The sequence below is a fragment of the Magnetospirillum sulfuroxidans genome (genome assembly GCF_018224925.1).
Classification (GTDB): domain Bacteria; phylum Pseudomonadota; class Alphaproteobacteria; order Rhodospirillales; family Magnetospirillaceae; genus Magnetospirillum; species Magnetospirillum sulfuroxidans.
Map to the genome: position 1 here is coordinate 1 of NZ_JAGTUF010000014.1, position 99,987 is coordinate 99,987.

Sequence of the window (99,987 nt, forward strand, 5' to 3'; positions counted from 1 at the left end):
GTGGGCCTGGATCTCGGCGATGGTGATGTCCGGCGTCTTGTCGATCAGCCCGAGGATCTCCTCGGCATGCTCCTCCAGCCGATGCGAGTGCCGATCGCCTCCCATGGACTTCGGTTCCGTATGGCCCTCTTGGCGCCAGCGGTTGACCAACTTGATCGCCGTCGATGCCGCCACCCCGAACCGCTTCGCCGCAGAGCGGCAGGACTGGCCGCCCTCGACAGCGGCGATCAGGCGTTTGCGAAGGTCGTTGGAAAGAGGTGCGGTCATGAAGGCTGGCCTCCCTCACCAGCCCTCATCTTGAATCAGATTTCCGCCTCCTGGGGAATCCCCAACGATTCCGTCAGAGCGGGTAATGCTCTAGTTGCCACGACTTCAGGGGCCGCAGGTCGGCCACTGCCGCGACTTCACGGGCCTTGGTGTCCGTGATTTCCAGCAAGACGGATGAGGCGGAGACCGCTTCCAAAATGGAGCAGGTCTTTCCGCGCCATGCCACGGTTGAACCGGGCTTGAAGCTAAACCGCACGGCCATGATCGACCTCCGGCAAGGAAAGTTGGGAACGCATGGTGAGGGGACGGTCCAAATCCGCATGCAACTCAAGCCGGGCCACCATCCCCCATAGGGTCGGCAAAGCCGACGCTCGGTCGGTGCCGAACATGTCCAGCAGGCCCTCGGCCGAGTGCCCCCCTGAGCGCAGCGCCATCAAGATGGTCGCCTTGAAGGCGGGGATTGCGGTGCGATCGCGGAACGGCAACAGGAAGGTGACATTGCCAAGCCGAGGGGTGCGGATATGGATTTCGGTGACCACCGAGAAGCGCCAGCCTCGATCCGCGGCAAAGGTAGAAGCTGCGGCGAAGCGTGACTTCAGTGTCCCTGCCAAGAGGGCCGGATCGGTTGAGAATTTCACCTCCACCAACTTCGGTGCCCCTTGGCGGTAGGTGACGAGGAAGTCCGGGACGTAACTGCGTTTGGCCCCGGCATCATCGCGATAGCTGATGCGGACCGGCTGTTCTTCCAGGCCGACAACGTTGCCATCGAACCGCTGGAGCAGTGCGAAATCCCGTTCCAAGGTGGATTCCACTGCTACGGTTCGGCGACCATCCCCCATGGGGACGCACCCGCTGACACTGCGATAACAAAGGCCGATCCGACGCACGGGCATGGCGCAGTTCCCCCTAACCTGCACAACCGGAAATAAATTCATCGGCGAATGTGTCGGCACTTTGGCACGCGTAAGGTGTTTTGCGGGCAGGCATGCCCAATTCCCGCCGCAATAGGCCGTCGAGCCACGGCCCGACGCCCTCGCCGGCACGGTGCGCCGCCCGGCGTGCGGCCTCCTTCACCTCGGGCGACACACCATCGAGCTTCCAGTAGCGGCCCTTGCCCCAGGGGGCGGCGTTTTCGGAAGCCGCGTCGGCCAGATCGCTCATGGCACTCAGCTTGATGCCGCACAGTGCCACCAGATTGCGGTGTGTCGTCGGCTTTCCTTGCCGCATCAGGATCGCCTTGGCGGCCGCCATCTCGTCCCGGTTGCTGTCTTTGTGCGGCGCTTTCAAGTGCCATTCCACCACGTCAGCGAAGGCAAAGGGGTATTGCTCCTTCGGTCGCTTCCACAGATCGGTGCTGGTCATGCCCATGGCGCGGGCGCCCTCGATCAGGCGCTTTGGCCATTCGCCCATCAGCCAGTGCGCCATGGCGATAACCACGCTTCGTGCTCTTGGGGTCTGCAAGGCGCCGTCGCGGGCACGGGGAACGGCTTCCGGCGGCACCGCCAGGTTTGGGGCCTGTTCCCCGACCCAGGTGCGCAGGGCATGGGCGTGTGGTCCACCCGCCAGAAGGCGAACCAGTACCGCCAGGATATCCAGGGCGGCGAAGGAATAGACCGGCCCGTGGAGGCCGAGAGTCCACCACCCTTGGCCAATGACACGCTGCAAGTCCTGCTGAACCGGCACCACATCCACTGGCGGGGTATCCGCAGTGCAGTGGCGCAGATCAGCGGCGCAGGACGGACACCGCATATCCTGGACACGATCCATGCGCAACACGCTGAAAGGCTCATTGCATACCGGACAGCGATCAAGCAACAGACGCTGATGGATGGGGCACACCGTGACGAAGGACAGCCGCCAATTAAGGCGCAGATAGGGGGCGGCATCTGCGTTCAGACACCACGGGCAGAACTGTTGGCCAAAGCAGCGGCGACCGCCTACGCGTCCTGCCGGCGGCAACCACGGCAGCTTGTTCAGGCCGTCATCATGGGCGAACACGGTTCCGGCCCAGTGCCGGAACGTGGCCTGTACCAATGCATCCCGATCCATTCCAGTGCGATCTGCGAGCAGATACAGCAAGGGATCGTCGGCATAACGGTCCAGGTCGCGGGGAATACGGTCGCCACCGGGCTGCACGATACGGAACAGTTCGACCGGGCGCAGGCCGTTGGCGACAGCGGTCCGGGCGAACCAGGACGACAGGGATTCACCCGGCAACAACCGAGGACATCTGGGCCAGCGATCATCATGAAGCATCGCCTTGCCTCCGAGCTGTGGAGGCCGGGCATCATAGCAGGAACGGGCCGCCTTGTGTTTTAGGCAGAAGGCTCAGTGGCATTAGACATTGGTTTTAGTGATGAAATACAAGAAAAACCCTCCGCCAATTTTCCGTTTATTGGTGGGAGAGGCAGTCGTATTAATCAGGTGCAGTCATTGTTTCGGAAACATCTCCGAGCAGCGTCTCAGGTTGATCTATGTGATCAAGCAGCAGCGCCTGCAACTCCGCTCCTGAGATGCCGCTATGTCCAACCATTGCGACAACCTGTGCCGACATATCCGGCCGGTCAGGAAAGAAGCGGGCGACCATGCGTTCCACGTCTTCCGCCCCCAGCAACCCAACCTCGACATTGCGATCAACGCGGCCAGGGCGGATCAAGGCCGGATCGAGGCGTTCGGGGTGATTGGGTCATGAACAGCAACCGTCCTTCCGAAGCGCCCAGACCATCCAGCGCGTTGAGCAGGCCGCTCAGGCTGAGTTTGCGGTCGGTGTCGTCCCGCCCAGGCGCCACGCCATCCACGTCTTCCAGAACTAACGCTGCGTTGGCAGGCAGCCGGGCCAACAACTCGCGCAGCAGCGAATCATCCAATGACGGCTGTGACAGATCGACCAACGCCAAATCCAGGTCCAACTCGCTGGCCAGCGCACGGATCAGGCTGGTCTTGCCGGTACCCGGCGGACCGCGAAACAGATAGCCCCGCCGCCACGGAATACCTCGTTCACCATACCAAGCCTCCCGGCTCAGGAATGTGCGGGCATCCGCCAGCAAGTTACCCGCAAGACCACCGGGAACGAACACGCTGTTCAGCGGACGCCGGTTAATTCGGCCCAACTCGCTCCATTCGCCATAACTGGTCGCCGTATGCAGGCCGATAGTGCCGGCTCGCTGGCCGTGACTGCGCAGAATGTCGGAGACCAGGGCGGTCAGGACGCCGCGACGGAAGGCCAAGGCGTGAATTTTGAGGGTTTCCCTGTCCCGTCCCTGCTGGTCCGATGCACCCGAGCGGGTATCCTGTGACCGGTCCAACCACAGCCATGTCCGTCCATGACGCAGCAAGTGGCTGCCTTCGCCCGGCACCAACCAGACAGCCTGATCGTCCGTCATCTCCGAGGGAGTCGAGGCGGTGAGCGTACGGCAGGTGCGGGTATAGGGATGATCGCGCAACCACGCCTGGACGGCGCGGAACAGCGGTGACCGGCGGTCGATGGTCAGTGACGGAAACAGGCGCGAACCGAGAACTCGGCAAGCGGCCCACGCCAAACGCCCCAACAAGGCGGCAACCGCCCCCAAGGCGCCAAGTGCCAAGCCGCCGGCGAACACCTGATTATCCCATTGTTGCCGGATCAATGCGGCCAAAGCCTCAAACATGGCTCGACCTCGTCGACAAACAAAAACCGCCGGCACGGGTTTTCCCGTCCGGGGCAGTCAGGGCCATCAGGGGCCAGTTATCGAAAAGGTCGTAGACGCGAGGCTTCTATAGCGCCGCGACCGGAGCCTTTTCAAGAGAATTTGAGGTGGCAGATGGGGGGCTCTGGCCGAGTTCTCGGCCTGACACTTATAAGCCGGACCAATTGGAAAATTGTCGTATGGAGAATGCAGTCTCCGGATTCCACGACTGATCGGCTATCAGTCCACCATACAGGTGGTAATAGTGTTTGTTTTCAGTGATGTGGCGAAGTCGTTTGGCGGCCAATCCGTCTGCGTTATGCCTGTCGCTATCCGGATTAAAGGCACAAAGTCCGGTTTACAGCTGAAACCGACAGACGCTGTAACTTATTGAAAATGCGGAGTTGGCTGGGGGACTAGGATTCGAACCTAGACTGGCGGAGTCAGAGTCCGCTGTCCTACCATTAGACGATCCCCCACCAGGGATTCTAGTCGACGGCCATGGCCATCGGCGAGAGGCGCACCTTCTAACAAAAGCCGTGAGGCTTGGGAAGGGATTTTTTTGGGAATGGACATTTCCCTTGGGTCGGCGGCGGACAAGCGGGTAACATCCCTGCCGCCCCGCTTCCTGGCGTTCCCTTGTGTCCTTGTGAGTTCCGTGTTGAGTGTTGCTTCCGCCCCCCAGACCGATGCCGTGTACGCGGCGCTGGATTTGGGCACCAATAATTGCCGCATGCTGGTGGCGCGTCCCGCCCAAGAGGGGTTTCGCGTCATTGACGCCTTTTCCCGCATCACCCGTCTGGGCGAAGGCTTGGCGGCCAGCGGGGTGTTGTCCGTCACCGCCATGGACCGCACCATTGCCGCGCTGCGGGCCTGCGCCGACAAGATGGTGCGCAATCGGGTGACCCGAGCTCGGCTGGTGGCGACAGAGGCGTGCCGGCGTGCCGCCAATTGCGGCGATTTCGCCCACCGGGTCTGGGCTGAAACCGGGTTGGATCTGGAAATTATTTGCGCCAAGGACGAAGCGCGGCTGGCGCTGGGCGGTTGTTCGTCGTTGATGCGGCCGCAATATCCCTGGGCTTTGGTCTTCGATATCGGCGGTGGTTCAACCGAGTTGATTTGGGTGAAGAACGCGGCCGATGGTCCCCAGGTGCAGGGGGTGGTGTCGCTGCCCCTGGGCGTGGTCACCTTGGCCGAACAGACGGGCGAGGCTTTGCACAGCCCCGCCGGCTATGCCGTCACCGTCGCCCAGATCGCCACCCGATTGGCGGTGTTCGAGGCCGAGCACGCCATCACCCGTCGCTTGCTGATGGGCGAGGTGCAGATGCTGGGGACCTCGGGGACGGTCACCACCTTGGCGGCGCTGCATTTGAATTTGGAACGCTACGACCGCTCGATGATCGATGGGCTGGATCTGCGTCTGGCCGATATCGCCGCCGTTACCACCATGTTGTTGGGGATGAGCGCGTCCGAGCGCGTCGCCCATCCCTGCATCGGCACCGAACGGGCCGATTTGGTGATTGCCGGCTGCGCCATTCTTGAAGCCATGTGCCGTTTGTGGCCATTGTCCAGCCTGCGTGTCGCGGATCGTGGTGTGCGCGAGGGTATTTTGCTGTCCATGATGCGCGAAGACGCCATCTGGACCCGGTCGGAGTAGAAGATGAGCACCAAGGGTAAGAGCGCGGGCGGCGGCGCCAGCAAGGGATCGGGCAGCCGCATGCTGGTCGAGCGGGTCAAGACCGCGCGCGGCCGCAAGCCATCGTCCACCCGCTGGCTGCAACGGCAGTTGAATGACCCCTACGTGCAAGAGGCTCGCAAGCTGGGCTACCGATCCCGCGCCGCCTTTAAGCTGATCGAGCTGGATGACCGCTTTCATATTCTCAAGCCGGGTTTGCGGGTGGTCGATCTGGGGGCCGCGCCCGGCGGCTGGACTCAGGTGGCGGTGCAGCGCGTCGGCGGGCGCGGCAAGATCGTCGGCATGGATATCTTGGAATACGATCCGGTGCCCGGCGCCACCTGCATGCTGGGCGACTTCCTGGCCGACGATTCGCCCGACCGCCTGAAACAGGCCTTGGACGGGCTGGCTGATGTGGTGGTGTCGGACATGGCGGCGCCGACCACCGGCCATCCGCCCACCGACCATTTGCGCATCATCGGCCTGGTCGAGGTGGCGCTGCATTTCGCCCTGGAAGTGCTGGCCCCTGGGGGAACCTTCTTGGCCAAGGTGTTCCAGGGCGGCACTGAAAAGACCTTGCTGGACTTGCTGAAAAAGAACTTCACCACCGTGCGCCATGCCAAGCCGCCGGCCAGCCGCAAGGAATCGGCCGAGACATACGTCATCGCCACCGGCTTCAAGGGCGGGGACGGGGGCAGAGACAGCGACAGCGACAGCGAACAAGGATAAGGGCTGGCCCTTCCCAGCCCCCCGCCGTGATCAGTGTGGCAGCAACTCGCACAGATGTGCGGTCAGTTCGCGCGGGCTGGCGCGACTGAGGTCGCGATCCAGCTCGCCGGTCACCATGGTGCGGGTATGGGCGGTCAGGGTGCTTTCCAATTCGGCCAGCACCGCCCGTGGTCCCACTAACACCAGATGATCGAAGCGTCGCTCGGTGGCGGCGCGGTCCAATTGGCCGGCGATCCGTCCGGTGCAGGCGGGACCCATGGCGGGAACCCCCATGCCGAGAACCGGTTCCAGATCGCGTTGCGGGCCATCGCACCGGTAAATACGGGCGCGGGCACCGTCGGCCACGCAAACCCATGTATGGGATGAACGCATGGCTCTCTCCTTTTCCTCCCACCGCAGTGGCCGGTAAGGTCATCGCGGCAAGGATCATCATAGCATGAATGAAACGTTAATGCCGCCATGGCATGCTTGAGCGCCGAGCTTTTCTGTGTATGATGGCGCGCCAAATCCCGTATCCGCCCACGGAGTTGGCATGCAAATCAAGGAAGCCCTGACGTTCGACGATGTTCTGCTGGTGCCGGCGGAATCCGATGTGTTGCCCAATACGGCCGACACGCGCACCCGCATCACCCGCTCCATCGAATTGGGGATCCCGCTGGTGTCCGCCGCCATGGACACCGTCACCGAATCGCGCTTGGCTATCGCCATGGCCCAGGCCGGCGGCATCGGCGTCATTCACAAGAATTTGGATATCCTGGCCCAGGCGGCGGAAGTCCGCATGGTCAAGAAATTCGAATCGGGCATGGTGGTCAATCCGGTCACGATCCATCCCGATCAACCGCTGGCGGAAGCGCTGCGGTTGATGGCCGATTTCAAGATTTCCGGGATCCCGGTGGTCGAGCGCGGTTCCGGCAAGCTGGTCGGCATCCTCACCAATCGCGATGTCCGCTTTGCCTCGGACGTTAATCAGCCGGTGTCGGAACTGATGACCAAGACCGATCTGGTCACCGTGCGCGAAGGGGTGGAAAAGGAAGAGGCCAAGCGCCTTTTGCACCAGTACCGCATTGAAAAGCTGCTGGTGGTCGATAGCGAATATCGCTGTACCGGTCTGGTCACCGTCAAGGACATCGAAAAGGCCAAGGCCCACCCCAATGCCTGCAAGGACGACCAGGGACGGCTGCGTGTCGCCGCCGCCACCGGCGTTGGTCTCGATGGCATCAAGCGGGCGGAAGCCCTGCTGGAAGCCGGCGTCGACATCGTTGTCGTCGATACCGCCCATGGCCATTCCCGTGGCGTCATCGAGACCGTGCGCCAGATCAAGTTGTTGTCGTCCAAGTCCCAGGTTATCGGCGGCAATATCGCCACCCCCGACGCCGCCCGCGCATTGGCCGATGTCGGCGCCGACGCCGTCAAGGTCGGGATCGGGCCGGGGACCATCTGCACCACCCGCATGGTTGCCGGTGTCGGCGTCCCCCAGCTTTCCGCCATCATGGAAGTGTCCGAGGTCACCCGCGCCGCCGGCATCGGTCTGATCGCCGATGGCGGCATCAAGTATTCCGGCGACATTGCCAAGGCGATTGCCGCCGGCGCCGATTGCGTGATGATCGGTTCGTTGTTCGCCGGCACCGAGGAAAGTCCGGGCGAGGTGTTTTTGTTCCAGGGACGCTCGTACAAATCCTATCGCGGCATGGGCTCGATTGGCGCCATGGCGCGCGGTTCTGCCGACCGTTATTTCCAGGCCGACGTCAATGACAGCCTGAAACTGGTCCCCGAAGGCGTCGAGGGCCGGGTCCCTTACAAGGGGCCGGTGGGCACCGTGGTTCATCAGTTGGTGGGCGGACTGCGCGCGGGCATGGGCTATACCGGCAACGGCACCATCGGCGACATGCAAACCCGTTGCACGTTCCGCCGCATCACCAATGCCGGCTTGCGCGAAAGTCATGTCCATGACATCGCCATCACCAAGGAAGCGCCCAACTACAAGTCCGAATAACCGGACGTCCCGTCGGGATTATTCGATGAAAAGGTCCCCCATCCGATGCGGATGGGGGCTTTTTCTTTGCCCCCGCCTTGGCGTAAGCTGAATCTCCACGCCAACGAGGTCGGCATGTTCGGTTTTTTCAAGAATAAGTTCGAAAAGGATGCCCAGGCGGCCATAGAACGGCGGGCGCAGCAGATGGCGCCCAAGGCTGCCGCCAAGGTGGTCAAGCCGGCGCCGGGGCCATCGACGCGGGACCAGGACATCGCCCGCATGCAATCCCAGGTCGGGGCGTTCGTCACCCCCGAGCGTCAGGCGTTGATTCAAAATGCGTTGAAGGTGCAGCGGGCCAAGCGTCAGATCCTCGACCAATTGGACGATGAAAGCCGGGCCAAGCTGGTGGCCATGGCCATCACCGCCTTGATGCAAGAAGTTGATTCGCCCACGAACAAAAAGAAATAGGAACGCCCCGTCTTGTCCGTTGATCCCATTGCCCTGGCCAAAGGCGTTTTGGCCGGTGACCGTCGCTCGGTGGCTCGTGCCATTACGCTGATCGAATCCACCCGCGTCGATCACCGCGAAGCGGCGGAAGCTCTGCTGCATGAAATCCTGCCCCATTCCGGTCGCTCAATCCGTGTCGGCATCACCGGCGTGCCCGGCGCCGGCAAATCCACCTTCATCGAGGCCTTTGGCCTGCACGTGGTCGAGCAGGGGCACAAATTGGCGGTGCTGGCGGTGGACCCGTCCTCGCCGCGCACCGGCGGTTCGATCCTGGGGGACAAGACCCGCATGGAGGAATTGTCGCGCGATATTCGCGCCTTCATCCGCCCCAGCCCGTCAAGCTGCACCCTGGGCGGGGTGGCGCGGCGCACGCGTGAGGCCATGTTGGTGTGCGAGGCCGCCGGCTTTGACGTGGTGGTGGTGGAAACCGTCGGTGTCGGGCAAAGCGAAACCGCGGTTGCCGACATGGTTGATATGTTCTTGCTGTTGTTGGTTCCCGGTGGCGGCGACGAATTGCAAGGCATCAAGAAAGGCATCGTCGAATTGGCCGACGCCATCGTCGTCAACAAGGCCGATGGCGATTTGGCGCAGGCGGCCAAGCGAGCGGCGCAAGATTACAGCAATGCCCTGCATTTGCTGACGCCGGCCAGCGCCGCCTGGGCGGTTCCGGTGCTGACCTGTTCGGCGCTGGAACGCGCCGGGGTGGCCGATGTCTGGTCGACCATCGGCCAATACCGTGACACCATGCAAGGCTGTGGCCGATTCAGTGGCCGTCGGGCCGAACAGGCCCAGGCCTGGATGTGGAATGAAATCGCCGAAACCTTGTTGCAGACGCTCAAGGATGACAACGCCGTGGCGGCTTTGCTGCCGACGTTGGAACGTCAAGTGACCAGCGGTCTGATGGCGCCGACCGTGGCGGCGCGGCGTTTGGTTCACGCGTTTCGTCACAATTAGACTCAGACTTTATACCTATGCGTCAGTCGCTTTGCGTTGTATGACCAGTCAAGATATGCTGCATTTGCAACATGCTGAACCCCAGGACTTATAATGCCCTCGTCGCCCCCCGTTTCCGCTCAAGACTTGTTGATCCTGAAAAGGGAAATGGTTGGACTGTTCGGCCATTTGCAACGTATCCGCAAGGAGCTGGCGGCGCTTAATCCGCCAGGGGCAGAGGACCATTTCGGCTCGATGTCGGAACAGCTCGACGCCATCGTTTCGGCGACCGAAGGCGCCACCAACACCATCATGGAAAGCGTCGAGGGGGTCGATACCCTGATGAGCGACGCCCGAGCCCTCACCGAGGATCCCAAGCTCAGGGCAATCTTCGACGAGGTCACCGACAAGGTGAATATGGTGTTCGAGGCCTGCTCGTTTCAAGACATCACCGGCCAGCGGGTGACCAAGGTGGTCAATTCCATGAAATTCGTGGAAGAACGCATCAATTCCATCATCTTCACCTGGGGTCGTGACGAGTTGACCAAGGTGGTGGTCGAGTTGAAGGAAGAGAAAGATCCCGACAAGAAGCTGTTGCACGGCCCGCAATTGCCCGGCCAAGGGGTGACGCAGACCGATGTGGATAAGTTGTTCAACCAAGATGATATCGACAAGCTGTTCGGCTGAACGAAAAGAGTCTGAATCCGCTTGACGAAAGGGTCCCCGCCCCTTAAAAACGCGGCTTCCCAGCATTGCCTGGACCCGGATTACCTGTGGCGCCGATATCGCGCGCCCCAAGCGAACAAAAGAGAGGATGTCACCATGGCCCGTCGTTGCTCCATCACCGGCAAGGGCGTTCTGACCGGTAACAACGTCAGCCACGCGAACAACAAGAGCCGTCGCCGCTTTCTGCCCAACCTGCAGGAGACCTCGGTCCTGTCCGACGCGCTGGGCCAGATGGTTCGCCTGAAGGTCACGACCCGTGGCCTGAAGACCATTGAACACAATGGCGGTCTGGATAGCTTCTTGCTGACCACCAATGATTCGCGCCTGCCGCTGGAAGCTCGCCGCTTGAAGAAGCGCGTCGCCAAGGCCATGGCCTCCAAGCAGGCCGCCGCCGCCGTCTAATCGACGCCGACGCACTGATACGAAAAAGCCCGGCGGATGCCGGGCTTTTTTGTGCGCCTTCTCTGATCCTTTCCCAGCCCTCTTTTTTTGCCATGTGCCCAAAGACGCGATAACGCTTTAAAGTTGTCTTTTATTTTCTCTCCCCCTACCATTTCCTGATTTCGAGGGGGAAGGGAGGAGGGCATGCTTTGGCGGAATGTCGTGATTTCGGCCGGCATTTGCACGCTTTCGGCATGTGTTCATGGCGGCGGCGCGATGCAGCCGATTGCATCGCGCCCAATGGATAGCGCCCAAGCTGTCCAAAGCCTGTCCTTCCCATGGAAGGGGGCGGTCGCGGCATTGTCGACGCAGGTTTTCGCTCATGAGGGCCGCGTGGCCTTGTGTGGTTATTACAAGCTGTTTGCCGCCGAAGATCGCACGGCGGAGATTCGCGCGGCTATGGCCACCCCTGGTTCGGTGGTGACGGTGACCACGATGCAAAGCCGGAAAGTGCTCAAATTCGACGCCAAATTCATTGATGTGGTTTTCCAGCCCATAGAAATAGACAAGGGAGCCAAGCTGATTGGCGGCAGTGACGGCAAACCGGCAAAGTGTGTGGTCAGCGAGCAGGCATGGAGTAGCGAATTTGCCGCCCCGCTCATTGGCCTCCAGTTGCTGATCCGCGACCCCAGGCAACGAGCACAGAGTGTCGTCAAATGAGGATGGGGTGGTTTTGTCTGGCGGCGCTGATGCTCGTCTTACCCGCATGCGTGAAGCGGGTGCCGATCGCCACTTATGATCGGCTCGACGAACAAAAGGTCGGAACGCAGGCGGGCGATACCGTCGAGACGCTGCCCTGGGTTGTCGGCACACGCCCGGTTACCGGGTTTAGCGCCATTCGGGCCTTTGACCGTGGCGGCAAACTGGCGGTTTGCGGCAGTGTCGTCATGGTCGGAAGGGCCGCCGACATCAAGGTGATCAATCAGCGTTTTGCCGATATCAAATCTATTTTTCTGCTGGGTGACGCCACCGCAGCCCCCCATCAAGTGGCGATCCGTCCGACCTTCATGCGCCGGCACGTTCTGGAGGCGGACGCGCTCGGCACCGCGGTCGGGTCGATCGATTTCGCCCGCTATCCGGGCCAGTGCGTCGTCACCGAATTTCCCTGGCAATCCGGTTATGCGACCGCGCACCGCCTGCTTCTGGTGCAACCTTAGAGCGCCGGGCGTTAACATCAGGATCACTTCGTGACGGGGCTGCCGCCCCGGCCCAGCCTGGGGTGAACCCCAGACCCCCTTCTTTTTAATCAATAAAATCAAAGGGGACCGGGGTTCGCCCCGGGTGGGTTTGGGCGATAGCCCATTTGCGAAGCAATCCTACGGGCGCTTCCGATTTAACGCTCGGCGCTCTAAGCCGGCGCAACGATGCGCCCGGCACCCGAGGGCGCCGGGGATCGGTTGCGATCACCGGGATATGGTATCAGTCGTCGCCCATCTTAAGCGCGGCCAGAAAGGCTGATTGCGGGATTTCGACGCGGCCGAACTGGCGCATGCGCTTTTTGCCTTCCTTTTGCTTTTCCAGCAGCTTGCGCTTGCGGCTGACGTCGCCGCCATAGCACTTGGCCAGCACGTCCTTGCGCAGGGCGCTGATGGATTCGCGGGCGACGATGCGGCCGCCGATGGCGGCTTGAATGGCGATCTGGAACATCTGACGCGGGATCAGTTCCTTCAGTCGGCTACAGATGCCGCGTCCGCGGCTTTCGGCATTGGCGCGGTGGACGATGAAGGCCAGGGCATCGACGGGTTCCTGGTTGACCAGGATGGAGACCTTGACCAGATCGCTTTCGGTGTAGCAATCAATCTCGTAATCGAAGCTGGCATAGCCGCGGGAAATGGATTTCAAGCGGTCGTAGAAATCGAACACCACTTCGTTCAAGGGCAGCTTATAGACGGCCATGGCGCGGTTGCCGGCATAGGTCAGGTCAAGCTGCTGGCCGCGCCGTTCGGTGCACAATTGCAAGATGGAGCCCAGATATTCATCGGGCACCATGATGGTCGCCTTGATCCACGGCTCTTCCACATGGTCGATCAGGCCCTGATCGGGCATGTCGGCCGGGTTGTGCAATTCCTGCATCGTGCCGTTGGTCATGTGGACGTGATAGACCACCGAAGGCGCCGTGGTGATCAGGTCCAGATTGAATTCGCGTTCCAGCCGTTCCTGGATGATTTCCAGGTGCAGCAGGCCCAAGAAGCCGCAGCGAAAGCCAAAGCCCAGGGCGGCCGAGGTTTCCGGCTCGTACTGGAAGCTGGCGTCGTTCAGGCGCAGCTTGGCCAAGCTGTCGCGCAAATCCTCGTAATCGGCGGCATCAATGGGGAACAGGCCGCACCACACCACCGGGATCGACGGCTTGAAGCCGGCCAGGGCGGTGGCGGCGGGTTTCTTGTCGTCGGTGATGGTGTCGCCGACATTGGTATCGGCCACCGCCTTGATGCCGGCGGTGATGAAGCCCATCTCGCCCGGACGCAAGGCGTCGGCCTTGATCATCTTGGGCGTGAAGTAACCGACCGAATCCACTTCATAGGCCGAGCCGTTGGCCATCATGCGGATCTTCATGCCGCGCTTCAAAACGCCGTTCTTGACCCGGACCAGGATGATGACGCCCAGATAGGCGTCGTACCAGGAATCGACCAGCAGCGCCTGCAAATCGGCTTTCTCGTCGCCTTCCGGGCAGGGCAGGCGGGTGACCAGGGCTTCCAGCACGTCGACGATGCCGATGCCCGACTTGGCCGAGATCATCACCGCGTCCGACGCGTCCAGGCCGATGACGTCTTCGACCTGCTGCTTGACCCGTTCCGGCTCGGCTGCCGGCAAGTCGATCTTGTTCAAGACCGGCACGATCTCGTGCCCGGCATCCAGGGCTTGATAGACGTTGGCCAGGGTCTGCGCCTCGACGCCTTGGCTGGCGTCGACCACCAGGATCGAGCCTTCACAGGCGGCGAGCGAGCGGCTGACCTCGTAGGCGAAATCGACGTGGCCGGGGGTGTCCATCAGGTTGAGCTGATAGGTCTTGCCGTCCTTGGCCGCATAGGCCAGGCGGACGGTCTGAGCCTTGATGGTGATGCCGCGCTCGCGCTCGATATCCATGGAATCGAGCATCTGCTCTTTCATGTCGCGCAGTTCGACGGCGCCACATTCCTGGATCAGGCGGTCGGCAAGGGTCGATTTGCCATGGTCGATATGGGCGATGATGGCGAAGTTGCGGATGTGCTCGAGCTTGGTCATGGACTTCTTATGTAAGGCCGGATGAATCGTGGGAACATAGGGCCTTGCGCGACTTTTGGAAAGGGCGGAGCGTGTTGCTCCGCCCTTTGCGCTATCAGAACCCGGCCAGCACCAGTTTGCCGACCGCGTGGCCGTCCTCGATCAGGCCATGGGCCATGCGCAGATTGGTGGAGTTGATGCGGCCCAAAACCAGCGTCTGGGTGCTGCGCAGCACCCCTTGATCGACCAGTTCGGCCACCTGTTTCAACAAATCGTGTTGCGCGATCATGTCATTGGTTTGGAACAGCGAGCGGGTGAACATGAATTCCCAATGGATGGACACCGCCTTGCGCTTGAACAGGCCGATGTCGAAGCCCTTGGGATCGTCGATCAGGCCCAGCGCGCCTTGGGGGGCGATGATCTCGGCCAGGGCGGCCTGGTGCTGGTCGGTATTGGTCAGGCCCAGGATCAACTCGGCGCCGCCCAGGTCCAAATCCCGCCATTGCGCAACCAGGTCTTGCGAATGGTCGATGACGTGGTGAGCGCCCAGATCCAGGCACCATTGCCGGCTTTCGGGGCGCGAGGCGGTGGCGATGACGGTCAGGCCGGTCAACTGACGGGCCAGTTGGATGGCGGCCGAGCCGACGCCGCCGGCGCCGCCGACGATCAGCACCGATTTGCGGTCCCCGGCGGTGACCCCCAGGCGGTCGAACAGCAATTCCCACGCGGTGATGAAGGTCAGGGGCATGGCGGCGGCGGCGGCGAAATCCAGGCTGTCCGGCATGGCTGCGGCGATGCGTTCATCGACCAGATGCAGCTCGGCATTGCTGCCGGGGCGGTCGATGGCGCCGGCATGGAACACGCGGTCGCCGAGCTTGAACAAGGTGACCTCGGGGCCGGTGGCGATGACGACGCCGGCGGCGTCATAGCCCAGAACCTTGGCGGCGCCGGCGGGATCGACATTGCGGCGCACCTTGGTGTCCACCGGATTGACGGCGATGGCTTCGATGCGGACCAGCAGGTCGCGGCCCTGGGCGACCGGATCGGGCAGCTCGATATCTTCAAGCGAGGAAGGATCGGTGATGGGCAGGCTGTGGCGATAGGCAATGGCACGCATGGATCGAACTCCGCTGACTGGTGTGGCGGATATATGGGGTGTTACCGATCAATCTCGCAAGAATGCACATTTTTGGTGTATAGTACCCAAAAGGATACCAATGAGGTTTCCCATGGCGCACAAGACCTATGATTGTTCGCCCGGCTGCCCGGTCGAGGCGACTTTGGAAAAGATCGGCGGCAAGTGGAAGGGCGTCGTGCTCTATCACCTGCTGGAAGGCGTGCATCGGTTTAGCGAATTGCGGCGCAAGCTGCCCAACATCACCCAGCGCATGCTGACCAAGCAATTGCGGGAATTGGAAAGTTCCGGGCTGGTGTCGCGCACCATTTATGCCGAAGTTCCGCCTCGGGTGGAATATAGCCTGACCGATCTGGGCGAAACCTTGCGGCCGGTGGTGGTGGCGTTGAAAGCCTGGGGCGATTCCCATGGCGATTCCACCGTTCGATTACACTCGTCGGCCGCGTGAGCAAGGGGGGAAAGACCATGCCGTTCCTGTCCAAGACCGATACGGCCCCTGAGGCCGAGCCCCATCTCAGGCGGCAGCGCAATCGCATCGCCGGATTATGGGCGGCGGAATTGTTGGGGTTGCTGGGCCAAGCCGCCCGCGATTACGCCCATGATGTCGCCCATGCCCACGACCATGATCATGATGGTGACGAAAAACTGGTGCAGCGTCTGGTCAAGGATCTGCGCGGCAAGGTGGGCGGGCATGAAATCCGTGAAAAACTGGGGCACCTTTGGCACGAGGCCCGCCGTCAATTGCAGGGTGGCGATCACCCCAAATCCTGAACCCTGATGGGATCGGAGTGATCCCGTCAGGGGGAGGATTGCCGTTCTTCGCTGACGCCCGATGGTCAAGGCGCCATCACCCGGCGCGGGCGTGGCGGCTTTGGCTGATCAGCTGCAACAAGGTCGCCAATCCCGCCGAGATGACGCCGACGCTGGTGACCCCCAGCCAACCACCATAGGTCCAGGCCACGGTCGCGGCGGCCGAGCCGGCGGCGCCGCCCAGGAACATGACGCCCATGAAGATGGTGTTGATGCGGGCGCGGGCTTGGGGCCGCAGGGCGTAAACGATGTGTTGGTTGGAGACCAGGGCGCTTTGCATGGCGAAATCCAGGATGGTCACGCCGACGATCATGCCGATCAGCGAATTCCAAAGACCGAAGATCAGCCAGGACACCAGAACCAGGATGGCGCCGGCGGCGATCACCCGGTGCGGGCCGCGCTTGTCGGCCATGTGTCCGGCCAGGGGCGCGGCCAGGATGCCGACGGCGCCGACCACCCCGAACAGGCCGGCGACGTCCGGGCCTAACCCAAAGCGCGGATCGTGCAGGCGCAGGGCCAGGATGGCCCAAAAGGCGCTGAAGGCGGCGAAGAGCAGACTTTGGGTGACGGCCGCCAATCGCAATTGGGCGAATTCGCGCCATAATCCCGTCAACGACCGCATCAGCGCGCCATAGCCCAGGGAATTTTCAGGCTGACTGTGGGGCAGGCGCAGCGCCATCCATCCGGCCGCGGCCAAGGCCAAGGGCACCCCCAACCAGAACATCGCCCGCCATCCCGCATGGGTGGCGACCAAGCCGGCCAAGGTGCGGCTGAGCAGGATGCCGCACAGCAGGCCGGCCATGATTGTGCCGACGGTGGCGCCCCGCCGCTCTGGCGCCGCCAGATGGGCGGCGAGGGGGACGATCTGCTGGGCGACGGTGGCCGCCGCCCCCACCACCAACGAGGCCAAGATGACCAAGGCGGCATTGGGCGCCAGTGCGGTGGCGGTCAAGGCCAGGGCCAACATCAGGAACAAGGTGACGATCAGGCGGCGGCGTTCGACCAGATCGCCCAACGGCACCAGCAGGAACAACCCGGCGGCATAACCCAATTGCGTCGTCGTGGCGATATAGGCGGTGGCGGCGCCGGGCAGATCATGCTGCATCACCGCCAGCATGGGCTGGTTGTAATAGATATTGGCCACCGCCAAACCGGTGGCGACGGCCATGGACAGGGTCAATCCGCGGCCGAGACCCGGCGAGCGAAGCCCTTCGGGACTGGGACCAGGGTCAAGGGGGGTTTGAGATGGCTGCATGATCGATTCCCGGCCGCGTGTGCGCTGCGTTGATTTCAAGGGCTGAGGCGTTGGGATTGCCCATTGCCGTCTGCCGAGAAGTTTACGAATAATATCCATATGATGGGTAGTGTGGCATTTCGATATGTCTGCATAACGGATTTTGATGCAATGAATCTGACCGATGTCGCCGTTTTCGTCGAAGCTGTTTCGGCCGGCAGTCTGGCCGCCGCCGCTCGGAAGCTGGAGATCGCCGCCATGGCGGCGACACGGCGTCTGGCGGCGCTGGAAAGCGAACTGGCCGTTCGGCTTGTTCACCGCACCACGCGGGCGCTGGCCCTGACGGCCGAGGGCGAGGCGTTCTTGCCCTATGCGCAGGCGCTGCTGGAGGAGGCGGCCAATGGCCGCGCCGCCATCCGGCCGCCGGAAACCGGGGCGTCGGGCCTGTTGCGGGTCACCTCGTCGGTCCCTTTTGGCCGCAAAGTGGTGATGGCCATGCTGCCGGCTTTCATGCATGCCAACCCGCTGGTTCGGGTTGATCTGCTGCAAGTCGATACCATGGTCGACATTGTGTCCCAGGGAATTGACCTGGCCATTCGCATCGCGCCCTTGCGCGACAGCACTTTGGTGGCGCGCAAACTGGCCGACAGCCCGCGTCGGCTTTATGTGGCGCCGGCTTATGTGGCCGCGCATGGCATGCCGCGCCAATTGAACGATCTGACGCGGCATGAATGTCTGGCTATTTCCGGCACCAGCCACTGGGCCTTTGATTGCGGTGGGCGAGGGGTGCGGCAGAAAATCGCCTGCCGATTTACCGCCAATTCCATCGAAGCCTTGCATCAAGCCTGCCTGGACGGGCTTGGCGTCACCATTTTGGCCGATTGGAATGCGGCCGAAGACGTGGCGGCGGGGCGTCTGCTTGCGGTGCCCTTGATTGACGCGCAACCCGAAGGTCTGGGGATCTGGGCGGTTTATCCTTCGGCCCGGCTGCTGCTGCCCAAGGTTCGGCTGTTTGTCGAGGCGTTGAAGACCCATCTGGATGCGGCCTAATGCCTTGGAATCCTTGATGTGGCGTGTTCCCCGGCCGGCGCTGTCGTCTTGAGGGGATAAAGAAATGAAAAATCACTTGCCAGATGCAAATGCGAATGACTATCATTTGCCCAGACACTCTGGTGGAGGAACCTATGACTGCGCACGGAATGGATACGGCGGTGGCTGCCTTGCGTCAGGCCGGCCTGATGCCGACGCGGGAACGTTTGTTGGTGGCCGGGCTGGTATTTTCCGGACCGCTGATCACTCTTAATCCCAATGAATTGCGGGAACGTGCCCTGGATCAGGGGCTGTATCTGAGCGAAGGCGAGGTCGGCAGCGCCTTGGCCGAATTAAGCCAAGCGGGGGTGTTGCCGAAAATGTTGTCGGGTTCGGGGGCGACGCCGGCGAATATGCGGCGGATTGCCAGTGCGCTACAGGCCATGGGCAATCACCATCGGCTGATGGTGCTGGTGGAACTGGCGCAGGGCGAGCGTTCGGTCGGCGAGTTGCGGCGGACGGTCGGGCTGCGGCCGTCGGCTTTGTCGCAACATCTGGCCAAGTTGCGGGTTGGCGGCCTGGTCCGCACCCGCCGCGACGCCACCAGAATTTATTATTCGTTGTCGTCGCCGGAAGTGCTGACCGTCTTAAGGGGATTTGGTTGTCTGACCAGCAAAGTTGACTGAAATCGCTCGTCACATAATGCGTCTGGCGTTTTGACGCCGGACGCGTTATCACGCCCCCGATTCACCTTGGTATTTGGGGTGTCGGGGGTTTCAATGATATTAGAACGTCGCGTTATTGTCTTTCCGCGGGCTGATTTCCTGGATGCCATCCGGCGCTATGGCGAACGAAACAACAAGACCATGCCCGATCTGCCGCCCATGGGCCTGAATTTCGACCCCGCCCAAGATGTCGCCTTGACCGTTACCTTCGCCGCCACTCGTGGCGGCGTCGAAACCCGCTTTGCTTTTTCGCGCGAAGATGTCGGTCAGGCGCTGACCAATCATTGCCGCGATCACAAGGTGCCGCTGCCCAAGGACGTCGCCAAGCAGGTGGAAAAGTTCAAGGACGGCGCCGCGCTTTCCATGCAGATCGGTTCGCCCGGTATGCATGTCATGGTCATCGATGACCAAGAAGTGATGCGCAACATCATCAAGAAGTTGCTGTCCAAGGCCAATCCGGCTCAGATCACCGAGGCGACCAACGGCGCCCATGCGCTGGAAATGCTGCGTTCGGGCGACGTCGATCCCGACGTCATCTTGTGTGATTTGCACATGGACAAGATGGATGGCAGCCAATTTCTGCGGGAATTGCGCGCCGACAAGGCCAATCTGAATAACCGCAAGCCGGTGCTGATCCTGACCGGCGACAAGAACGAGCAAGCGCACGAAGTCAGCCGGCAGATGGGGGCGTCGAAGGTTCTGACCAAACCCATTTCCGCCGACGACCTGATCAAGCAGATCATGTTGGTGCAGGGCTATTTCGAGATGAATAAGTAAAGCTGGCTTTGCCGTGACGCGGGCTCGGGCTATGGTGTCGCTCCCGTCGTCAAGGGTGACCCATGAGCCTCAATCGTTATTCCACCGAACTTGCCCAATCCTTCCGACTGCCGCTTGAACAGCCGGGGCCGTGGCTGCGCGCCATCGTTCCGTGGTTCGTGCTGGCGCTGGCGGCCCACTTCGCCGGCGGCTTGGGCCTGCCCGGCGGTGGCTTGATTCCTTTTGCCTTGAACGGCTTGGCCTTTGGCGCCTTCGCCGTCACCTGGCAGCGCTTCGTCGCCTTGGGCGAGGATCCGGGGCGTCCGCTTTCCATCAGGATCGGGCCGCGCCATGTGTTGTGGGCCTTTGCCTATCAGGTGTTGTTGGGCTTCGAAAGCTTTCCCACCATCTTGCTGTCGTCCTTCTTGGCCGATGTGGAAAACGGCAGGCTTATCGGCATCGCCGTGCAGGAAGCGTTTCAGTTGCTGGTCGGCACCATGTTCCTGATCCTGCCCCATATCGCGCTTTATAAGCGCGGCGGGGATGGGGCGTCGTTGCAGGAAATGACCTTGGCCGGCGGCATTTCGGTCGGCCTTGGATATGTGTTGGCCAATCTGCCGTTCCTGGTGATTTCCCTGGCCTGGGCTGATCTGGTCGGGCAATTGCCCGCCGGCCAGGGGACAGAAATCGCCGCCGCCTTGATTCAATTCGTGCTGTCGTTCGCGGCGGTGACGGTTTCGGCGGCGTTCTTCGCTAAGGTGTGGGTGCGTCTGCGGATGGAAGCGCCGCGCCTGGGGCGGCCCGCCCCCAACGATGACGCCGAGCCGACATCCAAGCCGCGTCGGACGGAACGTCTGCAAAAGCGCAAGCGTTAAGTCGCCCCATGAAGAAAAACGGGCCGGCAGCGATGCCGGCCTTTTTCTATCCGCCGAAGCCGGCGCGGACCAGCAGCATGTGGAAATCGCGCAAGGCTTTTTGCGCCTTGAGCGGGTCGCTGATGCCATCGACGAAATGGGCGTCGAAATGGGGTTGTCGCAGTAAACCCAAGATCCGTTCTCGCGCTCGGGTCATGGCTTTACCCTCGGGCAGAACGCCGGCGGCGCAAAATTGCACCAAGCGGATGGCGCGGTCATGCAAGGAGCTGTCTTGGTGGTCCAGCTTCTCGATGATCTGTTCCTCGATCAGATAACGTTCCAAAATCGCGTCGATATGGCTGCACACCTTGACCTTCATCGGTGGCGGGAACGGCGCTCGGGCCACCGCGCGATGGGCGGCGGTTGTCCGGATCATCTTTTCCTTGGGCGTCAGCCCGCGCTGGCACAGACGCAAAATCGAAATGCAGCTTAAGACGCGTTGAAAGTGTCCCATGATGTCGCTGGCATGTTCCGGCCCCAACGGGCTGGCGGCGAGATCGCTCAGATACATGATGCCATAGGCCATGTCGGGCATGACGTTGAAGCAATTGGCGATGGCGATGGTGCGGCCCTTGGCGCCGCCTTCATCGACCATGCGGGTATAGCGGGTGGTCAGGGCTTCGGCGGTGTCGGGGCCAAAAAGCGGGCCGTCGGGGCCAAGCATGCGGCCGACGACTTGAACAAAGGCTTCGCGTTCCTTGCCCGGATCGTTGCGGTATAGCGGGTTGGGGGAACGCAATTGCCGGTGCGCCCGGTCGATCAGGATGGTGCGGCTTTCCGGCAATTTCTGTTGCTTGAACAATTGGTTCAGCATTACCGCCGATTCGCCGGCATCGCTGTGTTCGGTGCTGAATTTTCCTTCGGCCAGATCCAGCATGGCGCAGATCGCCGCCGCCAAGCTGGGCTGAAACCCCAGGATTTCCTGAACGACAGCCGAGCCCAGAACGTCGGCGATCACCCCATCCAGCAAGGTCAGGGCATGGGCATCGCCTTCGGTTGCCGCCAACTGGCACAGCCGATCCAGCTTGCCAATCCACGAGCGGACATCGACCAGATCGCGCGACAGCACCACCATGGCCAGGTAATCGGCCTCGGTTGGTTCGGCGGCGAGGTTGGATACGTGGTCGTACATATCCTTGAAAGCGCCATCGAGTTTGGGCAGCTTCAGGCCATCGGCACGGCGGGCCTTGGCCGACATTTCGTCGAAGGATTTGAAGATTTCCTCACGCCGGGCCTTGGAATCGCCTTCCCCTTCCTTGGTTTGCAGGAAGGCGACACGATCCACCGCCGACGGCAGCAAGGCGTCCTTGTCCTGCAGGCGCTTCAATTCCTTGTAATTGTGCATCAATTCGGTGGGGGTGACGAAAGCCTTGTCCATGTAATTGCGGAACAGGCGATTGGTCACCGCGCGACTTTGGGAGCCGTAATAATCGGTTGGAGCCTCGCATTTGGGCGGGGCCTCCTCGATTTTTACGATATAGACCGGGCCGTCATCGCGCACCACTTGGGTCTGCGAGAAGATTTCCTTCTCGTCGAAGGTGCCATCGCCGCGCGCCCAGTTGCGGATGACCCGCGCGCCTTCGCATTTTTTGTCGGTTAACAGCTTTTTGGCGGCAGAAACCGCCGCATTCTGGTCGCCGACCAGGGATTGCTGTATCCAGCGGCCATCTTTCATGGCCTGGATCTCAAAATTGGCGCGGTCAGACGCCATGCCCATTCTCCTTTTCCCGATCCAATTCTGGCGACCGGTACCTTCCTGCCCGACGCATCTTTGATACGTTCGTGGGCAGCAAGTTGTCACGGATAGATTTGCAGGCTTATCCTTAATTTTCCCTCAATTCATACGATGGTCGGTTGCTCGGGGGAAAAGAAGGCCGCACAATTGGCGGCAAGGCTGCGGGAGAGAAAAGATGTCGGTGCGCTTTACGTGGCTTCGTCCCGGCGGCTGGGTTCGTTTGGGCGTCGTGGTTGCCGTGGCGATCTTGTTCGCCACCCCGATGTTGTGGGCCTTGGGGGCTTTTGGCGATGGCGACGAGGCCATCCGGCGGGCGTTGATCTTCTTGTTCGCCGGCCTGTGGTTTGGTATCGGCGTCGGCTATGCCGCCGGCTGGGCCTTGCGCGGCTTCGTCTTGCGCTCGAAAGAGCCTGATGATGAGGACGATGCCGGCCCCGCCCGCCCACCTGTGGGCCGGCCCGGTTCTCCGCCCCGCCCTGGGCACTGAAACCAAATCCCCTACTGATTTATATCTTCGCCCCCGCCCACGCTGTGATCAAGCATCACGGCGGCGAGAGGATTTCGCCGGTCAGCATCGGATCGCGAAGCTGAACCCAAGCTGAATGGGCCGCTCAGAACCTGTTCAGGTTGTGATTGATATTGTTCTTGGCATCGACAGCCCCAGGAGGGATCAGATGCTTGGAAAAATGCTCATTCACGGATTGGTCGCGGCAGTGTTGGTCGGCTCGGCCGCTGCGGTTTTCGCCCAAGCCAAAGACAATGGCTCTGTGAGCGCCAATACCGCCCAGACCAATGTCACCCGATCGGCCCCCCTGCCGGCTGAGGCCAAGGCGTCTCAAAGCGATAACGGATATATCCGGCCGAGCAAAAATGATCTTGGCAAGCGCGAGCATGAGCGTGAACGCGGCCATGACCGCAAATCCGGGCGTCACGGCGAAGACCGCGACGACGATTGATCGGAGGGTTGCTCCATGTCCCCCAAGCTTCAATACACGCTGATTAAAATCTGGCACGCCTGGGTCGGCGGCGCCTTCCTGGTCGCCTATCTGACGGCCGATGAAGACACCTATTCCATGCATTTGTTTGCCGGCTATGCCGTCCTGGCGGCCATCGTCGTGCGGTTGCTGGCGGCCATGGTCGCCCCGGCGGCGGGGCCGTTGCGGCTGCGACGCCCCAGCTTCGGGGCGGTGACGGCCTGGTTCGCGGTTCGCAAGGGGCGTCACCCCCTGTTTGCGTGGTTCGCGGCGGCGTTGATGATCATTGTTGGTTTGGCGGCCCTGTCGGGGGCGCTGGCCGATGTCTTCACATGGCTGGAACACCCGCACGAAGCCATCGCCACGGCGTCCTTGTGGGTCATCTTCGGCCATATCGGCTTTGTCGTTTTCATTTATGGCGGCAAGCGTTTGCTGGGGCGAATTGGCGACGCCGTTTCCCACATCCGCCTTTCCGCCTCTGCCAAGGAGCATTCCCGATGATCCGTCCGATCCTGGTTGCCGCCCTGTTCATACTGCCGGTGGCTGCGCTCGCCGCTGATTCCGCCCGTGACGCCATCTTGGCCGATTACGCCACCCAGGCGAAAAAGGCCGATGTCAGCTTTACCGCGTTCTCATCCCAACGAGGCGAAGCGTTGTTCCGGACCAAATGGGCCGGCGGCGATCCGCGGACGCCGTCTTGCACGGCGTGTCACACTGATAATCCTCGCAATTCGGGGCAGAACGCCAAGACCGGGCGCACCATCGATCCGGTGGCGGTGTCGGCCAATCCCAAACGCTTCACCAACCGCGACGATGTGGAAAAGCAGTTCGGGCGGGATTGCAAAAGCGTGCTGGGGCGGGAATGTTCGGCCCTGGAAAAGGGCGATTACATCACGTTTATGGCGGGGCAGTGATCATGCGCCGCAGCGTCATTGCCCTTGCCGTCCTGATGACCTGGATATCGCCAGCCTTGGCCGAGGATTGGGTGCCGCCGGTGACGGATCCCTTGGTGCAAAAGGAATGCGGGGCCTGTCATATGGCCTTTCAGCCCGCTTTTCTGCCGGCGCGGTCATGGAACCGGATGATGGACGAATTGTCCGACCATTTCGGCGAGGACGCCAGCCTGCCCGCCGATAAAACCCAGGCGATCCGTGCTTATCTGACCGCCAATGCCGGCGATGTGCAGATGAAGGGGCGGGCGTGGAAATACATGAAATGGGTGTCGCCGGGGGGAACTCCGCAGAAAATCACCGAAAACCCCGATTTCGAACGCAAGCACCGCTTCGCCGACAAGGTGTGGAAAGACCCCAAGGTGGTGACGAAATCCAATTGCCCCGCCTGCCATCGCGCGGCCGACAAGGGATATTATGAAGATGACTGATTCTGGCCGCCTTTTTGATCATCCCGGTTGGTTCGTAGCAGGAGAGAGCAAGGAAAGGGCGATAAATTCGCAGTGGCTGCGCATATATAAATGTAAATATGTGCGTATCAATTAAAAATGCACGCCCTTGTCGGAGCCGGCAATAAGCTAAAATAGGGGGTGGCCTCATTTATTTCCATAATCCCTCTAATTTTACTCTCCTGGAATATAGCTGTGTTTCGTCGATTTCACCGTTGCATTCATGTTGTTTTAATTGCGATAGTCTCTCTATCGTCAGATCAACAGTGATGGGCGTTATTGGCTTTGGGGGTGTCGTGAATCCCGAGCATTATTCCTGGGTCGCGGTGGCCGTCATGGCCGTTGCTATTCTTCACGCCGCATTCCAGATGCTGCGTTAACAGCAAAAGCCCGACCCGAAGATTTCCGGGTCGGGCTTTTTGTTTCAAGATGATGCTTAGTTGAGGAAGTTGAGCAGCGACATTTCGCGGACCTTGGCCAAGGTCTGATAGCCGGCCTCAAGGGCGCGCTGATCGTCCAGCAGCAAGGTGATGGCTTCTTCCTTGTTGACGTTTTCCATGGAGGTAATGCGCTCGTCAAGAAAGCCGACATAGGATTTGTGCGTTTCCGTCGTCGTCTTGATCAGGCCCTGGGTCACGCCCAATTGCGAGCGCACCGATTCAAGGTCGCTGCTGGCCTCGGGGCCAAAGGGCGGGCTGGCGCTGGCCGGGTGATTGAGCGCGTCCTGAATAAGAAAACGGGCGCCTTCGATCCGGTCGAGGTTGTTTTCCAAGCCGCCCGATGTGCCATAAGCCCCTTGGGCGATCATGCCCATGGCCCGGATCGCCTTTTCAAAGGCCGGGTCCGACGCGAAGACTCCGATGCTGACGGTGCGGTTTTGGTCGATACGCTGTTCGATGTTGATGTTATCGCCCTGGTACCACGAATCCGCCGACAGGGTGGCGGCCACGGTCTCGGTGGTGCCGATCTTGGCGCTGGCGATGGTGATGGTGTCGGGCGGACCGGCGGTGATGGACTGAACCTCGTAGACGCCGTCATTGCCGGTCGTGCCTGCCACGGTGAAGGTTTGGCCGGCGGTGAAGCCGGTGGCGTTGGACACGGTGATGGTATCGGTGCCGGGGACGAAGGTCAGGTTCGCGGCCACGTTGGTGGTGGATTTCGAATCATCGGTGTAATAGCTGATGGTGCCGGCGGTGGGGCCTTCGGTGGTCAGGCGCGACACCTTGAGCTGGGTGCCGGTATTGCCGACCACCGTATAGCTTTGGTTGTTGCCGGCGGCCGCGCCGGCGGCGGTGATGCGCGATCCCACCGGAATGTCGGACAGAGTGCCGGCATTGGCGGCGGTGATGGTGCCGTTGGCGGCGTTGAAGCTCAGATTGCCGGTGATGCTGGTGTCGGTGGTGATGTCCAGCATATGGGCGGCCCGCGTGGTCGGATAGGTGACGCTGTTGCCGTCATAGATATCTTGAAACCCCGCCAGGCTGCCGGCGGCCAATTTGACCGGCTCGGTGGAAACGCGGCCGCCCGAGAACAGGTATTGTCCATCGGCGCTGGACGACAGATAGGATTGCATGTCGATCATCGACTGGAAGGCCCAGTTCTGGATGTTCTCGACGTCTTGTTGTGACCGGTTTTCGTTGGCATAAAAGGTTTCCAGGCGGTCCTTGAAGGCCTTCATCGTCTTTTCGACGGCGGTCATCGACACGTCGGCGGCCTTGATGCGGGTCTGCGCCATGTCGTTGTTGGTGATGAAGGCATTGGCGCGGGCCTTTTCATTCTCGAAATTGATCAGCCGGTTGCTGTCTTTCGAGATGCCGGTGTAATTCTGCGACTTCTTTTCGGTGAGCACCTGAAGAGTCAGCTTGTTGATACGTTCGTTCAGCGCGGTCACGCGCGACAGATACATCTGGTTGGAGCCATAGGTTGCGATGCGAGTCATGGCGTCCTCCGTTACTTAATCATGTTGGTGAGCGTTTCCAGCATTTCCTGGAGAACGGTAATCACTTTGGCGGTGGCCGAATACGCTTGCTGAAAGTCGATCATGGAGGACACTTCTTCGTCCAGATTGACACCGCTGAACGAAGTGTATTGGAAGTCCAGCGATTGGTTCAAGGTCTGCTGATACTCCAAGCTGTCGGCCGAGTGCGAGGCATCGCCGGCGACCAGGGAAATGGTCGAGGCGGCATATTCGCTCAGGGAGTAATTGCCCGAATATAATCCGCCGGCGCTGTTCATGGTGCGCTTGGCGTTCATCGCTTCGGCCATGCTGAGGGCAGTGGTGTTGTCGCCTTCGGACAGGTAATACTTATTGAGGTCGCTATTCCATTGAACGGTGCCGCGACCCAGTTTTTCCGGGGCGGTCTGCAAATCGGCGCGGACGCTCAAGGTGCCGGCCTGGCGGGTGGCCGCCCGTTGCAGACCGATTTCACTGAGCAGGTTGTTGCCGTTCACGTCCAGGCTGGAGGCCATGTACACCTCCTTGTTTTCGGCATTGACCACGCGCAGGCGATACCCCGAGCCCTCGGGAATCACCGAGGCGGAAAGCCGTTGCTGCTTGTTCATGCCCAGAGCGCTTTCCAGGCTGCCGCCAGTCATGGCGCCGCCGGAAAAGCTGACCGACAATTCCGAGCCGGCGGTGCTTTCCAAGCGCAGGCGATAGCCATTGCCGTCTTGGACGACCGAGCCGACAACGGAGCCGGTGGTCAGCTTCCCGGCAATTTCTTCCAGCGACACCGCGCCCGGACCGACGGTGGCGGTCGAGACCGTGCCGCTGCCGTTGGAAACCGAGATGGTGGCGGCCGAGGTCAGGATGAAACTGCTATTGGCGCTTTGTGACGCCGATTCGGTGGTGCGGCTGAACTGATTGATGTACTTGGCGATGTCTTCCAGGCTCGAGCCCTGCGGGATGGAAATGGTTGGCCCCAATTGGCCGGTGCCATCCAGAATGGACAAGTCGCGGGTGGTGCTGGTCTTGAAGGTCGATGGCTGGATCGCCGAATCGAAGATCGAGTTCTGGGCCGAGTTGACATAAAAGTCGTTGAGGCCAAAGAAATTGGAAAAGCCCTTGACCGTCTGGTCGGTGGCGCCATCGCCATCAACGTCAAAGGAGATGGTAGCGTCGGTGGCGGCGGCGCCGCCGGCGCTGCTGACCTGATCGCGAAACGCCAGCGATTGCGTCGGCACGCCGGTATCGATGATCAGCTTCCCTTCGGAATTCAGATTGGCGGTGGCGTTGGCATATTCCGGCCCCAACGAGCGCAGCCAGCCCTCGACATGGGCGCTCACTTCATTGATCGCCCATTCGTCGTGGTCGCCCTTGGCGGCGAAATCAGACAAAGACCGCCCGGTTCCCGCCGTCGCCGACGTATAAGATCCAGAGTAGTTGGTCTGCATGATGGCGTTCAAGGTGGTCTGGTAGGCTTGCGCGCCGGTGCTGTCAAAAATGGCCAGGGACACGTCTTCGGTGCCCGACAATTGGATGGTCTGACGTGGATTGACCTTTTCCACGGTGATATTGGCGCCGGCGCCGCCGACCGAGATCACGCGGTAGGTGCCGTTATTGGTGGAATCCTCGGCGCTGTCGATGGAGAAGGTCGAACCGGCGGACAGGCCGGAAAACGGCGTGCCTGCGCTGGCGGTCATCACCGATTGCCACGGATTGGCGCCGCTGGCGGCGATGGTCAGATTGGTATAATTGGCCGTCGTCAGGGTGGTCGAACCAAACATGAAACGGGCGCTGGTGTCCGGATTGGCCGGCGCCGTCGGCGTCGGCGCGATGTTGCCCTGCTTGGCGAAGGTCCGGGTGCCTTCGTAACGAGACGAGACGTTGGGGTACGAGGTGCCGCGATTGTGCGCCAGATTAAGCGCTTCGCGCATGGTGACGGCCATTTCGTCCAGGTTGGACTGCAAGTCGGTGACCGTCTTGTCGCGCATGTCCAGCAGCGCCCGCAACTGGCCGCCCTGGATCAGGGGGCCCAGGTCGGAGCTGCCGCCGGCCACGGTGATCTTGTTGAACTGGCCGCCGGACGAGGTCATCCAGGTGTCGATCTTCGTATTGGCGCTGTAATTCAGCGGCTGGTCCTGATTATCGACCAGCATCTCGCCGGAATTGGTGTAGACGATCATCGAACCGTCTTGGCGCTTGTAGTACTGAATGTCGATCATCGAGGCCAATTCGGTGATCGCCAGGTCGCGCTTGTCTTCCAGATCGGTGGTGCCGGTGGCGACCGCGGAATTCTTGACGATCTTCTGGTTGAGGTCGTGGATCGAGGCCAGCTTGTCGTTGATCAGATTAACCGTGCTTTCGATGTCGCGGTCGGCTTCCAGACGTAGGCCCTGCAATTGCTCGGTCATCCGGTCCAGCAATTGGGCCGCATCTTCGCCCGACTGCACCGTCGACCACTGGATCGCCGGCTTGTTGACCTGGGTGCCCAGCAATTCAAAGGCTTTGTACAGGTCGTTCATCTTGTGGGCGATGGAGGTATTGTCGGCGACATTGCCGAACAGGTCGTCGATACGCGGATAGTATTCCTGCTCGGCCTGCAACTTGCCCAAGGTGGCGGTTTGCTTGCGGATATCCTTCAGCAGGCCTTCGTTGACCATGCGGGTGACCGAACCGACCTGGACACCGGCGCCGTTGCCGTTGAGAACCCGGGATTCCTGGTTCATCACCTTGCGGACATAGCCCTTGGTGTTCACGTTGGTGACGTTTTGGGCGATGGTGTCGAGCGCCCGCTGGCTGGTCAGCAGTCCCGATAGCGCCGTGTTCAGTCCAAGGGTCAGTGACATGGCTTTGCTCCCGCCGTGATCGGCATCACAGGGTCTGGTTGAAGGCCAAGGAATTCTGTTCGCCAGTGGCCGCGGCGCCGTATTGGCCGGCGGGGCCATAGCTGACGGCGCTGGTCGCGTTGGCCTTCACCGCGGTGACCATGGCGTCCATCAGCATCTGGGTTGCTTCTATCTCGGCTTTCAGGCGCCGGGCATTTTCTTCCACCAACCCTTTGAGACGGATGCCCAGGGCGGTCAGTTCTTCTTTTTGTTCCGGTTCCAGCGTCTCGGCCAGTTGCGGTTCGTCGGCCAACGGGGCGATGGCGTTTTCGTAGATACGGGCCAAGGCGGCCTTGTTCTCGGCCAATTCGCGCACGGTGCGCGAATCGTGATGGATCAGCGCGTCGTTTTCGAATTCCAGCAACTCGCACAGATTGGTGCAGGCCCAGACGATATCGTCGATGGAAAGCGCGGGGGTCGCGGCTTCAGTCTCGGTCATCGCTTAAACCTCCTGATTCTTCAACAGCGACCGGGTCACTTGATCGGCAAGGCCGATCCCCCCCGGGCGGTTCGAGACCATCTTGGCATATTCATCCAGCAGCATGGGGCGGAACATGGCTTCGGCATGGCCGCCGCCGAACGGGCCTTCCTCGGATTTGATGCCTTCGAACATGTGTTGCAACATCTGGCTCATGAACATGGACTCGAATTGCTTGCCGACGGCCTTGGCCTGCTCGGCATTGACGGCGTGGGTGTTGATCGCCTTGGGGGCGCTGGCGGCCAGTTGGGCGCTGTCGGTGTTGACGTTCATCACATCACCTCGATATCGGCTTGCAAGGCGCCAGAGGCCTTGATCGCATGCAGGATCGAGATCAGGTCGCGCGGGCCGATGCCCAGATTGTTGAGGCCGTTGACCAGTTCCTGCAAGGTGACGCCATGGGGGACGACGCTCAGCTTGTTTTGCTGGCCTTCGTCGATTTGGATGTCGGTGCGGTTGACCACGGTGGTGTCGCCGGTGGTCGAAAACGGCGAGGGCTGCGAGACCTGCGGGGTCTCGGTGATGCGGATGGTCAACTGGCCTTGGGCGATGGCCACGGTGCTGATGCGAACGTTTTCGCCCATGACGATGGTGCCGGTGGCTTCGTCGATGACGATCTTGGCCATCTGGTCGGGCTCGACCCGCAATTGCTCGATATCGGTCAACAGGCCGACGACGTTGCCGCGATATTCGGGCGGAACCATGATCTGGACGGTGGACGGATCGGTGGGGCGGGCGACGTTGCTGCCCAAGAAGGCGTTGACCGCTTGGGCGGTGCGATTGGCGGTGGTGAAATCGGGGTTGCGCAAGGACAGCTTGACCGCTTCCAGATGGGCCATTTCGAACGGCAATTCCCGCTCGACGATGGCGCCATTGGCGATCTTGCCGCCGGTCGGCACCCCTTTTTGCACGGTGGTCGAACCACCGGCGCCGCCGCCGCCGCCGCCGGTGGCGACGATGCCGACGCCGGCCAGGCCGCCTTGAGCCACGGCATAGATTTCACCATCGGCGCCGACCAGCGGGGTGACCAAAAGGGTGCCGCCCATCAGCGACTTGGAATCGCCCATGGCCGAAACCGAAACATCGACCCGAGTGCCCTGGCGGGCAAAAGCCGGCAGCGTGGCGGTGACCATGACGGCGGCGACGTTCTTGGGCTTGACGGTGGCGATGGCGCCGCCTTGTTCGCGGATGTTGACGCCCAGGCGTTCCAGCATGGCAACCAAGGATTCCTTGGTGAACGGCGCGTTGGTCAGGTCGTCGCCGGTTCCCGACAGGCCGACGACCAAGCCGTACCCGACCAGCAGGTTGTCCCGCACGCCTTCATAATCGGCGATATCCTTGATGCGCGACGCGCCAAAGGCGGTCGGCGGCATGGCCAGGATGGTCGCGGCCACCAGCCCGGCAGCCAGGGCGAAGGCCCGGATTGCGGTGGATGAAGCGGCTTTGGCTGTGGCGATACGGGTCATGGCGTCCTCGGCAAACGCAGCGAACAGAATTTTGCCGAAACATCCTTGCGAAGTCCGTGCCATGTTAAAAAATACATATAAATCAATGATCTGTATATTTGAGGTGCGGTTTTTTTCCATCCGATGCCCGGCAAAACTTGCCGCTTTGGCGTGGGGAGCCCGGCAGAAATAGCGGCTATCACCGACAGAGCAGGAAGGCTACACTGTGCGGGTATCCGTCAACCCACAGCCACAGGACTTTCATGAAGGTTTCCGGGGTCGGTTCGGGCTCTGCCGCGTCTGGAGGGGCCCGCCGTGTCGGCAAAGCCGACGGCAAGAAAAACGAATTCAAGCAAGCCCTGGTTGACGCCATGGAGACCATGGATGACGTCTACGCCGCCGAGGCTCCGGCGGCGATCGGTGTTGTTGATGCGCTGTTGATGGCCCAGTCGGTGGGGGATTCCACCGACCGCGAGGCGCGGCAGCGCCATATTCGCCACGCCGAGGATATTTTGGATCGGCTGGAAGAGTTGCGGCACGGACTTTTGTTGGGAACGGTGCCGGAATCCAAGCTGGTGCAATTGTCCGAGATGGTCCGCGCCCGCAAGGAATCATGCCCTGACCCGCGGTTATCGGCGCTTCTTGACGAGATCGAGTTGCGAGCCGAAGTGGAAATCGCCAAGCTCAGTCGCGGCCGTTAAGCGCCGCATTGCCGTTTTCTTTCCCGGCGATCGAACCCAACCTGAACATCGGCGCTTGCGGTGGGGTGGGTCACCCCATATATTGCGTCGCGACTTGACCGAACCGACACAAATCGGGGGATTGGATGACCGTCACTCTGCCGCAGGATTACCGTCCATCTGAGGACGAGCCCTTCATGAATGAAAACATGAAGGAATATTTTCGTCAAAAACTGCTGTCTTGGCGGTCGGAATTGCTGCGCGAATCCGATGAGACCTTGGCCCATCTGCAAGAAGGTGGGTTGCAGGAACCCGATATCGCTGACCGTGCCTCGGCCGAAACCGACCGGGCCTTGGAATTGCGGACCCGCGACCGTGAGCGTAAGTTGATCGCGAAGATCGACGCGGCGCTGGAGCGTCTGCTTGACGGCTCCTATGGATATTGCGAGGAAACCGGAGAGCCGATCACCATTCGCCGGCTTGAAGCTCGGGCCATCGCCACCTTGTCGATCGAGGCGCAAGAACGCCACGAGCGCATGGAGCGCACGCACCGCGAGGACTGATTGCCCAAGCCTTCGCGCAATAATTTAAAACAACCCCGCTTCGGCGGGGTTTTTTTATTTTAATCGGGCCTTTGTGATCCAAGCCACGGGTGGCTGTTGAAACACAAAGAAAATGCCTATAAATTAACCTGGGAAATGGGGTGTGCATAAAAAATAGTCTTTTGTGCTGGGGGGATTGCATGTCTGAGCCGGAACGAATTCTTGAACTGACCCGTGCTGTTCACGATGTCGCCAACGATAAGATCCGGGCCATCAAAAAGGTTACGGGTACGACGCGTATCTTGTCTTTGAACGCGTTGATCGAGGCGACGCGAGCGGGCGATGCCGGCAAGGGATTTGCCGTGGTCGCCAACGAGGTCAAGAACGTCTCGCAAAGCATCGATTCGATCACTCAGGCGCTGGAAGGCGAATTATCGTCGACGATCCGCGATCTGATGAATCTGGGGCAAGCCTTGATCGGTCAGTTGCGCGGCTCGCGTCTGGCCGATCTGGCCTTGAACATGATTGAAATCATCGACCGCAATCTCTATGAACGTTCGTGCGATGTGCGCTGGTGGGCCACCGATTCGGCCATGGTCGATTGCCTGACCCGCGATGACCTTGCCGCCACCGCCCATGCCGCGCGGCGGTTGGGCGTGATCTTGGATTCGTACACCGTCTATCTGGATTTGTGGGTCGCCGACGCCAATGGCCGGGTTGTCGCCAATGGCCGCCCCGCCCGCTATTCCAAGGCGGTGGGGACCGACGTCTCGCGTGAGAAATGGTTTCTTGACGCCATGGCGACGGCCAGCGGCAACGATTTCTCCATGGCCGATATCCAGGCCAATGCCAGCCTTGATGGTGCTTTGGTCGCCACCTATGCCACCGCCATCCGCGAGAGAGGCGAAACCGATGGCAAGCCCTTGGGCGTGCTCGGCATCTTCTTTGATTGGGAGCCGCAGGCCGACGCGGTGCTTAAGGGCGTGCGGCTGCGCAGCGAGGAAAAGGCCCGCACCCGCTGCCTTTTGGTTGATCGACAGCTTAAGATTCTGGCCGCTTCCGACGGTGTCGGCGTCTTGACGGACGCTGTCCGGCTGCGGGCGGATCAGGGGCAGATGGGGGCCTATGTGGATGAATTAGGCAATGTCATCGGCTTTGCCCTCACTCCGGGCTATGAAACCTATGCCGGCATGGGCTGGTACGGCGTCATCATCCAACAGCCCGCGGCCGAGACGATCGAGGCTGGGGCCAAGCACTAACGCCTTGATATGACGCATTTTTCGCTGGCGGTTCGCTGGAGGGGCGGGCGTCAGGCTTGCTCTGCCGCCAATCCGTCGAGGCCGATGGCATCGACCAGGGCGCGCAGTTCCTGACGGGCGGCAACGTTGCTGAGGTTGAGATCAAAGCCGGGAATGCCATGGCGCAGGTCCAGCAAGGTCAGGCCTTCCAGAAACAACGAGCGATAGATCACCCGTTCGCCCAAGCCGGGGGCGATGCGAAAGCCGATGCGGCGGGCCAAGTCAGCCAGCAGTTTTTCCATGGTCTGCTTGTTGCGAGCATCCAGATGGGCGAGGCGGTTGCGCAGCACGATCCAGTCGACCACCGCTTTTTCACCGCGCATGGCGCGGGTCTTCTTGGTGTCCCAAACCATTTCAGCGTAATGGCTGGGGCGGGTTATTTTCAGGGTTTCCGGTTCGACGCGGGCCAGCACGTCAAGATCGATCAAGGAATCGTTCAACGGCGTGATCAGGGTATGGGCAAAGGAATGTCCCAGCCGCGACAGATAATGGTCGGAGCCGGGGGTATCGATGACCAACACATCGTGCAGCGCGCTTAACTGAGAAAAGGTCTCTAATAATCGGCGCTCGTCGGCATCGCGGTCGGTGGTGGGCGGCAGCGCCACATGGTTGGGCGCCTTTAGGCCCAACCTGGCGAAATCCTTGCGGTTTTGCCGGTTTTGCACATAGCGGGTCAGGGTCGCCTGACGGGCGTCCAAGTCGATGGAGCCGACGCTGAGGCCGCGCCCGAGCAGACTGACGATCAGGTGCATGGACACGGTGGATTTACCGGTGCCGCCCTTTTCATTGCCGACGACGATGACGTGGGCTCGTTTGCTCATGCGCTTTCCCCCGAAGCGGTGTTTTTGATCCAGACGGCGCAATCATGGAAGGCGGCGCCGCCATTGGGCGGCACCGGATCGGCGCCGATCAGAGTGTTGATGCCGATGCCGCCGATAAAGGCTTCGTCGGGCCAGATGCCTTCCACCGCCACCACGCCGATGGCGATGCCGTCGGTGGGGTGGGCATGAACGCTGACGCCGCCGCGCCGGTTCCCCAACACGATGCAATCGCCATCGGCGATCCCCAGGCGGGCGGCATCGGCGGTATGGATCAGCGCGGTGGGCCTGCCGGCCAGTCGGCGCGAGGTCGCGGTCTCGGTGAAGCTGGTGTTGAGAAAATGGCGCGAAGGCGGGGTGATCAACCGGAACGGATGCACCGCATCGGCGTTTTCGACAATGTCCAGATGGTCGGGCAGGGCCGGCAGGCCAGCATGATCGGGGCCGATGGCCGACCAGTCGGGGGCAAAGCGGAATTTGCCGCCATGGCCGAAGCCGTCAATAAAGTGCGCCTGGGCAAAGGGAAGCGCGCAATCGAGCCAGCGGCGGGCATGCAGGGTCTCGGCATCGGGCAGGTTCGAGGCCCGCAGGCAGGCCTCGATCAGCGTCCATTCGTCCATGCTGAAGCTGGGGTGGCTGACGCCCAGCCGGTGCGCCAATTGGCTGACCAGCCAGTGATTGGACCGCGACTCGCCGATGGGGGCGATCACCGGCTTGGCGACCTGAAGGAAAGTATGGCCGTAAGCCGTGTACAGATCGGCATGTTCGACAAAGGTGGTTGCCGGCAGGACCAGATCGGCGAAACGGGCGGTCTGGGTCATCACCTGCTCGTGCACGGCGACGAACAGGTCGTCGCCGGCCAGCCCGCGCCGGACCTTGGCGGTTTCGGGGGCGACGGTGGCCGGGTTGCAGCCCTGGATCAGCATGGCGGTGACTGGCGGGCCATGGCGCAAGGCGTCGGCCTCGCCGGTCAGGATGGCGCCGATGCGGCTCATGTCCAACTGCCGGACCGGCGGTTCGGGAATATCAAGGGCGTCCATCAGGCTTCGATCAAGCGCAAAGCTGCCCGACAGGCTTTGGGTGGCGCCACCGCCGGCATGGGCCCAGGCCCCGGTCAGCACCGGCAAGCACGACGCGGCGTGCAGGTTGACGGCGCCGTTGCGGGATCGGCTCATGCCATAGCCCAGGCGGATCAGGCTGCGTTTGGTGGCGCCGTAGAGACGGGCGAAATCCTCGATGGCGGTTGTCGTCAGCCCGGTGATGGCGGCGGCCCAGGCGGGGGTGCGGCTGGCCACATGGGCGCGCAGGGCGTCGGTGCCGTCGCCATAGCGGGCCAGATAATCGGCATCGGTCAAGCCGTCGCGGAACAGCACGTGCATGACGGCGCACGCCAGGGCGGCATCGCTGCCGGGGCGGAGCATCAGGTGCAGGTCGGCTTTTTCCGCCGTCGGCGTGCGATAGGGATCGATCACCACCAGCTTGGCCCCGCGCGTCTTGCGCGCCTGCGCCATCAGCCCCATCAGATGCACCTGGGTGGCGGCGGGATTGGCGCCCCAGATCACGATCAGGTCGGACTGGACCATCTCGCGCGGGTCGATGCCCCATTTGGCCCCCACCCCGGCCATCCAGCCGGCCCCGGCGATGGAAGAACAGATGGTCTTTGACTGGCCGGAATAGCCCATGGCCCGGCGCAACCGATTGGTCGCGCCCATCTGCACCAGCCCCATGGTGCCGGCATAAAAATAAGGCCACACCGCTTGGGCGCCATCCTTGGACGCGGCACTTTGGAAACGGTGGGTGATCTCGTCCAGCGCCTCGTCCCAGGAAATGGGGGCGAAGCGGCCGGCGCCCTTGTCGCCGATCCGGCGCAGCGGGGTGGTGATGCGGTCGGGGTGATGGACACGTTCGCCATAACGGGCGACCTTGGCGCAGATCACCCCCTCGGTATAAGGCATCTTGCCGCCATGCAGGCGGCCGATGCGGCCGTCATCAAGGACGTCGACATCGACGGGACAGGCCGAGGGGCAATCGTGCGGGCAGACCGAGGATAAAGTGCGCATGGCCGCACTGTACCCAAGCCGCTGAGGGCGAGCAACGCCCAGAGCCTTTGCGGTCGAGTCCGGTGGTGTTATTGTTCCGCGACATGTTGATGTTTTCGTGACTGAAAGGAACAAGCGATTGACGGATGGGGGCCTTGAACGGATCGATTGCGCCGTCATCGGCGCCGGAATCGTCGGTCTTGCCGCTGCCCGTGCCCTGGCCATGGCCGGACGCGAGGTCATGGTCCTTGAGGCGGGGCCGGCCATCGGCGGCGGTATTTCGTCGCGCAATTCCGAAGTCATCCACGCCGGCATGTATTATCCCGCCGGCAGTCTGAAAGCGCGGTTGTGCGTGCAGGGCAATGCCTTGCTGCGTCGCTTCGCCGCCGATCATGGCGTGCCGTTTTCCCTGTGCGGCAAGCTGATCGTCGCCACCGACGCGGCCGAGGTCGCCAAGCTGGACGACATTTTGGAAAAGGGCCGGATCAACGGCGTCAGTGGCCTGAACGCCATTTCCGCCGCCGAGGCGATGGCGCTGGAGCCGGCGCTCACCTGCAAAGCCGCGTTGTTTTCCGCCCATACCGGCATCATCGACACCCACGCCCTGATGCTGGCCCTGCAAGGGGGCATCGAAAGCCGGGGCGGGGGAGTCGCCGTGCATGCGCCGGTGACCGGTGGCCAGGTCACCGATGACGGCGTGCTGTTGCAGGTGGGCGGGGGTGAGCCCCTGCGCCTGCTGGCCCGGACCGTGATCATCGCCGCCGGTCTGGCGTCGTGCCCGCTGGCCCGGTCGTTGGGATTGGCGGCGGTGCCGAAGGATTATCTGTGCAAGGGGAATTACTTCACCCTGACGGGGCGCATGCCGTTTTCGCGTCTGGTCTATCCGGTGCCGGTGGCCGCTGGGCTGGGGGTGCATTACACCATCGACATGGGCGGGCGTGGGCGCTTTGGTCCCGATGTCGAATGGGTGACGGCCGAGGATTACACCGTTGATCCGCGCCGCGCCGACCTTTTCTATGCCGCGATCCGCCGCTATTGGCCGGGGCTGGCCGATGGCGCGCTGGAACCGGCCTATGCCGGCATTCGCCCCAAGATCAATGCCGAGGGCGAGGCGGCGGCGGATTTCGCCATCCATGGTCCGGCCCAGCATGGCGGGCGCGGGGTGATCGCCTTGTACGGGATCGAATCGCCGGGCCTGACCTCGGCCTTGGCTTTGGCCGAATTGGTGAAGGAAATGGCCGCATGAGCAAGCTTGCCGCCGCCGTGGTTCCGCTGTTCTTGCTGCTGGCCGCTCCGGCCTTGGCCTTGGACAAGCCGCGTGACTGGCAGCCTCCGCCGCCCGAAGCGGTGCCCAATCACCGCGAGATCTGGCGTTCGGTGGTCATCGAATTGGGGCGCTACGCCAAGGCTCGCAAAAACGATTTCGTCGTGCTGGTCAGGAACGGCAGCGAATTGGTGGTCAAGGGCGGGCGCGAAGCCGAATGGGACGAGGTGCAAGACCCGGATGGGCGCTTTTTCGAAAAGCGTCATCCCTTGGGCCAGCCATTCCGTCCCTACGTCAATGCCGTTGACGGGCTGGTCATGGACAACCTGTATTGCGGCGCCGAAGCCTTTGGCAAGCCGCTGGATCAGGCGATCAAGGAACGCCAGGATCTGGATAAGGTGTTGGCCGATGAACGGGCCAGGGGCGTCTATCGCCCCGCCTTGCCGCAACCGATGGGGCCGTTCAGCATCGATCCGGCCGAGGAAATCCGGCGCGCCGCCGAGGTCAAGCGCGAGGCGGAAAAACTGGAGCGCCAGCGCCGCAGCCTTTATGCCATCGACGCCATGCGTCAGGCCGGACGCCGCATCTTGTCGCTGGAGCAATGCAAGACGGCGAAGGACGTGCAAGCCGCCTATCGCGATGGGATTCGCGATCGGGTTCTGACCTATGCCCATGATGGCGATGAGGTCCTCAATCGCATCCCCTCGGGTCATCCCTGGGGGGAAAACGCCGATCCGGTGCCAACCCTCAACCAGGCCCGCAACTGGCTGCCGGTGCTGCGCGCCAATCAGTTCGGCAGCAAGGCCGAGTGGGTTGGCGCGATGGAACGTACCAATCACGACATGTTGCTGGTCGATGTCGCGTATCGCGGTGTCGATGGCCTGTCTTATGCCGATGTCTTGCGGCTCAAATACAAAAAGCTGGGCTCGCGCCGGCTGGTGTTCGCGGTTCTGTCGCTGGGCCGGGCCTATGATTGGCGCTGGTATTGGCAAAAGGACTGGCGGGTCGGCGCCCCGCCATTCCTGTTTGCCCCCGATAGCGATGATCCCGGCGCCTACATCACCGTGATGGAAAATGCGCAATGGAAGGAATTGCTGGGCAAGACGCTGGTTGGTATCGTCGATGCCGGGTTTGACGGCGTGGTGCTGGATGATACCGACACCTATCTGTGGTTCGAAGAGTTGATGCCGCTGCGATGATCGAGACGCCGTCATGCTGAAAGCCGCCCGTTCATACGAAGAGGCGTGCCGCACCTTCCGGTGGCGCTTGCCGGAGCGTTACAACATGGCGTTCGACGTCTGCGACCGGCAGACCATGGCGGGGGCTGACGGTCATCGGACGGCGCTGATCGTCGAGGCCGCCGACGGTTCGGTCGAGCGTCATACCTTCCACATGCTGCGGCTGCTGTCCAACCGGCTGGCCAATGTCTTAAGCGCGCGCGGCATTGGCCAAGGCGATCGGGTCGCGGTGGCCTTGGCCCCCTCGGTGGAAGCGGCGGCAGCGGTGCTGGCCGTGTTGAAAATGGGGGCGGTGCTGGTGCCGTTGCCGTTGTCCTTGGGCGAGGAGCCGCTGGCTTGGCGGTTGGCCGATTCGGGGGCGCGGGCGGCGGTGGCAGCCGATTTCATGGCCGCCCGGATCAATAACGCCCGGCACGGCGCCCCCGCTTTGACCACGCTTTTGCTGGCGGGCGATTGCGGTGACTGCGGTGAAGATCTCTGGGCCGCCCTGCACGGGGCCAGCGACGCCTTTGCTCCGGTGGTCAGCGGCCTGGACACCCCGGCCTTGCTGGCCTATCCCGAATCGGCCATGGGTAAGCCCACCGGCTTTTTGCACGGGCATGGCGCGCTGCTGGGGAATTTGCCGGCGGTGGAATTCGGCTTGGGCTTCTTTCCGCAATTTGGCGACATCTTGTGGACCTCGGCCGATTGGATGAGCTTTCCCGCCCTGATGTGGGCGGTGTTGCCGGCTTGGCATCACGGTGTGCCGGTGGTGGCCGGGCCGCATGATCAAGACGCCCAGGCTCATCTGGGGCTGATGGCGCGTCAAGGCGTGCGGGTGGCGTGGATGCCGCCCGACCATTTGGCCCAACTGACCCAATTGGCGGCGACGACGCCGCATCCGTTGCCGCGTGTGCTGGGCAGCGGGCCGCAACCGCTGGAAACCGGGCTGCGCGATTTGGTGGCCAAAGTTTTCGGCATTGCTGCCCATGAAATCTGGGGAACATTGGAAATCGGCGCTGTCGTCGCCAATAACGCCAGTGTGATGGAAATTCGCCCCGGTTCGCCCGGCAAGGCGGCGCCCGGCATCACCGTCGAGGCGGTGGACGGCTTGGGCCGGGTGTTGCGGGCCGGCGATTCCGGTTTTCTGGCCTTGGCTCCCAAGGCTCCGGGGGCTTGCTTGGGGCGGTGGGCGCGGGATGCCTGGCATGGCGGTCGGCTGGTCAATGGCTGGTTGCCGTCGTCGCAGGCCGGTCACCGTGATCTGGACGGCTACATCTGGCCCGATGCCGCCGATCCCTTGCCCGGCGTGGTCACCATTGATGGCCAACCGGTGGCGCTGAGTGAAATTGAAACCGCCCTGACCTGGCATCCGCGTGTCGCCGCCGCCGGCGTGACCGGCTTGGCCGATGGCGGGCTGAAGGCCTTTATCGCCACCGCCGGCGGCAGTGGTGACGTCCATCTGGCCCGCGAGCTGCAGGTGTGGGTGGCGGCGCGGCGCGGCTTGCGCGAAGTGCCGGGCCGCATCGAATTCGTCGATGCCATCCCTTTGCGGGCCGATGGCAGCACCGATATCGAGGAATTGTTGGGCCGCCCGGTCCGCCTGGTCGCCCCCGATCCCGAGGAACGGATTTAACTCAATCCCAATCGCGGGCCGTGATAGTCGCGCCCCGCCCAATCCGGGTGATCCAGGCACCAGCCGATGGTGCTGGCGATACCGGCGCTGAACGTGGTCTCGGCCTGCCAGCCGAGGCTGTCCCTGGCATGGCTGGCATCAATGCCGTAACGGCGGTCATGGCCGGGGCGGTCGGCGACGAAACTGATCAGGCGCTGGCGTGGGCCGGCCGGATCTGGACGCAATTGATCCAATTGGTGGCAGATGGTGTTCACTACCTCAAGATTGCTGCGATCCTCGCCCGCGCCGAACAGATAGGTTTGCCCCGGCTGGCCTCGCTCCAGCGCGGCCAGCAGGCCGGCGGCGTGATCGTCCACATGCAACCAATCCCGCCGGTGGCCGCCATCGCCATAGACGGGCAAAGGCAGGCCGCTCAGGGCTTTTTGAATGACCAGGGGGATCAGTTTTTCCGGGAATTGCCAGGGGCCGAAATTGTTGCTGCAATTGGTGACGATCACCGGCAGACCGTAAGTGGTCATCCATGCCCGGGCCAGATGATCGGATGCTGCCTTACTGGCGGAATAGGGTGAGTTGGGGCGATAGGGCGAGGTGGTGGAAAACAGCGCATCATCGGCTTCCAGGCTACCGAAGACTTCGTCCGTGGACACATGGACAAAGCGGAAATCATCGGGGCAGGGCAGGGGGCGCCAATAGCGGCGCACCGCTTCCAGCAATTGAAACGTGCCGAGGATATTGTGCTCGATGAAATCGCCGGGATGGTCAATGGAGCGATCCACGTGGGTTTCCGCCGCCAGATGAAAGATCGCCTGGGGCCGGTATTGCTGGAGAACGGCATCCACGGCGGCGCCGTCGCGGATGTCGGCGCGAATAAAGGCATGGGGTGAAGGCAAGGGGGGCAGGGCATCCAGGCAGGCGGCATAGCCGAGGCGGTCCAGGGCGATCACCGGACCTCGACCTAGGGCGACTAAGCGGCGGGTCAGGGCCGAGCCAATGAATCCGGCGGCCCCGGTCACCAAAATAGTCATCAATTCATCCCCGCGATATCATTCAGAAAGTCTTACGTCATGCTGCCATGAACGCAGGCTTGGGGCCATACTTCTTGGGGGTGGCGGTTGCGCGCTCAATCAAAAGGTAGTAAGTTTTTTGTGGAGTCTGTCGGCGATCATTGAATAGGGATCGTTTCGGCTTTTCTCCCGGTTGCTTTTACCAATGCTCTTGACGAGCGGCCAAACGTCGCCGTTGTTTCCAGGCAGGAGGATCCATGTCCGAATCGACTACTCTGTCCGCGATCGAGGAACAGGCGTTCCAATTGTCCCGCGCCGCCATCTTCCTGGACCAAGCCAAGACCGACCGCAGCAAATTGGCCGAAGCGCTGGAACTTAACCTGATGGTGTGGGTGGCGCTACGCACTCTGATTACCGGCGATGGCTGCATGGCATCGGCGCAGGTGGTGGAAAACCTGATCCGTCTGGCCAATTTCGTTGCCGAAAAGACCCTGGCCGGGGCCGAAGCCGCCAGCGAGGCAACCATCGACGCCCTGATCAACGTCAATCTGCAAATTTCCGAAGGTCTGCTGGAAGGCAACAAGGGCTGATCGGCCCCGCCTGAACGCGAACTCCGCCGCCGCGCCGAGACCTTGGCGCGGCGCGCCGGAGGTTGGCAGGGGGCGGTTGCCAAGGCGGCGGTTGTCGGCAGACTTGTTCCTCAGGCGCGCGGTCGGGTGCGGCCAATGCCGCGTCGGCGGACATCGCTCAGTAATGTCTGTTCCACATGGCGCCCCTGAAACAGGGTGACGCCGACGGAATGGCCGTATTCGATCGCCGAGGGCGTGTCGCAACGGGCCAAGATGATGCGGGTGACGCCAATGCGGCGCAAGGCGTCGGTCTTTTGATCCTTTTCGTCGGTCAACGCCGGGTCCCAGATCAGCTTGATCAGGTCGGCGCCCAGACGCTCGCGGTCGACAAAGGGCAGCATGGAATAGGCCAGCCCATCGACACAGATGCGATAACCGCGATCATGGGCGAAGTCGCGGGCGAAGAGATAGGCGCCCAGATCGGCGAAAATATCCACTTTCTGCAATTCCAGCACGATGGTGCCGCGCATGCCGGCCTTGACGTTGTCGTCGAACACCATGAATTCCGGCGACAGGATGGTCGAGACGTTGAGGTTCAGGCTGATATCGCCTTCCAAGGTGCGGTCGTCGTGCTTGTTGAGCAATGACAGTACCCGGCGATCCAAGGTTTCCGTCAGTTGCTGGAACAGCCACGGGCTGGAATTCATGTTGACGTTGGGCATCAACGTCTGCCGCAAATCGGCAATGGAAATGAACAATTCGTGGAAGACCGGTTGCGGCGGCGATTGGCCGACGATGGCGCATACCGCCTGACGGCGCATCAGGTTGGACAGATCGGCTTGTCCCAACCCAGCCTCGACCCGGGCCAGCAATTCCGGCGTGAACGGGGCGCCCTTGGGCTTGAGCTGGATCCGGGCTTCGATGCCGGCTTTTTCCTGGTCGGCCCGCCGCCGCGCCTGTTCCGCCGCCAGCATCTTCTGCGCCAGGGCGACCAGGGTGTCGTATTCCTTTTCCAGATCGTACCACGTGCACAACGTGCCCTTTTGCACGTCATCGACGATCAGTTGGTCGTCGGAAAACAAGAAACGCAGCTTGACGATGGAGGATTCGATCTCGTCTTGGGCTTGGGCCTTGTAGACCACCATCAGATCGGCATTGCCCAGGGTGAAGGACTGGGCTTGCAACATCTTGACCAGATTGTCGAAGGTGGCGGCGGCGATGCGCAAATGCTGCTCGCGCCGATTCTGGGCCGACAGGCCCGACAGATGAATGTGCACGGCGCGCCGTTCGCTGCGGTGCCGTTCCAGCCGGTTGAGGTAATCCAGCAGCAGGTGTTCCTGGCTGGCGACGCGGGCTTTGGCGACGGGCGGGCTTCCAAGCATGGGGCGATCCTACCTGAAAACCTTGAGCGGCGGAAACAGGTCAAGCATGTCGTTGTTGCCGCAATCGACCCGAGGCCGGCCCGAGATGACGCCGTGACGCTGGTTGCATTGAGCGAGGGTGCAGGCGCTGGCCTTGTCGCATTGCGCCATGGTGACGGCGGCGACCATGGAATCAAGAAAGCGTCCCTGGAAGTGATGAATGCCTTGGCCCATGCCCCAGGTGATCGAGGTCTCTGTGTCGCAACGGGCCAGGATGACGCGCCGGAATCCCACCGGGCCAAGGGCTTGATGCAGTTCGGCCGTCACCACCTCGTCGGCCATGTCCGGGCTCCAGTTGACCTTGACGAAGTCGCAATCATAGCGCTCGGCATCCATGAATTGCAGGGTGATCGGGCTCATGCCGTCCAGAACCGTCTTGTGTCCGTGCGAGCGCAGGAAGTCGCGGGCACGGAAAAAACCGTCCAGATTGTTGAAGATGTCCACCAACTGGAATTCGACCACCAAACCGGCCTTGCCGCGGATGGCGGCCTCGAATTGTTTGAACACCTGGGTGTCCACGGTGGCCATGTTCAGGTTGACGGAAAAAGCGGTGGGGGTCTTGCGAAAGCCGGCATCTTGCAGCACCGACAGAACCCGCAGATCGAGAACTTGCGACAGATGTTGGAACAGCCAGCGATTGGCCAGGATGTTGACGTCGGGGGCCAGGACCTTTTGCAGGTCCATGATCGACATATAGAATTCCTGAAAGGCCACTTCCGCCGTCATCTTGTCGGAAAAGCGGATGCATGGCTGGCGGCGGACCACGCCGGCGATATCGGTGACGCCGATGCGTTCCAGCACCTTGGTCAGGTTGCGGGCATCCAGCGGCTGGATTGGGGTGGCGTTGCGCGCTTGGACGATCCGTTTCTTGGCGTCGGCCAGCAAGTCGCCGCAGACAGCGAAAAATGTGTCGTATTCGCTTTCCAGGTCATAAAAGGTGACGAAGCGGTCTTCGCCATCCACCGTCTCGGAATAGGTCAGGGGGTCTTTCGAGAACAGGGCGCGCAGCTTGTAGACGATGGCGTCCAGATCGGCCAGCCGCGCATCCTTGCAGATCAGCATGATGTCGTTGTTGGTCAACAAGAACATCTGGCCGCGGAACATGTCGACCATGCTCTCGAACATGCGGAAGGCGATCCGGATCTTGGCTTCTTCGCGGTTGGGAGGCAGCAGGCGCGACAGATGCAGGTGCAGGGCCTGGCGTCCTTCACGGATACGGCCCACGCGTTCCGCCGCGTCAAAGAGAAGATTCTCTGACGTGACGATTTCCTGCGGCTTGTCCCCGAACGCGGTCGCGTTCATCTTTTCCCCGTTCTGGCGAAAGCATGCCCAATTCGACCACGCGGATCGGGCGGCGTTGTCCTTGTCGGTGCAAACCGGCAAGGTTAAGTGAGTATCCAAAATACATCGCGACGTCGGGTGAGCCTAGAACGAAATGAACATTTCCCAAAGGCCGCTTCGACTTCGCTTCAATCCTTGCGTGTCAGTGATGACAGGCATTGCCGTTTTAGCGATGATCGACCGATTGCTTGAAGGCGGCCCGGTCACGATGGCGGGGCGGTCTTTATGACGTGGTGACGGCATTTTCCTTGCAACCGTGCGGCCCTTGGGTTAGCTGACCGGTTGGACACTTTTCGGGACTCATCCATGACCGAACTTTCTGTGCTGGCCGAACGGGTTGCCGGGTTGAAGGACAAGCCGGTGTTATGTGTCGGCGACGCCATGCTGGACCGCTTTGTTTATGGCGCGGTCGAGCGCATTTCGCCCGAGGCGCCGATCCCGGTGCTGCGCATCGAACGCGAGGCGGCCATGCTGGGCGGCGCCGGCAATGTGGTGCGCAATCTGGTCGCCCTGGGGGCGATACCGACTTTTGTCGCCGTCGTCGGCGATGACGATGCCGGGCGCGAGGTCGGGCGGCTGTTGGGCGATCATGCCGGCATCGATCCGTGTCTGGTGGTCGAGGGCAAGCGCCAGACCACCATCAAGACCCGCTTTTTCGCCTCTTCCCAGCAATTGCTGCGCGCCGATCGCGAAACCAGCATGCCGCTGGCCGCGCACAGCCTGAAACAGGTGCTTGATCGCGCCCGTGGCTTGATTGCCCAATCGGGCTGCGTCGTTTTGTCCGATTACGGCAAGGGGGTGTTGTGCGCCCCGGTTCCGGCGGAACTGATCGCCGCCGCCCATGCTGCCGGCAAGCCGGTTGTGGTTGATCCCAAGGGCAATGATTACAGCCGCTATCGCGGCGCCACCGTGCTTACGCCCAATCGCAAGGAATTGCAGGAAGCCACCGGCATGAACGTGGACGGTGACGAAGCCATCGTCGCCGCCTGTCGCCATCTCATTGACAGTTGTGGGATCGGCGCCGTGTTGGCGACCCGCTCGCAGGACGGCATGACGTTGGTGACCGATGACGGTCAGGTGCATCACCTGCCGGCGGAAGCGCGCGAGGTGTTCGACGTCTCCGGCGCCGGCGATACCGTGGTCGCCACCTTGGCCGCCGCTTTGGCCGCCGGCGGCTCGCTGCTGGACGGCGCCCGGTTGGCCAATGTCGCCGCCGGCATTGTTGTCGCCAAGGTTGGCACCGCTGTCGCCTATGCCGATGAAGTGGTGGCGGCCTTGCATCACGACGAGCTGATGCTGGGCGAAACCAAGGTTTTGGGCTGGGACGGCGCCGCCGATGTGGCCGAGATCTGGCGCCGCAAGGGCGAAAGCGTCGGTTTCACCAATGGCTGTTTCGATCTGTTGCATCCCGGTCATATCTCGCTGCTGACCCAGGCGCGGGCGGCCTGCGACCGGCTGGTGGTCGGCCTTAACTCCGATGCTTCGGTCGGGCGCCTCAAGGGGCCGACCCGACCGGTGCAATCCGAGGCGGCGCGGGCGACCGTTCTCGCCTCGTTGTCCATGGTTGATCTGGTGGTGATCTTCGGCGAAGACACGCCGTTGCAGCTGATCCGCCATCTGCGCCCCGATATCTTGGTCAAGGGCGCCGATTACACGGTGGAAACCGTGGTTGGCGCCGCCGATGTCATGAGCTGGGGCGGCAAGGTGGTGTTGGCCAATCTGGTTCAGGGCCAAAGCACCACCAACACCATCAAGAAGATGAACGGGGCATAGACATGGCCGATTACCCGCACCTGACCCAATTGGGCCAAGCCGCCAGCCTGCCCGCCGACCCAGAGCAGGCGGTGCTGGAAGTGGTGCCCAATCCCCACCCCGATACGGTTTATTGCGTGCGCTTCACCGCGCCGGAATTCACGTCGCTGTGTCCGATGACCGGTCAGCCCGATTTCGCCCATCTGGTCATCGATTACGTGCCGGGGGCGCATCTGGTCGAATCGAAATCGTTAAAGCTGTTTCTGGGCAGTTTTCGCAACCACGGCGCCTTCCATGAAGCCTGTACGGTGATGATCGGCAAAAGGGTGGCGGAAGCGACCGAAGCGCAATGGCTGCGCATCGGTGGTTATTGGTATCCGCGCGGCGGGATCCCCATTGACGTCTTTTGGCAAACCGGGACGCCCCCCAGCGGCCTGTGGCTGCCCGACCAGGGGGTGCCCGCCTATCGCGGCCGGGGCTAACAAATCAATGCATCCATGCGCGAAGGAGGCCGGGGCGTGGCGACGGCTCCCCAGGATCACATAAGCGGGCCGCCGGCAAAGTCGCTGATCCGGGCCAAGGCCATGGAGCTGGGTTTCGATACGGTCGGCTTTGCCCCGGCGACGGCCGATCCGGCTTGGCGTCGCCATCTGGATCAATACGTGGCCGAGGGCCGCCACGGCGAGATGACCTGGATGGCCGAGCGCATGGAACAGCGCGCCAGCCCACAAGGTTTGTGGCCGCACGTCCGCGCGGTGGTGGTGCTGGGCAGCAATTACACCCCCAAGGGCGATGCTCTGTCGCTGTTGGCCCATCCCGAACGCGGCAACATCAGCGTCTATGCCCGCGGCAAGGATTACCACGATGTGGTGAAGAAGCGGCTGAAGGCGTTGGCGCGCTGGATGGTGGACAGCCTGGGCGGCGATCTTAAGGTTTTCGTCGATACCGCCCCGGTGATGGAAAAGCCCATCGCCGCCGGGTCCGGCGTGGGCTGGCAGGGGCGGCACACCAATGTGGTGTCGCGCCGTTTCGGCTCGTGGCTGTTCTTGGGAGAAATCTATACCAGCTTGGCTTTGCCCGCTGATGCGGCCGAACCCGATCATTGCGGCTCGTGCCGGGCTTGCGTTACGGCCTGCCCGACCGGGGCGCTGGACGGACATGGCCGGATCGAGCCGCGCCGCTGCATTTCCTATCTGACCATCGAGCATAAAGGGGCGATCGCCGAGGAATTACGGCCCTTGCTGGGGAATCGCATTTACGGCTGTGACGATTGCATGGCGGTGTGCCCATGGAATAAATTCTCGCCGGCCACGGCCGAGCCTGAATTCTTCCCTCGCCTGGAAATGCAGGCGCCGCGTCTGGCTGATCTGGCCGGGCTGGACGATGCCAGCTTTCGCCAGGTATTTGCCGCTTCGCCGGTCAAACGCATCGGCCGCGATCGGATGATGCGCAATGTGCTGATCGCCATGGGCAATAGCGGAGATGCTTCGGTGTTGCCGGCGGCCATGCGATTGCTTGCCGATAACAATCCAGTCGTGGTGGATGCCGCCCAGTGGGCCATTCAAAGGTTGTCTGAGGGCTGACGGCAAAGGGCGGCCCAAGGCCGCCCTTTGCTGTTTTGATGCGATGGGGGCGGCTCAGCCTTCGGCGGCCAAAGCCCGGGCCATCTGCGACAATGCTTCCTGGTGCTTTTCGTTTTGGATGCTGGAAAAATTGCGGGCCAGCTCCAGGCACATGCGTTGGCGGGCGCTCAGGTCAGTTGCGCGTTGGTTGTCCAGCCCTTCAAAGAAATAGCTGACCGGAACTCCCAGAACCTGAGCGATCTCATACAGCCGGCCGGCGGAAATGCGGTTGATGCCGCGTTCGTATTTATGGGCCTGCTGATAGGTCACTCCGATCAAATCGGCCATCTGTTGCTGGGACAAGCCGAGCATGATGCGCCGCTCGCGAATTCGAATGCCGACGTGACGGTCGGTATCGTTGGCGCGGTTGGCCGGGCGGGCAACGGAGGGATCTTTCTCTGCGGTCATGGGGCGATGCTGACTTTGTTGGTGTGGTGGGTTGTAGGTGATGTCCGCTGTATCGGGCATAGTTAAGTCGTCCTTTTCCATAGTCGGAAATCTGATAACTGGCAACAGCCTACGCAATGTTCGAGACGGAAAACGTATGAGGTCTGGAATCTATACAGAATAAAATAATATTTATTTTGTTTATATTGTCACCCATGCAATGCAACCCCGGAGTGATGGTTTGCCGGCATCATTGGTCGTTGGCAACGTCGGCAGCGCTTCTTCCGCCCAAAGGCGCAAGCGTCAGGGTTGCTGCCTGTTAGGGTATATGCGCTCTCGCAAGCGGTCATACCAGTGTGGATATCCGAAATTCGATGAATTTAGGCCGTCGGCGGTGGTGCGATAGCCGGCTTGGCGCTGACTTATATGGTCAGATCGAGGATGCGTCCCGAGGCGAGGCGCGGCAAGCCGGGGGCCTGGACGTCACTGGCGAAGCCCGATAAGGGATTGGCATTGGTCTGCGATGTGGCGCGGCCATAAGCGCCGATGCCGTTCAGCCGGGTCGAGGCGGCGCTGTCGGCGGCGCCATCGCCTTGGGTAAAGATTTTCGCCAAAAAGTTGGTGAAGGCCCCCAGCAATCCGCGCCCGCCGCTGGCCGACCGGGATTGCAGGGGGGCAGAAGAAAAATCGCCGGATTCGTCGGCATCGACCGTGAAGTGTTGTGCCTGGTCTTCGACCGCCACATTGTCTTGATTGGCGACCTTCTTCTCGCCAACCTCGAATCGTTCCTTGCTGGGGTCGGCGGCGCGCACGGCCGCACTGGCCGCCGGCCGTATCTGCAACGGGGCGGTGCGGGGATCAAGCGAGGATGTGGTCAAATCGCCCAAGGGCGACCTCCTGCCAACGGACCGGAAACCAGTACACAGCATAAGCCCGCCGACAAGCGGCGGGCAATGGGATCAAATTCAGCGGTGAGCGTTTGTCGATATTATTTCTTCGACAAGGCGCTGATTTGCTGTTGCAGCGCCGCCAATTGATTCTGCAATTCCTCCATGGAGGGCGCCAGCGGCATCTTCGGCAGGCCGTCTTCGCCCAATTGGAAGAAATTGGGGGTGAACATTTTCATCGCCGATTCGAAAAAGGCCATGTTCTGTTTGCCGACTTCTTCCAACTGGCCGAAGGGGAACAGGCCGTCCAGGGCCTTTTCCATCACCTGACGCATCTGGTGTTCGTTGGTGGCGAAAGACTGCATGGAATGTTCCAGGTAGCGCGGGACCAGTCCGCCAAGCGAGTCGCCGTAAAAGCCGATCAACTGGCGCAGGAAGCCGATGGGCAGCAGGTTCTGCCCCCCCTTGGATTCTTCTTCGACGATAATCTGGGTCAGCACGGACCGGGTGATATCCTCGCCGCTTTTGGCGTCGTAGACGACGAAATCGGTGCCTTCCTTGACCATCTGCGCCAAGTGATCCAGCGTTACGTAGCTGGAAGTGGCCGTGTTATAAAGCCGGCGATTGGCGTATTTCTTAATGGTGATCGGCGCCTGGGGCGCGCTTTTGGTCTCGGACATCTTGGCTTCGCTTCCGCTGTTGGATTTTCATTCTATGCTACCAGAGTTTTCGCAATCGCGCCGAATGGCAAGATATTTTTCACGGCACTGCAATATGCCAAGGCGTTGCCGGGCTGGTCAAAAACCAACGTCGGGAGTATGCTTGACCCATGTCTGAAGCGCCGCCGGATTTCAGTTCGCTTGCGCGCCGTTACCTTGATCTGTGGCAAGAACAGGTGACGGCCATGGCCAATGAACCGGCGCTGGCCGAAGCGCTCGCCCATGGCATTGCCGCCATGACCGAAGGGGCGAACGCCTTTGTCCATGCGGCATCCGCCGGCGCCGATTCCGCCAGCGAGGTCCAGGTCCCGGATGCCCCATCGGCGTGCGTCAGAACCCCAACCGCCCAACCAGTCCCCGCTGCGTCAGGGGCCCCGCCCGTTGCCGCTGCATCTGATGGCTCATGCCTCGACCCTGATGGGCTCGAACGTCGCCTTGCCGCTTTGGAAGAACGGATCGCTGCCTTGGAATCCCAGATTGGCGGACAAGGCGGCGGAGCTGAAGGCAAGCCTCGACGCCGCCGGACCCGACGGGTGGAAATGTTTTGAGGCGGCCATCGAGGCGGAAACGTTAAGGCGTCATCAATCGGTGCTTGATGGCGTCGCCTTGTATCGCCAACACGGCTATCGCCGCCATGTGCCGGCGGCGCCGGTGGTGTGGAGCCAGGGCTCGACCCGGTTGCTGGATTACCGCGCGGGTGGCGGCGACGGACCGCCGGTCCTGGTGGTGCCGTCGCTGATCAATCGCTCTTATATCCTTGATCTGACCGAACGGCGCAGTCTGGTGCGGGCCTTGGCGGCGCGCGGGCTGTCGCCGTTTTTGGTGGATTGGGACGCGCCGGGCGATGCGGAGCGTGATTTCACCTTGACCGATTACATCGCCGGCCGGCTGGAGGCGGCGTTGGATCATGTTGTGGCCTTGACCGGCCGCAAGCCGGCGGTGGTCGGCTATTGCATGGGCGGTGATTTGGCCTTGGCCTTGGCCTTGCGGCGGAGTGGCGACCTTAAGGGCTTGGCCCTGTTGGCGACGCCGTGGAATTTCCACGCCGGACGCGAAGCCCACGGTAAATTGCTGCACGCCTTGGGGCCGGCGCTGGCCGGCTTGATCGCGGTGACGCGGACGTTGCCGGTGGATATCTTGCAGGCCTTGTTCGCCTCGCTCGATCCCGGCTTGACCGCGCGTAAATTCGCCGCTTTCGCCCGGCTCAAGCGCGGCAGCGCGCGGGCGCGGGATTTCGTCGCCCTGGAAGATTGGGCCAATGATGGCGTCGATCTGGCGGGGCCGGTGGCCCGTGAATGCCTGTCGGGCTGGTATGGCGACAACGATACCATGGAGGGGCGTTGGCGCGTCGGCGGCCAAGTGGTCGACCCCGCCGCCCTGGATCTGCCGGTTCTGGCCTTGATTCCCGAGCGCGACCGCATCGTTCCCCCCGATTCCGCCGCCCCGCTGGCCACAGCCATCAGGGGAGCAAAAACCGTGCTGGTGCGCGGAGGGCATGTGGGTATGCTGTTATCCGCACGGGCCGGCACCGAGGTCTATACCCCCCTGGCTCGATGGTTGAAACGTTCCCTGTTGCAATGAATCGGTTGCGCGATGGTGCGTCACCGTACTAGAAACTTGAAGATTGTTTTAAAATTAGTCCTGACAACGACCAATTATGTCTATCTCTAAGGAGCAGCCTGTCATGACCGACATCGTTATCGTTTCCGCCGCCCGGACCCCCGTTGGGTCGTTCAGCGGTTCCCTTTCCGGCTACCAGGCTGCGCAGCTGGGCGAGATCGTCATCCGCGAAGTCCTGGCCCGCGCCAGCGTCCCGGCCGAAGACGTGTCCGAAGTGCTGATGGGGCATATCCTGTCCGCCGGCAACGGCATGAACACCGCCCGTCAGGCGGCGCTCAAGGCCGGATTGCCGATCGGCTCCACCGCCATGACCATCAACCAGGTTTGTGGTTCGGGCCTGCGCGCCGTGGCTTTGGGGATGCAGGCCATCCTGGCCGGCGATTCCAAGGTGGTGGTGGCCGGTGGCCACGAAAGCATGAGCAATTCGCAGCATGCCGGCTATCTGCGCGGCGGCATCAAGATGGGGCCGATGGGCTTTGTCGACACCATGATCAATGACGGCCTGACCGACGTGTTCAACGCCTATCACATGGGCGTCACCGCCGAGAACGTGGCCAAGGAATACGGCATCACCCGCGAGGAACAGGACGAATTCGCCGTCGCTTCGCAAAACAAGGCCGAAGCCGCCGTCAAGTCCGGCCGTTTCAAGGACGAAATCGTTCCGGTCAAGATCATGGTCAAGAGGGAAGAAAAGCTGTTCGACACCGACGAATACGTCCGTGGCGGCGCTACCGTCGAAGCCATGGCCAAGCTGCGTCCCGCTTTTGACAAGGCCGGCACCGTCACCGCCGGCAATGCCTCGGGCATCAATGACGGCGCCGCCGCCGTGGTGTTGATGACCGCCGAGGAAGCGGCCAGGCGCGGCCTGAAGCCGCTGGCCAAGATCAAGAGCTGGGCCACCGCTGGCGTCGATCCCAAGGTCATGGGCGTCGGTCCGATTCCGGCGTCCAAGGCGGCCCTGGAAAAGGCCGGCTGGACCCATGAACAGCTTGACCTGATCGAAGCCAACGAAGCCTTCGCCTCGCAGGCCATCGCCGTCAACAAGGGCATGGGCTGGGATACCGCCAAGGTCAACGTCAATGGCGGCGCCATCGCCATCGGCCACCCCATCGGCGCTTCGGGCTGCCGCGTTCTGGTCTCGCTGATCCACGAAATGATCAAGCGCGACGCCAAGAAGGGCCTGGCGACCTTGTGCATCGGCGGCGGCATGGGCATCGCCATGTGCATCGAACGGTGATTTGTCGGTAAACGCCCAGGCCGGGCGCGCAAGGGGAAAATCCCGGCGTCGCACGGCTTGAGCTCAACAATCGGGGAGCCGCGACCCGCCCGGCGGCTCCCCTTAATAATCCGGGTGGAAACGAAAAAGCCGGACAAAGAACCGGCCAATGCAGAGAAATAGGAGATAACCATGGGGCGTGTTGCACTTGTTACCGGTGGTACTCGCGGTATCGGCCGTTGCATTTCTGAAACCTTGAAGGCCAATGGCTATCGCGTTGCCGCCAATTATTTCGGCAATGTCGAAGCGGCGCGTCAGTTCACCGAAGAAACCGGTATTCCGGCTTATCGTTGGGACGTGTCCAATTACGCTGAATGCGAAACATCGGTGCAAAAGATCACCCAGGATCTCGGCCCGATCGAAATTCTGGTCAACAATGCCGGCATCACCCGTGACGCCACTCTTCACCGCATGAGCTATCAGATGTGGGAAGAGGTCATTCACACCAATCTGACCAGCTGCTTCAACTTGGCCCGTCTGATGATCGAATCCATGCGCGAGCGTGGCTTTGGCCGCATCGTCAATATCGGCTCGATCAATGGTCAGGCCGGCCAGTACGGTCAGGTCAATTATGCCGCCGCCAAGTCGGGCATCCATGGCTTCACCAAGGCCTTGGCCCAGGAAGGCGCGGCCAAGAACATCACCGTCAACGCCATCGCTCCCGGCTATGTGGACACCGAAATGGTCCGCGCCGTGCCGCCGGCGGTGCTGGAAAAGATCATCGCCAAGATCCCGGTGGGCCGCTTGGGCCGTGCCGACGATATCGCCCGTGGCGTGATGTTCCTGATCGCTGACAATGCCGATTTCATTACCGGTTCGACCATGTCGATCAACGGTGGTCAGCACATGTACTAAGCTGTTGCCGATCCTGCCACCGGCAGGGGATCAACGCGAACAAGCAGCCCGCACCACCTTGGTGGTGCGGGCTTTTTGCTGCCCGTGGCGCAATGAATGCGCGCCTGGCGGCAACGGATTTAGAGCGCCGAGCGTTAAGTCAGGATCATTTCGTGACGGGGCTGCCGCCCCGGATGGGTTTGGGCGATAGCCCATTTGCGAAGCAATTCTACAGGCGCTTCCGATTTAACGCTCTGCACTCTAGCGTGCCCAGCGTTGGGCGGCCTCGGCGACCCGGCGGCCAAGATGGGCGGCGGTCTTGCGGTCGGATTGCGGCGGCGTCAGCTCGGCCGCTTCATCGGCATTGGCCTGGGCCATGGCGCCAAGGAAGCTGCCCAAGCGGTTCAGATCATCGACGCTGCCCTTGGAATTGTTGTTGCCGGGCAACAGGCCCAGGCCAACCCAGACCATGCCGTGCTGGGCGGCGAAAACCGCCAATTGCTGAAGCGTGGCCAGTTTGTCGCCGCTTTGGCTGGCGGAGACGGTGAAACCCGCCGCCAGCTTGTCTTGCCAGCCGCGGCCATACCAGATCTTGGCGGTGGCATCCATGAAGGTCTTAAAGCCGGCGGAGGCCGAGCCCATGTATGTGGGGCTGCCGAAGATGATGGCGTCGGCGCCATCAAGCAGCGCCTGCTTGGCTTCGAAATCTTCGACCGGAACCAGATGGGTGGTGGTGCCGGCCACTTCGTTGGCGCCGTCGGCGACCGCCTGGGCGACGGCGGCGGTGTGGCCGAAGCCGGAATGATAGACGATGGCGATGCTGGTCATGGGGCTTCCTTTGTAATGGTTGTTATTACGGTTACATTTGAAGGTAAATTTTACTGGCAGGCGCGGATGTTGCCGATGACTTCCGCGAGCAAGGTGGTGGCCAAGACGGCTTCCCGCGCCGCTTCGGCCCGATCGAGAACCCGGCGCAAGACCGGTTGGATGCCGCGCCCCACCGGGCATTTCTGGTTGGGCGGCTGGTTGTGCAAGGCTGGCGTATCGTCATCGTCCACCGCCCGTTGGATGTCCAACAAGGTGATGTGCTCCGGCGCTTTGGCCAGCAACGAGCCGCCGTTGCTTCCGCGGATCGAGGTCACTAACTCAGCCTTGGCCAAGGCTGACAAAATGCGGCGGATGACCACCGGGTTGGTATTGACGCTGCCGGCGATCCATTCCGAGGTGAGGGGCTGTCCATCCTCCATGCCCAGCAAGGCGCAGGTGTGAACGGCAACGGCGAAACGGCAATTCTTGCTCATGCGAGATATGTAACTGTATCTGTTTCTAATGTCAAGGGCGTTTGCGCCAGACGACGCTCAGATTGTTGGCGGGCATGGCGATGGTGTCTTGCAGTTCAAGTCCGGCCGCCTGGGCCAGGGCATCGACCGCCTCCAGATCGCGCACCCCCCAACGCGGATCACGGGAACGCAGATCGGCATCGAAGGCGGTGTTCGAGGGAGCGCTCTGGCCGCCGCGCTTGAACGGTCCATAGACGGCCAAGATGCCGCCAGCCGGCAAGATGCGGCCGGCGCCTTCCATCAGCCCGACGCAGGATTCCCACGGGCTGATGTGGATCATGTTGGCGCAAAAGACCATGTCGGCGCTTTCGACGGGCCAGGGCAACTGGGCGACATCCAGCAGCAGGGGCGGGGCGATCCGATCGGTCAGTCCCTCGTCATGGCGCCATGCGGCGATGGAGCCAAGGCAATCAGGGTCGCCATCGCTGGGTTGCCAGCGCAATCCCGGGACCTGCGACGTAAACCAGCAGGCATGTTCGCCACTACCCGATGCGATTTCCAAAACCACCCCTTCGGGTGGGAGCCATGGCCGCAAGGCATCCAAGATCGGCCCACGGTTTCGGCCGGTTGCCGGGTAATGTCGCTTCATTGGGAAAATATCCACTTCATCATAAGGCTATTCCAAAGGGTAGGCGATTGTGGTTATAGTGCCGCCAGCCGCCGTCCCGAGACGGCGGCGGGAGAACGATCGTAAAGCGTATCTCCTCCTCAAGACTTAGGGGCGGGCCTTGGCTCGCCCTTTTTTTGTCGGCGGAAAACAAAAGGCCCCATCCAGTGGACGGGGCCTTGAATACAGGTGATGACCAAACCAGGCCTTACAGGCTGGACTGGACCCATTCCACCAGTTTGCTTTTCGGCAGAGCGCCGATCTTGGTGGCGGCGACCTGGCCATCCTTGAAAATCATCAAGGTGGGGATGCCGCGCACGCCGTACTTGCCCGGAGTGCCCGGATTCTCGTCGATATTGATCTTGGCGACGGTCAGCTTCCCTTCCAGGTCCTTGGCCAATTCTTCCAGGGTCGGGGCGATCTGGCGGCACGGGCCGCACCATTCGGCCCAGAAATCCACCAGGACCGGGCCAGAGGCCTTAAGAACATCGGCCTCGAAGGTCTGGTCAGTCACATTCATCATAGCCGTCTTCCTTGCGCTCTGTTTGTCGTATCGGAGCCAGTGGAGGCGCCGACAGGTCTTGGGCATCACTCTAGGAATCTGTTTGCGGGGCGTCAAGCGGAGCCCTGAAAATCCCATCCGCCCCTCGTGGTCCGATCCAGAGAAAAGGTTCATTTGCATGAGCCGCCTGTCTGGAGAATCGGCCCCCGAAATCAACGAATTATGCACTGATCCGTGCAGATGGTTCGGGGGGGCCGTCTGCACGGATCAGTGCACAAGATGGGGGGGCGGGGAAAAAGCTCAATGGTGGCGGACAAAGAAAAACCCCCCGACCCATGGGGGCGGGGGGTGAAGATTGGGAAAGTCCCGATCTTACTTGCCGTTGACGGCTTCCTTCAGACCCTTGCCAGCCGAGAATTTCGGCTGCTTCGAGGCGGGGATTTGAATCTTTTCGCCAGTGCGGGGGTTGCGGCCTTCCGAAGCGGCGCGGCTCGCGACCGAGAAGCTGCCGAAACCAACCAGACGCACCTCATCGCCGCCCTTCAGGGCCGCGGTGATCGCTTCGAACACGCCATCGACGGCCTTTTCCGAATCAGCCTTGGTCAGGCCAGAAAGCTCGGCGACGCGCGAAACCAGATCAGCCTTATTCATGGGTAATCGTTCCCCTGTAAGATTTTAAAGTGCGGACCCATCCGTATCCCCACCCCAATGCCAGAGCCCCACTTTCCCGTCAATGGGAGAAATGCTTGAAACCCTCAGCGGAAGCCGGTTTGCAGCAAAAGTTTGTGGAATTCTCGCAGGTGTTGCTCAGCCTTACCCGTTTCAGGGACACTGGCCAGGAACTTTTCCTCGAATTGCGGTTGGCGCAAATGTTCGATTACGCGCGACCGCGCCAGGTCCAGCGACTTGCCTTCGATCAAAACGCCGGAACCGCAGAACTTGATCAGGCGGATGGCGCGCAGCGCCAATGGATCGTCGGGCTTGTCGATCTTTTCGATCACTTCCTCGTCCAGCAGATAACGGGCCAGGACCTCGTCGACATGGCGGCCCAGACCACCACGGGTTTCGGTTTCCAGAGCCTCGGCGGCCAGCAGGTTGCGATTGGCGGCGGCCAATGCGGTCATCCGTTCTGGCGGCGGCTTGCGGATCGGCACCCATTTGTTGATGTGGTCGGCCTCGCGCACTTTGGCGATCAGCAGATCGGTCAGGCCGGCCCCCATGCCGCGCCCCAGCGGCCCATCGGCCAGGGCCAGCAGGTATTGAACCCCCAGCGTATGATCGCTGAAGGCCGACAGGGCCAAATCGATGGCCTGCGAGGCCGTCACCGTGCCCAGATGGGCATGGATGCGGGTGATGCGGTGCAAGATGGCCTCGGCCATGGCGCCGCCGCCCAGCACGCCCTTGTGGCTGACCACCCGGTGCATGACCTTGCAGAAGGTTTCGAATTCCTGCTTGGGTTCGTTGCGCGATAGCGGATTGGCCCCCCCCAATTCGCGGATTACCCGCGACAGCAGGACCGTCTTGGCCTGTTCAAGTGTGCCGGTGGCGAACAGGGCATTGAGGCCGCCAAAGATTTCCGGTGAGAATTTGGCCGGTTCGGCCTTGCCCTCGGCCAGATTGCACAATTGGATCAGCGCCGCCCCCAGATTGGACTGGAAGCCCAGCAGATCTTGAATCAGTTGGGCCGAAACGACGATGTCGGCAATGATGCCGTCGATCATCGGCAGGATCGGGGTGGTGGCGGCTTCGCCGGCCCAGCCGATCAAGATCTCCAATTTCCCCAACCACGACCGCGATTCCAAAAGCCTGAGGCTGATCATCGACAGGCACAGATAGGGGTGTTCCTCGCCGCCCTTTTCCACCTCGGCCAGGATGTCGGCCAAGGTCTTGGGCACCTTGAGCTTGCGGGCGGCGAATTTGCGCCCCCGCGCCACCAATTCGTCCCAGCTTTTCGACAAGAAGTCGCGACGGGCCTTGGCGTCCCCGCCAGCGGCCGCCGCCTGCAATGTCGCTATCCGGTCAATGGCGGCGAACAGCAGACTGCCCTTGTCGGCGAAGCGCTTCATTTCAGCGGCCGAATGCAACATCTCGGTGGGGGTGACCGTCACGTCGTCGAGATATTTGCGCACCAGCCGTCCCATGGTCAGCCGGGCTTCGGGGGCGAAGAAATCGGCCAATTGGGTGCACAAAGGGGCGTCACTGACCGGTGACAGCGACACGTCGGCGACGGAAGCCCGTAATGTCGTCGTCTTTTCTTGTATAACCGTTTCGGTGTGCAGGCCGTCCAGACGGCGGAAGTCGCGCACCACCCGGACCGCGCTGTGGTTGCCCTTTTGCAGCAGGTTGTCGGCGAAGGCCTTGGCCTTATCCTCGTCATCGGCGAATTGGGCGACAACCCAATGCTTGTCGGCCATGACCTGGATTTCAAACGAGACGTTGGGGCTGGCCATGGATCAGCCCCCCAAGCCGCGGCGGGCGCGGCGCTGGCGCGATTGCGCCACGCCGTCGGCGCCGATGATGCGGGCCAAGGCGGCGGCGGCCTGTTGTGCGGCGGCGGCGATCTTGGCCTCGCGCGTTTGGCCGGCGACCACTTCCAGCCACAGATGGGCCTCGATCTCATCCTTATGGACGCCGTGCCCGCTCAGATGCATTCCAGCCAGATTGAGCATGGCGATATCGTTGCCGGCCAAGGCGGCGCGGCGCAGCCAATAGGCGGCCGAGGTGGGATCGCTGTCTTGCAGCATCAGCCCCAAATTGATTTGGGCCTGAATCAGTCCCTGTTCCGACGCTTGGGTATAAAAATCAAGCGCGGCCTCGCCATCGCTGCCGCGCAGCATGTTGCCCAGATTGAACTGCGCTTCGGCGACGCCCTTGGCGGCGGCCTGGCGGTAAAAATCCTGGGCCTTGGCGCTGTCGATCTCGATGCCGTGGCCGGATTCGTACAAGGTCCCCAGGCTGAACAAGGCGGCGGCATCGCCTTGGGCGGCGGCCTTCTTGTACCATTGCTCGGCCACCTTGGCATCGGCCGGGCAGCCGCGGCCGGCGCGGATCATGTTGGCCAGATTGTATTGGGCTTCGGCATCGCCGGCCTTGGCGGCGGCAAGATACCAGCGCAAGGCCTCGCTGTCGTTGGCGCGCACGCCCAATCCCTGATCATACATCAAGGCCAGCGAATACTGGCCGTGCGGGTCGTTGGCCTTGGCCGCCTTGCCGTACCAGGAAACGGCCTCGACCTCGTCGACCTCGGTTCCGTGACCCAAGCGGTAGGCATTGCCCAGGCTGACCCAGGCGGCGGGGGTGTTGGCTTGTTTCAAGGAATCGATATCGACGAAGCCGCCTTCCAGGTCCAAGGGGTCGGCATCGGGTTCGGGTGCCGGCAAGGGGGCATCCATGCCGCCATCGCCTTCGGGGGCGGTGGCCGGCTTCAGGCTGTCGAGCAATTCGTCCAGGCTTTGCTGGTGCCGCGACGGGGTGTCGGCGGGAGGAGTGATATCGAAGCCCTGGGCCTGCATCTGTTGCAGCGAGCGGCCGGCTTGTGGGTGCCCCTGGGCGGCGGCGCGGTGCAGCCAAAGAACGGCCTCGGCCGGATCGCGGGTCACCTTCAACCCCTGGCGATAGGCTTCGCCCAGGCTGAATTGCGCCGTCACTTCCCCGGCTTCCGCCGCCTTACGATAGGCGGCGATGATTTCTGGTTCGCGTGCCATCCGCCCTTCCTTCCCTGTGCTCATCAAGATGCCGCAACGGGGGCGACAAGTCGAGGGATCAGGGTGCGATCACCACCCGGTTGCGGCCGTTCAGTTTGCCGTCATAAAGGGCACGGTCGGCCTGTTCGATGGCGTCATCGACCGACAGATCGGCGTTGATTTCGGCAATGCCGAAGGTGGCGGTGACCGGGATCGGGGTTCCGCGTTCATCGCTCAGGGCCAGCGCCTCGATGGCGGCGCGAATGCGTTCCAGCACCAAGGCGCCGTTCTCGGCATTGGTGCCGGGCAGGCACAGCAGGAATTCCTCGCCGCCATAGCGATAGACCACGTCGTAAGGGCGCACGGTGGCCTTGAGCACCGTCGCCACCGCCCGCAACACCTTGTCGCCTTGGGCATGGCCGAAACCGTCATTGATCTTCTTGAAGTGATCGATGTCGGCCAAGGCCAAGGCCAAAGGCAGTTTTTGCCGCAAGGACCGGTCACGTTCCCCCATCAGGTGACTACGCATGGATTGACGGTTGGCCAGCCCGGTCAGCGGATCGACGGTGGCCAGGACCTTCCACACTTCGCGCTCGACGCTTTGCGCGGTGGCGCCGAATTCCAGCACCGACATCATCAGCGTTTCGTAATCCGAGGTGGTGACGGTCAATCCGGCCTGGGCGCGGCCGGACAATTGGGCCGCCTTGTCGTGTACTTCGTCATGTTCGACAGCCAATTGGGCAAAACCGGAAAACTGGGCGAACGGGGTATCGCCGGCATTGCGGTGCCAGTGGTCGAACGGGCAGGCGATGGACGCCGGATCGGGAATCCTTGCCCCTTCCTCGCGGTTCAACACGGCCTGATACCAGCGATGCAGCCAGTCGAAATGACCGGCCAAAGCCTGCTGAAAAGCGGTTAGCGAGGCAAAGACCTCTTCCGGCTTCATGGCGTATCCCTATCTGATCGTTCGGGGGGGATAGCATGCTCTTTGGGTGTGTGCGCAGCAAGTGTCTTTAGACGCCCCACTCCAACCGCCAGTCGCCATAGGGTTGAATTTCGGGTTCCTCGCCATTGGCGCCAACCCAGGAATCGACCACGAATTCGCTGTCGGCGTCGTCGATGACAGTCACCGCCACATGTTGCAAGAAGACGGTGTAGCGGGTCACCAATTGCCCCAGGCGATGCTGTGTCAGCAGACCGGCAAGCAGCATCCGACCGAGATACGAGCGGGTGTTGACGGCCTCCGAGACGCAATCCAATTGCGTCGGATCGTCCCAATCCAGATGCCGGTTGCCGGGGGAATCGGCCCAACTGCCGTTGCGGGCGCCGACAAAGCTTTCCATCAGGGCAATGGCGCGGCCAATTTCCTGGCGTTCCGTCGCCGCATCGGCATCGCCGTTAAATTGGCGGCGGATTTCGTCGGCTTCGTCGTTGAACAGGGCGATGACGCTGTGATGGGAACAGGCGGTGCCGGCGCAGGCGATCAGAGGGGCGGTCAACGGATCGCCAACGGGGGCGTCATTGGCGGCGATGATGGCGGCGACCTGAAGATGCCAGTCGGTGGGGTCGGTGGCCAGCGCCGCGCTTTCCTGGGCCAAGGCAGGCGTTTGCAGCAACAGCATCGTCATCAGCACGATCAAATGCTTCATGAGGGGCCTCAGCGGATGATTAGACGTCCCAACAAGACTTCCACCGCTTTTTCCGCCCCCGGCTGCTTGCGCACCAGATCAAGAGCGATGGCCTTGACGGTTGCGGCGGGGTTGCCGCGCGAAAATTCTTCCCAGGTCATGGCCGACAGGGCATGGCTGATGAGAATGCCGATGGTTTTGTCTATCTTGGTCCCTTGTTCGTGGAAGACGACGCTGGCATCGACCACGACCATATGGAAAATACCGGCTTCATCCCAATATTCGACGTTGACGGTGGGGAGTTTCACGAAAACCTCATTGCCCTTGGCGCCGCCCGAGGCTAAGGCGGGCAGGGCGGGCAAGGCCAGGACGGCCCCGAGGAAAAGCCGGCGTTTCATGACGGTTCGGTCTCGGACAAGACAATGCGGGCTTCGGCCAACTCGGCCCCCATCAGGCGGATATTGCCCAACAGGGCGCCGACGATGACCCGGACCCCCTTGGGGGCTTTTTCCAGTTGTTCGGTCAGCCGCTCCTTGCCGATGACGACGCAGGCGGTTTCCTCTTCGGCCAGGGCCGAGGCCATGCGCGGCTGGTCGTCGATCAACGCCATTTCGCCGAAGATGCCGCCTTGCAGGATGGTGCCGATGGAAATATGGCGTCCTTGCACCGTCTTATAGACGGCGACGCGGCCATATTCGACCACATAGGCTTCCGAACCCGCCGCCCCTTCCTCGAAGATGAGCGAGCCGGAGGCGAACACCTTGCGCCGGGAATTGGAGAGATCGCTCATCCCTTGACGCCTCTGATCAGCTTTGCCGTTGGGCAGTGAAGTTCTTGGGAATTAGGATGGTGTTTTGCACCGGAGCGATGGAATCGCGTTTGGGGTAGTCGATGGTGTAGTGCAGACCACGGCTTTCCCGGCGCGCCAGGGCCGAACGCACGATCAGATCGGCAACCATGGCCAGATTGCGCAGTTCCAGCAGATTGTTGGTGACGCGGAAGGTGCCGTAATATTCGGCGATTTCCGACAACAGCAATTTGATGCGGTGCTTGGCCCGTTCCAGTCGCTTGGTTGACCGCACGATGCCGACATAATCCCACATGAAGCGGCGCAATTCGTCCCAGTTATGGGCGACCACCACTTCTTCATCCGAATCGGTGACCCAGCTTTCGTCCCAGGCGGCCAAGACCGGCGGCGGCGCGATCGCGGCCAGCTTGCCGGCGATGTCGCCGGCGGCGGCGGCGCCGAACACCAGACATTCCAGCAGCGAGTTGGACGCCATGCGGTTGGCTCCGTGCAGACCCGTGCACGAGACTTCGCCGATGGCATAGAGATTGGGGACGTCGGTGCGGCCGGACAGATCGGTCAAGACGCCGCCACAGGTGTAATGGGCGGCGGGCACCACCGGGATCGGTTCCTTGGTCATGTCGATGCCGAATTTCAGGCATTCGGCGTGGACGGTGGGGAAATGGCTGGTGATGAAATCGGCCGGCTTGTGGCTGATGTCCAGATAGACGTTGGAGCAACCCAACCGCTTCATCACGTCATCGATGGCGCGGGCGACCACGTCACGCGGGGCCAGCTCGCCGCGCGGGTCGTAATCGTCCATGAATCGGCTGCCATCGGGACGCAACAGATGGCCGCCCTCGCCGCGCACCGCCTCGGTAACCAGGAAGGTCTTGGCTTTGGGGTGATAAAGGCAGGTGGGATGGAATTGCGAGAATTCCATGTTGGCGACACGGCAGCCGGCGCGCCAAGCCATGGCGATGCCGTCGCCGGTCGAGCCGTCGGGATTGGACGAATACAGATAGACGCGGCTGGCGCCGCCGGTGGCCAGAACCACCGACCGGGCCGGGAAGGTGCGGACGTGACCGCTGGAGCGGTCCAGCCCATAGGCGCCGACACAGCGGCCCAGGCGGCCGCCGCCCAGGCGCTCGCGGATCAGATCGACGGCGATGTGGTGTTCGAACACCTCGGCCCCCGATTCGATGATGCGTTCCATCAGGGCGGTCTGGACCGCTTTTCCGGTGGCGTCGGCGGAATGGATAACCCGGCGGTGCGAATGGCCCCCCTCGCGGGTCAGGTGGTAATCGCCGCCTTCACGGTCGAACAGCACGCCTTGGTCGATCAGCCATTGAATGGCCGGCTTGGCGTTATCGACGACGAAGCGCACGGTGTCGGCGTTGCACAGACCGCCGCCAGCGGTCAGCGTATCGGCCAGATGGGCGTCGGTGGTGTCGGTGGCGTCCAATACGGCGGCGATGCCGCCTTGGGCGTACATGGTGCTGCCTTCGGACAGCGGCCCCTTGGCCAAGATGGCGATGCGGGCTTGGGGCTTGGCCTCAAGCACGCGCAAGGCCAGCGACAGACCGGCGGCGCCGGAACCGATGATCAAAAGATCATAGGACATGGGAAAAGTCCTCTCAGCTCCAGTCCAGGCCGATATCAACGGCCGGGGCGGATTGGGTGATGCGGCCGACCGAGACGAAATCGACGCCGGTTTCGGCAATGGCGCGGATGGTTTCAAGCGTGACGCCGCCCGAAGCCTCGGTCTTGCAGCGGCCGGCCACCACCGCCACCGCCTGACGCAGGGTGTCGGGGGTCATGTTGTCCAGCAGCACGATATCGGCGCCGGCTTCCACCGCTTCGGTCACCTGGGCCAAGGTGTCGCATTCGGCTTCGATATTGGGGTGGCCGGCATTCTTGGCCGCCCGCACCGCCTGGCCGACACCGCCGCAGACGGCGATGTGGTTGTCCTTGATCAGCACGCCGTCATAAAGGCCGATGCGATGGTTTTTCGCCCCGCCGCACAAGGTGGCGTATTTGGACAATTTGCGCAGGCCGGGAATGGTCTTCCTGGTGTCCAGCAACGTACAGCCGGTGCCGGCGATCCGGTCGGCATATTCGGCGGTGACGGTGGCGATGCCGCTCATCAACTGCAACAGATTGAGCGCCGTGCGTTCAGCCGTCAACAAGCCGCGCGCCGGGCCTTCGATTTCGGCCAGGATGGTGCCGGGGGGGACCTTTTGCCCGTCGCTGACCTTGGCGGCGAAGCGGGTTTCGGGCGCCACCATGCGAAAGGCCTCGGCCGCCACCGGCAGGCCCGAAATGATCATGGCGTGTCGCGCCTGCATGACGCCCTTAAAGCGCAAATCGGCGGGAATGACCGAGGTCGAGGTGATGTCGCCGGCTTCCAGATCATTGCCGCCGACATCTTCGCTCAACGCCGCCAAGATGACCCGGCGGGCGTCGATCATGTCGATCTTATTGGGCATTGCTGCTGCCTCCCATGGGAACGGAGGCCGACAATTCCAGCATGCGCTCCAAGGGTTTCAGCGCCTTGATGCGCAGATCCTCGGGGACCTCGATGGCCGGGCCGGCATTGGCCATGGCCAGATAGATCTTTTCCAGGGTGTTCTTGGCCATGAACGGGCAATCGGCGCATGACGCGCATTCCCCTTCGGCGAATGGGGCGGGAATGAAGGTCTTGCCCGGCGCCGCCTTGGTCATCTGGTGGATGATGTGCGGCTCGGTGGCGATGATGAATTCCTGGTTATCGGTCTTGACCACGTATTCCAAGATGCCCTTGGTCGAGCCGATGTAATCGGCATGGCGCAGCACCGTTTCCGGGCATTCCGGGTGGGCGGCGACCAGGGCCTGGGGATGGCGGGTCTTGAGCTTGACCAGTTCCTTTTCCGAGAATTGCTCGTGGATGATGCAGCTGCCCGGCCACAATGTCATCTCGCGCCCGGTTTTCTTGGCGATAAAGGCGCCAAGGTGACGGTCGGGGGCAAACAGGATCGGCTTGTCCAGGGGCAGGGAATTGACGATCACCTCGGCATTGGACGAGGTGACGATGACGTCGGACAGCGCCTTGATGTCGGCGGAACAGTTGATATAGGTCACCGCGACATGATCGGGGTGCTTGGCGCGGAAGGCGGCGAAAGGCTCGGGGCGGCAGGATTCCTCCAACGAGCAACCGGCTTCGGCGTCGGGGATGACCACGATTTTGGACGGCGACAGGATTTTCGCCACTTCGCCCATGAAGCGGACGCCGCAAAAGACGATCATATCGGCAGTGGTCGCCGCCGCTTTGCGCGACAGGTCCAGCGAATCGCCAACAAAGTCGGCCAGATCCTGAATTTCACCCTCTTGATAATAATGGGCCAGGATGACGGCGTTCTTTTCGCGGCGCAGGCGGTTGATCGCTTCCACCAGATCCAGGGTGGGATCCAGGTCGGCCTCGGTCAGGGCGCCGGGGGAAAGCGGTAGCACGGTATCGGTCATGGGGGGTATCGGCCTCGGGTCGGGGGGAGTGGCGGACTCCCGAATTCCTGAATATTGAAGTAAGAGCTAATTTTGTCGCCAAAGGCAACCCGTCAGGCAACGTCTTACAAAATAGGTAGAACGTATGCCGACTAAAGATGGGCGGCAGCCATACCGATAGGAGGCTGTGAGAAACATTGAAATTTAGCCATTATAGGGCCGTGTTCATTGGGTTTTCATAGGATTGGAACATGGCTGCTGCCGTGGCGAGAGAAGGCTTTGACAATCCGCCCTTGATCGTTGTGATTGAAGACGAGCCCATGGTGTTGATGGCTTACGAACTGATGTTTGAAGCTTGGGGGTATCGCTTCGTCGGCGCCGATTGCGCCAGTTCCGCCTTGACCCAGTTGATGGTGCTGCGGCGGGCGCCGGATTTCATCGTTGCCGATTATCGGTTGGCCGAAGGCAACACCGGAACCCAGGCGATCAGCTTGCTGCGTCAGGCCTTTGGCCATGACATTCCCGGTTTGCTGGTGACCGGGGAAACCTCCATCGAAACGCTGCGCGACGCGGCTTCCACCGGTTTCCCGCTGTTGCGCAAGCCGGTCAATTCCCGGCAATTGCAAGATGCGGTGGTCCGCTGCATCGGCGGGGCCTGCTGACCGGCTGTGCCGACCGAAGCTGACGCGGCGAGCAAAAACCGAGCCCCTGAGCCACATTCAAGGCATCGCGCCCTAAAGAAGCTTGACCGCTAAAACGCCGACGACGATCAGCGCCACGGTAGCGGTCATCACCAAGGTCAGGCGCTTTTCGACGAAGTCGCGGATGGGGGGGCCGAATTTCCACAGCAAGGCGGCGACGATGAAAAAGCGCATGGCGCGGGCAACGATGCTGGCGATGGTGAATTGCGCCAGATCAAAGTGGAAGGCGCCGGCGGCGATGGTGATCAGCTTATAGGGGATGGGCGTCGCCCCTTTGACGATGATGACCCAGGCGCCGTACTGATCCACCAGGGGGCGGAACGCCTCGAATTTCTCGGCCAGATGGAACAGGTTCAAAATGGCCACGCCGACGGTGTCCATGAAGAAATAGCCGATGGCATAGCCCAGATAGCCGCCGGCCACCGATGACAGCGTGCACACCAGGGCGATGCGCCACCAACGGCTTGGGCTGGCCAGGACCAAGGGAATGAGCATCAGATCGGGCGGAATGGGAAAGAACGAGCTTTCGACGAACGAAATCAGCGCCAACCACCAGATGGCATGGCGGTGCGCAGCCTTTTCCATCATCCAATCATAGGTTTTTTGCAGCATTCCAAAGGCTCCGGTTCGATGCAAAGGGGTGTAGCATGCCTGTCTGCATTGCCCAAGCGCTTGTGTTGTCGGCATTTCGGCGGCACTCTCGGGGCGGATGGGTCAGTGCACAATTCGTTGATTCCATGGTCCGGTCCAGACAGACGGTTCATGCCCATGAACCGTCTGTCTGGACCGGACCATGAGGGGGTGACATGCGCAGGGTACGGGCTTGGATGACGTTTGCCGCCCTTTCGGCCGCGCCGGCCGCCTGGGCTCAGGACGGCACCGGGGTCGAAGCCATGACGGCCTGGGCCGATCCGGTGGTCATGGCGCTGGGGGCCGGTGTTCTGGCCTCGGTGTTGTTGCCGGTCATTGTCTGGGCCCGGCTGCGGCTGAACCGGGTCAGCCAGTTGGCGGCTTTGGCCGAGGCGCGGGTCGAGGCGCTGCGGGAATGTCTGGGCTCCAGCTCCGACGGCTATTTATGTTGGCTTGATGAATTCGGCTGTTCGCGCCGGCTGGCGATCCTGCTGGGACTGCCGCGCGGGCTGGATTCGTCGCTGGACGACGTGCTGGCGGTTTTCATCCCCGAGGATGCGGGGCGGCTGACCGCGATGATGAACCGCTTGCGCGACGAAGGCGAGGTTTTCGAGCTGGATCTGGCCATGGCCGATGGCGGCCGCCGTATCCGCGCCATGGGCGTGCGCGCCGCGTCGCCCGCCGGCGAGACCCTGGCCGATCTGGTCTGGTTTCGCGATGTCAGCGACAGCGCCGGCGCGGTTGACGATCTGGCGCGTTCGCTGCAAGCCTTGGCCGTCGACACCACCCATCTGAAAGCCCTGATCGATTCCTTGCCGATGCCGGTATGGCTGCGTGACGAGGATTTGTCGGTGCTGATGGTCAATCGCGCTTATGCGGCGGCGGTGGAAACGGCCAGCCCCGAAGCGGCGGTGCAGGCCCAGGTGGAACTGGCTTCCGATGATCATGTGCGCGAAGCCCGCGCCCTGGCCGCCCGCGCCCGCGCCGCCGGGGAACCGCGTTCGGCCAGCTTTCATCTGGTGCTGGCCGGCGAACGGCGGCTAGCCCATGTCACCGAGACGCCCATCGCCGTGGGCGACACCTTGCTGACCGCCGGTTTCATCGAGGATCATACCCGTATCGAGGAATTGCAAGAACAGCTCAGCCACCATGTCAGTGCCCAGGTGGAAGTGCTGGAACGGCTATCGACCGCCATCGCCATCTTTACCACCGACACCAGACTGGCCTTCTTCAACACCGCCTTCACCCGGTTGTGGCGACTGGACCGCGAATGGCTGGAAGCGCAGCCCACTTACGGCGCCGTGCTTGACGCCCTGCGCGACCGCCGTCTGCTGCCCGAAACCGCGGATTATCGGGCGTCGAAAGAACAGGAGCTGCGCCGGTTCATCTCGTTGATAGATCCCATCGAGACGCTGATGCATCTGCCCGACGGCCGCACCTTGCGCCGGGTGGTGTCGCCGCATCCCTATGGCGGGCTGATCTTCACCTACGAGGATTTCACCGACACCTTGGCGATGGAGCGTTCGTTCAACACCGCCATGGCGGTGCAGCGGGCGACGCTGGATCACCTGCACGAAGGCTTGGCGGTGTTCGGCGATGATCGTCGGCTGAAACTGTCCAATCCGGCCTTTGCCCGCATGTGGGGACTGACCGATGCCGAACTGGCGGGAGAGCCGCATCTGAATGAACTGGTCGAACGGTTGCGGCCTTATTTCGAAGGCCGGCCCGACCGCGCCTCGATTTGGGGGAGCGCCCGCGAACGCCTGCTGGCCCAAGTCGGCGCCCGCCACGGCGGCGAATGGCGGCTGGAGCGCCAAGACGGGGTGATCTTGGATTGCGCCTCGGTGCCGTTGCCCGACGGCGCCAGCCTGTTGGCCTTCTTGGATGTCACCGACACCGCCCGGGTCGAGCGCGCCTTGATCGAGCGCAACGAGGCCCTGGCCGCCGCCGACACCTTGAAAAGCGAATTCATCGCCAATGTCTCGGCCGAGGTGGCCAAGCCCTTGACCACGATTATCGGCTTCGCCGAAATGCTGGATTCCGATTATTTCGGCAAGTTGACCAAACGCCAGCACGATTACATGAAAGGCATCGTCGAGGCCGGCAATGCCCTGAAATCCCTGGTGGCCGATATCCTTGACCTTGCCGCCATCGAGGCTGGGCACTTGACCTTGGAACTGGATACGGTGGACATCCACCCCATGCTGTCCTCGGTGTTGGGGCTGGTGCGCGAGCGGGTGCGCGAAAAAAAGCTGCAACTTGATTTCGATTGTCCGCTGGATATCGGCTGGATCGTCGCCGACCAACGTCGTTTGCGTCAGGTGATGTTCAATCTGATCGGCAATGCGGTGAAATACACCCCCAATGGCGGCGCCATCGTCGTCAAGGCCGAACGGCGGAAAGGCGAAATGGCCCTGATCGTCGGCGATACCGGCCCCGGTATCCCCCCCGAAGACATGGAGCGGGTGTTCAACAGCTTTGTCCGCACCATTCACGACGGCCAGGACGGCGCCGGTCTGGGTCTTGCCCTGGTGCGGCGTTTCGTCGAATTGCACGGCGGCACGGTGATGCTGGATTCCGCCCCGCAATCCGGCACGACGGTGACGGTGCGACTCCCGGCGGGGGCGGGGGAATAGCCCCGCCGCGCCGAAAGGGCGTTAGCGTCCCAGCAGCTTGGGCACCCGATTGCCGCGCAGCCGGAAGGCGTCGGGCATGCCCTTGCCCAACAGCGGGCGCAGGTACAGGCGGAAGGCGTCGGTGACATCGGTACCGTTGGCGGCGATGAATTCGTCTTCCATCACCCTGGTCTTGCCGGCGACCATGTCCAGCGGCATCAGCTTGTAATCGACCGAATAAAAGCCGGTGCGGTGGATGGTCACCGAGCCGTCTTGCTGGCCCCACATGGCGAATTGCACCGCTTTTTCCCCGACTTCGCGCGCCTCGCGCTGATCGACGTCGGAGACACAGCCGACGAACGAGCGTTGCAGATAGCCGAAAGTGTCGCCGCGGACCCGCTTGATCCCCAGCTTGCCCTTGATTTCCTGACACAGCAGGTCGGCCAAGGCGCCGGTGCCCGATAATTGGATGTTGCCGTGGGCATCCTTTTCGATTTCCTGGGCCAGTTGGGTGATGATCGGGTTGCCCGATTCGTCGTGGATGCCCTCGGATACGGCGATGACGCAGCGGCCGTATTTTTCCTGGGTGGCTTTGACATCGGACAGGAAGCTGTCGACCTTGAAGGTGCGCTCCGGCAGATAGATCAGATGCGGGCCGTCATCGGGAAATTTCTTGCCCAAGGCCGAGGCGGCGGTGAGAAAGCCGGCATGGCGGCCCATGACCACCGCCAGATAGACGCCGGGCAGGGCAGCGTTGTCCAGGTTGGCGCCCATGAACGACTGAGCGACGAAGCGCGCCGCCGAGGGGAAGCCGGGGGTGTGGTCGTTGTGGACCAGATCGTTGTCGATGGTCTTGGGGATATGGATGCAGCGCAGCGGATAGCCGGCCTTGCGCGCTTCTTCCGAGACGATGCGCACGGTGTCGGATGAATCGTTGCCGCCGATATAGAAGAAATAGGCGATGCCGTGGGCTTGCAGGACTTTGAACACTTCCTGGCAATATTTCAGGTCGGGCTTGTCCCGGGTCGAGCCCAGGGCCGAGGACGGGGTGTCGGCGACCATTTCCAGATTGTGGCTGGTCTCTTGCGTCAGGTCGAGGAAGTCCTCGTTGATGATGCCGCGCACGCCGTGATAGCCGCCATAGACCAGATCGACGTTGCGGAACTTGCGGGCTTCCAGCACCACCCCGGTCATGGATTGATTGATGACGGCGGTCGGTCCGCCCCCTTGTGCCACCAGAACCTTGCCGTGCAACATTGGGACGTCCTCTCGGTTGTTTGACCCGAGGATACGCGCAAAAATCGGTGCGGTGCCAGGGAGAAAGGGGCTTGTCCGCCCAAAGGGCAGGCACCATGTTGGGGTTTGGCCGCCCGTTCGGGCGGGTTTGAACCGGAGGAAAGCGACGTTGAGCGTGGAATCGCCTTGTATTTCCGTTTGCCAGATCGACGATGACGGCTATTGCATCGGCTGCGGCCGCACCATCGAGGAAATCCGTGGCTGGAAACGGTCGTCCGATGACGAGAAGACCGAAGTCCTGAGCCGGGTCGCCGAGCGCCAGGGACCGGCTCAGTGACCGATCCGCGCGCGACCGCCATTGTCGAATTTTGGTTCGCTCCGGGCATGGAGCGGCGCTGGTTCGCTTCCGATGCGGATTTCGATCGCCAATTGGCCGAACGCTTCGGCGCCGATCTGGCTCTGGCCGCCCAGGGGCAGTTGGATCATTGGCTCGAGCGGGCTGACACGGCCCTGGCCTTGATTATTTTGCTCGATCAGGTGCCGCGCAATGTCTTTCGCGGCAAGTATCAGGCCTTCGCCTTCGATTCCAAGGCGCTGGCCTTGGCCGAAGGCGCCTTGTTGCGCGGCCATGATCGGGCGCTGGCCCCGATCCGCCGCCGCTTCCTTTATCTGCCCTTCGAACATTCCGAAGTTCTGGCCGATCAGAAATATTGCGTGTCGCTGTTCGAACAGGCCGGCGACGACTCGGAAGGCCTGGAATACGCTCGCCAGCATCTGGCGGTGATCGAACGTTTCGGCCGTTTTCCCCATCGAAACGCAGCGCTGGAACGTGAAACCACACCGGAAGAAGAAATCTATCTGGCCCAAGGCGGCGGGTTTTAACGTCACCGCCGCTTGCTCGTGGCCCAATCCCGTTGCACATTAAGGCCGGTGGGCAAGGGGGCAAGAGTGGCCGAGGAAATAAGGATCAAATACAGCGACTACCGGCGCGAAACCCGGGTCCGCAAGCGGTCACTCAGTTTCAGCAAGCTGACCCGGCTGGCGGCCAAGCGCCGGGCCGAGGCGGGGGCGCCGCGCTGGCGGCGGGTCCATTTGAATGCCCCCCAAGTGGTCAACATCCTCAGCCCCTATATTGGCGGCAAGGTCGGAGAGCAATTTCGCGCCATCGCCCCGCTGGCCGTCTATCTGGCGGTCTTTCAGTTGCTGGTGCTGCACCAGCATATCGAGCAGCCGTGGTCGGTGTTCGGCGGCCTGATCGCCACCTTGGTCGGCTTGATGCTGTTCATGGAAGGCCTGCGCCTGGGGCTGATGCCGTTCGGCGAGACCATCGGCCATTATCTGCCGCGCCATCACGGTTTGACGGCGGTGCTGGTGGTGGCGTTGATGCTGGGGATGGGGGTGACGTTCGCCGAGCCGGCCATCGGCGCCTTGCGTGCCGCCGGTGCCTTGGTCCAGCCCCAGCGCGCGCCTTATTTGTACGCCATGCTCAATGGCTGGGCCCATTGGCTGGTGCTGGCGGTGGCCATCGGCGTCGGCTTGGCCGCCATCATCGGCATGCTGATGTTTCTGCGGTCCTGGAGTCTGAAGATTCCCGTCACCTTGTGCACCCTGGGGGCATTGGGCTTGACGGTGTTGATGGTCGATGATCCGGCCCTGGCCCCCCTGGTCGGGTTGGCCTGGGATTGCGGCGGCGTCACCACCGGGCCGGTGACGGTGCCGCTGGTCCTGGCCTTGGGCATTGGCGTCGCTGGTTCGGCCGGCAAGGGCGAAAGTTCGTTGGTTGGTTTCGGCATCGTTACCTTGGCGTCGCTGTTGCCGGTGCTGGCCGTGCTGGCGCTGGGCTTGCTGCTGGCGGCTTTGGTGACGCCGGATCAGGCCATGGCCTTGGGCCGTGCCGCCGCCGAGACGTCATGGACGAGCAAGACGCCGGCGGCGGAAATCATCTCGGCCTTGCGCGCCATCTTGCCCTTGGTGGTTTTTCTGGCTTTGGTCGCCCGTTTCGCCCGTGCCGCCATCGCCGACCGGCCGGTTCTGATCTTCGGCATCGCCTTGGCCTTGGCCGGCATGGCCTTGTTCAATATCGGCCTCAGCTATGGGTTGGCGGCGCTGGGCGGGCAAACCGGCAATGTGGTGCCGGGGGCCTTTGCTTTCTTGCCCGGCCTGAACGGTTCGCCCATGTATGATTACGGCATCGGCGTTGCCGTCGCCGTCTTGTTCGCGGTGGTGTTGGGCTTTGGCGCCACCATCGCCGAGCCGGCGCTTAACGCCATGGGGGCGACGGTGGAAACCTTGTCCAATGGCGCTTTCGGCAAGCGCATGCTGATCTGGGCGGTGTCGGCCGGGGTCGCCACCGGCCTGGGGCTGGGGGTGCTCAAGCTGGTCTTGGCCTTGCCGTTGTGGTGGTTCTTGCTGCCCGGCTATGGCTTGGCCCTGGTGATGACCTGGTTATCGACCGAGACCTTTGTCAATGTCGGCTGGGACAGCGCCGGGGTCACCACCGGTCCGGTCACCGTGCCGCTGGTGTTGGCCATGGGGTTGGGCTTTGGCGGCGCCGTCGGCGCCGTCGATGGTTTCGGCTTGCTGGCCTTGGCCTCGCTTGGTCCGATATTGTCGGTGCTGGGTTTGGGCTTGTTCATCCGCTTGCGGCACCGTCTGTCCGCCATCCCCATTTTGTTGACCGACCCGCAGGAGGCGGGATCATGACCCTGACCATTCCGGTTCTGACCGACGTTCATCTGATCACCTGCATCGTCCAGCGCGGTCGCGCCGATGCCGTGGTCCAGGCCGCCATCGAGGCCGGGGCCGAAGGCGCCACCATCCACTTTGCCCGTGGGACCGGGTTGCGGGAAAAACTGGGGTTGCTGGCGGTGGCGGTGAATGCGGAAAAGGAAGTCATTTCCATCGCCGTGTCGCGCGACCAGCTGAATTACGTGTTCGAGCGCATGTTCCTGGCCGGCAAGCTGGACACGCCGGGCATGGGCTTCATGTATGTCACTCCGGTCGAGCGCGCCGCCACCCATATCCCTCCCGAAATTTTGGAGAAACTGATCGGTGAGCGCTGAGCCGAGCCATTGGTTGATCCGCTGCGTTGTCGTCGGCGGCGCCACCCGGCCGTTCTTGTCGCGATTGGCGCGGGAGAAGGGGGTGTGGAATTTCTTTTTCAACGGCTCGCGCAGTGCTGTCGCCGACCACAGCCGCACCCGTGCCCGCGTGGTGCAATTCGTCGAAAACGAGGAATTCTTCATTGTCGTCGAGAGCGAGCGCCTGAGCGAGATCATGGAGTTTTGCTACGTCAGTCTGCATCTGGATCAGCCCGGCCGCGGCACCTTGTACGTGACCCCGACCGAACGGGTCAGCGGCTTTGTCTTGACCGAGGACGCGGCGTTGGACTGACAAGTGTTTGCGTGTGTGCCCACCCATGCTATGGTCCCGGCGCTATTTCGCCGCATATGGGCAACCAATTGAGCAAACACAAGATTTCCCTGGATCACTCGTCCCGATCACTGATGCGCCGCCTGATCAAGGAGGGGATGCGTCCGTATCTGGGCAAAGTCATCCTGGCCGCCCTGTGCATGGGTATTTCCGCCGCCGCCACCGCCGGCTATGCCCTGCTGATGGATCCGGTGATCAACGACATTTTCGTCAATCGGCGCTCTGAGCTGCTGTGGCCGCTGGCTTTGGCGGTGCTGGGCACCTTTATCGCCAAGTCGTTCGCCGGCTATGGCGAGGCGGTGTTGCTGTCGAAAGTGGGCTTGCAGGTCATCGCCGACATGCAGAACCGGCTGTTCCGCCACTTGATGCGGCTTGACGTCCAGTTCTTTCATGACATGCAGACCGGGCGCATCTTGTCGCGGCTGACCAACGATGTCGCCGCCATGCGCTTCGCCGTTTCCAACGCCTTGACCGGCCTGTGCAAGGACGCCGCCGAGGCGGTGTTCCTGATCGCCGCCATGTTCTATCAAGACTGGCAATTGGCCACTTTCAGCTTCATCTTCTTTCCCATCGCGGTGCTGCCGATCGCCCGTCTGGGCAAGCGCATGCGCAAGGTCAGCGCCAATACCCAAGAACAGCAGGCGCAACTGACCATCTATCTGGAACAGGCGATCCAGGGGATCCGCGTGGTCAAGGCCTATGGCATGGAAGATTACGAGGATCGCAAGGTCGGCGGTCTGGTCGGCACCTTGCGCGATCTGACCTTCAAGGCTGCCCGGGTGCGTTCGGCGTCGTCGCCGATCATGGAATTCCTCGGCGGTTTCGCCATCACCGTGGTCATCGTTTATGGCGGTTCGCGCGTGATCGAAGGCCCGACCACGCCGGGCGCCTTCATGTCCTTCATCACCGCGTTGATGCTGGCCTATCGGCCGTTGAAGAATCTGGCCAATTTGAACACCAACCTGCAAGAAGGCCTGGCCGCCGCGTCCCGTTGTTTCTCGGTGCTCGATACCGAGGCGGTGATCCGCGACCGTGCCGGCGCCCAGGATCTGGTGTTGCGCGAAGGCAATGTCCGCTTCGACGGCGTGTTCTTCACCTATGACGGCATCAAGGCGGCGCTGGACGGGGTGTCCATGGACATTCCCGGCGGCAAGACGGTGGCCCTGGTCGGGCCGTCGGGGGCGGGCAAAAGCACCATTCTTAATCTGCTGCCGCGATTTTACGATGTCACCGACGGCAATATCGCCATCGACGGCACCGATATCCGCGACGTCGGCATGGATTCCCTGCGGGCTCGGATTTCCCTGGTCAGCCAGGAAATCGTCCTGTTCGACGACACCATCCGCGCCAACATCGCCTATGGCCGTTTTGGCGCTACCGACGAGGAAATCGAGGCCGCCGCCCGTGCCGCCGCCGCCCATGATTTCATTTTGTCGCTGCCCGATGGCTATGACACCATGGTGGGCGAGCGCGGACTCAATTTGTCGGGCGGTCAGCGTCAGCGCTTGGCCATCGCCCGCGCCATGTTGAAGAACGCCCCCATTTTGTTGCTGGATGAAGCGACCAGCGCGTTGGACACCGAATCCGAACGCCAGGTGCAGACGGCGCTGGAGCATCTGATGAAGGGGCGCACCACCATCGTTATCGCCCATCGCCTGTCCACCGTGGTCAATGCCGATCTGATCCATGTGCTTGATCGCGGGCGGGTGGTGGAATCGGGGGATCACAATGCCTTGTTGGCCCATGGCGGCGTCTATGCCCGCCTGTATGCCCTGCAATTCTCTGGCGATGTCAGCGACAAGCGCTAATGGGCTGGTCTGGATCAGGGCGTTAGAACGGAGAATCCTGCGTGGGATTGGCCAAGCGCATCGGTAAGAACGAAACCATCCGAGGCTTTCTGTGCTGGTTGGCGGCGCAGTACATCCGGCTGATTTGGCTGACCGGGCGTTGGCAGGTGGAAAACGGCCATATCCCGGTTGCCTTTTGGGATCAGGACAAGCCGTTCATTCTGGCCTTTTGGCATGGCCGCTTGCTGATGATGATGAAAAGCTGGCGACCGGGCGTGCCCATCCACATGCTGGCCAGTGAACATCGCGACGGCCAGTTGATCGTGCGGACGTCGGCTTATTTCGGCATCGGTTCGGTGACCGGATCGACGTCTCGCGGTGGCGTCGCGGCGCTGCGGGCGATGATGCGGCTGCTGAAAGCGGGGGAATGCGTCGGCATTACTCCCGATGGCCCCAAGGGGCCGCGCATGCGGGCCACCGACGGCATCATCACCTTGGCCAAGCTGTCGGGATGTCCGATCATTCCGCTGACCTATTCGGTGTCGCCGCGTCCGTTGCTGCGGTCGTGGGATCGCTTTTTGGTGCCGCGGCCGTTCGGGCGCGGCGTGTTCATCTGGGGTGAGCCGATCTGGGTCGGGCGCGATGCCGATGTCGATCAGGTCGAGGCCTTGCGCCAGCACATCGAGCAGACCCTGAACGCCATGGCCGACCGGGCCGACGGCTTGATGGGGCAAGAGCCGGTGGCGCCGGCATGATGTATGGACTTTACCGGATCGCCTCACGCGTGCTGGGGCCTGTCATCGCGATTTATCTGAACCGGCGGATGGCGCGGGGGAAGGAAGACCCGCGACGCTTTCCCGAACGCAAGGGAATTGCCAGCCAATCCCGCCCGCCGGGGCCGTTGGTCTGGCTGCACGCCGCCAGCGTCGGCGAGGCCTTGTCGTTGTTGCCGTTGGTTGATCGTCTGCTGGCGCGCAAGCTGGGGGTGCTGATGACCACCGGCACGGTGTCGTCGGCGACGCTGATGGCGGAGCGATTGCCGGCCGGGGCGATTCATCAATTCGTGCCGGTGGATCGCGTCGCCTGGATCCGGCGTTTCCTTGATCACTGGCGGCCCGATCTGGTGCTGTGGGCCGAATCCGATTTTTGGCCCAATATCCTTTGCGAAATAAAGGCCCGCCGGCTGCCGCTGATCCTGGTGCAAGGGCGGGTGTCGCCGCGTTCCTTGGATGGGTGGAAAAAAGCGCCGGGCTTTATCGCCAACATCTTGGGCCGGTTTGATTTATGCCTGGGACAGACGCCGGGCGACGCCGAGCGGCTGCGTGTCTTGGGCGGCGGCGATTGTCGGTGCGTGGGCAATTTGAAACAGGCGGTGCCGCCATTGCCTTGCGACGAGGTGGAATTGGCGCGTCTGCGCCACGGCGTGGGCGACCGGCCCTTATGGTTGGCCGCCAGCACCCATTCCGGCGAAGAGGCGTTGGTGGGGCGTGTCCACCGCCATCTGGCCGAACGGTTTCCCCGCTTGTTGACGGTGATCGTCCCCCGCCATCCCCACCGGGGCGGCGAAATCCAGAGCGAGTTGAAAGCCTTGGGGCTGTCGGCGCGACGGCGTTCAGCCGGCGACGGCGTTGATGATGGTGTCTATATCGCCGACACCATGGGGGAATTGGGCTTGTTTTATCGGCTGGCCCCCATCGTGTTCATGGGCAAAAGCCTGTGTGTCGAGGGGGGGCAGAATCCGTTCGAACCGGCGCGGCTGGGGGCGGCGGTTCTGTTCGGCCCGCGCATGAGCAATTTTCCCGACATGGTGCCGTCCATGCTGGCCGCCAAAGCGGCGGAAACGGTGGCGGACGAAGTCGCGCTGACCCAGGCGGTGGAAAAATTGCTGGCCGCTCCGGAAATATTGCGGGATCGACGCGCCGCCGCCCTGGGGTGGAGCGAGGCCGAGGCCGGTGCCCTGGATGCGGTGATCGGCGCATTGCGTCCCTGGTTGGAGGCGTTGGATGCGCGCGCCTGAATTCTGGCGCCATCAGGGGTGGCCGGCACGTCTGCTGGCGCCGTTGGCGCGTCTGTATGCCTGGGGCGGCCGCCGCAAACGCCAAGCGGGGGGCGGCTTTCGTGCCGCCATGCCGGTTATTTGCGTCGGCAATATCGTCGCTGGCGGCGCCGGCAAGACTCCGGTTTGCCTGGCTTTGGCCGCCGACCTGCGGGCGCGGGGGCATCAACCGCATTTTCTCACTCGTGGCTATGGCGGTACCGAGGTCGGGCCGCGTCTGGTCGATCCGCTGCGCCACAACGCCGAACGCGTCGGCGACGAAGCCTTGCTGCTGGCCGCCCATGCCCCCACCTGGGTGTCGCGATGCCGCCCCGATGGCGCCATCGCCGCCGCCGAATTGGCGGCCGAGGCGCTGATCATGGATGACGGCTTCCAAAACGGTTCGTTGCGCCATGATCTGGCGCTGGTGGTGGTCGATGGCGGCTATGGTTTTGGCAATGGCCGGGTTATTCCCGCCGGTCCCTGCCGCGAACCGGTGGCCGAAGGGCTGGCCCGTGCCGATGCGGTGGTGCTGATCGGTGACGATCACGCCGGCGTCGCGGCTTGGATCGGGGCTTTGCCCGTGCTGCGCGCCCGCCTTGTGCCCGGTCCCGAAGCCCAGGCTTTGCGCGGGGCCAAGGTTCTGGCTTTTGCCGGCATCGGTCGGCCCGAGAAGTTTTTCACCACATTGCGCCAATGCGGGGCCGAAGTGGTGGCCGCCTATCCTTTCACCGATCATCACGCCTATGGTCGGGGCGAGGTGCTTGAATTGCTGGATGAAGCGGCGGCCCAGGGGGCGATCGCGGTGACCACCGCCAAGGATGCGGTGCGTCTGCCCGAAGACCTGCGGGGGCGGGTTCAGGTTCTGACCGTCAGCTTGCAGTGGCAAGACCCGACGGCGGTGGATCATCTGTTGGAGCGTTTGTCATGGCGCTGATTTCCAAGCCGTTGCGGCAAAGACTGGAAGCCCTGGCGGCCGGGATGTTTTTGGCCGTGTTGCGTAATCTGCCGGTCGATTGGGCCTCGGGGCTGGCTGGGGGATTGACCCGGATCATCGGGCCGCATCTCAAGGTCTCGGCGGTGGCGCGGCGCAATCTGGCGCGGACGTTCCCCGATAAAAGCCGCGCGGAAATCGAGACCGTCATTGTTGAGATGTGGGAAAATCTGGGACGGGTGGTCGGCGAGTTTCCGCATTTGGACTGGCTGATGGACAATCGGGTCGAGGTGATCGGGGTCGAGCATATCCACGCCCTGCGCGATGACGGCATGCCGGGCCTGTTCGTTTCCGCCCATCTGGGCAATTGGGAACTGGCGGGCCTGTGCGCCATGCGCGAAGGCGTTCCCATCACCTTGGTCTATCGCGCCGCCAATAATCCCTGGACCGAGGCTTTGTACCGGCGGTATCGCGCCGCCGCCGCCAGCGGCGGGCAGATCGCCAAGGGGCCAGAGGGGGCGCGGGCGATCATGGAGGTGATGAAGACCGGCGGCCATGTGGGCATGCTGGTCGATCAAAAGATGAATGACGGCATCGCCGTCCCCTTCCTGGGACGTGAGGCGATGACCGCTCCGGCGGTCGGGCGTTTCGCCGTGCGTTTCAAATGCCCGGTGGTGCCGGCGCGGGTGGAACGGTTGGGCGGCGCCCGGTTCCGCATCACCTTGTTTCCGCCGGTGCTGCAAACCTTGTCCGGCGACGCCCACCAGGACACGCTGAACCTGATGAACACCATCAACGACCAGATCGGTGAATGGGTGCGCGAACGGCCCGGCCAATGGCTGTGGCTGCACAAACGCTGGCCCGAGAACTGATCCTGTCGCCATGTGACGGTCGCTATGTCTAAAACCAAATCCCCATGGGTTTCACGCGCGGGGATTTGGCCTTACCTTACCTTACCTGGAATACCGGCATGACGACGGGGTAGGGCAGGCGGGCTTCCAATTGTCCGGTGGCCAGTTCCGCCGCCACCTTGGCCAAGGCCCGGTCCCATGCCCCCAGCACGGTGGCGACGTCGTCGCTGTCATGGGCATAGCAGACGTTGTGGCTGGCCAGGAACAGCACGCCTGAATGCAGCATTTCACGAGCGAACAGGGTCTTGATCGCTTCCTTGCGGGCGGCCGGATGATCCTTGACCGCAATGATTTTCCACGGCGCCCGCCCGACCAGGGAAATCACCTCGGCCAGTCCATGCCTGACGGTAAGGGCGGCGACGCCATCGGCCAGGGTGGCCCCCAAGTTCCACAATTTTTCGATCACCGGCTCGCGTTCCATTTTGTCGATGGTGGCGATGGCGGCGGCCAAGGACAGGGCCTCGCCGCCAAAAGTGCCGGAAATGAACACATCTTCCATTTCTCGCATCACCTCGGCCCGGCCGACGATGGCGGAAATGGGCATGCCGTTGCCCATGGCCTTGCCGAACGAGGCGAGATCGGGGGTAACGCCGAACAGCGATTGCGCGCCGCCAAGGGCATAGCGGAAACCGGTGATGACTTCGTCGAACACCAGCAGCGCGCCATGGGCGTGGACCAGATCCTTCAATCCCTGCAAATAGCCGGGGGCGGGATCAACCGCGTTCATGGGTTCCATGATCAGGGCGGCGAACTGGCCGGGATGGGCGCTGAAAAGCTTATCCACCGCCGCCAGATCGTTGTAGGGCACGGTGTGGGTCAGGTCACGCACCGCCGTTGGGATGCCCTTGTGGCGCGAGGTGGCGCCGATATACCAATCCTGCCAGCCGTGATAGCCGCAGGTGGCGATCCGGTCGCGGCCCGTGAAGGCGCGGGCCAGACGGATGGCGGCGCTGGTGGCGTCGGTGCCGTTCTTGCCATAACGGACCTTTTCGGCGCAGGGAATAAGGCGGGTCAGGCGTTCGGCCAGTTCGGTTTCCAAAGTGGTGGGCAAGCTGAACGAGATGCCGTTGGCCAATTGATCGCGGATGGCCTGATCGACGTCGGGGTCCTGATAGCCCAAGACCACCGGCAACAGACCGCAGACCATATCCACATAGCGATTGCCGTCGACATCCCAAACCCGGCCGCCCTGGCCATGGGTGAGGAACAGGGGCGAGCCCTCGGGGTATTGAATGCGGCTTTTGGAAAAGGTTTGGCTGGCCAGCGGAATGACCTTTTCCGCCCGTTCCAGCCATGTGGCCGAGGCCTTCGTGCCAAAGAACGGCGGCGGCGGGGTTTCGCGCAAGCTTTTGGCCGCGCCCTCGTTGCGGACGATACGGGCGTTGAGGCTGCGCAAGGCCGGATGGGCGTCGAGTACCGCCAGAATTTCAAGATGCGATGGCGGCCGGCTGGTGTCAGGCAACAAGGCGGTGACGTGATGCAGGAATTCCAGGTCGCGGCTTTCGTCCAGGGTCCAGCGTTCGGTGTGCAGACCGGGCAGCGGACTGGGCAGACCGCCGACGCGGAAGCGGTCGCGGCGGTCGCGGATGAAGGGGGTGACATGCTCACGCTCGGCCGGGGCGATGGCCTCGGTCCGCGCGGTGTCCAGGGCGGCGCGGGTGAAAGCCTCGCAATCCAATCCGTCGGGCCAAGTCTGCGGCGCGGCGTTGCTGGCATAATCCAGGCCTTGCCGCTTCAACAAGGCCAGAACCTGGCCGCAGACTTGCGGGTCAAGCAACGGACAATCGCCGGTCAGGCGCAAGAGGATATCGGCATTTTCGGCCTGGGCGGCCAGAGCGAAGCGGGTCAGCACGTCATCAAGCGGACCGCGATGACAGGCAATGCCGTAACCATCGGCCCAGGCGGCCACCGCGTCGTCATCGGGCTGATCGCTGGTGGCGATGACCACGGCGTCAATGCCGGGAATGGCCTGGCCGGCGCGCGCCACCCATTCCAACACCGGTCGACCGGCCAACGGCAGCAACACCTTGCCGGGCAGACGGGTGGAGGACAGGCGGGCCTGAATGATGGCGACGGTCTTCATGTGGGTAATCCGGCTAGGGTGCGGGCGGAAATCAGGCATTCGAGCACCGCCAAGGCCTCGCGGCCGGTGCAGGGCGGTGACGGGGCGTGCGGGCCGATGGCGGCGATGAACGCGGCCATCTCGGCGAGGTAATCATCGGCATAAGAGCCGGGGTATTGGGTGTCTTCGATGATCCGGCCGCTGGTGTCGTGCCATTCCACGCGGCGGTTGTCCAGGTCCAGCCGCAACAGGCCGGCGGTGCCGGCGATTTCGCCGAAACGCCGGCGTGGACGGGTGACGTAATCGACGTGGATGTTGGAATGGATGATTCCGGCATGGCCGAGGATCACATCGGCGCTGTCTTCGGCGGTCAGACCAATCGTGCCGGAATGGCCGGCGACGCAGGCCAGCGCTTGTGCCGGTCCCAACAGATGGGTGGCTAAATCGACTTCGTGGATGTAATCGAACAAAGCGCCGCCGGTGCGCGGATCGTTGGCGTAGCCTTGGGTCCAGTCTTGGCCGGGGCGCCATTCGGGCAGGTACAGCGCGGCGAGAAAGCGCCCCCAGAGCGGCGTCCCCAAGGCGCCCGACGCCAAAATGGCGCGGGCGCGGATCACCGCCGGATGTAGCCGCAGCATCATCGCCACCGCCACCACCAAACCCTCTTTCTCGGCCCGATCAAGCAGAGCGGCCAAGCCGGCAGCGCGATGGGCCAACGGCTTTTCCACCAGGACATGACGGCCGGCGGCCAGGCAATCGGCCAGATCGTCCAAATGGCATTCCGATGGGGTGGCGATGACGACGGCGCGGGCGCGGGCGATGGCGTCAGCGCCATCGTCGGTGGCGTCGGCGCCCGCGGCTTCCAGCAGATGCCGGCGCTCAGCCGCAGGGTCGAAGCCGATCACGTCCTGACCCAGGGCCAGGGCGTTGCGGGCATGGCGCATGCCGATGCTGCCCAGGCCCAGCACGGCGATCATGGCAACCTCCTACAGCAAGGTGCGGCTGATCATGCTCAACAATTCGGCGTCGCTCAGCCACCAATCATTGGTGTCGCTGGCATAGCGGAAATCTTCCGGGACGTGCTTGGCGTCAGCCGGCATATCGGCTTGGGTCCAAAACGACAAAGCCGGATAGACCAGATAGCGGTCGGCCAATTCGCGGGTGGTGCGGGCTTCTTCTTCTGAAACCATCACTTCGTGCAGTTTTTCGCCCGGACGAATGCCGATGATCTTGTGCGGCAGCTTGGGGGCCAGGCAGGTGGCCAGATCGCTGATGCGCATGGACGGAATCTTCGGAATGAAGATTTCGCCGCCCTTCATGGTGGCATAACTGGAAAGGACGAAATCGACGCCTTGTTGCAAGGTGATCCAAAACCGGGTCATGCGGGCATCGGTGATCGGCAAATGATCGGCGCCGCCGGCCAGCAGGTCTTGATAAAACGGCACCACCGATCCCTTGGAGCCGACGACGTTGCCATAACGGACGACGGAAAAGCGGGTATGGGCACGGCCGGCGATATTGTTGGCGGCGACAAAGACCTTTTCCGCCGCCAGCTTGCTGGCGCCGTACAGGTTGACAGGGTTGACGGCCTTGTCGGTGGATAGCGCCACCACCGCTTCGACGTTGTTGTCGATGGCGGCACGGACCACGTTTTCCGCCCCCCACACATTGGTGTGCAGGCACTCGGTCGGGTTGTATTCAGCCAACGGCACGTGCTTTTGCGCAGCGGCGTGGATGACCACATCAACGCCGCGAAAGGCACGGTTCAGGCGATCAAAGTCGCGGACGTCGCCGAGGAAGTAGCGGATGGCTGGGTATTTGTCTTCGGGGAAATGCCGCTGCATTTCAAAATGCTTTTGTTCGTCGCGGGAAAAGACGATCAGGCGGCCGACCTTATAGCTCTCAAGCACGGTTTTGATAAACTGACGACCGAACGATCCGGTGCCGCCGGTGACCAAAACGGACTTTCCGTCCAACTTGGTGTCGATGTCATGACGAAAACTGTTGAGAATGGCCAAGGCAAACCTCGCGTACGAAAGGCGGACGTTCTATCCGTGCGCAAGCATGGCTGGATAAAGGTTAATATTTCGCTGGCGCGAAGCCGGATGCGTCAATAACCGCCCACGATCTCAAGGATGCTCTTTTTATCGGCGATGGGGCTGCTTATGAACATTTGATAGATGAAATCGGTCGAGCGGCTGGCGGTCAGGGCCAAGCCGTTGGTGGCCAAGTCAAACCGAGCCTTGGCGGCCTTTTTCTCGGCATTCTTGGCATCCAGTTGCTCGTACGAGATTTCCTCGAACTCTTTTTGCGCATCGTCTTGGGCCACGCCCAAGCGATTGAATGCGCTTTCCAGCTGTGCCCCGGCGATGTTCCACTGGGTTTCCGCCTTGCGGATGCGCTCAAGCGCGTCGTCAATGTCGGACATGGCCAAGCTTCTGGCCGCATCCGGATCGGAGCCGGCGAAGTTTTCATAGGACCAGGCGTTCATGACGCCGCCACCGCCCCGATGCAAGGTGCCGGTATAGGTGGTGCCACCGACGTCGAAACTGATCTGGTCGCCGTTGATGACCGGATTAGTGATGTCGGCGAAGTCGACGCCTTCCAGGGACCCGCCTTCCAGCTTGTTGGTGCTGAGGTTGGGGCGCGCGGCGCCGCTTCCGTCATCGAGCTCGATGGCGTAATCGCTGCCAAGGAAGTAATTGGTCACTTGCACCTGATAGCCGCCGCCAAAGGCGATGCTGGTCTTTTCCGGCCACGTCATCGACGAGGTCCGGTTGTTGGCTATCAGGTTGTCGCTGTCCAACCAGGAAGATCCCACCATGGTCGATAAGGTGGAATAGGCGTAGTCGAACGCTTCGGCCGATCCGATATTGGCGGCGGAACGCATCTCCAACAGCTTGTTGCGGATGTCGTCCATCTTGCCGAGCGCCGATTGCACCTGCTGCAACGACTTGGACATGCCGGCCTTGGCTTCGACCGCCGCCTCCAGCTTGGCTTCGTAACTGGCTTGAACCGAGCCGTCATACTTATCTTCAATGGCCGCATATTCCTTTTTCAGTCGCTCCGCCTGCGCCAATTTGACGCGCAGAAGACTGTTGTCGGACGTGCCCTGATAAAGGTTGAACTGCGTTTGCAGTAAGGATGAGACGGCCATGGATCACCTGCCTTAGGTCGACGTTCTATCGCCTGTGTCTGGGTGGCTGTGCAAACAAGGACCTGCACTTTCTGCTTGTCCAGCCCAAAATATAACACTGGCGGCGGTGAAAGTCGTCAGCTTTTTCGCCCGAGTTGAATGCGCGGGTCTGCTGGTGGTATAATCCCCAGGCAGAAATGCAACCGCCCCCGTATGTTCCTGTACGTTCCTGCGGACTGGGCGGTCGGCGTGACGGAAAGTGCACGGTCATGGAAGCGGTATCGCGTTCTGTCGGCAGGTTGGATGATCTGTATGCGGTGACGCAAGTCACCGGTGCGGCGTTCCGCCGCTTTGGCCAAGTGGCCAACAGTGCCGCCGGACAGACGGGTTCCAGCAGTCGTAATTTCACCTTGGCCGAGGGGCGGCTGGCGGCGCAGGCGGCGGTCAGCGGGGCCGGGACGATACTGGATTCGCTTTATGCCTTGCGCGGCAAGCTGGATGTTGCCGATGGTCTTTCCATTCCCAGCCAGCGCACCGATGCAACCCGTTTTTCCGTGCAATCGGATATCGGCAGGTTGATTGCCGGTATTGATCAGACCGTGGCTCAATCCGCTGTCGGCGGTTTGAACCTGATTTCGGACCCCAGTTCGACGGTGCGCATTCAGACGTCCACTTTGGGCGGGGTCGTCACCATCGCCACCCAACCCCTGGACAGCGAAAGTTTAGGCTTGTCGGGGCTGAGCGTGGCCGACCAAACCGCGACCGAGGCGGCCAAGGTGGCGGTTGACGCGGCGATTCAGCAAGTCTCGGCCCGTTATGACGTGTTGGCCACGGCGGCCCAGGGGTTGAGCTATAACAAAGGCATCAGCGAGGGGCTGGTGCAGGCTTTGTCGAGCTTGTCGCAATCCGGGGGCAAGTCCTCGGCCTTGGCGCGCGGCTCGCTCGTCAATCTGCGGACCTGATCTTGTGCCCCTGACCCTGCGCCATGCCATCTTCGATGATGCCGCCGCTTTGCTGGCATGGCGAAACGATGCGGTGACGCGGGCGCAATCGCGCCAAAGCGGCGAAATCGGCTGGGACGACCATTGCCGCTGGCTGGCGCGGGTGATCGGGGACCCTGATTGTTTGTTTCTGATCGGATGTTTCGGCCCCCAGCCATGCGGCTTCGTGCGCTTCAACCGTGATGCGGCCAAGGATTTATGGGAAGTCAGCATTGCCGTGACGCCGGCCCAGCGCGGTCATGGGCTTGGCCGGCGGTTGTTGCCTGCCGCGATCGACGTCTTGCGCGCCGGTCATCCTGGCGCGCGGGTGCTGGCGGCGGTGCGGTCGGGCAATCAGGCCAGCGAAGCGTTGTTCCGGCGCTGCGGCTTTCGACCGGCGCCCTCGACCGAGGAATTTCTGCATTTCATGCTTGAGGCGTGACAGCGGCCCGGTGGTTTGGCTATAAGGCCTCGGCGCATGTTGGGAGGCCCCATGGAAAACCGTGAAATGTTTGACGAGATCAATGCCTTGGTCGGCGCCGTCGCCAAAGCGTTCGATACCAGCGAAACCGAGGTCATCACCGCCATCGAGCAAGGCCGCCTGGGCATGGAGATGCGGGTGGACGAAGATGGCCGCAATTTCATCGACGCCAGCCTGGACGAGCGCAGCGTGCGCATCTATCAGGGCGCCATCTTCCGCGAAGACGATTCTGGGCCGGAAACGTCGGGCGACGGTGATGATGACGATTGCGGTGGCGGCGGTTGTTCCTGCGGGCATTGACAGCCCTTTAAGTCGGGATTGCCAATCCCCATGTGCTTGCCTTGAAGCGTATCGCCTTCAAGGGAGGACCGGAGATGCATACCGTCACCCGTACAGGGGCCGTGTTGCCCATACACGTGCGCCCCATCACCTTGAATCATCCTTGGCAATGGTTGTCGGCGGGATGGCGGGACATGTGTCTCAGCCCCGCCGTCAGTTATCTTTATGGCGGTCTGTTCACCGCCATCGGCTTCTTGCTGTTCTACGGCCTGGAGGCGGTCGGGTTCGGCTATCTTATCTTGCCGCTGATGTTCGGCTTTGCCTTGGTCGGGCCGGTGGCGGCGGTGGGGCTTTATGAAGCCAGCCGCCGGCTGGAAGACGGCGCCGGCATGGGCTTTGGCGATATCGTGGCCGCCTTTCGCCGCAACGGAACCCAGATCGCCCTGGTGGGCGCCTTCTTGCTGATCGCCTTTCTCGCCTGGGTTCGTCTGGCCATGCTGGAATTCATGCTGTTCTTCGGTTCGGCCCCGCCTTCGCTTGATCATGTGCTCGATACGATCTTGCTGTCGCCGCAAAGCTTGTCCTTTTTGCTGGTCGGACTGATCAGCGGCGGGGTGCTGGCGGCCGGGGTGTTCGCCATGACCGCCATCGCCGTGCCCATGTTGCTGCATCGTCCCGAATGCGACGCCATGACCGCCATGCTGACCAGCGTCGACGCGGTGCGCCGGAACTGGCGGCCGATGATGTTGTGGGCTGGATTGATCAGCTTTTTCACCTTGTTCGGCATGGCTTTGTTCTTCGTTGGGCTGATCGTTACCTTGCCGTTGATCGGCCATGCCTCTTGGCATGCTTATCGTGATCTGGTGGAGTGACATTTTTTCCGGGCAGGCGCATTGTGGCGGCGGGGTGGATGTGCCGTCGGGGGCTTGCTGATGGAAAATGGTCTGCATGTGAAAATTGAGGGCGCGGTCGCCACGGTGACGTTGACCCGCCCTCGGGTTCATAACGCTTTGGACGAAGCACAGGTGATCAACCTGACTCAGGCTTTCCAGAAGCTGGGGGTGGCCGAGGCGGTCCGGGTCATCGTCTTGGAAGCCGAGGGTAAAAGCTTTTGCGCCGGTCTGGATGTGGGCTGGGTTCGCCAATCGGCCGGGTCCTCCAAGGAAGACAATCAGCGTGACGCCATGATGCTGGCGGTGCTGATGGACGCCATCGACCGCTGTCCCAAGCCGGTGATCGCCGTGGTCAACGGTGCCGCCCTGGGCGGCGGCGTTGGCTTGGTCGCCGCCGCCGATGTGGCCCTGGCTTCGGAAGAGGCGAGCTTTGCCCTGACCGAGGTTCGCCTGGGGCTGGAGCCGACGATTATCGGCCCGCAGGTTGTCGCCGCCATGGGGGCCCGCGCCTGTCGGCGCTATTGGCTGACGGCGGAACGGTTCGATGCGCGGGAAGCGTTCCGGCTGGGGCTGGTGCATGCGGTGCTGGCCGCGGACAATCTGGCCGAGGCCCGCGACCGCATGGTCGAGGCCTGCCTGAAGGGGGCGCCCGGAGCTCAGGCCGGTTCCAAGGAAGCCATCCGCGTCATCGACGCGGCCGAGCACGGCCCCGATCTGATGCGCCTGATTGCCCATCGCTTCGCGGAGCAACGCGCCGGCGACGAAGGCCGCGAGGGGCTGGCCGCCTTTACCGAAAAGCGTAAACCGACCTGGAGCACTTGACCCCGGCGGACGGGCCTGCTTCCCTGATGGTCCGTCAGTGGAGGTTTTTCCATGCTTGCCGAATGTCTTGCCGGGACCCGCGTTCTGGACCTGACCCAATATATTCCCGGCCCCTATGCCACTCAGTGGCTGTCCGATCTGGGGGCCGAGGTGGTGAAGGTCGAGCCGCCCGCCGGCGATCCCATGCGCAGCATGGGCCCGGTGGACGCCGACGGCACCACCGCGTTCTATAAATTGGCCAACCGCAACAAGGTGGTGGTGCGGCTGGACCTTAAGACCGCCGAGGGCAAGGCCGCCCTGGCCAAGCTGCTGACCGTCGCCGATGTGCTGGTCGAAGCCTATCGTCCCGGCGTGCTGGACCGCCTGGGCTTTGATGCGGCCGAATTGGCGCGGCTCAATCCGCGTCTGATCCAGTGTTCGCTGTCCGGCTATGGCCAGACCGGGCCGCACGCTTTGGTCGCCGGCCATGATTTGACCTATGTGGCGCTGACCGGCGGTTTGGCCGCCAGCGGCATTGCCGCCCGGCCGGTGATGACTTTTCCGCCCTTGGCCGATCATGCCGGGGCCATGCTGGCGGTCCAAGGGATCTTGGCGGCGCTGCTGCGCCGGGGCCGCACCGGGAAGGGGGCGCGGCTGGATATCAGCTTGTCGGAAGCGGCGCTGTCATGGATGGGCGGGGTGCTGACCACCGCCCATCGTCGTGGCGAGGCCCGGCGCGAAGACGACATCATCAATGGCGGCGCCGCCTTTTATCGGATTTACCGGGCCAGGGATGGCCGCTTCGTCGTCCTGGGGGCCATCGAGGAAAAGTTCTGGCGCGCCTTTTGTGTTGCCGTCGGGCGCGAGGAATGGATTCACCGGCAATCGGAACCTATGCCGCAAAATGAACTGATTTCCGAACTGGAAGCCCTGTTCCTGACGCGCGACCGCGACGCGTGGGCGGCGCTGCTGTGTCCGGCCGATTGCTGTTTCGAGCCGGTGCTTGATCCAACGGAAGTGGCGGCGCACCCGCAGTGGCAAGACCGTGATCTGGTGCGGGTGGGCCAGGATGGCGATGATATCGCCGAAGTGCTGCTGCCGGTGTTCTTGGATGGGGCGCGGCCACGGCATCGCCGGCCGTTCAAGGAAGATCACATTCAGGCGGTATTGGCGACATGGCGATGAGTCTTCCCATTCATGGTGGCGATCTGGCGGCGGCGGAACGGCGCTGGGGCAAGCCGGAACACAATTGGCTGGATCTGTCCACCGGCCTTAATCCCTGGCCTTACGCGCTGCCGCATCTGCCGGCTGAATCCTGGCGGCGTCTGCCGGGTGAGGCGGAAGAGACCGCCTTGCGCGCTTCGGCCGCCGGGGCTTATGGCTGTGCGGTCGATCAGGTGCTGGCCGGGCCGGGCAGTTCCGCCCTGATCCAGGCCGTGGCCCGCAGCGTGTCGCCGCGCCGGGTGGCGGTGGTGTCGCCCACCTATGGCGAGCATGTCGCCGCCTGGAAGGCCGCCGGCCATGCGGTGAGCGAAGTGGCCATCCCCGCCGATGCCGCCGGCGCCGATGTCGTGGTGCTGGTCAATCCCAACAATCCCGATGGCCGTCAATTCACCGTGGCCGAAATCCAGGCGCTGAGCGAACGTTTCGCCCTGGTGGTGGTGGACGAAGCCTTTGCCGACGTTGCCCCCGATCTGTCGGTGGCCAGCCATGTGGGGGCCGGCCATGTGGGTTCTGGCCTAATGGTGCTGCGCTCGTTCGGCAAGTTCTATGGTCTGGCCGGCTTGCGTCTGGGCTTTTGTCTGGCGGCGCCCGAATTGTTGGCGGCGGTGGCGGCACAATTGGGGCCTTGGCCGGTTTCGGGGCCGGCGCTGGCCATTGGCGCGGCGGCGCTTTCTGATCGGGTCTGGGCTGATGCCAGCCGTGCCCATCTGGCCAACGCCGCCGGCCGTCTGGATGCGGTGCTGACCAAGGCGGGGCTGCACGGATTGGGCGGAACCAGTCTGTTCCGGCTGGTGGAACATCCCGATGCCGGCAATCTTTATGATCGTCTGGGCCGCGCCGGTATCTTGGTCCGCGCCTTCGCCTTGCGGCCCACATGGCTGCGCTTCGGCCTGCCCGGCGGCGAGGCTCCGTTGCGGCGACTGGAACAGGCGTTGACATGATGCTGGTGGCGTTCGACGGTGACGATACCCTTTGGCATAACGAGCCGCTGTTCTGGGCGACGCAGGACCGCTTCAAGCAATTGCTGGCGCCTTATTGTCCGGCCGATCATCTGGCGGAAAAGCTGTTGGCGACGGAAATCGCCAATCTTGCCCTGTTCGGCTATGGCATCAAAGGCTTTGCCCTGTCGATGATCGAAACCGCGATCAAGGTTTCCGACGGGCAGGTGCCGGTGGCGGTGATCGAGGAATTGATCGTTCGCGCCAAGGAAATGCTGGCCCATCCCGCCCATCTGCTGGACGGCGTTGCCCCGGCTGTCGCCACCGTGAAAAGGCAGGGCTTCAGGATCATGCTGATCACCAAGGGTGATCTGATGGACCAGGAGGCCAAGCTGGCCCGTTCCGGGCTGGCCGAGCTGTTCGAGGCGGTGGAGGTGGTCAGTGAAAAGGATGAGGCGTTGTATCGCCGCCTGTTCGCCAAGCACGGCGTCACGCCGCAAGAATGCGTGATGGTCGGAAATTCGGTGCGGTCCGACATCGTGCCGGCCTTGGCCGCCGGGGCGTGGGCGGTGCACATCCCGTATGCCGGTCCGGTCTGGGCGCATGAACAAGCCGAGCCGCCGCTGGGGCATCCGCATTATGCGCGGCTGGACAGCATGATGCAGCTGCCGGACTGGCTGTCCGGGCTGAAAAACAGGGCCTGACCCGAAAGGGGGGGATGGGGCGAGTGATCGGATTCGAACCGACGACATCCAGGACCACAACCTGGCGCTCTAACCGACTGAGCTACACCCGCCACCGCGAAGGCCGCATGTGTACCTAACGCCGGGGGGGCTCGTCAAGGGGCGATTTGTCTATTTTTCGTGTCATGCAATCTTCACCCCGGTGAGCGGAGGCTTGATTAGACTGCGATCATGTTTCCGTGAACCAAGGAAGATCGCGCATGGCCCCCGACATGGACCCGGAAGATATCGGCGTCAACGCTTCGGCTGAACCCGATTTCGCCAGCATCATCGACAGCGTCTTGTCGCGCCGCGCCGTGCTTGGCGGCATGGCCGCCACCGCCTTGGTGCGCCATGTGACGTTCTCGGCCGAAGCGCGGGCGGCGGGCATGGCCGGTCCCAGCCTGACCTTCGCCGAAGCGCCGCACACCATCGCCGAAAATCATCAGGTGGCGGCGGGCTATGACGCCCAGATAGTGATCCGCTGGGGGGACAAGGTCACCGCCGATGCGCCGGCTTTCGATCCGCTGCGCCAAAGCGCCGCCGCTCAGGCCCGGCAATTCGGCTATAACAACGATCATATCGGCTATTGTCCGCTGCCGCTTGGATCGGATCATTCCGAACACGGGCTGTTGGTGATCAACCACGAATATACCGATTCCTGGCTGATGTTCCCCGGCTTGACCGACAAGGACGCGGTCGCCAAGGTAACGCGGGAACAGGCGGAAATCGAATTGGCCGCCCATGGTCTGTCGGTGATCGAGGTGCGGAAACTGGCCGGAAACTGGCGGGTGGTGGAAAATTCCGTCTATGCCCGCCGGATCACCGTGGAGACGCCGATGGCGGTGTCTGGCCCCGCCGCCGGCCATGACCGGCTTAAGACCACGGCCGATCCCAGCGGTCTGGCTTTGCGCGGGACCTTGAACAATTGCGCCGGTGGCTTGACGCCGTGGGGCACGGTGCTGACGGCGGAAGAGAATTTCCATCAATATTTTTCGGGCGTCCCTCATGGGGCGGAAGCGGCGGCGCACAAGCGAGTCGGCATCGTCGGCAAGCCGGAATATTCCTGGGGCAAGCATTTCGATCGCTTCAACGTCGCCACCGAGCCGAACGAGCCCAACCGCTTCGGCTGGCTGGTGGAAGTCGATCCGCACGATCCCCGATCGGTGCCGGTCAAGCGCACGGCGCTGGGCCGTTTCAAGCATGAAGCCGCCAACGTGGTGGTCAACGGCAACGGTCGGGTCAGCGTTTATACCGGGGATGACGAGCGCTTCGAATATCTGTACCGCTTCGTCACCCATGGCAAGATCGACCACGGCAATCGCGCCGCCAATCTGCGCTTGCTGGATGACGGCGTCTTATATGTGGCCAAGTTCCACGACGATGGCCGGCTGACCTGGCTGCCGCTGATTTTCGGCAACGCTTTGCTGAACCGGGATCATGGTTTCAATTCCCAGGCCGATGTGGTGATCGACGCCCGCCGCGCCGCCGATCTGATGGGCGCCACCCCGATGGACCGGCCCGAGGATGTCGAGACCAATCCGGTCACCGGCAAGGTCTACATGATGTGCACGAACAACACCAAGCGCCAGGCAGAACAGACCAACGCCGCCAATCCGCGCGCCAACAATGCCCATGGTCACGTGATCGAGATGATCCCGCCACGCGTGGACGGCCATGTGGATCACACCGCGCTGGAATACACCTGGACGGTGTTCTTGTTGGCCGGTCCCAAGGACCAGGGCCGCTATCATCCGCAGACATCGCCATCCGGCTGGATGTCGGCGCCGGACAACATGGCGTTCGATCCCGCCGGTCGGTTGTGGATAGCCACCGATCAGGGATCGTCCCAGGCCGAGAACGGGATTCCCGACGGCATGTACGCCATGGAGACCGAAGGGCCGTTCCGGGCGTTGTCGCGGTTTTTCTATGCCTGTCCGCGCGGGGCGGAGATGTGCGGGCCGATGTTCACCCCCGATGGCAAGACGTTGTTCGTCGCCGTTCAGCATCCGGGTGAGGACAAGGGGTCGACCTTCGACGCGCCATCGACGCGCTTCCCCGATTTCCAGGCCGGCATGCCGCCGCGCCCGTCGGTGGTGGCCATCACCAAAAAGGATGGCGGGGTGATCGGCTCCTCGGCATGATGGCGGGAAATCAAACCGGAGCCTGCCCGTGACCCTGGAAGTTATTCATGTGCCGGCGGCGGCGGTGGGCGATTCCCATCCGCCGCTGCTCTTCGTCCATGGGTCGTACTGTGCCGCCTGGATCTGGGCCGACACTTTCCTGCCGTTCTTCGCCGGGCAAGGGTATGAATGTCGCGCCTTGTCGCTGCGGGGGCATGGCGGTTCCAGCGGCAGTGTCGAATGGGCGTCGTTGGCCGATTATGTCGCCGATGTGGCCTTGCTGGTCGATTCCCTTGACCGCCCGCCGATTTTGATCGGCCATTCCATGGGCGGGCTGATCGCCCAGCATGTGGTTGCCGCCGGCCATCCGGTGGCCGGGCTGGTCATGCTGGCTTCGACGCCGCCATCGGGCTTGGGCTCATCCAGCCTGCACATGATGGCCCATGCCCCGGATGTCTTGTTCCAGCTTGGTCTGTTGCAAAGCCTGGGGCCGGGGGTGGTGTCGGCGGCGATCATGCACCGGGCGTTGTTCTCGGATCAGACCGATCCGGCCCATGTGGCGTGGATGATGGACCATTTGCAAAAGGAATCGACGCGGGTCAGCGCCGAATTATTGATGCCGCCGCGGCCGTGGCCCCCGGCCGGAACGGCGGTGCCGGCCTTGGTGATTGGCGGCGATGCCGACAAATTCCTGCCGGTCAGCGCGTTCACCGAAACGGCGCACCATTGGCGGGCCGAATTGCACGTTTTGCCCGGCGCTCCCCACGGGCTGATGGCGGACCAGCATTACTGGCGGCCGTGCGCCGCGCTGATCTTGGATTGGCTTACCCGCCAAAGTGACGCCTGAGACGCCGTAACGCCTCGTCGATGGCTTGGTCGGTCTTGGCGAAGCAAAAGCGGGCGTAATCGCCAGGGGGGGCGCTTTCAAAGAATGCGCTGATGGGGATGGCGGTGATTCCGGCCTTTTCGGTGATATGGACGCAGAATTCCAGGTCGGTCCCGCTAAACCCCAGCGGGCGGAAATCCGCCGACAGGAAATACGATCCCTGGCAGGGCAGGGGGGTAAGGCCGATTGCGGCCAAGCCATGAGCCAAGCGGTCGCGCCGGGCGCTCAGGGTGGCGGGCAGGCTGGCGATATAGGCGCTGGCGTGGTTCAGGCCCCAGGCGACGGCGCTTTGCAGGGCCGGGGCGGTGGTGAAGGTCAAATATTGGTGCGCCTTGGCGATGGGATTAAGTAATTCCGGCGCCGCCACCACCCAGCCGACCTTCCAGCCGGTGAGCGAGAAGATCTTGCCGGCCGAACCGATCTTGGCGCAGCGCTGACGCATGCCGGGCAGGCTCATCAGCGGAATATGCGGCAGGTCGTCATAGGTCAGATGCTCGTAGACCTCGTCGCATATGGCGATGGCGTCGTGGCGTTCCAGCAATTGGGCGATAAAGGCCAGTTCGTCGGCGTCGAACACCTTGCCGCACGGATTGGCCGGGCTGTTGAGGATCATCAATTTGGTCTTGGGGCCGAAGGCATCGGCCAATTGCTGGCGCGGCAACGACCAGTTTGGGGCCTGTAGTCGGACGATGCGCGGCACGCCGCCGGCCCGGCGGATGATCGGCAGATAGGAATCGTAAAGGGGTTCCAGCACCACCACTTCGTCGCCCGGTTCGATCAGGGCGAACAAGCAGGCGGCCAGCGCCTCGGTGGCGCCCGACGTCACCATGACTTCGGCTTCACTTACCCCGGTGCCCCAAAACCGGCATTCATGCGCCGCCACCGCATGGCGCAGGGCCGGCAGGCCCATCATCGACGGATATTGATGGGGGCCATCGGCCGCCGCCCGCGCCAGTTGTTCGATCACCGCGCTCGGCTCCAGCCCCTCGGGGAAGCCTTGACCCAAATTGATGGCGTCATGGCGTTGGGCCAGGCGCGACATGGTTTCAAAAATGGTGGTGCCGCAGGCGGCGAAAACGGAATTGGCGCGAGGCATCGAGGGGGACTCTTTACGGTGGTTCCGAGCCCGCACTCTGCCATTATCTCGAAGATGGGGGAAGCTGCCTATTCATTGGGCGGAAATGCCCGAAAAATCAGCACTTTCTTGGGCGCGTTGATCTTAAAGCCCGCAGTTTTCTTGGTGGCAGAACTGGCATGAGGCGTGCTAAATGATGACCCGCGCTTTGCCGCTGGTTCCACGCTTTTCGAGAGACGCGGTTTCATGAAAAAGATCGAAGCGATCATCAAGCCCTTTAAGCTGGATGAAGTTAAGGAAGCCCTGCATGAAGTCGGGCTTCAGGGTCTGACCGTTACCGAGGCCAAGGGGTTCGGCCGCCAAAAGGGTCATACCGAATTGTACCGCGGCGCCGAGTACGTGGTGGACTTCCTGCCCAAGGTGAAGATCGAGCTGGTCATTGATGACGGCTTGGTCGAACGGGCGATCGAAGCCATCCAGCAGGCTGCCCATACGGGCCGCATCGGCGACGGCAAGATCTTCATTTCTCCGGTCGAGGAAGCGATCCGCATCCGTACCGGCGAAAAGGGCAACGACGCCATTTAGGCTTTCCGGCTATCGGAAGGCACCCGCATTTATTTTTCCACATCGAACAGGAATTGTGACCATGGCCGACAACGTCAAGAAGGTCCTTGAAATGATCAAGGAAAACGACGTCAAGTACGTCGATTTCCGTTTCACCGATCCGCGCGGCAAGTGGCAGCACACTGCCCAGCACGTCTCCACCGTGGACGAAGACATGCTGACCGAAGGTCTGATGTTCGACGGCTCCTCCATCGCTGGTTGGAAGGCGATCGATCAGTCCGACATGGTGCTGATGCCCGATAGCTCTACCGCCGTCATGGACCCCTTCGCCGCTCAGGCGCAGATGATCATCTTCTGTGACATCATCGAGCCGGCCACCGGCCAGCTGTATGACCGCGATCCCCGCGCCATCGCCAAGCGCGCCGAGCGCTATGTGGTCGAATCGGGCGCTGGCGACACCGCCTTCTTCGGCCCGGAAGCCGAATTCTTCGTGTTCGACGACGTCAAGTTCAAGACCGGCATGAACGTCGGCTATTACGAGCTGTCGTCGGAAGATGGCGCCGAAGCCTCGGGCAAGGAATTCCAGGAAGGCAATCTGGGCCATCGTCCGGGCGTCAAGGGCGGCTATTTCCCGGTTCCGCCGGTGGATGCCTCGGTCGATATGCGCGCCGAGATGCTGACCATCATGGGCGAAATGGGCCTGCCGGTCGAAAAGCATCACCATGAAGTCGCTTCTTCGCAGCACGAATTGGGCTGCAAGTTCGGCACCATGGTTCAGGCCGCCGACTGGATGCAGATCTACAAGTACGTGGTCCACAACGTCGCCGCTTCCTACGGCAAGTCGGCCACCTTCATGCCCAAGCCGATCTATGGCGATAACGGCTCGGGCATGCATGTGCACCAGTCCATCTGGAAGGACGGCAAGCCGCTGTTCGCCGGTTCGGGCTATGCCGACCTGTCGGACACTGCCCTGTACTACATCGGCGGCATCATCAAGCATGCCAAGGCGCTGAACGCCTTCACCAACCCGCTGACCAACTCGTACAAGCGTCTGATCCCCGGCTTCGAAGCTCCGGTGCTGCTGGCTTACTCGGCCCGCAACCGTTCGGCTTCCTGCCGCATTCCGTACGCGACCAGCCCGAAGGCCAAGCGCGTCGAAATCCGCTTCCCCGATCCGGGCGCGAACCCGTACCTGGCCTTCTCCGCCATGCTGATGGCCGGCCTTGACGGTATCGCCAACAAGGTGCATCCGGGCGAAGCCATGGACAAGAACCTGTATGATCTGCCCCCCGAGGAACTCAAGCAGGTTCCGACCGTGTGCGGCAGCTTGCGTGAAGCGCTGGAATCGCTCCGCGCTGATAACGACTTCCTGTGCAAGGGCGATGTCTTCTCGAAGGAATTCATCGAGGCCTACATCGATCTGAAGTTCGAAGAAGTCTTCAAGTTCGAACACACCCCGCACCCGGTCGAATTCACCATGTACTACTCGGTCTGATCCGAGTAGACGGGTTACAGGGTACGAACAGCCCCGCCGGTGCGAACCGGCGGGGTTTTTCTGTGCTTGCGCGATGTCTGAACCAGGGCTATTTTGCTCACCTCCTTTGGGGAGTAGCCGCCTTCGCTTGCAGAAGGGGGCGCGTCAACAGACTTGGCTCGATCTTCGTCAGAAGCGGGCTGTGGCGCGTTCGGCCGGATCGGTTTGGCAAGACCATGGGTTGCGGGTTCCGTCCGGCCGGGCGGGGACTGTCGCAGCCTTGTGTGTCTTGCCCGGCCTTGGATCGTTCCCGTGGAAGCTTTTCTCGTCTCAAGCGGCATTGTCGCCATCGCCGAAATCGGCGACAAAACCCAGTTGCTGGCCTTGCTGCTGGCGGCCAAGTTCCGCCGTCCGCTGCCCATCATCTTGGGGATTTTCGTCGCCACCATCGCCAACCATGCCGGTGCGGCCCTTGTCGGGGCGTGGGTGGCCTCGCTGATCGGGCCTGACGCCCTGCGCTGGGCGCTGGCGGCATCTTTTGTCGCCATGGGCATCTGGGTGCTGATCCCTGACAAGGTCGATGACGACGCGGCGCCAAATGCTCCGCGTTTAGGGGTTTTCATCACCACGGTGGTGGCGTTTTTTGTGCTGGAGATGGGCGACAAGACCCAGATCGCCACCATTGCCCTGGCCGCGCGTTACCATGATTGGCTGCTGGTGACCATGGGGACGACGCTGGGGATGATGGTCGCCAACGTGCCGGCGGTGCTGGTCGGTCAGGCCGCGACGCGGGTGTTGCCGCTCCGTGTGGTTCATATTGTCGCCGCCTTGGCTTTCTTCATTTTGGCGCTGTTGCTGGCGGTCGATGGCATCCCGCATCTGTTGGGATGATATTCGGCGGAAAAGCGCAAAAATCCGTTTGCAGGGGGCGGGGGATGGCGCTATAAGAACGGCCTCGCAGGCGACCGGAGTGTAGCTCAGCCTGGTAGAGCACTGTCTTCGGGAGGCAGGGGCCGGAGGTTCGAATCCTCTCACTCCGACCATCGACAAACCGCAGGAAACTGCGGTTTGTCGATGGGTCCAATCACCAGGATCAGACAGGTGATTGCATTTGCGGGACGAATGCGGGAGACGGAGCCGTTAGGCGCTATCCCGGAATGTCCCGCCCCGTGACGGCCATCACCAAACGCTTCAATCGCGACGGCGAACTGATCGGCTGGCAGGCGAAGATTCGCCGCCAAGGCTTTCCCCAACAATCGAAAACCTTTGACCGCAAGGCCGATGCCGAAGCCTGGGCTAACCGAAAGGTATGGTTTGGCTCGCGGCGGAGGTGTTCGACGCAGAGGCTGCGGAACCGCCGCTCGTCATTGCTATCGATTTCTGCAAGGGGTTCACCACCGAGATCCGGGGACGGAAGTACGCCGCGGTCAACGGTGCTCCACGGAATTCGGTCATCTTTCGACTGGACTTGCCCGGAAAGAGTGGAGAGCGTTTCTCTGTCTATGCAGCTTCGGCCTCGAAGCGGCACGGGCTTTTAT

General features: G+C 62.3%; 105 protein-coding genes and 3 tRNA genes. 60 read left to right on the top strand and 48 right to left on the bottom strand.

Translation table 11 applies throughout. The features are described from left to right. From KEC16_RS13770 to KEC16_RS13800, 7 genes are all read right to left on the bottom strand, one after another. The coding region (locus KEC16_RS13770) for a helix-turn-helix domain-containing protein (RefSeq protein WP_211549894.1) at nucleotides 1–267 on the bottom strand (267 nt) is incomplete at its 3' end. A 73-nt stretch (nucleotides 268–340) separates the two neighbouring features. Beyond that, the gene (locus KEC16_RS13775; protein WP_211549896.1) at nucleotides 341–529 is read right to left on the bottom strand and encodes a hypothetical protein; all 189 of its coding nucleotides are present in this window, start codon (nucleotides 527–529) and stop codon (nucleotides 341–343) included. Beyond that, on the bottom strand, nucleotides 513–1,067 hold the full coding sequence (locus KEC16_RS13780; RefSeq protein ID WP_249209189.1) for a TnsA endonuclease N-terminal domain-containing protein: 555 nt from the start codon (nucleotides 1,065–1,067) through the stop codon (nucleotides 513–515). Before KEC16_RS13780 ends, KEC16_RS13775 begins: the two co-directional genes overlap by 17 nt. Before the next feature lie 106 nt (nucleotides 1,068–1,173). Further along, complete coding sequence (locus KEC16_RS13785) at nucleotides 1,174–2,523, bottom strand: TniQ family protein (protein ID WP_211549900.1); 1,350 nt, start codon at nucleotides 2,521–2,523, stop codon at nucleotides 1,174–1,176. Nucleotides 2,524–2,683: 160 nt separating this feature from the next. Continuing rightward, nucleotides 2,684–2,863 carry a hypothetical protein gene (locus tag KEC16_RS13790; RefSeq protein WP_211549902.1) on the bottom strand — a complete coding sequence of 60 codons (180 nt, stop codon included), beginning with the start codon at nucleotides 2,861–2,863 and terminating at the stop codon, nucleotides 2,684–2,686. Between the two features lie 37 nt (nucleotides 2,864–2,900). Continuing rightward, the gene (locus tag KEC16_RS13795) at nucleotides 2,901–3,914 is read right to left on the bottom strand and encodes an AAA family ATPase (protein WP_211549903.1); all 1,014 of its coding nucleotides are present in this window, start codon (nucleotides 3,912–3,914) and stop codon (nucleotides 2,901–2,903) included. A 423-nt stretch (nucleotides 3,915–4,337) separates the two neighbouring features. After that, a tRNA-Gln gene (locus KEC16_RS13800) sits at nucleotides 4,338–4,411 on the bottom strand. Between the two features lie 89 nt (nucleotides 4,412–4,500). On the opposite strand from KEC16_RS13800, the gene KEC16_RS13805 reads away from it, so the two are divergent. Together KEC16_RS13805 and KEC16_RS13810 are read left to right on the top strand one after the other, a co-directional pair. After that, nucleotides 4,501–5,589, top strand: coding sequence for a Ppx/GppA phosphatase family protein (locus tag KEC16_RS13805; protein WP_249209190.1), 1,089 nt, complete (start codon nucleotides 4,501–4,503; stop codon nucleotides 5,587–5,589). Nucleotides 5,590–5,592: 3 nt separating this feature from the next. Continuing rightward, a complete protein-coding gene (locus KEC16_RS13810) occupies nucleotides 5,593–6,336 on the top strand; it encodes an RlmE family RNA methyltransferase (protein WP_211549905.1) in 744 nt (247 codons plus the stop codon). Between the two features lie 30 nt (nucleotides 6,337–6,366). Here KEC16_RS13810 and KEC16_RS13815 read toward each other — a convergent pair whose 3' ends face one another. Beyond that, nucleotides 6,367–6,708, bottom strand: coding sequence for a host attachment protein (locus tag KEC16_RS13815; RefSeq protein ID WP_211549907.1), 342 nt, complete (start codon nucleotides 6,706–6,708; stop codon nucleotides 6,367–6,369). Between the two features lie 160 nt (nucleotides 6,709–6,868). On the opposite strand from KEC16_RS13815, the gene guaB reads away from it, so the two are divergent. The 7 genes from guaB (at nucleotide 6,869) to KEC16_RS13850 (ending at nucleotide 12,072) form a co-directional block, all read left to right on the top strand. Beyond that, on the top strand, nucleotides 6,869–8,329 hold the full coding sequence (guaB, locus tag KEC16_RS13820; RefSeq protein WP_211549909.1) for an IMP dehydrogenase: 1,461 nt from the start codon (nucleotides 6,869–6,871) through the stop codon (nucleotides 8,327–8,329). A gap of 114 nt (nucleotides 8,330–8,443) precedes the next feature. Further along, a complete protein-coding gene (locus KEC16_RS13825; protein ID WP_211549911.1) occupies nucleotides 8,444–8,776 on the top strand; it encodes a hypothetical protein in 333 nt (110 codons plus the stop codon). Nucleotides 8,777–8,788: 12 nt separating this feature from the next. After that, nucleotides 8,789–9,769, top strand: a complete 981-nt coding sequence (meaB, locus tag KEC16_RS13830) for a methylmalonyl Co-A mutase-associated GTPase MeaB (RefSeq protein WP_211549913.1) — start codon at nucleotides 8,789–8,791, stop codon at nucleotides 9,767–9,769. 147 nt (nucleotides 9,770–9,916) lie between these two features. Then, nucleotides 9,917–10,435, top strand: a complete 519-nt coding sequence (locus KEC16_RS13835) for a protein phosphatase CheZ (RefSeq protein WP_249209191.1) — start codon at nucleotides 9,917–9,919, stop codon at nucleotides 10,433–10,435. 135 nt (nucleotides 10,436–10,570) lie between these two features. After that, on the top strand, nucleotides 10,571–10,876 hold the full coding sequence (gene rpmB, locus KEC16_RS13840) for a 50S ribosomal protein L28 (protein WP_211549917.1): 306 nt from the start codon (nucleotides 10,571–10,573) through the stop codon (nucleotides 10,874–10,876). A 183-nt stretch (nucleotides 10,877–11,059) separates the two neighbouring features. After that, nucleotides 11,060–11,575: a hypothetical protein gene (locus KEC16_RS13845; RefSeq protein ID WP_211549919.1), complete on the top strand. Its 516-nt coding sequence runs from the start codon at nucleotides 11,060–11,062 to the stop codon at nucleotides 11,573–11,575. A gap of 29 nt (nucleotides 11,576–11,604) precedes the next feature. Beyond that, nucleotides 11,605–12,072 (top strand): hypothetical protein, encoded by a 468-nt coding sequence (locus KEC16_RS13850; RefSeq protein WP_211549921.1) that lies wholly within the window; start codon nucleotides 11,605–11,607, stop codon nucleotides 12,070–12,072. Nucleotides 12,073–12,334: 262 nt separating this feature from the next. Here the strand turns inward: KEC16_RS13850 and lepA are convergent, their stop codons facing one another. Together lepA and KEC16_RS13860 are read right to left on the bottom strand one after the other, a co-directional pair. Beyond that, nucleotides 12,335–14,137 carry a translation elongation factor 4 gene (lepA, locus tag KEC16_RS13855; protein WP_211549923.1) on the bottom strand — a complete coding sequence of 601 codons (1,803 nt, stop codon included), beginning with the start codon at nucleotides 14,135–14,137 and terminating at the stop codon, nucleotides 12,335–12,337. Between the two features lie 94 nt (nucleotides 14,138–14,231). After that, nucleotides 14,232–15,233, bottom strand: a complete 1,002-nt coding sequence (locus KEC16_RS13860; protein WP_211549925.1) for a zinc-binding alcohol dehydrogenase family protein — start codon at nucleotides 15,231–15,233, stop codon at nucleotides 14,232–14,234. A gap of 112 nt (nucleotides 15,234–15,345) precedes the next feature. Between KEC16_RS13860 and KEC16_RS13865 the strand changes: the two genes are divergently transcribed. Then, nucleotides 15,346–15,699, top strand: a complete 354-nt coding sequence (locus tag KEC16_RS13865) for a winged helix-turn-helix transcriptional regulator (RefSeq protein ID WP_211549927.1) — start codon at nucleotides 15,346–15,348, stop codon at nucleotides 15,697–15,699. 17 nt (nucleotides 15,700–15,716) lie between these two features. Then, nucleotides 15,717–16,022, top strand: coding sequence for an ATPase inhibitor subunit zeta (locus tag KEC16_RS13870; RefSeq protein ID WP_211549929.1), 306 nt, complete (start codon nucleotides 15,717–15,719; stop codon nucleotides 16,020–16,022). 76 nt (nucleotides 16,023–16,098) lie between these two features. Here the strand turns inward: KEC16_RS13870 and KEC16_RS13875 are convergent, their stop codons facing one another. Further along, the gene (locus tag KEC16_RS13875; protein WP_249209192.1) at nucleotides 16,099–17,316 is read right to left on the bottom strand and encodes an MFS transporter; all 1,218 of its coding nucleotides are present in this window, start codon (nucleotides 17,314–17,316) and stop codon (nucleotides 16,099–16,101) included. A 150-nt stretch (nucleotides 17,317–17,466) separates the two neighbouring features. Between KEC16_RS13875 and KEC16_RS13880 the strand changes: the two genes are divergently transcribed. The 4 genes from KEC16_RS13880 (at nucleotide 17,467) to KEC16_RS13895 (ending at nucleotide 20,680) form a co-directional block, all read left to right on the top strand. Then, nucleotides 17,467–18,345 (top strand): LysR family transcriptional regulator, encoded by an 879-nt coding sequence (locus KEC16_RS13880; protein WP_211549931.1) that lies wholly within the window; start codon nucleotides 17,467–17,469, stop codon nucleotides 18,343–18,345. Nucleotides 18,346–18,479: 134 nt separating this feature from the next. Further along, a complete protein-coding gene (locus KEC16_RS19865; protein WP_249209193.1) occupies nucleotides 18,480–19,010 on the top strand; it encodes an ArsR/SmtB family transcription factor in 531 nt (176 codons plus the stop codon). Nucleotides 19,011–19,103: 93 nt separating this feature from the next. After that, nucleotides 19,104–19,826, top strand: a complete 723-nt coding sequence (locus tag KEC16_RS13890; RefSeq protein ID WP_211549934.1) for a response regulator — start codon at nucleotides 19,104–19,106, stop codon at nucleotides 19,824–19,826. A 62-nt stretch (nucleotides 19,827–19,888) separates the two neighbouring features. Then, nucleotides 19,889–20,680, top strand: a complete 792-nt coding sequence (locus tag KEC16_RS13895; protein ID WP_211549936.1) for a hypothetical protein — start codon at nucleotides 19,889–19,891, stop codon at nucleotides 20,678–20,680. A 46-nt stretch (nucleotides 20,681–20,726) separates the two neighbouring features. On the opposite strand, the gene KEC16_RS13900 is transcribed toward KEC16_RS13895, so the two are convergent. After that, entirely contained in the window at nucleotides 20,727–22,430 is a 1,704-nt protein-coding gene (locus tag KEC16_RS13900; protein ID WP_211549938.1) for a hypothetical protein, read from the bottom strand. Nucleotides 22,431–22,629: 199 nt separating this feature from the next. Between KEC16_RS13900 and KEC16_RS13905 the strand changes: the two genes are divergently transcribed. The 5 genes from KEC16_RS13905 (at nucleotide 22,630) to KEC16_RS13925 (ending at nucleotide 24,809) form a co-directional block, all read left to right on the top strand. Next, nucleotides 22,630–22,941 carry a hypothetical protein gene (locus KEC16_RS13905; RefSeq protein WP_211549940.1) on the top strand — a complete coding sequence of 104 codons (312 nt, stop codon included), beginning with the start codon at nucleotides 22,630–22,632 and terminating at the stop codon, nucleotides 22,939–22,941. Nucleotides 22,942–23,056: 115 nt separating this feature from the next. After that, on the top strand, nucleotides 23,057–23,410 hold the full coding sequence (locus KEC16_RS13910) for a hypothetical protein (protein ID WP_211549942.1): 354 nt from the start codon (nucleotides 23,057–23,059) through the stop codon (nucleotides 23,408–23,410). A gap of 15 nt (nucleotides 23,411–23,425) precedes the next feature. After that, nucleotides 23,426–23,929: a hypothetical protein gene (locus KEC16_RS13915; protein ID WP_211549944.1), complete on the top strand. Its 504-nt coding sequence runs from the start codon at nucleotides 23,426–23,428 to the stop codon at nucleotides 23,927–23,929. Further along, a complete protein-coding gene (locus KEC16_RS13920) occupies nucleotides 23,926–24,342 on the top strand; it encodes a DUF1924 domain-containing protein (RefSeq protein WP_211549946.1) in 417 nt (138 codons plus the stop codon). Before KEC16_RS13915 ends, KEC16_RS13920 begins: the two co-directional genes overlap by 4 nt. A gap of 2 nt (nucleotides 24,343–24,344) precedes the next feature. Next, a complete protein-coding gene (locus KEC16_RS13925) occupies nucleotides 24,345–24,809 on the top strand; it encodes a diheme cytochrome c (protein WP_211549948.1) in 465 nt (154 codons plus the stop codon). Between the two features lie 454 nt (nucleotides 24,810–25,263). Here the strand turns inward: KEC16_RS13925 and KEC16_RS13930 are convergent, their stop codons facing one another. Genes KEC16_RS13930 through KEC16_RS13950 form a run of 5 tightly spaced genes read right to left on the bottom strand, consistent with a single transcriptional unit; the run spans nucleotide 25,264 to nucleotide 31,598 of the window. Next, nucleotides 25,264–26,766: a flagellin gene (locus KEC16_RS13930; protein WP_211549950.1), complete on the bottom strand. Its 1,503-nt coding sequence runs from the start codon at nucleotides 26,764–26,766 to the stop codon at nucleotides 25,264–25,266. A gap of 11 nt (nucleotides 26,767–26,777) precedes the next feature. Further along, nucleotides 26,778–29,615, bottom strand: coding sequence for a flagellar hook-associated protein FlgK (gene flgK / locus KEC16_RS13935; protein ID WP_211549951.1), 2,838 nt, complete (start codon nucleotides 29,613–29,615; stop codon nucleotides 26,778–26,780). 25 nt (nucleotides 29,616–29,640) lie between these two features. Then, the gene (locus tag KEC16_RS13940) at nucleotides 29,641–30,093 is read right to left on the bottom strand and encodes a flagellar protein FlgN (protein ID WP_211549954.1); all 453 of its coding nucleotides are present in this window, start codon (nucleotides 30,091–30,093) and stop codon (nucleotides 29,641–29,643) included. Between the two features lie 3 nt (nucleotides 30,094–30,096). Next, a complete protein-coding gene (locus tag KEC16_RS13945; RefSeq protein WP_211549956.1) occupies nucleotides 30,097–30,405 on the bottom strand; it encodes a rod-binding protein in 309 nt (102 codons plus the stop codon). Continuing rightward, a complete protein-coding gene (locus KEC16_RS13950; RefSeq protein WP_211549957.1) occupies nucleotides 30,405–31,598 on the bottom strand; it encodes a flagellar basal body P-ring protein FlgI in 1,194 nt (397 codons plus the stop codon). Before KEC16_RS13950 ends, KEC16_RS13945 begins: the two co-directional genes overlap by 1 nt. 242 nt (nucleotides 31,599–31,840) lie before the next feature. On the opposite strand from KEC16_RS13950, the gene KEC16_RS13955 reads away from it, so the two are divergent. The 3 genes from KEC16_RS13955 (at nucleotide 31,841) to KEC16_RS20015 (ending at nucleotide 34,058) form a co-directional block, all read left to right on the top strand. Next, nucleotides 31,841–32,278 carry a flagellar assembly protein FliX gene (locus KEC16_RS13955; protein ID WP_211549959.1) on the top strand — a complete coding sequence of 146 codons (438 nt, stop codon included), beginning with the start codon at nucleotides 31,841–31,843 and terminating at the stop codon, nucleotides 32,276–32,278. A gap of 125 nt (nucleotides 32,279–32,403) precedes the next feature. Then, a complete protein-coding gene (gene dksA / locus KEC16_RS13960; RefSeq protein ID WP_211549961.1) occupies nucleotides 32,404–32,820 on the top strand; it encodes an RNA polymerase-binding protein DksA in 417 nt (138 codons plus the stop codon). Nucleotides 32,821–32,999: 179 nt separating this feature from the next. Further along, on the top strand, nucleotides 33,000–34,058 hold the full coding sequence (locus KEC16_RS20015; protein WP_211549963.1) for a methyl-accepting chemotaxis protein: 1,059 nt from the start codon (nucleotides 33,000–33,002) through the stop codon (nucleotides 34,056–34,058). 50 nt (nucleotides 34,059–34,108) lie between these two features. On the opposite strand, the gene mipZ1 is transcribed toward KEC16_RS20015, so the two are convergent. Both mipZ1 and KEC16_RS13975 read right to left on the bottom strand, forming a co-directional pair. Further along, a complete protein-coding gene (mipZ1, locus tag KEC16_RS13970) occupies nucleotides 34,109–34,918 on the bottom strand; it encodes a division plane-positioning ATPase MipZ1 (RefSeq protein WP_211549965.1) in 810 nt (269 codons plus the stop codon). Continuing rightward, complete coding sequence (locus tag KEC16_RS13975) at nucleotides 34,915–36,975, bottom strand: molybdopterin oxidoreductase family protein (RefSeq protein ID WP_211549967.1); 2,061 nt, start codon at nucleotides 36,973–36,975, stop codon at nucleotides 34,915–34,917. The genes mipZ1 and KEC16_RS13975 overlap by 4 nt, the downstream gene beginning before the upstream one ends. Before the next feature lie 118 nt (nucleotides 36,976–37,093). On the opposite strand from KEC16_RS13975, the gene KEC16_RS13980 reads away from it, so the two are divergent. From KEC16_RS13980 to KEC16_RS13990, 3 genes are read left to right on the top strand one after another with little or no spacing between them, the layout of a single operon-like run. Beyond that, nucleotides 37,094–38,200 (top strand): NAD(P)/FAD-dependent oxidoreductase, encoded by a 1,107-nt coding sequence (locus KEC16_RS13980; protein WP_249209194.1) that lies wholly within the window; start codon nucleotides 37,094–37,096, stop codon nucleotides 38,198–38,200. Then, nucleotides 38,197–39,417, top strand: coding sequence for a hypothetical protein (locus KEC16_RS13985; protein WP_211549969.1), 1,221 nt, complete (start codon nucleotides 38,197–38,199; stop codon nucleotides 39,415–39,417). The genes KEC16_RS13980 and KEC16_RS13985 overlap by 4 nt, the downstream gene beginning before the upstream one ends. A gap of 13 nt (nucleotides 39,418–39,430) precedes the next feature. Further along, nucleotides 39,431–41,071, top strand: coding sequence for an AMP-binding protein (locus KEC16_RS13990; RefSeq protein WP_211549971.1), 1,641 nt, complete (start codon nucleotides 39,431–39,433; stop codon nucleotides 41,069–41,071). On the opposite strand, the gene rfbB is transcribed toward KEC16_RS13990, so the two are convergent. Next, nucleotides 41,068–42,096, bottom strand: coding sequence for a dTDP-glucose 4,6-dehydratase (rfbB, locus tag KEC16_RS13995; RefSeq protein WP_211549973.1), 1,029 nt, complete (start codon nucleotides 42,094–42,096; stop codon nucleotides 41,068–41,070). The two genes, KEC16_RS13990 and rfbB, sit on opposite strands and share 4 nt — an antisense overlap. Before the next feature lie 236 nt (nucleotides 42,097–42,332). Here rfbB and KEC16_RS14000 point away from each other — a divergent pair, with 236 nt between their 5' ends. Continuing rightward, the gene (locus tag KEC16_RS14000; RefSeq protein WP_211549975.1) at nucleotides 42,333–42,665 is read left to right on the top strand and encodes a flagellar biosynthesis regulator FlaF; all 333 of its coding nucleotides are present in this window, start codon (nucleotides 42,333–42,335) and stop codon (nucleotides 42,663–42,665) included. Nucleotides 42,666–42,775: 110 nt separating this feature from the next. Here the strand turns inward: KEC16_RS14000 and KEC16_RS14005 are convergent, their stop codons facing one another. Both KEC16_RS14005 and KEC16_RS14010 read right to left on the bottom strand, forming a co-directional pair. Further along, complete coding sequence (locus KEC16_RS14005) at nucleotides 42,776–44,026, bottom strand: EAL domain-containing protein (protein WP_211549977.1); 1,251 nt, start codon at nucleotides 44,024–44,026, stop codon at nucleotides 42,776–42,778. A 9-nt stretch (nucleotides 44,027–44,035) separates the two neighbouring features. Continuing rightward, nucleotides 44,036–45,367, bottom strand: a complete 1,332-nt coding sequence (locus KEC16_RS14010; RefSeq protein ID WP_211549979.1) for a hypothetical protein — start codon at nucleotides 45,365–45,367, stop codon at nucleotides 44,036–44,038. A 345-nt stretch (nucleotides 45,368–45,712) separates the two neighbouring features. Here KEC16_RS14010 and rfaE1 point away from each other — a divergent pair, with 345 nt between their 5' ends. From rfaE1 to queG, 3 genes are read left to right on the top strand one after another with little or no spacing between them, the layout of a single operon-like run. Then, on the top strand, nucleotides 45,713–47,179 hold the full coding sequence (gene rfaE1, locus KEC16_RS14015; RefSeq protein WP_211549981.1) for a D-glycero-beta-D-manno-heptose-7-phosphate kinase: 1,467 nt from the start codon (nucleotides 45,713–45,715) through the stop codon (nucleotides 47,177–47,179). Between the two features lie 2 nt (nucleotides 47,180–47,181). Further along, complete coding sequence (gene queF / locus KEC16_RS14020; RefSeq protein WP_211549983.1) at nucleotides 47,182–47,640, top strand: preQ(1) synthase; 459 nt, start codon at nucleotides 47,182–47,184, stop codon at nucleotides 47,638–47,640. Nucleotides 47,641–47,676: 36 nt separating this feature from the next. Beyond that, entirely contained in the window at nucleotides 47,677–48,741 is a 1,065-nt protein-coding gene (gene queG / locus KEC16_RS14025) for a tRNA epoxyqueuosine(34) reductase QueG (protein ID WP_346344089.1), read from the top strand. A 54-nt stretch (nucleotides 48,742–48,795) separates the two neighbouring features. Here queG and KEC16_RS14030 read toward each other — a convergent pair whose 3' ends face one another. The 4 genes from KEC16_RS14030 to KEC16_RS14045 form a co-directional block, all read right to left on the bottom strand. Then, entirely contained in the window at nucleotides 48,796–49,188 is a 393-nt protein-coding gene (locus KEC16_RS14030) for a helix-turn-helix domain-containing protein (protein ID WP_211549988.1), read from the bottom strand. A gap of 401 nt (nucleotides 49,189–49,589) precedes the next feature. After that, nucleotides 49,590–50,054 carry a hypothetical protein gene (locus KEC16_RS14035; RefSeq protein ID WP_211549990.1) on the bottom strand — a complete coding sequence of 155 codons (465 nt, stop codon included), beginning with the start codon at nucleotides 50,052–50,054 and terminating at the stop codon, nucleotides 49,590–49,592. Nucleotides 50,055–50,155: 101 nt separating this feature from the next. After that, complete coding sequence (gene phaR, locus KEC16_RS14040; protein WP_211549992.1) at nucleotides 50,156–50,734, bottom strand: polyhydroxyalkanoate synthesis repressor PhaR; 579 nt, start codon at nucleotides 50,732–50,734, stop codon at nucleotides 50,156–50,158. Nucleotides 50,735–50,766: 32 nt separating this feature from the next. After that, nucleotides 50,767–51,039 carry a hypothetical protein gene (locus KEC16_RS14045; protein ID WP_211549994.1) on the bottom strand — a complete coding sequence of 91 codons (273 nt, stop codon included), beginning with the start codon at nucleotides 51,037–51,039 and terminating at the stop codon, nucleotides 50,767–50,769. Between the two features lie 115 nt (nucleotides 51,040–51,154). Between KEC16_RS14045 and KEC16_RS14050 the strand changes: the two genes are divergently transcribed. The 3 genes from KEC16_RS14050 (at nucleotide 51,155) to phbB (ending at nucleotide 54,524) form a co-directional block, all read left to right on the top strand. Continuing rightward, on the top strand, nucleotides 51,155–52,354 hold the full coding sequence (locus KEC16_RS14050; RefSeq protein ID WP_249209195.1) for an alpha/beta fold hydrolase: 1,200 nt from the start codon (nucleotides 51,155–51,157) through the stop codon (nucleotides 52,352–52,354). A gap of 103 nt (nucleotides 52,355–52,457) precedes the next feature. Then, nucleotides 52,458–53,630 carry an acetyl-CoA C-acetyltransferase gene (locus tag KEC16_RS14055; RefSeq protein ID WP_211549998.1) on the top strand — a complete coding sequence of 391 codons (1,173 nt, stop codon included), beginning with the start codon at nucleotides 52,458–52,460 and terminating at the stop codon, nucleotides 53,628–53,630. 171 nt (nucleotides 53,631–53,801) lie between these two features. Beyond that, complete coding sequence (phbB, locus tag KEC16_RS14060; protein WP_211550000.1) at nucleotides 53,802–54,524, top strand: acetoacetyl-CoA reductase; 723 nt, start codon at nucleotides 53,802–53,804, stop codon at nucleotides 54,522–54,524. Between the two features lie 240 nt (nucleotides 54,525–54,764). Here the strand turns inward: phbB and KEC16_RS14065 are convergent, their stop codons facing one another. From KEC16_RS14065 to nadA, 14 genes are all read right to left on the bottom strand, one after another. Beyond that, a complete protein-coding gene (locus KEC16_RS14065) occupies nucleotides 54,765–55,331 on the bottom strand; it encodes a flavodoxin family protein (protein ID WP_211550002.1) in 567 nt (188 codons plus the stop codon). 50 nt (nucleotides 55,332–55,381) lie between these two features. Then, nucleotides 55,382–55,804, bottom strand: a complete 423-nt coding sequence (locus tag KEC16_RS14070; protein WP_211550004.1) for an Rrf2 family transcriptional regulator — start codon at nucleotides 55,802–55,804, stop codon at nucleotides 55,382–55,384. Between the two features lie 31 nt (nucleotides 55,805–55,835). After that, nucleotides 55,836–56,432: a DUF938 domain-containing protein gene (locus tag KEC16_RS14075; protein ID WP_211550006.1), complete on the bottom strand. Its 597-nt coding sequence runs from the start codon at nucleotides 56,430–56,432 to the stop codon at nucleotides 55,836–55,838. 226 nt (nucleotides 56,433–56,658) lie between these two features. Further along, nucleotides 56,659–56,973 (bottom strand): thioredoxin TrxA, encoded by a 315-nt coding sequence (trxA, locus tag KEC16_RS14080; RefSeq protein ID WP_211550009.1) that lies wholly within the window; start codon nucleotides 56,971–56,973, stop codon nucleotides 56,659–56,661. Nucleotides 56,974–57,324: 351 nt separating this feature from the next. Further along, entirely contained in the window at nucleotides 57,325–57,603 is a 279-nt protein-coding gene (locus KEC16_RS14085) for an HU family DNA-binding protein (RefSeq protein WP_024080033.1), read from the bottom strand. 104 nt (nucleotides 57,604–57,707) lie between these two features. Then, entirely contained in the window at nucleotides 57,708–59,402 is a 1,695-nt protein-coding gene (locus KEC16_RS14090) for a hypothetical protein (RefSeq protein ID WP_211550011.1), read from the bottom strand. A 3-nt stretch (nucleotides 59,403–59,405) separates the two neighbouring features. Continuing rightward, a complete protein-coding gene (locus KEC16_RS14095; RefSeq protein ID WP_211550013.1) occupies nucleotides 59,406–60,656 on the bottom strand; it encodes a tetratricopeptide repeat protein in 1,251 nt (416 codons plus the stop codon). A 58-nt stretch (nucleotides 60,657–60,714) separates the two neighbouring features. Continuing rightward, nucleotides 60,715–61,581 (bottom strand): diguanylate cyclase, encoded by an 867-nt coding sequence (locus tag KEC16_RS14100; RefSeq protein WP_211550015.1) that lies wholly within the window; start codon nucleotides 61,579–61,581, stop codon nucleotides 60,715–60,717. A gap of 67 nt (nucleotides 61,582–61,648) precedes the next feature. Further along, nucleotides 61,649–62,284 (bottom strand): hypothetical protein, encoded by a 636-nt coding sequence (locus KEC16_RS14105; protein WP_211550017.1) that lies wholly within the window; start codon nucleotides 62,282–62,284, stop codon nucleotides 61,649–61,651. An 8-nt stretch (nucleotides 62,285–62,292) separates the two neighbouring features. Continuing rightward, entirely contained in the window at nucleotides 62,293–62,661 is a 369-nt protein-coding gene (locus KEC16_RS14110) for a hypothetical protein (protein WP_211550019.1), read from the bottom strand. Continuing rightward, the gene (locus KEC16_RS14115; protein WP_211550021.1) at nucleotides 62,658–63,053 is read right to left on the bottom strand and encodes a cyclic nucleotide-binding domain-containing protein; all 396 of its coding nucleotides are present in this window, start codon (nucleotides 63,051–63,053) and stop codon (nucleotides 62,658–62,660) included. The genes KEC16_RS14110 and KEC16_RS14115 overlap by 4 nt, the downstream gene beginning before the upstream one ends. A 16-nt stretch (nucleotides 63,054–63,069) precedes the next feature. Further along, the gene (gene nadB, locus KEC16_RS14120) at nucleotides 63,070–64,674 is read right to left on the bottom strand and encodes an L-aspartate oxidase (protein WP_211550023.1); all 1,605 of its coding nucleotides are present in this window, start codon (nucleotides 64,672–64,674) and stop codon (nucleotides 63,070–63,072) included. A gap of 13 nt (nucleotides 64,675–64,687) precedes the next feature. After that, entirely contained in the window at nucleotides 64,688–65,539 is an 852-nt protein-coding gene (nadC, locus tag KEC16_RS14125) for a carboxylating nicotinate-nucleotide diphosphorylase (protein WP_211550025.1), read from the bottom strand. Further along, nucleotides 65,529–66,551 carry a quinolinate synthase NadA gene (gene nadA / locus KEC16_RS14130; protein ID WP_211550027.1) on the bottom strand — a complete coding sequence of 341 codons (1,023 nt, stop codon included), beginning with the start codon at nucleotides 66,549–66,551 and terminating at the stop codon, nucleotides 65,529–65,531. The genes nadC and nadA overlap by 11 nt, the downstream gene beginning before the upstream one ends. Nucleotides 66,552–66,781: 230 nt before the next feature. Between nadA and KEC16_RS14135 the strand changes: the two genes are divergently transcribed. Then, nucleotides 66,782–67,192 (top strand): response regulator, encoded by a 411-nt coding sequence (locus KEC16_RS14135; RefSeq protein ID WP_249209196.1) that lies wholly within the window; start codon nucleotides 66,782–66,784, stop codon nucleotides 67,190–67,192. Between the two features lie 72 nt (nucleotides 67,193–67,264). Here KEC16_RS14135 and KEC16_RS14140 read toward each other — a convergent pair whose 3' ends face one another. Then, nucleotides 67,265–67,843: a YqaA family protein gene (locus KEC16_RS14140; RefSeq protein WP_211550029.1), complete on the bottom strand. Its 579-nt coding sequence runs from the start codon at nucleotides 67,841–67,843 to the stop codon at nucleotides 67,265–67,267. Nucleotides 67,844–68,058: 215 nt separating this feature from the next. Here KEC16_RS14140 and KEC16_RS14145 point away from each other — a divergent pair, with 215 nt between their 5' ends. Beyond that, nucleotides 68,059–70,497 (top strand): sensor histidine kinase, encoded by a 2,439-nt coding sequence (locus KEC16_RS14145; protein WP_211550031.1) that lies wholly within the window; start codon nucleotides 68,059–68,061, stop codon nucleotides 70,495–70,497. Between the two features lie 21 nt (nucleotides 70,498–70,518). Here the strand turns inward: KEC16_RS14145 and KEC16_RS14150 are convergent, their stop codons facing one another. After that, nucleotides 70,519–71,733: a 6-phosphofructokinase gene (locus KEC16_RS14150; protein WP_211550033.1), complete on the bottom strand. Its 1,215-nt coding sequence runs from the start codon at nucleotides 71,731–71,733 to the stop codon at nucleotides 70,519–70,521. Between the two features lie 154 nt (nucleotides 71,734–71,887). Here KEC16_RS14150 and KEC16_RS14155 point away from each other — a divergent pair, with 154 nt between their 5' ends. From KEC16_RS14155 to KEC16_RS14200, 10 genes are all read left to right on the top strand, one after another. Continuing rightward, complete coding sequence (locus KEC16_RS14155) at nucleotides 71,888–72,049, top strand: DUF1289 domain-containing protein (protein WP_346344093.1); 162 nt, start codon at nucleotides 71,888–71,890, stop codon at nucleotides 72,047–72,049. After that, the gene (locus KEC16_RS14160) at nucleotides 72,046–72,594 is read left to right on the top strand and encodes a DUF924 family protein (protein WP_211550037.1); all 549 of its coding nucleotides are present in this window, start codon (nucleotides 72,046–72,048) and stop codon (nucleotides 72,592–72,594) included. Before KEC16_RS14155 ends, KEC16_RS14160 begins: the two co-directional genes overlap by 4 nt. Nucleotides 72,595–72,660: 66 nt before the next feature. Next, nucleotides 72,661–74,415, top strand: a complete 1,755-nt coding sequence (locus KEC16_RS14165) for a DUF1538 family protein (protein WP_211550039.1) — start codon at nucleotides 72,661–72,663, stop codon at nucleotides 74,413–74,415. Next, complete coding sequence (locus KEC16_RS14170) at nucleotides 74,412–74,774, top strand: P-II family nitrogen regulator (protein ID WP_211550041.1); 363 nt, start codon at nucleotides 74,412–74,414, stop codon at nucleotides 74,772–74,774. Before KEC16_RS14165 ends, KEC16_RS14170 begins: the two co-directional genes overlap by 4 nt. After that, entirely contained in the window at nucleotides 74,764–75,105 is a 342-nt protein-coding gene (locus tag KEC16_RS14175) for a hypothetical protein (protein ID WP_211550043.1), read from the top strand. The genes KEC16_RS14170 and KEC16_RS14175 overlap by 11 nt, the downstream gene beginning before the upstream one ends. Before the next feature lie 56 nt (nucleotides 75,106–75,161). Beyond that, nucleotides 75,162–76,952: an ABC transporter ATP-binding protein gene (locus tag KEC16_RS14180; protein ID WP_211550096.1), complete on the top strand. Its 1,791-nt coding sequence runs from the start codon at nucleotides 75,162–75,164 to the stop codon at nucleotides 76,950–76,952. A 41-nt stretch (nucleotides 76,953–76,993) separates the two neighbouring features. Then, nucleotides 76,994–77,686: a lysophospholipid acyltransferase family protein gene (locus KEC16_RS14185; protein WP_211550045.1), complete on the top strand. Its 693-nt coding sequence runs from the start codon at nucleotides 76,994–76,996 to the stop codon at nucleotides 77,684–77,686. Next, nucleotides 77,683–78,948, top strand: a complete 1,266-nt coding sequence (locus tag KEC16_RS14190; protein ID WP_211550047.1) for a 3-deoxy-D-manno-octulosonic acid transferase — start codon at nucleotides 77,683–77,685, stop codon at nucleotides 78,946–78,948. Before KEC16_RS14185 ends, KEC16_RS14190 begins: the two co-directional genes overlap by 4 nt. Further along, nucleotides 78,935–79,903 (top strand): tetraacyldisaccharide 4'-kinase, encoded by a 969-nt coding sequence (gene lpxK, locus KEC16_RS14195; protein WP_211550049.1) that lies wholly within the window; start codon nucleotides 78,935–78,937, stop codon nucleotides 79,901–79,903. The genes KEC16_RS14190 and lpxK overlap by 14 nt, the downstream gene beginning before the upstream one ends. After that, nucleotides 79,894–80,772, top strand: coding sequence for an LpxL/LpxP family acyltransferase (locus tag KEC16_RS14200; RefSeq protein WP_249209197.1), 879 nt, complete (start codon nucleotides 79,894–79,896; stop codon nucleotides 80,770–80,772). Before lpxK ends, KEC16_RS14200 begins: the two co-directional genes overlap by 10 nt. A gap of 76 nt (nucleotides 80,773–80,848) precedes the next feature. On the opposite strand, the gene KEC16_RS14205 is transcribed toward KEC16_RS14200, so the two are convergent. The 4 genes from KEC16_RS14205 to KEC16_RS14220 form a co-directional block, all read right to left on the bottom strand. After that, the gene (locus KEC16_RS14205) at nucleotides 80,849–82,894 is read right to left on the bottom strand and encodes an aminotransferase class III-fold pyridoxal phosphate-dependent enzyme (RefSeq protein ID WP_211550051.1); all 2,046 of its coding nucleotides are present in this window, start codon (nucleotides 82,892–82,894) and stop codon (nucleotides 80,849–80,851) included. After that, a complete protein-coding gene (locus KEC16_RS14210) occupies nucleotides 82,891–83,850 on the bottom strand; it encodes a Gfo/Idh/MocA family protein (protein WP_211550053.1) in 960 nt (319 codons plus the stop codon). The genes KEC16_RS14205 and KEC16_RS14210 overlap by 4 nt, the downstream gene beginning before the upstream one ends. A gap of 9 nt (nucleotides 83,851–83,859) precedes the next feature. Further along, nucleotides 83,860–84,891, bottom strand: coding sequence for a UDP-N-acetylglucosamine 4,6-dehydratase (inverting) (pseB, locus tag KEC16_RS14215; RefSeq protein WP_211550055.1), 1,032 nt, complete (start codon nucleotides 84,889–84,891; stop codon nucleotides 83,860–83,862). Between the two features lie 92 nt (nucleotides 84,892–84,983). Further along, on the bottom strand, nucleotides 84,984–86,030 hold the full coding sequence (locus KEC16_RS14220) for an MCP four helix bundle domain-containing protein (RefSeq protein ID WP_211550057.1): 1,047 nt from the start codon (nucleotides 86,028–86,030) through the stop codon (nucleotides 84,984–84,986). A 248-nt stretch (nucleotides 86,031–86,278) separates the two neighbouring features. Here KEC16_RS14220 and KEC16_RS14225 point away from each other — a divergent pair, with 248 nt between their 5' ends. From KEC16_RS14225 to KEC16_RS14260, 8 genes are all read left to right on the top strand, one after another. Further along, on the top strand, nucleotides 86,279–86,971 hold the full coding sequence (locus KEC16_RS14225) for a hypothetical protein (protein ID WP_211550059.1): 693 nt from the start codon (nucleotides 86,279–86,281) through the stop codon (nucleotides 86,969–86,971). 4 nt (nucleotides 86,972–86,975) lie between these two features. Next, nucleotides 86,976–87,431: a GNAT family N-acetyltransferase gene (locus tag KEC16_RS14230; protein ID WP_211550061.1), complete on the top strand. Its 456-nt coding sequence runs from the start codon at nucleotides 86,976–86,978 to the stop codon at nucleotides 87,429–87,431. Nucleotides 87,432–87,482: 51 nt separating this feature from the next. Beyond that, nucleotides 87,483–87,770 carry a hypothetical protein gene (locus tag KEC16_RS14235; protein WP_211550063.1) on the top strand — a complete coding sequence of 96 codons (288 nt, stop codon included), beginning with the start codon at nucleotides 87,483–87,485 and terminating at the stop codon, nucleotides 87,768–87,770. Between the two features lie 173 nt (nucleotides 87,771–87,943). After that, the gene (locus tag KEC16_RS14240) at nucleotides 87,944–88,621 is read left to right on the top strand and encodes a DUF2189 domain-containing protein (protein ID WP_249209198.1); all 678 of its coding nucleotides are present in this window, start codon (nucleotides 87,944–87,946) and stop codon (nucleotides 88,619–88,621) included. 60 nt (nucleotides 88,622–88,681) lie between these two features. Continuing rightward, nucleotides 88,682–89,464, top strand: a complete 783-nt coding sequence (locus tag KEC16_RS14245; protein WP_211550065.1) for an enoyl-CoA hydratase-related protein — start codon at nucleotides 88,682–88,684, stop codon at nucleotides 89,462–89,464. A 51-nt stretch (nucleotides 89,465–89,515) separates the two neighbouring features. Beyond that, entirely contained in the window at nucleotides 89,516–90,628 is a 1,113-nt protein-coding gene (locus tag KEC16_RS14250; protein ID WP_211550067.1) for a CoA transferase, read from the top strand. Next, a complete protein-coding gene (gene cobD / locus KEC16_RS14255) occupies nucleotides 90,625–91,608 on the top strand; it encodes a threonine-phosphate decarboxylase CobD (RefSeq protein ID WP_249209199.1) in 984 nt (327 codons plus the stop codon). Before KEC16_RS14250 ends, cobD begins: the two co-directional genes overlap by 4 nt. Continuing rightward, complete coding sequence (locus KEC16_RS14260) at nucleotides 91,605–92,309, top strand: HAD family hydrolase (RefSeq protein WP_249209200.1); 705 nt, start codon at nucleotides 91,605–91,607, stop codon at nucleotides 92,307–92,309. Before cobD ends, KEC16_RS14260 begins: the two co-directional genes overlap by 4 nt. Nucleotides 92,310–92,324: 15 nt before the next feature. Here the strand turns inward: KEC16_RS14260 and KEC16_RS14265 are convergent. Then, nucleotides 92,325–92,401, bottom strand: a tRNA-His gene (locus KEC16_RS14265). A gap of 147 nt (nucleotides 92,402–92,548) precedes the next feature. Here KEC16_RS14265 and KEC16_RS14270 point away from each other — a divergent pair. Together KEC16_RS14270 and KEC16_RS14275 are read left to right on the top strand one after the other, a co-directional pair. Continuing rightward, nucleotides 92,549–94,471, top strand: a complete 1,923-nt coding sequence (locus KEC16_RS14270; protein ID WP_211550071.1) for a PhoX family protein — start codon at nucleotides 92,549–92,551, stop codon at nucleotides 94,469–94,471. A gap of 28 nt (nucleotides 94,472–94,499) precedes the next feature. Next, entirely contained in the window at nucleotides 94,500–95,297 is a 798-nt protein-coding gene (locus KEC16_RS14275) for an alpha/beta fold hydrolase (protein WP_211550073.1), read from the top strand. Here KEC16_RS14275 and KEC16_RS14280 read toward each other — a convergent pair. Beyond that, a complete protein-coding gene (locus KEC16_RS14280) occupies nucleotides 95,275–96,432 on the bottom strand; it encodes an aminotransferase (RefSeq protein ID WP_211550075.1) in 1,158 nt (385 codons plus the stop codon). The genes KEC16_RS14275 and KEC16_RS14280 overlap by 23 nt on opposite strands. Before the next feature lie 225 nt (nucleotides 96,433–96,657). Between KEC16_RS14280 and KEC16_RS14285 the strand changes: the two genes are divergently transcribed. The 5 genes from KEC16_RS14285 to KEC16_RS14305 form a co-directional block, all read left to right on the top strand. Continuing rightward, the gene (locus tag KEC16_RS14285; RefSeq protein WP_211550077.1) at nucleotides 96,658–96,996 is read left to right on the top strand and encodes a P-II family nitrogen regulator; all 339 of its coding nucleotides are present in this window, start codon (nucleotides 96,658–96,660) and stop codon (nucleotides 96,994–96,996) included. Nucleotides 96,997–97,057: 61 nt separating this feature from the next. Beyond that, on the top strand, nucleotides 97,058–98,470 hold the full coding sequence (gene glnA / locus KEC16_RS14290; protein WP_211550079.1) for a type I glutamate--ammonia ligase: 1,413 nt from the start codon (nucleotides 97,058–97,060) through the stop codon (nucleotides 98,468–98,470). Nucleotides 98,471–98,761: 291 nt separating this feature from the next. Beyond that, nucleotides 98,762–99,340, top strand: a complete 579-nt coding sequence (locus tag KEC16_RS14295; protein ID WP_211550081.1) for a TMEM165/GDT1 family protein — start codon at nucleotides 98,762–98,764, stop codon at nucleotides 99,338–99,340. Between the two features lie 75 nt (nucleotides 99,341–99,415). Continuing rightward, a tRNA-Pro gene (locus tag KEC16_RS14300) sits at nucleotides 99,416–99,492 on the top strand. 266 nt (nucleotides 99,493–99,758) lie between these two features. Next, nucleotides 99,759–99,987, top strand: a 229-nt coding sequence (locus KEC16_RS14305; protein WP_211550083.1) for a hypothetical protein, incomplete at its 3' end; no start/stop codon positions are given.

Excerpts from the sequence above, each read along its gene's own strand:
- KEC16_RS13775 (WP_211549896.1), bottom strand. The coding sequence starts at position 529 with ATGGCCGTGCGGTTTAGCTTCAAGCCCGGTTCAACCGTGGCATGGCGC.
- KEC16_RS13785 (WP_211549900.1), bottom strand. The coding sequence starts at position 2,523 with ATGCTTCATGATGATCGCTGGCCCAGATGTCCTCGGTTGTTGCCGGGT.
- KEC16_RS13795 (WP_211549903.1), bottom strand. The coding sequence starts at position 3,914 with ATGTTTGAGGCTTTGGCCGCATTGATCCGGCAACAATGGGATAATCAG.
- KEC16_RS13805 (WP_249209190.1), top strand. The coding sequence starts at position 4,501 with ATGGACATTTCCCTTGGGTCGGCGGCGGACAAGCGGGTAACATCCCTG.
- KEC16_RS13810 (WP_211549905.1), top strand. The coding sequence starts at position 5,593 with ATGAGCACCAAGGGTAAGAGCGCGGGCGGCGGCGCCAGCAAGGGATCG.
- KEC16_RS13815 (WP_211549907.1), bottom strand. The coding sequence starts at position 6,708 with ATGCGTTCATCCCATACATGGGTTTGCGTGGCCGACGGTGCCCGCGCC.
- guaB (WP_211549909.1), top strand. The coding sequence starts at position 6,869 with ATGCAAATCAAGGAAGCCCTGACGTTCGACGATGTTCTGCTGGTGCCG.
- KEC16_RS13825 (WP_211549911.1), top strand. The coding sequence starts at position 8,444 with ATGTTCGGTTTTTTCAAGAATAAGTTCGAAAAGGATGCCCAGGCGGCC.
- KEC16_RS13835 (WP_249209191.1), top strand. The coding sequence starts at position 9,917 with ATGGTTGGACTGTTCGGCCATTTGCAACGTATCCGCAAGGAGCTGGCG.
- rpmB (WP_211549917.1), top strand. The coding sequence starts at position 10,571 with ATGGCCCGTCGTTGCTCCATCACCGGCAAGGGCGTTCTGACCGGTAAC.
- KEC16_RS13845 (WP_211549919.1), top strand. The coding sequence starts at position 11,060 with ATGCTTTGGCGGAATGTCGTGATTTCGGCCGGCATTTGCACGCTTTCG.
- KEC16_RS13850 (WP_211549921.1), top strand. The coding sequence starts at position 11,605 with ATGCTCGTCTTACCCGCATGCGTGAAGCGGGTGCCGATCGCCACTTAT.
- lepA (WP_211549923.1), bottom strand. The coding sequence starts at position 14,137 with ATGACCAAGCTCGAGCACATCCGCAACTTCGCCATCATCGCCCATATC.
- KEC16_RS13860 (WP_211549925.1), bottom strand. The coding sequence starts at position 15,233 with ATGCGTGCCATTGCCTATCGCCACAGCCTGCCCATCACCGATCCTTCC.
- KEC16_RS13865 (WP_211549927.1), top strand. The coding sequence starts at position 15,346 with ATGGCGCACAAGACCTATGATTGTTCGCCCGGCTGCCCGGTCGAGGCG.
- KEC16_RS13870 (WP_211549929.1), top strand. The coding sequence starts at position 15,717 with ATGCCGTTCCTGTCCAAGACCGATACGGCCCCTGAGGCCGAGCCCCAT.
- KEC16_RS13875 (WP_249209192.1), bottom strand. The coding sequence starts at position 17,316 with ATGCAGCCATCTCAAACCCCCCTTGACCCTGGTCCCAGTCCCGAAGGG.
- KEC16_RS13880 (WP_211549931.1), top strand. The coding sequence starts at position 17,467 with ATGAATCTGACCGATGTCGCCGTTTTCGTCGAAGCTGTTTCGGCCGGC.
- KEC16_RS19865 (WP_249209193.1), top strand. The coding sequence starts at position 18,480 with ATGACTGCGCACGGAATGGATACGGCGGTGGCTGCCTTGCGTCAGGCC.
- KEC16_RS13890 (WP_211549934.1), top strand. The coding sequence starts at position 19,104 with ATGATATTAGAACGTCGCGTTATTGTCTTTCCGCGGGCTGATTTCCTG.
- KEC16_RS13895 (WP_211549936.1), top strand. The coding sequence starts at position 19,889 with ATGAGCCTCAATCGTTATTCCACCGAACTTGCCCAATCCTTCCGACTG.
- KEC16_RS13900 (WP_211549938.1), bottom strand. The coding sequence starts at position 22,430 with ATGGCGTCTGACCGCGCCAATTTTGAGATCCAGGCCATGAAAGATGGC.
- KEC16_RS13905 (WP_211549940.1), top strand. The coding sequence starts at position 22,630 with ATGTCGGTGCGCTTTACGTGGCTTCGTCCCGGCGGCTGGGTTCGTTTG.
- KEC16_RS13910 (WP_211549942.1), top strand. The coding sequence starts at position 23,057 with ATGGGCCGCTCAGAACCTGTTCAGGTTGTGATTGATATTGTTCTTGGC.
- KEC16_RS13915 (WP_211549944.1), top strand. The coding sequence starts at position 23,426 with ATGTCCCCCAAGCTTCAATACACGCTGATTAAAATCTGGCACGCCTGG.
- KEC16_RS13920 (WP_211549946.1), top strand. The coding sequence starts at position 23,926 with ATGATCCGTCCGATCCTGGTTGCCGCCCTGTTCATACTGCCGGTGGCT.
- KEC16_RS13925 (WP_211549948.1), top strand. The coding sequence starts at position 24,345 with ATGCGCCGCAGCGTCATTGCCCTTGCCGTCCTGATGACCTGGATATCG.
- KEC16_RS13930 (WP_211549950.1), bottom strand. The coding sequence starts at position 26,766 with ATGACTCGCATCGCAACCTATGGCTCCAACCAGATGTATCTGTCGCGC.
- flgK (WP_211549951.1), bottom strand. The coding sequence starts at position 29,615 with ATGTCACTGACCCTTGGACTGAACACGGCGCTATCGGGACTGCTGACC.
- KEC16_RS13940 (WP_211549954.1), bottom strand. The coding sequence starts at position 30,093 with ATGACCGAGACTGAAGCCGCGACCCCCGCGCTTTCCATCGACGATATC.
- KEC16_RS13945 (WP_211549956.1), bottom strand. The coding sequence starts at position 30,405 with ATGAACGTCAACACCGACAGCGCCCAACTGGCCGCCAGCGCCCCCAAG.
- KEC16_RS13950 (WP_211549957.1), bottom strand. The coding sequence starts at position 31,598 with ATGACCCGTATCGCCACAGCCAAAGCCGCTTCATCCACCGCAATCCGG.
- KEC16_RS13955 (WP_211549959.1), top strand. The coding sequence starts at position 31,841 with ATGAAGGTTTCCGGGGTCGGTTCGGGCTCTGCCGCGTCTGGAGGGGCC.
- dksA (WP_211549961.1), top strand. The coding sequence starts at position 32,404 with ATGACCGTCACTCTGCCGCAGGATTACCGTCCATCTGAGGACGAGCCC.
- KEC16_RS20015 (WP_211549963.1), top strand. The coding sequence starts at position 33,000 with ATGTCTGAGCCGGAACGAATTCTTGAACTGACCCGTGCTGTTCACGAT.
- mipZ1 (WP_211549965.1), bottom strand. The coding sequence starts at position 34,918 with ATGAGCAAACGAGCCCACGTCATCGTCGTCGGCAATGAAAAGGGCGGC.
- KEC16_RS13975 (WP_211549967.1), bottom strand. The coding sequence starts at position 36,975 with ATGCGCACTTTATCCTCGGTCTGCCCGCACGATTGCCCCTCGGCCTGT.
- KEC16_RS13985 (WP_211549969.1), top strand. The coding sequence starts at position 38,197 with ATGAGCAAGCTTGCCGCCGCCGTGGTTCCGCTGTTCTTGCTGCTGGCC.
- KEC16_RS13990 (WP_211549971.1), top strand. The coding sequence starts at position 39,431 with ATGCTGAAAGCCGCCCGTTCATACGAAGAGGCGTGCCGCACCTTCCGG.
- rfbB (WP_211549973.1), bottom strand. The coding sequence starts at position 42,096 with ATGACTATTTTGGTGACCGGGGCCGCCGGATTCATTGGCTCGGCCCTG.
- KEC16_RS14000 (WP_211549975.1), top strand. The coding sequence starts at position 42,333 with ATGTCCGAATCGACTACTCTGTCCGCGATCGAGGAACAGGCGTTCCAA.
- KEC16_RS14005 (WP_211549977.1), bottom strand. The coding sequence starts at position 44,026 with ATGCTTGGAAGCCCGCCCGTCGCCAAAGCCCGCGTCGCCAGCCAGGAA.
- KEC16_RS14010 (WP_211549979.1), bottom strand. The coding sequence starts at position 45,367 with ATGAACGCGACCGCGTTCGGGGACAAGCCGCAGGAAATCGTCACGTCA.
- rfaE1 (WP_211549981.1), top strand. The coding sequence starts at position 45,713 with ATGACCGAACTTTCTGTGCTGGCCGAACGGGTTGCCGGGTTGAAGGAC.
- queF (WP_211549983.1), top strand. The coding sequence starts at position 47,182 with ATGGCCGATTACCCGCACCTGACCCAATTGGGCCAAGCCGCCAGCCTG.
- KEC16_RS14030 (WP_211549988.1), bottom strand. The coding sequence starts at position 49,188 with ATGACCGCAGAGAAAGATCCCTCCGTTGCCCGCCCGGCCAACCGCGCC.
- phaR (WP_211549992.1), bottom strand. The coding sequence starts at position 50,734 with ATGTCCGAGACCAAAAGCGCGCCCCAGGCGCCGATCACCATTAAGAAA.
- KEC16_RS14045 (WP_211549994.1), bottom strand. The coding sequence starts at position 51,039 with ATGGACAAAGGCGTTCGCCCCTTCGGTCATGGCGGCAATGCCATGGGC.
- KEC16_RS14055 (WP_211549998.1), top strand. The coding sequence starts at position 52,458 with ATGACCGACATCGTTATCGTTTCCGCCGCCCGGACCCCCGTTGGGTCG.
- phbB (WP_211550000.1), top strand. The coding sequence starts at position 53,802 with ATGGGGCGTGTTGCACTTGTTACCGGTGGTACTCGCGGTATCGGCCGT.
- KEC16_RS14065 (WP_211550002.1), bottom strand. The coding sequence starts at position 55,331 with ATGACCAGCATCGCCATCGTCTATCATTCCGGCTTCGGCCACACCGCC.
- KEC16_RS14070 (WP_211550004.1), bottom strand. The coding sequence starts at position 55,804 with ATGAGCAAGAATTGCCGTTTCGCCGTTGCCGTTCACACCTGCGCCTTG.
- KEC16_RS14075 (WP_211550006.1), bottom strand. The coding sequence starts at position 56,432 with ATGAAGCGACATTACCCGGCAACCGGCCGAAACCGTGGGCCGATCTTG.
- trxA (WP_211550009.1), bottom strand. The coding sequence starts at position 56,973 with ATGATGAATGTGACTGACCAGACCTTCGAGGCCGATGTTCTTAAGGCC.
- KEC16_RS14085 (WP_024080033.1), bottom strand. The coding sequence starts at position 57,603 with ATGAATAAGGCTGATCTGGTTTCGCGCGTCGCCGAGCTTTCTGGCCTG.
- KEC16_RS14090 (WP_211550011.1), bottom strand. The coding sequence starts at position 59,402 with ATGGCCAGCCCCAACGTCTCGTTTGAAATCCAGGTCATGGCCGACAAG.
- KEC16_RS14095 (WP_211550013.1), bottom strand. The coding sequence starts at position 60,656 with ATGGCACGCGAACCAGAAATCATCGCCGCCTATCGTAAGGCGGCGGAA.
- KEC16_RS14100 (WP_211550015.1), bottom strand. The coding sequence starts at position 61,581 with ATGAAGCCGGAAGAGGTCTTTGCCTCGCTAACCGCTTTTCAGCAGGCT.
- KEC16_RS14105 (WP_211550017.1), bottom strand. The coding sequence starts at position 62,284 with ATGAAGCATTTGATCGTGCTGATGACGATGCTGTTGCTGCAAACGCCT.
- KEC16_RS14110 (WP_211550019.1), bottom strand. The coding sequence starts at position 62,661 with ATGAAACGCCGGCTTTTCCTCGGGGCCGTCCTGGCCTTGCCCGCCCTG.
- KEC16_RS14115 (WP_211550021.1), bottom strand. The coding sequence starts at position 63,053 with ATGAGCGATCTCTCCAATTCCCGGCGCAAGGTGTTCGCCTCCGGCTCG.
- nadB (WP_211550023.1), bottom strand. The coding sequence starts at position 64,674 with ATGTCCTATGATCTTTTGATCATCGGTTCCGGCGCCGCCGGTCTGTCG.
- nadC (WP_211550025.1), bottom strand. The coding sequence starts at position 65,539 with ATGCCCAATAAGATCGACATGATCGACGCCCGCCGGGTCATCTTGGCG.
- nadA (WP_211550027.1), bottom strand. The coding sequence starts at position 66,551 with ATGACCGATACCGTGCTACCGCTTTCCCCCGGCGCCCTGACCGAGGCC.
- KEC16_RS14135 (WP_249209196.1), top strand. The coding sequence starts at position 66,782 with ATGGCTGCTGCCGTGGCGAGAGAAGGCTTTGACAATCCGCCCTTGATC.
- KEC16_RS14140 (WP_211550029.1), bottom strand. The coding sequence starts at position 67,843 with ATGCTGCAAAAAACCTATGATTGGATGATGGAAAAGGCTGCGCACCGC.
- KEC16_RS14145 (WP_211550031.1), top strand. The coding sequence starts at position 68,059 with ATGACGTTTGCCGCCCTTTCGGCCGCGCCGGCCGCCTGGGCTCAGGAC.
- KEC16_RS14150 (WP_211550033.1), bottom strand. The coding sequence starts at position 71,733 with ATGTTGCACGGCAAGGTTCTGGTGGCACAAGGGGGCGGACCGACCGCC.
- KEC16_RS14170 (WP_211550041.1), top strand. The coding sequence starts at position 74,412 with ATGACCCTGACCATTCCGGTTCTGACCGACGTTCATCTGATCACCTGC.
- KEC16_RS14180 (WP_211550096.1), top strand. The coding sequence starts at position 75,162 with ATGGGCAACCAATTGAGCAAACACAAGATTTCCCTGGATCACTCGTCC.
- KEC16_RS14190 (WP_211550047.1), top strand. The coding sequence starts at position 77,683 with ATGATGTATGGACTTTACCGGATCGCCTCACGCGTGCTGGGGCCTGTC.
- lpxK (WP_211550049.1), top strand. The coding sequence starts at position 78,935 with ATGCGCGCGCCTGAATTCTGGCGCCATCAGGGGTGGCCGGCACGTCTG.
- KEC16_RS14200 (WP_249209197.1), top strand. The coding sequence starts at position 79,894 with ATGGCGCTGATTTCCAAGCCGTTGCGGCAAAGACTGGAAGCCCTGGCG.
- KEC16_RS14205 (WP_211550051.1), bottom strand. The coding sequence starts at position 82,894 with ATGAAGACCGTCGCCATCATTCAGGCCCGCCTGTCCTCCACCCGTCTG.
- KEC16_RS14210 (WP_211550053.1), bottom strand. The coding sequence starts at position 83,850 with ATGATCGCCGTGCTGGGCCTGGGCAGCATCGGCATGCGCCATGCCCGC.
- KEC16_RS14220 (WP_211550057.1), bottom strand. The coding sequence starts at position 86,030 with ATGGCCGTCTCATCCTTACTGCAAACGCAGTTCAACCTTTATCAGGGC.
- KEC16_RS14225 (WP_211550059.1), top strand. The coding sequence starts at position 86,279 with ATGGAAGCGGTATCGCGTTCTGTCGGCAGGTTGGATGATCTGTATGCG.
- KEC16_RS14235 (WP_211550063.1), top strand. The coding sequence starts at position 87,483 with ATGGAAAACCGTGAAATGTTTGACGAGATCAATGCCTTGGTCGGCGCC.
- KEC16_RS14240 (WP_249209198.1), top strand. The coding sequence starts at position 87,944 with ATGTGTCTCAGCCCCGCCGTCAGTTATCTTTATGGCGGTCTGTTCACC.
- KEC16_RS14245 (WP_211550065.1), top strand. The coding sequence starts at position 88,682 with ATGGAAAATGGTCTGCATGTGAAAATTGAGGGCGCGGTCGCCACGGTG.
- KEC16_RS14250 (WP_211550067.1), top strand. The coding sequence starts at position 89,516 with ATGCTTGCCGAATGTCTTGCCGGGACCCGCGTTCTGGACCTGACCCAA.
- cobD (WP_249209199.1), top strand. The coding sequence starts at position 90,625 with ATGAGTCTTCCCATTCATGGTGGCGATCTGGCGGCGGCGGAACGGCGC.
- KEC16_RS14260 (WP_249209200.1), top strand. The coding sequence starts at position 91,605 with ATGATGCTGGTGGCGTTCGACGGTGACGATACCCTTTGGCATAACGAG.
- KEC16_RS14270 (WP_211550071.1), top strand. The coding sequence starts at position 92,549 with ATGGCCCCCGACATGGACCCGGAAGATATCGGCGTCAACGCTTCGGCT.
- KEC16_RS14280 (WP_211550075.1), bottom strand. The coding sequence starts at position 96,432 with ATGCCTCGCGCCAATTCCGTTTTCGCCGCCTGCGGCACCACCATTTTT.
- KEC16_RS14285 (WP_211550077.1), top strand. The coding sequence starts at position 96,658 with ATGAAAAAGATCGAAGCGATCATCAAGCCCTTTAAGCTGGATGAAGTT.
- glnA (WP_211550079.1), top strand. The coding sequence starts at position 97,058 with ATGGCCGACAACGTCAAGAAGGTCCTTGAAATGATCAAGGAAAACGAC.